Origin of the sequence: Streptomyces sp. NPDC059649, from assembly GCF_042734445.1 — a bacterium.
Lineage (GTDB): Bacteria > Actinomycetota > Actinomycetes > Streptomycetales > Streptomycetaceae > Streptomyces.
Genome location: NZ_JBHWDV010000003.1, coordinates 169,235 through 283,276, shown reverse-complemented (window position 1 = coordinate 283,276; position 114,042 = coordinate 169,235). Strand labels below are relative to the sequence as shown.

Annotated in this window: 97 protein-coding genes and 1 riboswitch (1 of these 98 running past the window's edge); of the genes, 47 read left to right on the top strand and 50 right to left on the bottom strand. The window is 71.1% G+C overall.

Going from position 1 to position 114,042, the window contains the following annotated elements:
- Window position 1: 1 nt before the first annotated feature.
- Entirely contained in the window at window positions 2-2,254 is a 2,253-nt protein-coding gene (locus tag ACFV1J_RS07085) for a DUF6049 family protein (protein ID WP_385856226.1), read from the bottom strand.
- A gap of 263 nt (window positions 2,255-2,517) precedes the next feature.
- Between ACFV1J_RS07085 and ACFV1J_RS07080 the strand changes: the two genes are divergently transcribed.
- Entirely contained in the window at window positions 2,518-3,996 is a 1,479-nt protein-coding gene (locus ACFV1J_RS07080) for a CCA tRNA nucleotidyltransferase (RefSeq protein ID WP_385856225.1), read from the top strand.
- Between the two features lie 214 nt (window positions 3,997-4,210).
- On the opposite strand, the gene ACFV1J_RS07075 is transcribed toward ACFV1J_RS07080, so the two are convergent.
- The 4 genes from ACFV1J_RS07075 to ACFV1J_RS07060 form a co-directional block, all read right to left on the bottom strand.
- Window positions 4,211-4,783, bottom strand: coding sequence for a hypothetical protein (locus tag ACFV1J_RS07075; protein ID WP_385856224.1), 573 nt, complete (start codon window positions 4,781-4,783; stop codon window positions 4,211-4,213).
- Between the two features lie 110 nt (window positions 4,784-4,893).
- Window positions 4,894-6,153, bottom strand: coding sequence for an MFS transporter (locus tag ACFV1J_RS07070; RefSeq protein ID WP_385856223.1), 1,260 nt, complete (start codon window positions 6,151-6,153; stop codon window positions 4,894-4,896).
- Window positions 6,154-6,231: 78 nt separating this feature from the next.
- Window positions 6,232-7,314 carry an inositol-3-phosphate synthase gene (locus ACFV1J_RS07065; protein ID WP_385856222.1) on the bottom strand — a complete coding sequence of 361 codons (1,083 nt, stop codon included), beginning with the start codon at window positions 7,312-7,314 and terminating at the stop codon, window positions 6,232-6,234.
- A gap of 46 nt (window positions 7,315-7,360) precedes the next feature.
- Window positions 7,361-8,041, bottom strand: coding sequence for a helix-turn-helix transcriptional regulator (locus tag ACFV1J_RS07060; RefSeq protein ID WP_385856221.1), 681 nt, complete (start codon window positions 8,039-8,041; stop codon window positions 7,361-7,363).
- 361 nt (window positions 8,042-8,402) lie between these two features.
- On the opposite strand from ACFV1J_RS07060, the gene ACFV1J_RS07055 reads away from it, so the two are divergent.
- Both ACFV1J_RS07055 and ACFV1J_RS07050 read left to right on the top strand, forming a co-directional pair.
- A complete protein-coding gene (locus ACFV1J_RS07055) occupies window positions 8,403-11,063 on the top strand; it encodes a transglycosylase domain-containing protein (protein WP_385856220.1) in 2,661 nt (886 codons plus the stop codon).
- A gap of 131 nt (window positions 11,064-11,194) precedes the next feature.
- Window positions 11,195-12,676: a glycosyltransferase family 87 protein gene (locus tag ACFV1J_RS07050; RefSeq protein WP_385856219.1), complete on the top strand. Its 1,482-nt coding sequence runs from the start codon at window positions 11,195-11,197 to the stop codon at window positions 12,674-12,676.
- Between the two features lie 89 nt (window positions 12,677-12,765).
- Here the strand turns inward: ACFV1J_RS07050 and ACFV1J_RS07045 are convergent, their stop codons facing one another.
- The 3 genes from ACFV1J_RS07045 to ACFV1J_RS07035 form a co-directional block, all read right to left on the bottom strand.
- A complete protein-coding gene (locus ACFV1J_RS07045) occupies window positions 12,766-13,797 on the bottom strand; it encodes an alanine racemase (protein ID WP_385856218.1) in 1,032 nt (343 codons plus the stop codon).
- Between the two features lie 65 nt (window positions 13,798-13,862).
- A complete protein-coding gene (locus tag ACFV1J_RS07040; protein ID WP_385856217.1) occupies window positions 13,863-14,981 on the bottom strand; it encodes a lipid II:glycine glycyltransferase FemX in 1,119 nt (372 codons plus the stop codon).
- 139 nt (window positions 14,982-15,120) lie between these two features.
- Window positions 15,121-15,438, bottom strand: coding sequence for a hypothetical protein (locus ACFV1J_RS07035; protein ID WP_385856216.1), 318 nt, complete (start codon window positions 15,436-15,438; stop codon window positions 15,121-15,123).
- A gap of 228 nt (window positions 15,439-15,666) precedes the next feature.
- Here ACFV1J_RS07035 and rpsF point away from each other — a divergent pair, with 228 nt between their 5' ends.
- The 4 genes from rpsF (at window position 15,667) to rplI (ending at window position 17,443) form a co-directional block, all read left to right on the top strand.
- Entirely contained in the window at window positions 15,667-15,957 is a 291-nt protein-coding gene (gene rpsF / locus ACFV1J_RS07030) for a 30S ribosomal protein S6 (RefSeq protein ID WP_006604399.1), read from the top strand.
- An 82-nt stretch (window positions 15,958-16,039) separates the two neighbouring features.
- The gene (locus ACFV1J_RS07025) at window positions 16,040-16,633 is read left to right on the top strand and encodes a single-stranded DNA-binding protein (protein WP_385856215.1); all 594 of its coding nucleotides are present in this window, start codon (window positions 16,040-16,042) and stop codon (window positions 16,631-16,633) included.
- A gap of 108 nt (window positions 16,634-16,741) precedes the next feature.
- Complete coding sequence (gene rpsR, locus ACFV1J_RS07020; RefSeq protein WP_003978893.1) at window positions 16,742-16,978, top strand: 30S ribosomal protein S18; 237 nt, start codon at window positions 16,742-16,744, stop codon at window positions 16,976-16,978.
- Window positions 16,979-16,996: 18 nt separating this feature from the next.
- Window positions 16,997-17,443 carry a 50S ribosomal protein L9 gene (gene rplI / locus ACFV1J_RS07015; protein ID WP_385856214.1) on the top strand — a complete coding sequence of 149 codons (447 nt, stop codon included), beginning with the start codon at window positions 16,997-16,999 and terminating at the stop codon, window positions 17,441-17,443.
- An 84-nt stretch (window positions 17,444-17,527) separates the two neighbouring features.
- Here the strand turns inward: rplI and ACFV1J_RS07010 are convergent, their stop codons facing one another.
- Both ACFV1J_RS07010 and ACFV1J_RS07005 read right to left on the bottom strand, forming a co-directional pair.
- Window positions 17,528-18,394: a trypsin-like serine peptidase gene (locus ACFV1J_RS07010; RefSeq protein WP_385856213.1), complete on the bottom strand. Its 867-nt coding sequence runs from the start codon at window positions 18,392-18,394 to the stop codon at window positions 17,528-17,530.
- Window positions 18,395-18,435: 41 nt separating this feature from the next.
- On the bottom strand, window positions 18,436-19,773 hold the full coding sequence (locus ACFV1J_RS07005; protein ID WP_385856211.1) for an MATE family efflux transporter: 1,338 nt from the start codon (window positions 19,771-19,773) through the stop codon (window positions 18,436-18,438).
- A 459-nt stretch (window positions 19,774-20,232) separates the two neighbouring features.
- On the opposite strand from ACFV1J_RS07005, the gene dnaB reads away from it, so the two are divergent.
- Window positions 20,233-21,711, top strand: coding sequence for a replicative DNA helicase (dnaB, locus tag ACFV1J_RS07000; RefSeq protein ID WP_385856210.1), 1,479 nt, complete (start codon window positions 20,233-20,235; stop codon window positions 21,709-21,711).
- A gap of 116 nt (window positions 21,712-21,827) precedes the next feature.
- On the opposite strand, the gene ACFV1J_RS06995 is transcribed toward dnaB, so the two are convergent.
- Entirely contained in the window at window positions 21,828-22,676 is an 849-nt protein-coding gene (locus ACFV1J_RS06995) for an NAD(P)H-dependent oxidoreductase (RefSeq protein WP_385856209.1), read from the bottom strand.
- 98 nt (window positions 22,677-22,774) lie between these two features.
- Here ACFV1J_RS06995 and ACFV1J_RS06990 point away from each other — a divergent pair, with 98 nt between their 5' ends.
- The 6 genes from ACFV1J_RS06990 (at window position 22,775) to ACFV1J_RS06965 (ending at window position 29,976) form a co-directional block, all read left to right on the top strand.
- On the top strand, window positions 22,775-23,743 hold the full coding sequence (locus ACFV1J_RS06990) for a helix-turn-helix domain-containing protein (RefSeq protein ID WP_385856208.1): 969 nt from the start codon (window positions 22,775-22,777) through the stop codon (window positions 23,741-23,743).
- A 119-nt stretch (window positions 23,744-23,862) separates the two neighbouring features.
- Window positions 23,863-25,182, top strand: a complete 1,320-nt coding sequence (locus tag ACFV1J_RS06985) for a MerR family transcriptional regulator (protein ID WP_385856207.1) — start codon at window positions 23,863-23,865, stop codon at window positions 25,180-25,182.
- 30 nt (window positions 25,183-25,212) lie between these two features.
- Entirely contained in the window at window positions 25,213-25,983 is a 771-nt protein-coding gene (locus ACFV1J_RS06980; RefSeq protein ID WP_385856206.1) for a hypothetical protein, read from the top strand.
- A gap of 51 nt (window positions 25,984-26,034) precedes the next feature.
- On the top strand, window positions 26,035-27,498 hold the full coding sequence (locus tag ACFV1J_RS06975; protein WP_385856205.1) for a serine hydrolase domain-containing protein: 1,464 nt from the start codon (window positions 26,035-26,037) through the stop codon (window positions 27,496-27,498).
- 91 nt (window positions 27,499-27,589) lie between these two features.
- Entirely contained in the window at window positions 27,590-28,735 is a 1,146-nt protein-coding gene (locus ACFV1J_RS06970; RefSeq protein ID WP_385856204.1) for a pyridoxal-phosphate-dependent aminotransferase family protein, read from the top strand.
- A gap of 482 nt (window positions 28,736-29,217) precedes the next feature.
- The gene (locus ACFV1J_RS06965) at window positions 29,218-29,976 is read left to right on the top strand and encodes a TetR/AcrR family transcriptional regulator (RefSeq protein ID WP_385856203.1); all 759 of its coding nucleotides are present in this window, start codon (window positions 29,218-29,220) and stop codon (window positions 29,974-29,976) included.
- Between the two features lie 9 nt (window positions 29,977-29,985).
- Here the strand turns inward: ACFV1J_RS06965 and ACFV1J_RS06960 are convergent, their stop codons facing one another.
- Window positions 29,986-30,438 (bottom strand): GNAT family N-acetyltransferase, encoded by a 453-nt coding sequence (locus ACFV1J_RS06960; protein ID WP_385856202.1) that lies wholly within the window; start codon window positions 30,436-30,438, stop codon window positions 29,986-29,988.
- Between the two features lie 128 nt (window positions 30,439-30,566).
- A complete protein-coding gene (locus tag ACFV1J_RS06955; RefSeq protein WP_385856431.1) occupies window positions 30,567-31,001 on the bottom strand; it encodes a MarR family winged helix-turn-helix transcriptional regulator in 435 nt (144 codons plus the stop codon).
- 307 nt (window positions 31,002-31,308) lie between these two features.
- On the opposite strand from ACFV1J_RS06955, the gene ACFV1J_RS06950 reads away from it, so the two are divergent.
- Window positions 31,309-32,529 (top strand): MFS transporter, encoded by a 1,221-nt coding sequence (locus ACFV1J_RS06950; RefSeq protein WP_385856201.1) that lies wholly within the window; start codon window positions 31,309-31,311, stop codon window positions 32,527-32,529.
- Window positions 32,530-32,694: 165 nt separating this feature from the next.
- On the top strand, window positions 32,695-33,216 hold the full coding sequence (locus ACFV1J_RS06945; RefSeq protein ID WP_385856200.1) for a heme-binding protein: 522 nt from the start codon (window positions 32,695-32,697) through the stop codon (window positions 33,214-33,216).
- 224 nt (window positions 33,217-33,440) lie between these two features.
- Here the strand turns inward: ACFV1J_RS06945 and ACFV1J_RS06940 are convergent, their stop codons facing one another.
- Complete coding sequence (locus ACFV1J_RS06940) at window positions 33,441-34,010, bottom strand: DUF2269 domain-containing protein (RefSeq protein ID WP_385856199.1); 570 nt, start codon at window positions 34,008-34,010, stop codon at window positions 33,441-33,443.
- A gap of 391 nt (window positions 34,011-34,401) precedes the next feature.
- Between ACFV1J_RS06940 and ACFV1J_RS06935 the strand changes: the two genes are divergently transcribed.
- From ACFV1J_RS06935 to ACFV1J_RS06925, 3 genes are all read left to right on the top strand, one after another.
- Window positions 34,402-35,037 (top strand): HAD family hydrolase, encoded by a 636-nt coding sequence (locus ACFV1J_RS06935; protein ID WP_385856198.1) that lies wholly within the window; start codon window positions 34,402-34,404, stop codon window positions 35,035-35,037.
- Between the two features lie 1,360 nt (window positions 35,038-36,397).
- The gene (locus ACFV1J_RS06930) at window positions 36,398-37,786 is read left to right on the top strand and encodes a globin domain-containing protein (RefSeq protein WP_385856197.1); all 1,389 of its coding nucleotides are present in this window, start codon (window positions 36,398-36,400) and stop codon (window positions 37,784-37,786) included.
- Between the two features lie 49 nt (window positions 37,787-37,835).
- Window positions 37,836-38,921, top strand: coding sequence for a pyridoxamine 5'-phosphate oxidase family protein (locus tag ACFV1J_RS06925; RefSeq protein ID WP_385856196.1), 1,086 nt, complete (start codon window positions 37,836-37,838; stop codon window positions 38,919-38,921).
- Between the two features lie 118 nt (window positions 38,922-39,039).
- On the opposite strand, the gene ACFV1J_RS06920 is transcribed toward ACFV1J_RS06925, so the two are convergent.
- From ACFV1J_RS06920 to ACFV1J_RS06900, 5 genes are all read right to left on the bottom strand, one after another.
- A complete protein-coding gene (locus tag ACFV1J_RS06920) occupies window positions 39,040-39,519 on the bottom strand; it encodes an NUDIX domain-containing protein (RefSeq protein WP_030411999.1) in 480 nt (159 codons plus the stop codon).
- 104 nt (window positions 39,520-39,623) lie between these two features.
- A complete protein-coding gene (locus ACFV1J_RS06915; RefSeq protein WP_385856195.1) occupies window positions 39,624-40,520 on the bottom strand; it encodes a LysR family transcriptional regulator in 897 nt (298 codons plus the stop codon).
- A 532-nt stretch (window positions 40,521-41,052) separates the two neighbouring features.
- Window positions 41,053-42,180, bottom strand: coding sequence for a cystathionine gamma-lyase (locus ACFV1J_RS06910; RefSeq protein WP_385856194.1), 1,128 nt, complete (start codon window positions 42,178-42,180; stop codon window positions 41,053-41,055).
- Window positions 42,177-42,815, bottom strand: coding sequence for a low molecular weight protein-tyrosine-phosphatase (locus tag ACFV1J_RS06905; RefSeq protein WP_385856193.1), 639 nt, complete (start codon window positions 42,813-42,815; stop codon window positions 42,177-42,179). The genes ACFV1J_RS06910 and ACFV1J_RS06905 overlap by 4 nt, the downstream gene beginning before the upstream one ends.
- Window positions 42,816-42,818: 3 nt before the next feature.
- A complete protein-coding gene (locus tag ACFV1J_RS06900) occupies window positions 42,819-43,196 on the bottom strand; it encodes a phage holin family protein (protein ID WP_385856192.1) in 378 nt (125 codons plus the stop codon).
- A gap of 49 nt (window positions 43,197-43,245) precedes the next feature.
- Here ACFV1J_RS06900 and ACFV1J_RS06895 point away from each other — a divergent pair, with 49 nt between their 5' ends.
- From ACFV1J_RS06895 to ACFV1J_RS06880, 4 genes are all read left to right on the top strand, one after another.
- Complete coding sequence (locus ACFV1J_RS06895) at window positions 43,246-43,563, top strand: cupin domain-containing protein (protein WP_385856191.1); 318 nt, start codon at window positions 43,246-43,248, stop codon at window positions 43,561-43,563.
- A 224-nt stretch (window positions 43,564-43,787) separates the two neighbouring features.
- A complete protein-coding gene (locus ACFV1J_RS06890; protein ID WP_385856190.1) occupies window positions 43,788-44,012 on the top strand; it encodes a DUF5326 family protein in 225 nt (74 codons plus the stop codon).
- Window positions 44,013-45,055: 1,043 nt separating this feature from the next.
- Window positions 45,056-45,826, top strand: coding sequence for an IclR family transcriptional regulator (locus tag ACFV1J_RS06885; protein WP_385856430.1), 771 nt, complete (start codon window positions 45,056-45,058; stop codon window positions 45,824-45,826).
- A 104-nt stretch (window positions 45,827-45,930) separates the two neighbouring features.
- Entirely contained in the window at window positions 45,931-46,353 is a 423-nt protein-coding gene (locus ACFV1J_RS06880; RefSeq protein WP_385856189.1) for an SsgA family sporulation/cell division regulator, read from the top strand.
- Window positions 46,354-46,881: 528 nt separating this feature from the next.
- On the opposite strand, the gene ACFV1J_RS06875 is transcribed toward ACFV1J_RS06880, so the two are convergent.
- A complete protein-coding gene (locus tag ACFV1J_RS06875; RefSeq protein WP_385856188.1) occupies window positions 46,882-48,603 on the bottom strand; it encodes a YibE/F family protein in 1,722 nt (573 codons plus the stop codon).
- Between the two features lie 95 nt (window positions 48,604-48,698).
- Window positions 48,699-48,855, top strand: a riboswitch (TPP riboswitch).
- On the opposite strand from ACFV1J_RS06875, the gene thiC reads away from it, so the two are divergent.
- Complete coding sequence (thiC, locus tag ACFV1J_RS06870; protein ID WP_385856187.1) at window positions 48,849-50,639, top strand: phosphomethylpyrimidine synthase ThiC; 1,791 nt, start codon at window positions 48,849-48,851, stop codon at window positions 50,637-50,639. It overlaps the preceding riboswitch by 7 nt.
- Before the next feature lie 210 nt (window positions 50,640-50,849).
- On the opposite strand, the gene ACFV1J_RS06865 is transcribed toward thiC, so the two are convergent.
- The 3 genes from ACFV1J_RS06865 to ACFV1J_RS06855 form a co-directional block, all read right to left on the bottom strand.
- Window positions 50,850-51,752 (bottom strand): hypothetical protein, encoded by a 903-nt coding sequence (locus ACFV1J_RS06865; RefSeq protein ID WP_385856186.1) that lies wholly within the window; start codon window positions 51,750-51,752, stop codon window positions 50,850-50,852.
- 225 nt (window positions 51,753-51,977) lie between these two features.
- The gene (locus ACFV1J_RS06860) at window positions 51,978-53,090 is read right to left on the bottom strand and encodes a metallophosphoesterase (RefSeq protein ID WP_385856185.1); all 1,113 of its coding nucleotides are present in this window, start codon (window positions 53,088-53,090) and stop codon (window positions 51,978-51,980) included.
- Between the two features lie 282 nt (window positions 53,091-53,372).
- Window positions 53,373-54,473 carry a LacI family DNA-binding transcriptional regulator gene (locus tag ACFV1J_RS06855; protein ID WP_385856184.1) on the bottom strand — a complete coding sequence of 367 codons (1,101 nt, stop codon included), beginning with the start codon at window positions 54,471-54,473 and terminating at the stop codon, window positions 53,373-53,375.
- Window positions 54,474-54,891: 418 nt separating this feature from the next.
- On the opposite strand from ACFV1J_RS06855, the gene hisC reads away from it, so the two are divergent.
- A complete protein-coding gene (gene hisC / locus ACFV1J_RS06850; RefSeq protein ID WP_385856183.1) occupies window positions 54,892-55,971 on the top strand; it encodes a histidinol-phosphate transaminase in 1,080 nt (359 codons plus the stop codon).
- 112 nt (window positions 55,972-56,083) lie between these two features.
- On the opposite strand, the gene ACFV1J_RS06845 is transcribed toward hisC, so the two are convergent.
- The gene (locus ACFV1J_RS06845; protein WP_385856182.1) at window positions 56,084-56,452 is read right to left on the bottom strand and encodes a cyclophilin-like fold protein; all 369 of its coding nucleotides are present in this window, start codon (window positions 56,450-56,452) and stop codon (window positions 56,084-56,086) included.
- A gap of 268 nt (window positions 56,453-56,720) precedes the next feature.
- Here ACFV1J_RS06845 and ACFV1J_RS06840 point away from each other — a divergent pair, with 268 nt between their 5' ends.
- Genes ACFV1J_RS06840 through ACFV1J_RS06825 form a run of 4 tightly spaced genes read left to right on the top strand, consistent with a single transcriptional unit; the run spans window position 56,721 to window position 64,644 of the window.
- Window positions 56,721-58,229 carry a cytochrome ubiquinol oxidase subunit I gene (locus ACFV1J_RS06840; RefSeq protein ID WP_385856181.1) on the top strand — a complete coding sequence of 503 codons (1,509 nt, stop codon included), beginning with the start codon at window positions 56,721-56,723 and terminating at the stop codon, window positions 58,227-58,229.
- Between the two features lie 9 nt (window positions 58,230-58,238).
- Entirely contained in the window at window positions 58,239-59,240 is a 1,002-nt protein-coding gene (cydB, locus tag ACFV1J_RS06835; protein WP_385856180.1) for a cytochrome d ubiquinol oxidase subunit II, read from the top strand.
- 39 nt (window positions 59,241-59,279) lie between these two features.
- Window positions 59,280-62,867, top strand: coding sequence for a thiol reductant ABC exporter subunit CydD (gene cydD, locus ACFV1J_RS06830; RefSeq protein ID WP_385856179.1), 3,588 nt, complete (start codon window positions 59,280-59,282; stop codon window positions 62,865-62,867).
- Window positions 62,868-62,919: 52 nt separating this feature from the next.
- Complete coding sequence (locus tag ACFV1J_RS06825; RefSeq protein WP_385856178.1) at window positions 62,920-64,644, top strand: GAF domain-containing protein; 1,725 nt, start codon at window positions 62,920-62,922, stop codon at window positions 64,642-64,644.
- A 24-nt stretch (window positions 64,645-64,668) separates the two neighbouring features.
- Here the strand turns inward: ACFV1J_RS06825 and ACFV1J_RS06820 are convergent, their stop codons facing one another.
- Window positions 64,669-65,646 (bottom strand): Cof-type HAD-IIB family hydrolase, encoded by a 978-nt coding sequence (locus tag ACFV1J_RS06820; protein ID WP_385856177.1) that lies wholly within the window; start codon window positions 65,644-65,646, stop codon window positions 64,669-64,671.
- A gap of 204 nt (window positions 65,647-65,850) precedes the next feature.
- On the opposite strand from ACFV1J_RS06820, the gene ACFV1J_RS06815 reads away from it, so the two are divergent.
- The 3 genes from ACFV1J_RS06815 (at window position 65,851) to ACFV1J_RS06805 (ending at window position 68,554) form a co-directional block, all read left to right on the top strand.
- Entirely contained in the window at window positions 65,851-66,750 is a 900-nt protein-coding gene (locus ACFV1J_RS06815; RefSeq protein WP_385856176.1) for an LLM class flavin-dependent oxidoreductase, read from the top strand.
- Window positions 66,751-67,020: 270 nt separating this feature from the next.
- On the top strand, window positions 67,021-67,917 hold the full coding sequence (gene htpX, locus ACFV1J_RS06810) for a zinc metalloprotease HtpX (protein ID WP_385856175.1): 897 nt from the start codon (window positions 67,021-67,023) through the stop codon (window positions 67,915-67,917).
- Between the two features lie 73 nt (window positions 67,918-67,990).
- Window positions 67,991-68,554 (top strand): hypothetical protein, encoded by a 564-nt coding sequence (locus ACFV1J_RS06805; protein WP_385856174.1) that lies wholly within the window; start codon window positions 67,991-67,993, stop codon window positions 68,552-68,554.
- 87 nt (window positions 68,555-68,641) lie between these two features.
- Here the strand turns inward: ACFV1J_RS06805 and ACFV1J_RS06800 are convergent, their stop codons facing one another.
- A complete protein-coding gene (locus tag ACFV1J_RS06800) occupies window positions 68,642-69,184 on the bottom strand; it encodes an RNA 2'-phosphotransferase (protein ID WP_385856173.1) in 543 nt (180 codons plus the stop codon).
- 66 nt (window positions 69,185-69,250) lie between these two features.
- Window positions 69,251-69,859 carry a PadR family transcriptional regulator gene (locus ACFV1J_RS06795; RefSeq protein WP_385856172.1) on the bottom strand — a complete coding sequence of 203 codons (609 nt, stop codon included), beginning with the start codon at window positions 69,857-69,859 and terminating at the stop codon, window positions 69,251-69,253.
- A 133-nt stretch (window positions 69,860-69,992) separates the two neighbouring features.
- On the opposite strand from ACFV1J_RS06795, the gene ACFV1J_RS06790 reads away from it, so the two are divergent.
- Entirely contained in the window at window positions 69,993-70,583 is a 591-nt protein-coding gene (locus ACFV1J_RS06790) for a hypothetical protein (RefSeq protein ID WP_385856171.1), read from the top strand.
- A complete protein-coding gene (locus tag ACFV1J_RS06785; protein ID WP_385856170.1) occupies window positions 70,580-71,929 on the top strand; it encodes a carotenoid oxygenase family protein in 1,350 nt (449 codons plus the stop codon). The genes ACFV1J_RS06790 and ACFV1J_RS06785 overlap by 4 nt, the downstream gene beginning before the upstream one ends.
- A 115-nt stretch (window positions 71,930-72,044) precedes the next feature.
- Here ACFV1J_RS06785 and ACFV1J_RS06780 read toward each other — a convergent pair whose 3' ends face one another.
- The 4 genes from ACFV1J_RS06780 to ACFV1J_RS06765 all read right to left on the bottom strand — a co-directional run bounded on the left by ACFV1J_RS06780 (window position 72,045) and on the right by ACFV1J_RS06765 (window position 76,966).
- Complete coding sequence (locus ACFV1J_RS06780) at window positions 72,045-73,181, bottom strand: MerR family transcriptional regulator (RefSeq protein ID WP_385856169.1); 1,137 nt, start codon at window positions 73,179-73,181, stop codon at window positions 72,045-72,047.
- 29 nt (window positions 73,182-73,210) lie between these two features.
- Window positions 73,211-74,128 carry a metal-dependent hydrolase gene (locus tag ACFV1J_RS06775; protein WP_385856168.1) on the bottom strand — a complete coding sequence of 306 codons (918 nt, stop codon included), beginning with the start codon at window positions 74,126-74,128 and terminating at the stop codon, window positions 73,211-73,213.
- 82 nt (window positions 74,129-74,210) lie between these two features.
- Window positions 74,211-75,941, bottom strand: coding sequence for an SDR family oxidoreductase (locus ACFV1J_RS06770; RefSeq protein ID WP_385856429.1), 1,731 nt, complete (start codon window positions 75,939-75,941; stop codon window positions 74,211-74,213).
- A 158-nt stretch (window positions 75,942-76,099) separates the two neighbouring features.
- Entirely contained in the window at window positions 76,100-76,966 is an 867-nt protein-coding gene (locus ACFV1J_RS06765; protein WP_385856167.1) for a M24 family metallopeptidase, read from the bottom strand.
- A 389-nt stretch (window positions 76,967-77,355) separates the two neighbouring features.
- On the opposite strand from ACFV1J_RS06765, the gene ACFV1J_RS06760 reads away from it, so the two are divergent.
- The 4 genes from ACFV1J_RS06760 (at window position 77,356) to ACFV1J_RS06745 (ending at window position 81,057) form a co-directional block, all read left to right on the top strand.
- Entirely contained in the window at window positions 77,356-78,444 is a 1,089-nt protein-coding gene (locus ACFV1J_RS06760) for an ABC transporter ATP-binding protein (protein ID WP_385856166.1), read from the top strand.
- Complete coding sequence (locus ACFV1J_RS06755) at window positions 78,434-79,345, top strand: ABC transporter permease (protein ID WP_385856165.1); 912 nt, start codon at window positions 78,434-78,436, stop codon at window positions 79,343-79,345. Before ACFV1J_RS06760 ends, ACFV1J_RS06755 begins: the two co-directional genes overlap by 11 nt.
- Entirely contained in the window at window positions 79,342-80,253 is a 912-nt protein-coding gene (locus ACFV1J_RS06750; protein WP_385856164.1) for an ABC transporter ATP-binding protein, read from the top strand. The genes ACFV1J_RS06755 and ACFV1J_RS06750 overlap by 4 nt, the downstream gene beginning before the upstream one ends.
- 84 nt (window positions 80,254-80,337) lie before the next feature.
- A complete protein-coding gene (locus ACFV1J_RS06745; RefSeq protein WP_385856427.1) occupies window positions 80,338-81,057 on the top strand; it encodes an ABC transporter permease subunit in 720 nt (239 codons plus the stop codon).
- A 29-nt stretch (window positions 81,058-81,086) separates the two neighbouring features.
- Here ACFV1J_RS06745 and mltG read toward each other — a convergent pair whose 3' ends face one another.
- The 3 genes from mltG to ACFV1J_RS06730 all read right to left on the bottom strand — a co-directional run bounded on the left by mltG (window position 81,087) and on the right by ACFV1J_RS06730 (window position 84,393).
- On the bottom strand, window positions 81,087-81,899 hold the full coding sequence (gene mltG / locus ACFV1J_RS06740) for an endolytic transglycosylase MltG (RefSeq protein WP_385856163.1): 813 nt from the start codon (window positions 81,897-81,899) through the stop codon (window positions 81,087-81,089).
- A gap of 448 nt (window positions 81,900-82,347) precedes the next feature.
- On the bottom strand, window positions 82,348-83,982 hold the full coding sequence (gene lysA / locus ACFV1J_RS06735; protein ID WP_385856162.1) for a diaminopimelate decarboxylase: 1,635 nt from the start codon (window positions 83,980-83,982) through the stop codon (window positions 82,348-82,350).
- Between the two features lie 15 nt (window positions 83,983-83,997).
- Complete coding sequence (locus ACFV1J_RS06730) at window positions 83,998-84,393, bottom strand: SAV_915 family protein (protein ID WP_385856161.1); 396 nt, start codon at window positions 84,391-84,393, stop codon at window positions 83,998-84,000.
- Between the two features lie 561 nt (window positions 84,394-84,954).
- On the opposite strand from ACFV1J_RS06730, the gene ACFV1J_RS06725 reads away from it, so the two are divergent.
- Complete coding sequence (locus tag ACFV1J_RS06725; RefSeq protein WP_385856160.1) at window positions 84,955-85,932, top strand: MerR family transcriptional regulator; 978 nt, start codon at window positions 84,955-84,957, stop codon at window positions 85,930-85,932.
- Here the strand turns inward: ACFV1J_RS06725 and ACFV1J_RS06720 are convergent.
- From ACFV1J_RS06720 to ACFV1J_RS06710, 3 genes are all read right to left on the bottom strand, one after another.
- Complete coding sequence (locus ACFV1J_RS06720) at window positions 85,883-86,920, bottom strand: LysR substrate-binding domain-containing protein (protein ID WP_385856159.1); 1,038 nt, start codon at window positions 86,918-86,920, stop codon at window positions 85,883-85,885. The two genes, ACFV1J_RS06725 and ACFV1J_RS06720, sit on opposite strands and share 50 nt — an antisense overlap.
- Window positions 86,921-87,202: 282 nt before the next feature.
- A complete protein-coding gene (locus tag ACFV1J_RS06715) occupies window positions 87,203-87,703 on the bottom strand; it encodes a hypothetical protein (RefSeq protein ID WP_385856158.1) in 501 nt (166 codons plus the stop codon).
- A 299-nt stretch (window positions 87,704-88,002) separates the two neighbouring features.
- On the bottom strand, window positions 88,003-89,700 hold the full coding sequence (locus ACFV1J_RS06710; protein ID WP_385856157.1) for an MFS transporter: 1,698 nt from the start codon (window positions 89,698-89,700) through the stop codon (window positions 88,003-88,005).
- Between the two features lie 307 nt (window positions 89,701-90,007).
- On the opposite strand from ACFV1J_RS06710, the gene ACFV1J_RS06705 reads away from it, so the two are divergent.
- Window positions 90,008-91,039 (top strand): Lrp/AsnC family transcriptional regulator, encoded by a 1,032-nt coding sequence (locus tag ACFV1J_RS06705; RefSeq protein ID WP_385856156.1) that lies wholly within the window; start codon window positions 90,008-90,010, stop codon window positions 91,037-91,039.
- A gap of 20 nt (window positions 91,040-91,059) precedes the next feature.
- Window positions 91,060-91,908, top strand: a complete 849-nt coding sequence (locus tag ACFV1J_RS06700) for a rhomboid-like protein (protein WP_385856155.1) — start codon at window positions 91,060-91,062, stop codon at window positions 91,906-91,908.
- 203 nt (window positions 91,909-92,111) lie between these two features.
- Here the strand turns inward: ACFV1J_RS06700 and ACFV1J_RS06695 are convergent, their stop codons facing one another.
- From ACFV1J_RS06695 to ACFV1J_RS06655, 9 genes are all read right to left on the bottom strand, one after another.
- Window positions 92,112-92,942, bottom strand: coding sequence for an HAD family hydrolase (locus tag ACFV1J_RS06695; protein WP_385856153.1), 831 nt, complete (start codon window positions 92,940-92,942; stop codon window positions 92,112-92,114).
- The gene (serS, locus tag ACFV1J_RS06690; RefSeq protein WP_385856152.1) at window positions 92,939-94,249 is read right to left on the bottom strand and encodes a serine--tRNA ligase; all 1,311 of its coding nucleotides are present in this window, start codon (window positions 94,247-94,249) and stop codon (window positions 92,939-92,941) included. The genes ACFV1J_RS06695 and serS overlap by 4 nt, the downstream gene beginning before the upstream one ends.
- Before the next feature lie 768 nt (window positions 94,250-95,017).
- Window positions 95,018-95,944: a prephenate dehydratase gene (pheA, locus tag ACFV1J_RS06685; RefSeq protein WP_385856151.1), complete on the bottom strand. Its 927-nt coding sequence runs from the start codon at window positions 95,942-95,944 to the stop codon at window positions 95,018-95,020.
- A 138-nt stretch (window positions 95,945-96,082) separates the two neighbouring features.
- Window positions 96,083-97,402 carry an iron uptake transporter deferrochelatase/peroxidase subunit gene (gene efeB, locus ACFV1J_RS06680; RefSeq protein ID WP_385856150.1) on the bottom strand — a complete coding sequence of 440 codons (1,320 nt, stop codon included), beginning with the start codon at window positions 97,400-97,402 and terminating at the stop codon, window positions 96,083-96,085.
- Complete coding sequence (locus tag ACFV1J_RS06675; RefSeq protein WP_385856149.1) at window positions 97,402-99,708, bottom strand: copper resistance CopC/CopD family protein; 2,307 nt, start codon at window positions 99,706-99,708, stop codon at window positions 97,402-97,404. The genes efeB and ACFV1J_RS06675 overlap by 1 nt, the downstream gene beginning before the upstream one ends.
- Window positions 99,709-99,767: 59 nt before the next feature.
- Entirely contained in the window at window positions 99,768-100,217 is a 450-nt protein-coding gene (locus tag ACFV1J_RS06670) for a copper chaperone PCu(A)C (protein WP_385856148.1), read from the bottom strand.
- Window positions 100,214-100,870, bottom strand: a complete 657-nt coding sequence (locus ACFV1J_RS06665; RefSeq protein ID WP_385856147.1) for an SCO family protein — start codon at window positions 100,868-100,870, stop codon at window positions 100,214-100,216. Before ACFV1J_RS06665 ends, ACFV1J_RS06670 begins: the two co-directional genes overlap by 4 nt.
- 116 nt (window positions 100,871-100,986) lie before the next feature.
- Window positions 100,987-101,745 carry a YcnI family protein gene (locus ACFV1J_RS06660; RefSeq protein ID WP_385856426.1) on the bottom strand — a complete coding sequence of 253 codons (759 nt, stop codon included), beginning with the start codon at window positions 101,743-101,745 and terminating at the stop codon, window positions 100,987-100,989.
- Between the two features lie 155 nt (window positions 101,746-101,900).
- Window positions 101,901-102,791: a hypothetical protein gene (locus ACFV1J_RS06655; RefSeq protein ID WP_385856146.1), complete on the bottom strand. Its 891-nt coding sequence runs from the start codon at window positions 102,789-102,791 to the stop codon at window positions 101,901-101,903.
- A 247-nt stretch (window positions 102,792-103,038) separates the two neighbouring features.
- Here ACFV1J_RS06655 and ACFV1J_RS06650 point away from each other — a divergent pair, with 247 nt between their 5' ends.
- Window positions 103,039-103,527, top strand: a complete 489-nt coding sequence (locus ACFV1J_RS06650) for an ATP-binding protein (RefSeq protein WP_385856144.1) — start codon at window positions 103,039-103,041, stop codon at window positions 103,525-103,527.
- A gap of 89 nt (window positions 103,528-103,616) precedes the next feature.
- On the opposite strand, the gene ACFV1J_RS06645 is transcribed toward ACFV1J_RS06650, so the two are convergent.
- Window positions 103,617-104,486 carry a helix-turn-helix transcriptional regulator gene (locus ACFV1J_RS06645; protein ID WP_385856143.1) on the bottom strand — a complete coding sequence of 290 codons (870 nt, stop codon included), beginning with the start codon at window positions 104,484-104,486 and terminating at the stop codon, window positions 103,617-103,619.
- Between the two features lie 185 nt (window positions 104,487-104,671).
- On the opposite strand from ACFV1J_RS06645, the gene ACFV1J_RS06640 reads away from it, so the two are divergent.
- The 3 genes from ACFV1J_RS06640 (at window position 104,672) to ACFV1J_RS06630 (ending at window position 107,180) form a co-directional block, all read left to right on the top strand.
- Entirely contained in the window at window positions 104,672-105,727 is a 1,056-nt protein-coding gene (locus ACFV1J_RS06640) for an aldo/keto reductase (RefSeq protein ID WP_385856142.1), read from the top strand.
- Window positions 105,728-105,776: 49 nt separating this feature from the next.
- Window positions 105,777-106,073 (top strand): putative quinol monooxygenase, encoded by a 297-nt coding sequence (locus ACFV1J_RS06635; protein ID WP_385856141.1) that lies wholly within the window; start codon window positions 105,777-105,779, stop codon window positions 106,071-106,073.
- 453 nt (window positions 106,074-106,526) lie between these two features.
- Window positions 106,527-107,180: a TetR/AcrR family transcriptional regulator gene (locus ACFV1J_RS06630; protein ID WP_385856140.1), complete on the top strand. Its 654-nt coding sequence runs from the start codon at window positions 106,527-106,529 to the stop codon at window positions 107,178-107,180.
- A gap of 7 nt (window positions 107,181-107,187) precedes the next feature.
- Here the strand turns inward: ACFV1J_RS06630 and ACFV1J_RS06625 are convergent, their stop codons facing one another.
- Window positions 107,188-108,645: an aminopeptidase P family protein gene (locus ACFV1J_RS06625; protein WP_385856139.1), complete on the bottom strand. Its 1,458-nt coding sequence runs from the start codon at window positions 108,643-108,645 to the stop codon at window positions 107,188-107,190.
- A gap of 149 nt (window positions 108,646-108,794) precedes the next feature.
- Complete coding sequence (locus ACFV1J_RS06620) at window positions 108,795-110,375, bottom strand: PP2C family protein-serine/threonine phosphatase (RefSeq protein ID WP_385856138.1); 1,581 nt, start codon at window positions 110,373-110,375, stop codon at window positions 108,795-108,797.
- 744 nt (window positions 110,376-111,119) lie between these two features.
- Here ACFV1J_RS06620 and ACFV1J_RS06615 point away from each other — a divergent pair.
- Both ACFV1J_RS06615 and ACFV1J_RS06610 read left to right on the top strand, forming a co-directional pair.
- On the top strand, window positions 111,120-111,866 hold the full coding sequence (locus ACFV1J_RS06615; RefSeq protein ID WP_385856137.1) for a bifunctional DNA primase/polymerase: 747 nt from the start codon (window positions 111,120-111,122) through the stop codon (window positions 111,864-111,866).
- Between the two features lie 183 nt (window positions 111,867-112,049).
- A complete protein-coding gene (locus ACFV1J_RS06610; RefSeq protein ID WP_385856136.1) occupies window positions 112,050-112,880 on the top strand; it encodes a hypothetical protein in 831 nt (276 codons plus the stop codon).
- A gap of 292 nt (window positions 112,881-113,172) precedes the next feature.
- On the opposite strand, the gene ACFV1J_RS06605 is transcribed toward ACFV1J_RS06610, so the two are convergent.
- Window positions 113,173-114,042, bottom strand: the 3' portion of a protein-coding gene (locus ACFV1J_RS06605) for a DUF5926 family protein (protein WP_385856135.1). 99 nt of this gene lie beyond the right edge of the window; only the last 870 of its 969 coding nucleotides appear in the window; its start codon lies beyond the right edge, outside the window; it ends in the stop codon at window positions 113,173-113,175.

The window sequence follows — 114,042 nt, the reverse complement described above, 5'->3', positions numbered from 1 at the left end:
ATCAACGGTCCACTTTCTCACCTGAGCCGGATGGCTCGGACTTTTCCGAACCGGTGTCCGGCGCGGGGTCACTCGGCTGCTCGGGCTCGTCTCCGTCCGTGCCGCCGTCGTTGCCGTCCGTGCCCGACGCGCCTTCGGAGCCGTCCTCGGGGCCGTCGTCCTCGGTCCGGTTGCCCGCCCGCTTGCGCTGGAGGTAGATCCGTACGCCGGCGAGCACGAGCAGCAGCACGCCGCCCGCGATGACGAGCATCACCGTCGCGGTGATCTCCGTGACGTTCACCTGGAACGTCATGGGCTCACCGTAGGGCTTTCCGTCCGAGGTGTAGAGCTGGGCGGTCACCCAGGCCCGGCCGTTGGCGTTGGCGGTGGTGTCGAACTTGAACGACTGGCTGTGCCCGCCGTCCACCGAGATCTGCTGCGACTTGCCCGCGTCGAGCCGGTTGGGCTGGGAGGACGTGAGCCGCAGCGTCATGTCCTTGACGCCCTGGAAGAGGTTGTTCTGGACCGTCACCGGAATCGTGGCGCTGCGCCCGGACAGCGTGGCCTCCGACTTCTGGATCAGGTGCACCTTCGTGGTCAGGTCGTTGAGATAGTTGCGCACGGAGTGACGGAAGCGGGCGGCGCCGGAGTGGTCGTCGCGCCACTGCGTCGACATCTCCCGCATCATCGCGTTGCCGAACGGGGTCACCACCCGCTCCGGCTGGGCCAGGATCGGCTGGAAGTCCTCCAGCGTCGCCTGGGTGCTCTGGATCTGCCGGAACGCCTCGGTGGGCAGCTCCTGCCGACGCAGTGAGGACGGGTAGGAGGCGCCGCTCGGCACCTGGCGGGTGGCCGCGGGGTCGGGCTTGGCCTTGGCCGCGGCGCCGAGGTTCTGCGCCTGGGTCCAGCGGCCGGACTCGTCCAGCTCGCGCAGGGCGGTGGCCATGGCGTGCGCCTGGCTGGCGGTTGGCATCCGCTGCGGTGCGACGACGACGCTGCGCTGCCGCTCCGGGTCCTGCAGGCCGATCATCTGGGTCTGGGCGAGGAATTCCTGGACCGCGTGCGTCGCCTTCGACGCCTGCGACATGTCGCCCTCGAAGGCCCGGGAGAGCTGCGCGTCCGCCACGATGGCGGTGTTGCCGCCGCCGATGGGCCGGGCCGCCGTCGGGGTGTAGGACAGCCGGCCGGCGTCCCGGAGGCTGTCGCTGCGGGTGATCACGTTGTGCGCGCCGGCCGAGGTCGCGACATCGACGATCGAGCGGTCGATGGCGCCGTCGACGGGCCAGGCGAAGTCCGTGCGCGGCTTCACGCCGAGGATCGTGTCCACGGTCTTGTCGGCGAGGTCGGTGGCCGGTCCGAGGTGGCTGAGCGCGCTCGGCACGCCCTTGCCGTGGTGCGCGAGCGAGGCCAGGTCGGGGTCGGCGAAGGGCAGCGCGACCACCTGGTGCGACTTGACCGCCTCTTCGAGCTCGTGCAGCCACTGTTTGGCGACCGCCTGGTTCTTCCCCATGGGCCCGTCCGGGCCGTTCACCCGGTACGACTTGGTCATCGCGTCGACGGTCGCGAGCAGGTCGGGGTCGATGACGAAGGTCACCGGGAGGTTCTTGCCGAGCGCGACCATCTGCTGCAGCCGGCCGCCGGGGGCGAGCTCGGCGGCGAGATCGTCATTGCGGAAGACCGGAGTCTGCTGGGCGTCGGCGTCGGTCTCGGCCGTGAGGCGCGTCGAAGAGATCAGCGGCCACATGTAGGTGAGCTGCGTCTTCTTGTCGGCGTCGGCGGACTGCCAGGGCAGGAAGGTCCGGTCCATCCCCAGGACCTGGTCGTACGGTGAGGCCTGGGAGTGCCCCGACACAGAGACACCGATCTGGTACACGCCGTTGTCGTCGAGTTCGAGGTCCTTGACCGGGACGCTGAGGCTGAAGGGGCGGCTGGCGCCGGCCTCCAGCTTGTTGATCTTCTCCGTGTGGCCCTTGATCTCCTCGCCGTCCACGCCGGGCAGATAGCCGGTGCGACGTGAGGCCGACTCGATCGAACTGCGGTTGCCCAGCGCATCGCCGCGGTGCATCCCGACGTGCGCGCCGGTGATCGTGGTGCGGCTGTCGTTGGTCAGGGTGCCCGAGACGGTGACCGTGTCGCCCTTGCCGGGGGCCGACGGCGACATGGCATCGATGGACACGTCGACCGTCTGCGACCCGGCCGGGGCGGCCTGGGCGGACGGGGCGTGCGGGCCCTGGAGCAGTCCGACGAGCAGGGGCACTCCAGTGACGAGTGTCACGGTCCTGCGCAGCCATCGACCACGCGGCCGTTCAGTCCCCTGGAACCCTGCCGCCTCGGCCACGCGCTCGCCCGTCCCTCGTGTCGTCAGTGGTCGTCGGAATGTGCGTCCACGAATGGTAACGAGACCTGCCGCGGACGAGTGCCGGGGACTGCTCCACATGATCGCGGAGCCGACGGCCGCCTGACCGGCCTGTCCCCTTTATTACGTGCGCCTTTATTACGTGGCGCTTCGCACGGCGCGGCCACGTACCCTGTTCTGTTGTGCCGAACGCCAACAATGACCTCCCTGTCCCGCACGCCGAGCGGACCCCGCAGTCGACGGATGCGTTGAACCACGTGCAGCGCCGCGCCGTGAGCGAGCTGCTGCGGGTGTCCCCCGTCGCGGACGACCTGGCCCGCCGATTCCATGAGGCCGGGTTCACACTTGCCCTGGTCGGTGGCTCGGTCCGGGATGCGCTGCTCGGCCGGCTCGGCAACGACCTGGACTTCACCACCGACGCGCGCCCCGAGGACGTCCTGAAGATCGTCCGGCCGTGGGCTGACGCGCTCTGGGAGGTCGGGATCGCCTTCGGCACCGTCGGCTGCAAGAAGGACTCGTTCGACATCGAGGTCACGACGTACCGCTCCGAGGCGTACGACCGCACGTCCCGCAAGCCCGAGGTGTCCTACGGCGACTCCATCGAGGACGACCTGGTCCGCCGGGACTTCACGGTGAACGCGATGGCGGTCTTCCTGCCGCAGAAGGAGTTCGTCGACCCGCACAACGGCCTGGAAGACCTGGCCGCCCGTGTGCTGCGCACCCCGGGTGCACCGGAGGACTCGTTCTCGGACGATCCGCTGCGGATGATGCGTGCGGCCCGGTTCGCCGCCCAGCTGGACTTCGAGGTCGCGCCCGACGTCGTCGCCGCGATGAAGGAGATGGCCGACCGCATCGACATCGTCTCCGCCGAGCGGGTCCGGGACGAGCTGAACAAGCTGATCGTCGCGCCGCACCCGATCAAGGGGCTGCGGCTGCTCGTCGACTCCGGGCTGGCGGACCGGGTCCTGCCCGAGCTTCCCGCGCTGCGTCTGGAAAGTGACGAGCATCACCGTCACAAGGATGTCTACGAGCACTCGCTCACGGTGCTGGAGCAGGCGATCGACCTCGAAGAGGACGGTCCCGATCTGGTGCTGCGGCTGGCGGCCCTGCTGCACGACATCGGCAAGCCGCGGACGCGCCGCTTCGAGAAGGACGGCCGGGTCTCCTTCCATCACCACGAGGTGGTGGGCGCGAAGATGACCAAGAAGCGGATGGCCGCGCTGAAGTACTCCAACGACATGATCAAGGATGTCTCGCGGCTGGTGGAGCTGCATCTGCGCTTCCACGGCTACGGGATGGGCGAATGGACCGACTCGGCGGTCCGCCGCTATGTCCGTGACGCCGGCCCGCAGCTGGAGCGGCTGCACAAGCTGACGCGTTCCGACTGCACGACCCGTAACAAGCGCAAGGCCAGTGCCCTGTCCCGCGCGTATGACGGGTTGGAGGAGCGCATCGCGCGGCTGCAGGAGCAGGAAGAGCTCGATGCGATCCGCCCGGACCTGGACGGCAACGACATCATGGAAATCCTGGGGCTGCGGCCGGGGCCCGAGGTCGGCAAGGCGTACAAGCAGATGCTGGAGCTCCGGCTGGAGCACGGGCCCATGGAGCGCGAGGCGGCGATTGCCGCGCTGAAGGACTGGTGGGCCACACAGCAGGGCTGATGTTTCACGTGAAACAGGGAGGCCAGCCTCGGCGGGTGCGATGTTTCACGTGAAACGGGTGGGTGGTCGGCCAGTGTGGTGTTTCACGTGAAACGAGTGGACGATGGGCCGCTGCCCTGTTTCACGTGAAACAGGGGCGCAGAGCGCAGACGACTGGGGCGGTGTTTCACGTGAAACACCGCCCCAGATGCGTCTTCGAGAGACGTGGAGTGCGCTACTTGGTTGGCGTCAGGCAAAGCACCATGGCCGTGTCGGCCCGCCGACGACGGTGCACCGTCTTGACGTAGGCGTCCTCACCGGCGGAGCACACGGTCGGATCCGAGGTGCCGTCGTGCACCTTGGACACCTTGTACTGGGCCTCCCCGCTGCTGCAGTCGACCACTGCGAGGCCGTCGTCGAGTGAACTGCTGGACTTCTTCACGCAGTCGCCGGCCTCGGCGTTGCTGGCGTCGTCCCGGCTGGTGAACCAGAAGAACGCGAAGGCGATCAGAACGAAGACGATCCCGATGCCCCGCAGAATCGACTTGGCGGAACGGGTCTTGGCCGGGCGGGGCGGCGGTATGGGAGCGCCGGCCTGCGCGTAGGGCTGCTGCGGCTGCGCCGGGTACCCCGGCTGGGCCTGGCCGTAGGGCGCCTGCGGCTGCTGGGGATAGGCGTATCCGCCCTGGGGCTGGCCGTACGGGGCCTGGGGAGCCGGAGGCGCCTGCGGATACGGGTTCTGGCCGTAAGGCTGCTGCCCGTACGGCGCCTGGCCGTACGGATTCGGCCCCGGCGGCGGCATGGTCATGGAACTCCCCCGATTTTGTTGTGTACAGGCTTGGGTGGGACGCCCGTAAGGTACCGGGTCCCGGGCCCCGCCGCAGGGACGGGATCCCGGTAGGCCGGGGAGCGCGGTGCCTAACTGCGGCGAAAGCGGGCCATTGCCGCGGCGACCAGCGCGTAGAGGACCGTCACCACGCCGAGCAGCGCGGCCGATCTGCCGTCCGGCGGCAGCATGAGGGCGGCGACCGCGGCGGCGCCGACGAAGGCGACGTTGAAGAGCACGTCGTACAGGGCGAAGATGCGCCCGCGGTAGGCATCGTCGACCGAGGACTGGACGACTGTGTCCGTGGAAATCTTGGTTCCCTGGGTGCCGAGGCCGAGCACGAACGCGGCGGCCAGCATCGGACCCGGTGTGAAGAAGAGGCCCAGCGCCGGCACCAGCACCGCACCGCCGAGGGCACAGCAGGCGATCCAGCCGAACGCGGTGAGCCGTCCCACCGCCCAGGGAGTGACGACGGCGGCGGCGAAGAATCCCGCCCCCGACACCACGACGGCGATGCCGAGCAGCGCCAGGCCCTCTGACTCGGTGTCCGACCAGGAATACCGGCACAGCATCAGCACCATGACCGTCAACGCCCCGTAGCAGAAGCGGACCAGGGTCATCGCGGCCAGGGCACGGGCCGGCACGCGCCGCTGGGCGAGATGGCGCAGGCCAGCCGCCAGGCCGCGTACGGTGCCCAACAGGGCCTCGCCCAGGCCGGGTTGGAGCTGCGTCGGGTCGGGGCCGAGCAGCTGCGGCGTCATGCGCAGGGCGGTGAGGGCCGAGAGGAAGTAGAAGGCTGCGGCGAGCAGCACGACGAAGGCATCCACGTCGGGGCCGGCCAGCCGGACCGCGAAGGCCAGCCCGCCACCGGCCGTCGCGGCGAGCGTCCCGGCCGTCGGAGCGAGCGAGTTGGCCATGACGAGTTGCTCTTCACCGTGGACCACGCGGGGCAGCGCGGCCGAGAGCCCGGCCAGCACGAAGCGGTTCACCGCCGTCACCGAGAGGGCCGAGGCGTAGAAGAGCCAGTCGGGGACCTTCGACACGATCAGCGCCGCGGTGGCCATGGCGAGCAGCGATCGCAGCAGGTTCCCGTACAGCAGGACCTGACGGCGTCGCCAGCGGTCGAGCAGTACACCGGTGAACGGCCCGAGGAGCGAGTACGGGAGCAGCAGGATGGCCATGGCCGAGGCGATGGCCGCGGGCGAGGCCTGCTTCTCCGGTGAGAAGACGACGTAGGTGGCGAGCGCGACCTGGTACACGCCGTCGGCCGCTTGGGAGAGCAGCCGTGCGGCGAGCAGCGAACGGAAGTCGCGTAGCCGGAGTAATACGCGAAGCGCGCGCACAGCATGCATGAGGCACAGCCTCACACAGCCCGCAGGCCCCCGGGTGGAATACCCGGGGGCCTGCGAAGGGTGGATGCGACCGGCGCCTCAGCGCTCGACCTCACCCCGGATGAACTTCTCGACGTTCTCGCGGGCCTCGTCGTCGAAGTACTGGACCGGCGGGGACTTCATGAAGTACGAGGACGCGGAGAGGATCGGGCCGCCGATGCCGCGGTCCTTGGCGATCTTCGCGGCACGCAGCGCGTCGATGATGACGCCCGCGGAGTTCGGGGAGTCCCAGACCTCGAGCTTGTACTCCAGGTTGAGCGGGACGTCGCCGAAGGCGCGGCCTTCGAGGCGGACGTAGGCCCACTTGCGGTCGTCCAGCCAGGCCACGAAGTCCGAGGGACCGATGTGGACGTTGTCCTCGCCCATTTCGCGGTCGCGGATCTGGGAGGTGACGGCCTGGGTCTTGGAGATCTTCTTGGACTCCAGCCGCTCCCGCTCCAGCATGTTCTTGAAGTCCATGTTGCCGCCGACGTTCAGCTGCATCGTGCGGTCCAGGATGACGCCCCGGTCCTCGAAGAGCTTGGCCATCACACGGTGCGTGATGGTGGCGCCGACCTGCGACTTGATGTCGTCACCGACGATCGGGACACCGGCCTCGGTGAACTTGTCCGCCCACTCCTTGGTGCCGGCGATGAAGACCGGGAGGGCGTTGACGAAGGCGACCTTGGCGTCGATGGCGCACTGGGCGTAGTACTTCGCCGCGTCCTCGGACCCCACCGGGAGGTAGCAGACCAGCACATCCGCCTGGGTGTCCTTGAGGACCTGGACGATGTCCACCGGAGCCTCGGCGGACTCCTCGATGGTCTGGCGGTAGTACTTGCCCAGGCCGTCGAGGGTGTGGCCGCGCTGGACCTGCACGCCGGAGTTCGGCACGTCGCAGATCTTGATGGTGTTGTTCTCGCTCGCGCCGATGGCGTCCGCGAGGTCGAGGCCGACCTTCTTGGCGTCGACGTCGAAGGCGGCCACGAACTCGATGTCACGCACGTGGTAGTCGCCGAACTGCACGTGCATGAGGCCGGGCACGCGACTGTCCGGGTCGGCGTCCTTGTAGTACTCGACGCCTTGTACCAGCGAGGCGGCGCAGTTGCCCACGCCGACGATGGCTACGCGAACCGAACCCATTCCGGTTGCTCCCTGTGTTCTCGATGAGGAACTGCAGCGCAGTGCCTCATGTGGTGGTGTCATCGGACGGATCCGGCCGGGATCCACCCCGGTGCCGGGGCAGGCCGCCCGTATCTCCTGACTGGTTCTTCTTGTGCTGTGCTGCGGGATCCGGTGCGTGCTGGTCGCGGCCGGCACGCTCACTCTCGATGAGCCCGTTCAGCCAGCGGACCTCACGCTCCACGGACTCCATGCCGTGGCGTTGCAGTTCGAGGGTGTAGTCGTCCAGCCGCTCGCGGGACCGGGCCAAGGAGGTGCGCATCTTCTCGAGGCGTTCCTCCAGCCGGCTGCGGCGGCCTTCCAGCACTCGCATCCGTACGTCCCGCGACGTCTGGCCGAAAAATGCGAAGCGGACGCCGAAGTGCTCGTCCTCCCACGCATCGGGACCGGAGTGGGCGAGCAGTTCTTCGAAGTGTTCTTTGCCCGCTGCGGTCAATCTGTAGACGATCTTGGCCCGCCGCCCGGTCAGCGCCGCGGCGGGAACACCCTCCGGGCCACTGTCCGTCTCCTCGGTGAGCCAGCCGTTCGCGACCAGCGCCTTGAGGCAGGGATAGAGGGTGCCATAGCTGAACGCACGGAACACCCCGAGGGACGTATTGAGCCGTTTGCGCAGCTCATAGCCGTGCATCGGGGATTCACGGAGCAGGCCGAGGACGGCGAACTCAAGGATGCCGGAACGTCTGGTCATCCTCCGCCTCCTCGGCCCGGTGCGTTCTTTATGCCGTCCTGATGTATCGACTCGATACATCAGGACGATAGAACGGGCCCTGGGGTGGAGCAAGAGGGGGGACGGTGAACGGCGTCACATCACTGATTCGTGCCATCCAACCTGACTGATTTGGAGTGAATTTCAACACTGGGCAGGTTTTGGCCGTGCGTAGTCTGTGCGGCATGCAGACTGCCGGGAACCGCGGGCCGATATCAGACGTCCCCGTCCTCGGTGTAGTGCGGCTCGCGCCCCAGGGGCGGGCCGCGCATCGGGGGGACCTGAAGACAACTGCCGCCTTCAGGCGACGAGATAGCGCGCCTGCCCGAGGAGTATCCGTTCCATGAGCGAGCACCGTCGCAAACCGCCACAGCCGCAGAGTGGCGGACGTGCCGCGGCCCGACGCGCCGCACCGCAGTCAGGGGCAGGGCGCCGTGCCGCCCCTTCGCATGGCTCCGCTGCCGGCCCGACCTCCCCTTCCGGCCCGCCCGGGCAGGAGCCGAGGCTGGGCGGGCGGGCCGAGGCCCGCAGAGCCGCCCAGCGCGGCGGCCGCCGCCGGGCGCCCGACACCGCCGCGATGGGCGCCGGTGGCGGCGGTCGCGGAGGCCGTCGTGGCGGTGGCGGTGGGGGCCCCGAGGGAGGTCGCGGCCGCGGCCGTGGTGGTGGCGGCACGCCCGGCAAGAAGCGGTTCATCGACTATCCGCGTGCCAACAAGTTCGGCTGGCGGCGGTTCGTCCCGTCCTGGAAGCAGGTCGCCAGCCTGTGTATCGGCTTCCTCGGACTGATGGTCGGGGCGGCCGGTGTGGCGCTCGCGATGGTGAAGGTGCCGAGTGAGAGCGACGCGGCCAAGTCGCAGAACAACGTCTATCTCTGGGCCAACGGCAAGGTCATGGCCCGTGACGGTGAGACGAACCGTCAGAACGTGACGATAGACGAGATCCCGAAGTCGATGCAGGATGCAGCGATTTCGGCGGAGAACGCGTCCTTCCGGACCGACTCCGGTGTCGACCCGATGGGTATCGCCCGCGCCCTGCTGAACATGGCCAGGGGCGGTGAGACCCAGGGTGGCTCGACCATCACCCAGCAGTACGTGAAGAACGCGATGCTGAGCCAGGAGCAGACCCTGGACCGCAAGTTCAAGGAACTGTTCATCGCGATCAAGGTCGGCTGGAAGATGGACAAGCCGCAGATCCTCCAGGGCTACCTGAACACCAGCTACTACGGCCGCGGCGCGTACGGCATCCAGGCCGCCGCCCAGGCGTACTACGGCAAGGACGCGAAGAAGCTCACGCCGGACGAGGGGGCGTTCCTCGCGGCAGTCCTGAAGGGCGCCAACCTGTACGACCCCGCGGGCGGCACCGGGCCGGGAGCGTCGGCGGCGGAGAACACCAAGCGCGTCAAGGCCCGCTGGTCGTGGATCCTGGACCGTGAGGTCGCCAACCACCTCATGTCGAAGAAGAAGCGGGCCAAGTACACGATGGACCGCTTCCCGAAGCCCATCCGGCCGAAGCCCGTGGCCAGCAAGAGCGGTCAGATCGGCTATCTGATGGACGTCGCCAAGAAGTACGTCCTGAAGCACGCCGGCATCGCCGAGGCCCGCTTCGACAAGGGCGGCTACACGATCCGGACCACCTTCGACGAGAAGAAGACCCGGGAGCTGGAGGCCGCGGTCAAGAAGGTCGACAAGCGCTACATCGACCCGAAGACGCGGCAGAAGGACAAGTTCGTCCAGTTCGGTGGCGCGTCCGTGGTGCCGGGAGACGGCAAGATCGTCGCTCTCTACGGCGGTGAGGGCTATGACAAGGGCCACTTCAGCAACAACGCCGACACCTTCGGTGTGCCGGTCGGCTCGACCTGGAAGCCGTTCGTGCTCGCGGCCTCGATGAAGTACGGCGTCCCCAAGACCCGGCCCGAGGGGCTCTCGCCGGACAGCCTCTACAACGGCAATGATCACCTCAAGGTGAAGAACGCCGATGGCAGCTACGTCCTGAAGAAGGACAACTCGCCCTTCTACCAGGAGAACGAGAGCAATCACCGCTGGGGCTACATCCCGCTGGTCAAGGCGATGGAACAGTCCGTCAACACGCCCTTCGTCCAGCTGGGCATGGACGTCGGCATGGACAAGGTCCGGGACATGGCGGCGGCCTGCGGTATCTCGCCGGGCAGCTTCGACAAGAACCTCAACCCGTCCTTCGCGCTGGGCACCTCCACACCAAGTGCGATCCGCATGGCCGATGCCTATGCGACCTTCGCCGACTCGGGCACCAAGGTGGAGCCGTACTCGGTGACCAAGGTGACGTCCCAGGGCGTGGACGTGCAGGGCTTCGACAAGCCCAAGCAGGAGACGGCGATGGACTCCAACATCGCCAACAACGTCACCAAGGTCCTCAAGAACGTCATCCAGAACGGCACCGGTAAGGCGGCCCGCCGACTGAACATGCCGGCCGCGGGCAAGACCGGTACCACCGACGAGAACAAGTCGGCCTGGTTCGTCGGCTACACCAAGCAGCTCTCGACGGCCATCACGATGTTCCGCGAGGACGCCCAGAACCCGCGTCAGCTGTCCATGAACGGTGTCGGCGGCTTCGACTCGATCCACGGTGGCGCACTGCCCACCGAGGTCTGGACCGAGTACATGCTGCAGGCGATGAACGGCGTTGTCCCGGAGGACTTCCCCCCGGCGACGCCCATCGGGCAGAAGGCGGACGAGGCGGGGATGCCGGCCCCGACGCCGACGCCCACGCCGTCCGACACGCCGTCGGCGACCCCGTCCGAGACGCCCACCGAGTCCGCTCCCCCGAGCGACAGCCCGAGCCCGTCGCCGACCGACACCTGCTCGCCGTTCGACCCCACCTGCAGGAACACCGGTGGTAACGGCAACGGCGGAGGAAAGGGCGGCGGCACCGGCGGACCGGGCGGCAGTACCGGAGGAGACACGACTCCGACACCGGATCCCACTGATACCAACGGAGGTGGAGGGATCTTCGGCGGCCCGCAAGGCTGACCCCGCGACCGTTTCACGTGAAACAGCGCGATGTTTCACGTGAAACGGAGGCGCCGACGAAGCCCCTGTCCGGCTTGACCGGGCGGGGGCTTCGCCATGTTCTGCCCCTGCTCGTACGGCAGGATGGGCCCATGACGAGCGTGCGACAGGACGAGCCGGTGCGGCCGACGAAGCGGGACGAGGTGGCGGCGGCCGGCAGCGAGCTGATCGGAGGGCCGATCGGCCGGCATGCACTGCTCGGCACGAACTGGCTGACGCCGGTACGGGTCATCGCACTGGTCGCGATCGGGATGTTCGCGCTCGGCATGGTGCAGAAGCTGCCCTGCTACAACGGTGGCTGGTTCTTCGGCGCCACGAGCCAGTACACCCATGCCTGCTACTCCGACATCCCCCATCTCTACGCGGGCCGTGGCTTCGCCGACGGACTGATCCCGTACTTCGACCGGCTGCCCGGCGACATGGAGTATCTGGAATACCCCGTGCTGACCGGCGTCTTCATGGAGGTCGCCTCCTGGATGACGCCGCACAGCGGGGACCTCCAGTTCCGCGAGCAGATCTACTGGCTGGTCAACGCCGGGATGCTGATGATCTGCGCCGCCGTCATCGCGGTGTGCGTGACCCGTACCCACCGGCGGCGGCCCTGGGACGGCCTGCTGGTGGCGCTGGCGCCGGCCTTCGCACTCACCGCCACCATCAACTGGGACCTGCTCGCGATCGCCCTGACGGCCGCCGGGATGCTGATGTGGTCCCGCAGCCGCCCGCTGGCCGCCGGTGTCCTGATCGGTCTGGCGACCGCGGCCAAGCTGTACCCCGCGCTTCTGCTGGGGCCGCTACTGGTGCTGTGCTGGCGGGCGGGGGCCTGGCGCGCCTACGGCAAGGCGGTGGCGGGCGCGGTGGCGTCCTGGCTGGTGGTGAACCTGCCGGTGATGATCACGCACGATGCGACGGGCTTCCACATCCGTGAGGGCTGGGCGAAGTTCTACGTCTTCAGCCAGCAGCGGCCCATCGACTTCGGCTCGGTCTGGCTGCTGATCTCCCAGCGCACCGGCGCCACGCTGGAGAACGCCAACACCTACGCCACGCTGCTGATGATCCTGGGCTGCGGAGCCATCGGCCTGCTGACCCTCTGCGCGCCGCGCCGGCCGCGCTTCGCCCAACTCGCCTTCCTCGTCGTGGCGTTGTTCATCCTCACCAACAAGGTCTACTCCCCGCAGTACGTCCTCTGGCTGACGCCGCTGGCCGTGCTGGCCCGGCCGCGCTGGCGGGACTTCCTGGTCTGGCAGGCCTGTGAGGTCATGTACTTCCTCGGCATCTGGATGTACCTCGCGTACACCGGCAACGGTGACAAGCACCAGGGACTGCCGCCGGAGGGCTACCAACTGGCCATCGCGCTGCACCTCCTGGGCACCTTCTACCTGTGCGCGCTGGTCGTCCGGGACATCCTGATGCCGGAGCGCGACGTGGTCCGCAGGGACGGCGACGACGACCCGTCGGGCGGTGTCCTGGACCGCAGCCCCGATGCCTTCGTGCTCGGGCGGGCGTACCATCCGCCGCGCCATGCGGTGCACTTCGAGAAGGCACCACAGGTGCGCTGGGGCGTGGCACGCGACTGAGCCGGCCGGCCCCCACGCGACGGGCCCGGTGCCGCAGATCGCTTCTGCGGCACCGGGCCCGTCGTCCGTCAGGTGGGCTGCGGACCGGCTCAGCGGTCCACGAGGCGGTCGTACTGCGTGGTGGTGTGCCGCAGATGGGCCACCAGCTCCTCGCCGACCTGCGGCTGCGGCGCGTCGGCCGGCACGAACAGGATCGAGACCTGCATGTGCGGCGGCTCGGCGAACCACCGCTGCTTGCCGGCCCAGAGATACGGCGCGAGGTTGCGGTTGACGGTCGCCAGACCGGCCCGGGCGACCCCCTTGGCGCGCGGCATCACACCGTGCAGCGCCTTGGGCGCCTCCAGCCCCACGCCGTGCGAGGTGCCGCCGGCCACCACGACCAGATAGCCGTCGGAGGCCGCCTTCTGCTGGCGGTAGCCGAAGCGCTCGCCCTTGGCGACCCGGGTGACGTCCAGCACCGAACCGCGGTACTCGGTGGCGTCGTGGTCGCCGAGCCAGAGCCGGGTCCCGATCCGGGCGCGGAACCGGGTCTGCGGGAACTGCTGCTGGAGACGGGCGAGTTCATTGGCCTTGAGGTGGCTCACGAACATGGTGTGCAGCGGGAGGCGAGCGGCCCGCAGCCGGTCCATCCAGCCGATGACCTCCTCGACCGCGTCGGACCCGTCGGCGCGGTCCAGCGGCAGGTGGATCGCGAAGCCTTCGAGCCGGACGTCCTCGATGGCCGTGGCCAGCTTCGGCAGGTCCTCCGGCCGGACACCGTGCCGCTTCATGCTGCTCATGACCTCGATCACGACCCGGGCGCCGACCAGGCCGCCCACGCCCTCGACCGAGGAGACCGAGCGGATCGCCCGGTCGGGCAGCGGCACCGGCTCCTCGCCGTGCCGGAACGGCGTCAGGACGAGCAGGTCACCGCTGAAGTAGTCCTTGATGTGGGCCGCTTCGTAGGTCGTCCCGACCGCGAGAATGTCGGAACCCAGACGGGTGGCCTCCTCGGCGAGCCGCTCATGGCCGAAGCCGTAACCGTTGCCTTTGCAGACCGGGACCAGCCCGGGGAACTGCTGGAGAACGCTCTGCTGATGCGCCCGCCAGCGCGCGGTGTCGACGTAGAGGGTGAGCGCCATGGCCGGGCCCGGAACCTTTCTCGTGGCTGGGGTGTGTCAGGAGTACGGACGGTGCGGTGGAGCGGTCAGCGGCGGGACATGTAGATGTCGAGCGCCTTGTGCAGCAGCTTGTTGAGCGGGAAGTCCCACTCACCGAGGTACTCAGCTGCCTGCCCACCCGTGCCGACCTTGAACTGGATCAGACCGAAGAGGTGGTCGTTCTCGTCCAGCGAGTCGCTGATGCCGCGGAGGTCGTAGACCGTGGCGCCCAGAGCGTAGGCGTCCTGGAGCATCTTCCACTGCATGGCGTTGGAGGGCCGGACCTCGCGGCCGATGTTGTCCGAGGCGCCGTAGGAGTACCAGACGTGGCCGCCGACGACGAGCATGGTCGCCGCGGAGAGGTTCACGCCGTTGTGGCGGGCGAAGTACAGCCGCATGCGGTTGGGGTCCTCGCTGTTGAGGGCCGTCCACATGCGCTGGAAGTAACCGAGCGGCCGCGGGCGGAAGCGGTCGCGCTCCGCGGTGATCTCGTAGAGCCGCTGCCATTCGGCCAGGTCGTCGTAGCCACCCTGGACGACCTCGACGCCGGCCTTCTCGGCCTTCTTGATGTTGCGGCGCCACAGCTGGTTGAAGCCCTTGTGGACCTCCTCCAGCGAGCGGTCGGCCAGCGGCACCTGGAAGACGTAACGGGGCTGGACGTCACCGAAGCCGGCGCCGCCGTCCTCGCCCTGCTGCCAGCCCATGCGGCGCAGCCGGTCGGCCACCTCGAAGGCGCGCGGCTCGATGTGCGTCGCCTCGACGTCGCGGAGCCGCTTGACGTCCGGGTTCTGGATGCCCGACTTGATCGCGGCGGAGTCCCAGCGCCGGATGATCACCGGCGGGCCCATCTTCACGGAGAAGGCGCCCTGCTGCTTGAGGTGGCTGAGCATCGGCTGCAGCCAGTCCTCCAGATTCGGCGCGAACCAGTTGATGACCGGCCCCTCGGGCATATACGCGAGGTAGCGCTTGATCTTGGGCAGCTGGCGGTAGAGCACCAGGCCCGCGCCGACCAGCTCACCGCTCGCGTCGAACCAGCCCAGGCTCTCCGAACGCCATTCGGCCTTCACATCCGCCCAGGCCGGAACCTGCATGTGGCTCGCCGCGGGCAGGCTCTGGATGTATGCCAGATGCTGCTCTCGACTGATGGTCCTCAGGGTCAGGCTCATGCGGGGCGCTCCTCGGCAGGTGTGTCCCCTTGTTCGGGGCTCCGGCTCTCGCGCCGAAGCCTACTGTGACCGGGGAGCGCCCCGTCTGGGCCATACGTGCCGGGGCCCCGTATGCCGCAGCGGCACCGGGGCCGGGCGGCTATCCGATGAGGCCGCCGAAGAGGCCGCCGTGTGCCATGCCGAGGAAGAACCCGAAGCCGGATGCTCCGAGCCCGATGATCAACAGGAAGCGCTCACCCGTCGTCGACGAGATGAACTGACCCCACAGGCCGGTGCCGATTCCGACCAGGCCGACCCAGGAACTGACCAGATGCAGACTGGGAGAGAGAGTGGTGAAGGCGGCGATCGCGCCGAGCACCACGGTGACAAGGGCGAAGGTGTTCTCTACGGGATGGTCCTTGCCGTCGCTGTTGAGAAGCGAGAGCAGACTGCGCTGGATCCTGGCTGCCTGTGCCATGCGGCACCTCCGATGACAGGGGCGGCGCACTGTAACGCCGCTCACACCCATTGTGTTCCAGATTGGGGGGTGTACCGGGCGGATTTCAACCGGAAGACTTCAGGCAGGTACTGTGTACCGTCTGCGCCCATGTCTGTCCGATGACCGGTCCGGCTCGGCGCGGAACGCATATGACCCTCCTGCCACGGAACGACCGTGGCCGCTGAGTCCAAAGGAGGTGGGTTCACCATGCGTCACTACGAGGTGATGGTCATCCTCGACCCCGATCTCGAGGAGCGCGCTGTCTCCCCGCTGATCGAGAACTTCCTCTCCGTCGTCCGTGAGGGCAACGGAAAGGTCGAGAAGGTCGACACCTGGGGCCGTCGTCGTCTCTCGTACGAGATCAAGAAGAAGCCCGAGGGCATCTACTCGGTCATCGACCTGCAGGCCGAGCCTGCGGTCGTCAAGGAGCTCGACCGTCAGATGAACCTGAACGAGTCGGTCCTCCGGACCAAGGTTCTCCGTCCCGAGACCCACTGAACGCGTCAGCGTCCAGCGGTAACCGGGTCCGAGTAGCAGCAACACCAGCAGCCAGCAGCACACCCGCCGAGAGGTTCCCCTAATGGCAGGCGAGACCGTCATCACGGTCGTCGGCAATCTTGTCGACGACCCCGAGCTGCGCTTCACCCCGTCCGGTGCGGCGGTCGCGAAGTTCCGCGTCGCGTCCACCCCCCGCACCTTCGACCGCCAGACCAATGAGTGGAAGGACGGCGAGAGCCTGTTCCTGACCTGCTCGGTGTGGCGGCAGGCGGCCGAGAACGTCGCCGAGTCCCTTACGCGGGGCACCCGTGTGGTCGTCCAGGGCCGTCTCAAGCAGCGGTCGTACGAGGACCGCGAAGGCGTGAAGCGCACGGTCTACGAGCTCGACGTCGAGGAAGTCGGCGCGAGCCTCAAGAACGCCACGGCCAAGATCACCAAGACCAGCGGTCGCGGTGGCCAGGGCGGCGGCTTCGGCGGCGGTCAGGGCGGTGGCCAGGGCGGCCAGGGTGGCGGCGGCTGGGGCGGTGGCTCCGGCGGCGGCCAGCAGGGCGGCGGCGGTGCTCCCGCCGACGACCCGTGGGCGACCGGCGGACCTGCTGGCGGTGGCCAGCAGGGTGGCGGCGGTGGCTGGGGCGGCGGCTCCGGCGGTGGCTACTCGGACGAGCCGCCCTTCTAGGTCCGTATCGGCTCGGCACTGCGTTGTTTCACGTGAAACGGCGCCGTGAAACGGGCGGCGGCCTTGAGGGCGTCAGCACAAACTTCTTGAACTCACTGGAGAGAGACAATGGCGAAGCCGCCTGCTCGCAAGCCTAAGAAGAAGGTTTGCGTGTTCTGCAAGGAGAAGATCTCCTACGTCGACTACAAGGACACGAACCTGCTGCGGAAGTTCATCTCCGACCGCGGCAAGATCCGTGCCCGTCGAGTGACCGGCAACTGCACGCAGCACCAGCGTGACGTCGCCACGGCCGTGAAGAACAGCCGTGAGATGGCGCTGCTGCCCTACACGTCCACCGCGCGATAAGGGAAGGGTGACCGACAAATGAAGATCATCCTTACCCACGAGGTCTCCGGCCTCGGCACCGCCGGTGACGTCGTTGACGTCAAGGACGGGTACGCCCGTAACTACCTGGTTCCGCGTGGTTTCGCGATCCGCTGGACCAAGGGTGGCGAGAAGGACGTCGAGCAGATCCGCCGCGGTCGCAAGATCCGCGAGATCGCCACGATCGAGCAGGCCAACGAGGTCAAGGGCCGGCTCGAGGGCGTCAACGTGAAGCTGGCCGTGCGTGCCGGCGACGCGGGCCGCCTGTTCGGTTCCGTCACCCCGGCCGACGTCGCTGCGGCGATCAAGGCTGCCGGTGGTCCGGACGTCGACAAGCGCCGCGTCGAGCTGGGCTCGCCGATCAAGACCCTGGGCGCGCACCAGGTCTCCGTGCGTCTGCACGCCGAGGTCGTCGCGAAGCTGGGCGTCGAGGTCGTCGCCGCGTAATCGCAGCACCGAGTCGAAGGGCCGCACCCCGTCCTGGGGTGCGGCCCTTCGCCGTGCGGTCCGCGGTCGCCGGGGCGGACGGGCTCAGTCGTCGCCCTGGGCCCGCTTGTACAGCGCGGCGATGTCGTCGTCGAAGTACGCCGCGTACGAGACGTCGTCCTGGTCGCCGCCGCCTTCGTGGCCGCCGAGGACACCGATGACCGTGCCGGTGTGGCTCTTGGGGTCGTAGTCGGCCAGCCAGGGGCTGCCGCTCGTACCGCCCTCGAAGTCGGTGCACTGGATGCGCATCTGGGTGTCGCTGTACTTCGTGGTGCGGTTCTGGCAGGAGATCGGGGTGTCGCGGCTGGTGGGATAGCCGGTGATCTTGACTTCGTTGTCGAAGCCGCGGTCGATGCCGAGGGTGTTGCCGCCCAGGACGTCCTGGATGTTCTTGCCGTCCTTCTTGTCCAGGATAAGGAAGGCGACGTCGAGGTCCTCGTCCTGCGACTTGGCCCAGCGGTCGTCGAGGACCACCTTCTTGATCTTCCACAGCCCGGTGGGCTCGTCGCCGTCGCGGTAGTCGGGGGCGAAGACGAGGTCGTCGACCGTGTGCCCGGCCTCGGCGTCGAAGGCGCAGTGTGCGGCCGTGATCAGCATGTTCCGGCCCGGGCTCTGGACCACGCTCGCGGTGCAGAAGTGATCGCCGGAGTCGTTCTTCTCGAAGACCACGCCGACCCGGGCGTTCTGCTCGGTCCTGCGGGGGGTGTACGCGTTGCCGTCATCGGCCGGGGCGGTCGCGGCGGGGTCCTGGTCCTGCGGGTCCTGGCCCGACTCGCCGGACTTGCCGAAGCTGCTCCGCCCGCTTGCCCTGCTGCTCGTATCCGACTCGTCCGAGGCGTATCCCGCCACGGCAGCAGCCATGACGACGATGAACGTCATGGGCAGCAAGGACTTCCTGGCAAGCGCGCGCACCCCGTCATTATCGACATGCGCGGAGTGTTACGGGAGATGCTTCAACGGGAGGCTCCGGTCACAATCCACCGGCCGGACCGGGTGCGCAGCAAGAGCGTGAGCATGCGGACGGTCATCATCAGGGCCATGGCCCACCACAGGGTGACCAGACCACCGCCGAAGGCGGGTACGGCGAGCGCGACCGGAGTGAACAGCGCCAGCGTCAGCACCATCGCCCCGGCGAGATACGGGCCGTCCCCCGCGCCCATCAGGACGCCGTCGAGGATGAAGACCACGCCGGACACCGGCTGGGTCACGGCCACCACCAGGAGCGTGGTCAGCAGCGGGCCGCGTACGGCGGGGTCGGAGGTGAACAGCGGAATGAACAGCGGGCGGGCGAGCACGACCAGGAGGCCGAGGACCAGGCCCGAGGCGATGCCCCACTGCACCATGCGGCGGCAGGCGGCCCGGGCGCCGGCCCGGTCCCCGGCGCCGAGGTAGCGGCCTATGATGGCCTGCCCCGCGATGGCTATCGCGTCCAGCGCGAAGGCCAGCAGGTTCCACAGCGTGATCACGATCTGGTGGGCGGCGACCTCGGCGTCGCCGATCCGGGCGGCGATGGCGGTGGCGATCAGCAGCACCGCGCGCAGCGAGAGCGTACGGACCAGCAGCGGTACGCCGGCCTGGGCGGAGGCGCGGATCCCCGCCGCGTCGGGGCGCAGCGAGGCGCCGTGCCGGCGCGCGCCGCGGACGACGACGGCGAGGTAGACGGCGGCCATCCCGCACTGGGCGATGACGGTGCCCCATGCGGAGCCGGCGATGCCGAGGCCGGCGCCGTAGACCAGTCCGACGTTGAGGACGGCGTTGGCGGAGAAGCCGCCGAGGGCGACGTAGAGCGGGGTCCGGGTGTCCTGGAGGCCGCGGAGCAGGCCGGTGGCGGCCAGCACCATGAGCATCGCGGGGATGCCGAGCGCGCTGATGCGCAGGTAGGTCGTGGCGTACGGCGCGGCGGTGCCGGAGGCGCCGAAGGCTTCCACCAGCCAGGGGGCGGTGGGCAGCACGGTGGCGATGACCGCGGCGCCGAGCAGCAGGGCGAGCCAGATGCCGTCCATGCCCTGGCGGATGGCGGCGGGCAGGTCGCCGGCGCCGACCCGGCGGGCGACCGCGGCGGTGGTGGCGTAGGCGAGGAAGATGAAGACGGAGACGGCGGTGGTGAGCAGTCCGGCGGCGACGCCGAGGCCGGCCAGCTGGGGGGTGCCGAGGTGGCCGATGACGGCGCTGTCGACCATGACGAAGAGGGGTTCCGCGACCAGGGAGCCGAAGGCGGGCACGGCGAGGGCGATGATCTCGCGGTCGTGGCGGCGGGCGGTGCGCCGCGTGGTCGCGGGAGCCTGTGTCATGCACTCAATCTAATCTTCCACAGGTAAGAGATGCAAACCTATTGCAGTCCTTACTTTGCGTGGTCCGGCGCCGTCTTCTCCGTGCCGTTTGTCGCGATCTTGAACAGGCGGTGGAAGTTTTTCTCCCCCACAGCCTATGGATGAGAAAGTCGCAGGTCAGAGCGGTAGGGGCGAGGTGATTGTGTGCTTGTCCACAGAAGTTTCCCCCGCCCCGTGCACAGGATCCGGGGAGTTCTCCACAGCTGGAGGCCAGTCATCCACACGGCCTGTGGATAACCAGATTGGCGGACGGTGCCCGCGGGCCTACCGTGGTGCGGCGCCCGCCGCCCGTTTCCGGCCTGAGACCACGTCCGAACTCGACGCGCCGTAACCGGAGTCGGGCGTCTCGATTGTCAGAGCTGTGCCGTAAGAAGGAAGCGCACAGCAAGGTCCGCGCCGCGGACGGGAGGAGGTGCCGGGGTGAGCATTCCCGAGCCCATGGAGGACCCTTGGGCGGGCTCCGGCCCCAGCGACCTGCTGCCGGCCGCCCGCTCCCGGCGGTCCGACGGCAAGGGCCGCGGCCGCGGGGACCGGCCGGACCGCGACGACGACGGCGGTGGCTCCTGGTCCGGCGGCTTCGAGCGGGTCCCCCCGCAGGACCTGGACGCCGAGCAGTCCGTGCTCGGCGGCATGCTGCTGTCCAAGGACGCCATCGCGGACGTCGTCGAGGTCCTCAAGGGTGAGGACTTCTACCGCCCCGCCCATGAGCTGGTCTTCCAGGCGATCCTCGACCTCTACGCCAAGGGCGAGCCGGCCGACCCCATCACCATCGCCGCCGAGCTCACCAAGCGCGGCGAGATCGGCCGGGTCGGCGGCGCCTCCTACCTGCACACCCTCGTCCAGTCCGTCCCGACGGCCGCCAACGCCGAGTACTACGCCGAGATCGTCCATGAGCGCGCCGTGCTGCGCCGCCTGGTCGAGGCCGGCACCCGCATCACCCAGATGGGATACGCGGCGGACGGCGACGTCGACGAGATCGTCAACAGCGCCCAGGCGGAGATCTACGCCGTCACCGAGCAGCGCACCAGCGAGGACTACCTCCCGCTCGGCGACATCATGGAAGGCGCCCTCGACGAGATCGAGGCGATCGGCTCCCGCCAGGGCCAGATGACCGGCGTGCCGACCGGTTTCACCGACCTGGATTCCCTGACCAACGGCCTGCACCCGGGCCAGATGATCGTGATCGCCGCGCGGCCCGCCATGGGTAAGTCCACCCTCGCGCTGGACTTCGCCCGCGCCGCCTCCATCAAGAGCAACCTCCCCAGCGTGATCTTCTCGCTGGAAATGGGGCGCAACGAGATCGCGATGCGCCTGCTGTCCGCCGAGGCCCGGGTGGCGCTGCACCACATGCGCTCCGGCAGCATGACGGACGACGACTGGACGCGGCTGGCCCGCCGGATGCCGGACGTCTCCGCGGCGCCGCTCTACATCGACGACTCGCCCAACCTGTCGATGATGGAGATCCGCGCCAAATGCCGCCGGCTCAAGCAGCGCAACGATCTCAAGCTGGTGGTCATCGACTACCTCCAGCTGATGCAGTCCGGTGGCTCCAAGCGCGCCGAGAGCCGCCAGCAGGAGGTGTCGGACATGTCCCGTAACCTCAAGCTGCTGGCCAAGGAGCTGGAGCTCCCGGTGATCGCGCTCTCCCAGCTGAACCGTGGCCCCGAGCAGCGCACGGACAAGAAGCCGATGGTGTCGGACCTCCGCGAATCCGGTTCGATCGAGCAGGACGCCGACATGGTCATCCTGCTGCACCGCGAGGACGCCTACGAGAAGGAATCCCCACGCGCGGGCGAGGCCGACCTGATCGTGGCCAAGCACCGTAACGGCCCGACGGCCACGATCACGGTGGCCTTCCAGGGCCACTACTCACGCTTCGTGGACATGGCGCAGACCTGACGACGCACACCTCACGCCGGCGAGCGACGTCCGAGGGCCGGTGTTCTCGGCGAGGCGGCGGACGGTGGCGGTGGGCGGGGGTGCTGTGTCCGCGGCCGGCCGCACCGCCGGTGTGCTCAACCGCGTAGGCGGGTGGGGCCGCCTGGGCGGATACCGGTGTCCGGGCGGGCGTCCGCGTCCGGTCGGAGGTGGATGTCGAGTCCGCCCGTCCCCGGTGCCTCCACGCCCGGCAGCAGCCGCATATCGCGCCCGTAGTCACCGCCGTCGAGTGACCGGAACGGGACCGGTTCGTCCGTGAAGAGCCCGTCGAGGCGTTGCGTGAACTCCCGCTTTGCCGCTGCGACTTGCTCTTGCGATATGTCGTTCGCGCCGTACACCGCGAACGGTTCGAGCGGTGTCATGCCGGTGAACCAGAACAGGCCGTGCTGGAGCGGGTGGAGGACGTCGGCCAGCCGCCCGTGGATGCCCCGTTCGGAGAACGCGGACTCCCGGGCGCCGATCGTCACCGACACCAGCGCCCGCCGGCCCGCCAGGGCACCCTCGCTGTAGGGCGGCGGGACTGCCGGGCCGTACCCGAACCCGCTGGTGAACACCCGGTCCATCCAGCCCTTCAGCATGGCGGGCACCGAGAACCACCACATCGGGAACTGCAGGATCACCGCGTCCGCCCAGCGCACCTTCTCCTGCTCGGCCGCGATGTCGGGCGCCAGCCGCCCGGCCAGGGTGGCCTGCTGGGAGGCAGCCATCACCCGCAGCCGCTGGTCCGCGGCGTGGTCGGGGAAGTCATCGGCGTCCACCGTCGCCTTCCACTTCATGGCGTAGAGGTCGGACACCCGCACCTCGTGCCCGGCCGTACGCAGGTGATCGACCGCGGAACCGGTCAGAACGGCGTTGAGCGAACGGGGTTCCGGATGGGCGCTGACGACGAGGATCTTCTTCGGCTGCTGCGGTGTGGCTGCGGTCATGCGGCCACGTTCTCCTGTGCGCGGCCTGCCAACCAGAACCCGCTTCAACCGGCGGAACGGCGATCCTGGTAACGCAAGGGCCACCCATACTTGAGCACATGGACGGTGCGGACCACATCGAGCGGACAGGCGGCGGGCGCCCCGGAGCCGGGAGCGGGACCAGGTACGAAGCTGCGGCCCGGAGCGGGGACCGGCTTGGCGACGGCGACGGGCCCGACCGCATCGACGGGGTCGGCGACACCCGGCGCGCGCTCGGCAGCTTTCTGCGGGCCCGCCGGGGACGGGTGGCGCCGGAGGACGTCGGGCTCACCGGCGGCCGGCGACGTCGGGTGCGGGGGCTGCGCCGTGAGGAGTTGGCCCAGCTCGCCGGGATCAGCGTGGACTATTACGTGCGCCTCGAACAGGGCCGCAACACCCAGCCGTCCCCCGAGGTGCTCGACGCCCTCGCCGGCGCGCTCGGCCTCGACGCGGCGGAGCGCAGGCACCTCGCCACGCTGGCCGATGCCCGCCGGGGCCCTGCGCCCGCGGTCCGGGTCAGCCCGGTGCTGCGGCGGATGCTGAACGCCATGGGTGACCTCCCGGCCTTCGCGACGAACCATCGTCTCGACGTGGTGACGTGGAACGACCTGGGCGGCGAGCTGATCGGTGGCCTGGCCGACCCGGCCCGCCGCGACCGGAACAACGCCCGGTACCTCTTCCGCGACCCCGCCTCGCGGGACGTCCATCCCGAGTGGCAGGCCAGGGCAGCGGAGGCCGTGGGCCAGCTGCGGGTCGCCGCGGGCCGTTACCCCGAGGACGCCGAACTGGCCGCGCTCATCGCCGAACTGTCCACGCACAGCGCGGAGTTCCGGCGAATCTGGGACAGCGGCGAGGTCGTGATGTGCGGTGCCGGACGCAAGCAATTGCGGCATCTGGAGGCCGGGCTGCTCACCCTGGACTACGAGACGCTGCATGTGCCGGCCGCACCGGGCGAGACGGGCCTCGTGGTGCATGTGTTCAGCGCCGAGGAGGGCAGCGGTGAGGCCGTCGCCCTCGCCCGGATGGCGACCGCCGCCTCGCCGGCATGAGGCGGCCCCAGGCGCGTTGCCCGGGATGACAGCAACAGGAGCGTCGCCGACGGCTGGCCTCCGTGGGATCGATTCCGGGCTTTGACCTTCAGGTGGGTTGAAGCTCCAGAATCGCGTGCATGGACGATACCGGCGAGCTGTTGAGCATCGGCGCGTTCGCGCGGCAGGTGGGCCTGGCGCCGAGCGCCCTGCGGTTCTACGACGACTGCGGGGTGCTGCGGCCGGCCCAGGTGGACGGCGTAACCGGCTATCGGCGCTACGCCGCGGACCAGGCGGCGCGGGCGGTGCGGCTGCGCCGCCTGCGGGCGGCGGGGTTGTCGCTGGTCGATGTCGCGGTGGTCCTGGACGGCCCGCAGGACGCGGCACGGGACGTACTCCGTGAGCATCTGGAACGGCTGCGGCGGACCGCCGACGAGGCGCACGCGGTGGTGGCGGGGTTTCTGCGCGAAGTGCCCGGTGAGGCGGCGTACGGCAATGGCTGGGCGCGGGCGCGGGTGGGCGGTGCCGAGCTCGCCAGCGCCGTACGGCAGGTGGCACCGGCGGCGGCGCGAGGCTCGGTCGCTCAACAATTCCCCGTACTGGGCTGTGTGGCGCTCGAACTCGCCGATGGCGAAGTGCGGTTGATCGCCACCGACCGCTATCGACTGGCGGTGCGGGTGCTGCGGCCGCAGGAGTTCGCGGGCGGACCACGGCAGGTCCTCATCGGTGCGGACACCGCACGGGACCTGGCGGAGTGGGCCGTACGGCAGGTGTCTGTGGACGTGGAGTGCGACAGGGCGACGGCGGGCGTCCGACTGCGGAGCGGAGCGGACTGGCGCGAGGTGCCGGAGTCCGTCGACACCGCGGGCGGGGCATCCGGCCAGGCGCTCGGTACTGAGGACCTGGCGAGGTTTCCGGACTATCGACTGGTGCTGCAGGGCGTGGGAAAGGAGCGCCATCGACTGATCGTGGACCGGGTGGGGCTGCGGGACGCGGTAGCAGGGCGGTCGGGGGTGGCGTTGTTGTCGATCGCTGCCAGGGACGAGCAGGAGCGCGAGGGCGGCGGGCGGACAGAGGCCGAGGGGAGGCAGCGGGCCGTTTCACGTGAAACATGCGACGGACTCCTCGATGTTTCACGTGAAACGGCGACAGGCGACCCGGGGGCCGTGCAGACGGTGGAGGTGACGGGCGGGGCCAGGCAGCCCGTCCGTCTGAGGGCCGTCCTTACGGGAAGCGCACTCCGCATCGCCTTCGACCCGGCGGTCCTCGTGCCTGCCCTGGAGACCGGAGTAGGGCCTGATGCGCTGATGGAGATCGCCTCGACGGACCGGCCGGTCGTGCTCCGCTCCGCCGACCAGGGAAGTTTCACGACGCTGGTGATGCCTGTACGTGGACCCGGCGGTCAGGGGAGGGGCGGGGGCGTGAACGCCGTAGCGAGTGGCGCCGAAGGGGAGGGCTGAGGGGCGATGACGCAGAAGGGGAGCGGGAGGATGGATCCGGAACTGCCCGTGGTGCGGTTGTGCGGGGAAGGGATGCAGGCCGAGGCGGAGGGGCGGGCGGAAGCCGCGCGCGAACTCTTCCAGCGGGCTTGGGAGATCGCCGCGGATGACTATGAGGCGTGCATCGCCGCGCACTATCTCGCGCGGCACCAGGAGTCGGCGGAGGACACGCTGCGGTGGAACCAGGAATGCCTGGACCGCGCCGATCGCGTCGCGGACGAGCGCGTTCGGGAGTTCTATCCCTCGCTGTATCTGAACATGGCACATGCCTATCGCCGGCTCGACCGCCCCGAACTCGCTCACCACTACTTCCTAAGGGCTGCGGAGCGGGTGTGTGACGCGCCCGGAGGCCGGCACGACCAGGGTGAGCAGGGCGACCAGGGAGACCAATACAGGGACTACGGCCGCCACGGGCAGTACAGCGACTGGAACCGCTTTGCGATCGCGGAGGGCCTGCGGGCGACCGCCGGCGCGGTATCTGCCGAAGCATCGGAGGCCGCCACGTTGCCCAGCGCCGCCTCGCCCCAGCCCCTCGACGCCGAGGTCGACGGACGCATCCGGGAGCTGTTGGCGCGTTGGTGTGCGCGGGCCGATCTCAAGGCGCTGGGACTGGCCCTCCCGGCGTATCTCGGCCACCTCGGAACGGAAGCGGACCGCGTACGCCTGCGATCCGCGCTGCACATGGTGCATGCGGCACGCTGGCTGCCGGCGGACGAGCAGACCGAACTGGGCGCGGTGATCGGGGCGACGGGGCTGCAGTGAGAGGTGAGGATGGGGGCCGGCCGAGTCGGACCCATCGTTGAGGAGCACGCCATGACCGTCACCCAGTCCGCGGAGTCACACGAGTCCGTAGGGGACGCTCCCCGGCCGGTGGACCGGGGGCCGGTAAGGGCCGAGGCCTCTGACTCATTCACGGAGCTGTTGCCGCAGACGCGGCGGGCGCTGCTGCGCCGGCTGGCCGTCGGGCAGGCCGAGGGGCGGGCGCCTTCGATGGTGGGGGCGGTGGTGCGCGGTGGACAAGCGGTCTGGACAGGGAGCCGGGGCTCGGTCGAGGGGGAGGCGCCGCACGGCGATGTGCAGTACCGGATCGGCTCGCTCACCAAGACGCTGGTCGCCGTCCTCGTGATGAGGTTGCGCGACGAAGGCCTGCTGTGTCTGGACGATCCCGTGAGCAAGCACCTCAAGGGCAGTCCCGTGCCGGAGGCGACGATCGCCCAACTCCTCTCCCATTCCTCGGGGTTGACGGCCGAGCCGCGTAGCCCGTGGTGGGAGCGGACCGCGGGCGAGCTGCGCCCCGAGCCAGCCGATCTGTTCGATGACCGCCCGCAGCGGCTCGCGGCGGGACGTCGGCACCACTACTCCAACCCGGGATACGCCCTGCTCGGCGCGGTGGTCGAACGGCTTCGGGGCGGCAGGCCCTGGTACGAGGTGCTGCGGGCCGAGGTCCTTCAGTCCCTGGGCATGGTCCGTACGACGACGCAGCCCGAGGCGCCCCACGCGGACGGCTGGGCGGTGCATCCGTGGGCCGATGCGCTGCTGCCCGAACCTGCCCACGACACCGGACTGATGGGGCCGGCAGGGCAGTTGTGGTCGACGCCGGACGACCTGTGCCGCTGGGCGGCCTTCCTGTTGCACGGAGACGACCGGGTGTTGAGTGCGGCGACCGTGGCCGAGATGCGCACACCCGCGGTGCCGCCGGAGGAGAACGGCTGGGACGCCGGGTACGGGCTGGGCATCCAGCTCGTACGGCGGGAAGGGCGCCGGCTGGCCGGCCACACCGGCTCGATGCCCGGATTCCTGGCGACAGTGTGGACCGACCCCGAGGAGGAGGTGGCGGCGATCGTGCTGGCGAACTGCACCTCGGGCCCTTCGGTCCCCACCATCGCCGCCGATCTGGCCGGGATCGTCACCGCACACGAGCCTCGGATCCCCGAGCCCTGGCGCCCGCTGTCCGGACCGCTGGATCCGGATCTGCTGGCGCTCACCGGGCCCTGGTACTGGGGCGCGAACCCGCATGTGCTGCGGCTGCGGGCCGACCGCGAGCTGGAACTCGCCCCCCTGTCCGGTGTGGGACGGGCCTCGCGGTTCCGGGCCCAGGACGACGGCACCTGGGCCGGCCTGGACGGCTACTACGCGGGCGAGACGCTGACGGTGGTGCGGGACGAGCAGGGCGCGGTCAGCCATCTCGACCTCGGCACCTTCGTCTTCACCCGCGGCCCCTACGAGCCGTCGGGACCGGTGCCCGGTGGAGTGGACCCGCAGGGCTGGCGGGTCTGAAGCCCGTACGCGGCGGCGCGGACTCCGGACGTACAGTCGAATGCGATGTCAGGAGCCGCGCCGAGGCGGCTCGCTACCGCTGGAAGGCCCCATGACTGCCGTGTCTGATCCGACCGCGAACACCGCCGCCCCCGACCTGCTCGACCTGCCGCCCCTCACCGCGGCCCACTTCGCGCGCATCGAGGACAAGGTCGCCGCACTGATGCGCACCCGCTGCGACGTCGTGACGATGCAGGGCGAGGCGCTGCTGCCGCTGGAGGCCTGCATCCGGTCCGCCGTACGGCCCGGCAGCACCGCCCTCAACATCATCACCGGCCCCTACGGCGAGACCTTCGGCGGCTGGCTGCGTTCCTGCGGCGCCAAGGTGGTCACCCTCTCCGCACCCTTCACCGGGGCCGTAGACCCCCGACAGGTGGCCGAGGCGCTCCGTGAGAACCCCGAGATCGACTTTGTGAGCCTGGTGCACGCCGAGGCGGCCACCGGCAACACCAACCCCGTCGCCGAGATCGGTGCCGTGGTGGGGGAGCACGGTGCGCTGCTGATGCTGGACGCGGTCGCTTCGGTCGGTGCCGAGCCGCTGTTGACCGATGAGTGGGGTGTGGACCTGTGCGTCATCGGCGGACAGAAGGCACTGGCCGGGCCCGCCGGAGTGTCCGTGGCCTCGGTCAGCGCCCGGGCGTGGGAGCGGATCGCCGCCAATGAGCAGGCCCCGCGGCGTTCGTACCTGTCGCTGCTGGACTGGAAGGAACGCTGGCTCGACGGCGGGCGTACGGCTCTGCCGCACGCACCGGCCCAACTGGAAATGCTCGCTCTGGAGCAGGCCGCGGACCGTATCGAGGCGGAGGGGCTGGACGCCGTCATCACCCGGCACCGGGCAGCGGCAGCGGCGACCCGGGCCGGCGTACGGGTCCTGGGAGCGCTGACCCCGTACGTGGTGCGTGACGAGGACGCGGCGCCGGCCGCGACAACCCTGCGCGCGCCCGAGGGAGTCGACGCCCGGGAGATCGTGGCCGCCGCCCTCGCGGTGGATGGTGCGGTACCCGTGCAGGCCGCGGCGGGCACGCTGGCCAAGGAGATGATCCGGGTGAACCACTACGGTCGTGCCGCCGACCTCGCCGTGGTCAGGGCCTCGCTGGTGGCGCTGGCCGGCGGGCTTCGTGCGCTGGGCGTCTCGGTGGATGCGGAGGGCGGAGCCGTTGCGGCGGGCGAGGCATGGGACGAGGTGTCCGCCGGCTGAGGGATGTCGGACCGGGGTCGTGTTTCACGTGAAACACGACCCCATGCGGAGGCGCCATGCGCCGCCGTTTCACGTGAAACCAGCTTCACTCGCTCGGGCCCGGGGTAGCCGAAGTGCTCCTCAACGGGCCCGTTTCTGTGCGCCAAGTCGACTGCGCACCAAGGTAGTTGGCCGCTGATGGCTGTGGCGCGGAGCCTGGAGGCGAGCCCGATCGGGCGTACTCCGGTGGCGCGCCAGGTGCTACAGCGACAGGCTGAATGCCGAAGATCCCCACGCGCTGGAGGTTTCCTCCGCAGCGTTTGACGGCTCTCGCTCATGCCCGAGCCCCGGCTCGTGTACTCGACGGCTCACCCTTCCTCGCTACCTCGTCGTGAGTCCCTTAACGATCATGTCCAAACGCTCTCATAGAATCGGAATGAGCGACCCGGTTGGAAGTGCGGAGTGCGCGAAGCGGTTGGGCAGGGGCTTCAGGAGGTCCGGCGATGGCGGAGAGTGGTGCCCGGCGCGGTCTTGCGCCCGGGCGGGCTGATGCGCGGCGCAACAGGGCGCTGGTGCTCCAGGCGGCTCGATCGGCCTTCGAGGAACAGGGGTTGGGGGTGCCGCTCGGGGAGATCGCCCGCCGAGCCGGGGTCGGCGCGGGCACCGTCTACCGCCATTTCCCCTCCAAGGAAGCACTTTTCAGGGCGGCGGTCGTCGAGCGGATCGAGCTTTTCACCGACACCGCAAGGGACTTGGTGGATGTCGACGACCCCGGCGCGGTCTTCTTCCGCTATCTGTCCTCGGTGGTGCGCCTCGCGTCACGGAACAAGGCGTTGTGTGACGCGTTGGAGGCGGCCGGCACGGGTCATTTCGCGCCGTCGCCGGAGGTCGGCCGGGACTTCGACGAGGCGTTGGAATCCCTGCTCAGGAGGGCCCAACTCACCGGCGCGGTACGGCTCGACATCGGGCTCGCCGACCTCAAGGCGCTGCTGGTGGGCTGTCTCTCCATGGAGCAGGTCCGCGCCGGATCGGACGTGGACGGCGGGGCGCCGGGCCGGATGACGGTGCTGATGTGTGATGCGCTGCGCACCCATGACGCGGTAACGAAACTGCCTGGTTCGCCCGGAAACCGTAACGAAACGCGGTGTGCGGAGTGCGGAACGGTGATCGAACCGGCCCGTACCGGCCGCCCTGCGCGCTACTGCGGTGGGGCCTGCCGGCAGCGGGCACACCGGGCGCGGGGCCGGACCCGGCGGATGTGACGCCGTCCCTCACAGCATCAGCTTGAACCCCAGATGGGAGGCCTCGAAGCCGAGGCGCTCGTAGAAGCGGTGGGCGTCGACGCGGGTGGCGTCGGAGGTCAGCTGCACCATCCGGCAGCCCAGCGTGCGTGATTCGGCGATCGCCCACTCGATGAGCTGGGTTCCGAGGCCGCTGCTGCGTTCCTCGCGGTGCACGCGTACGCCCTCGATGATCGAGCGGGTGGCACCGCGCCGGGACAGGCCGGGGATGACCGTGAGTTGGAGCGTGCCGATCGTCCGTCCTTCGCGCGCCGCCACGATCAGGTGCTGGTTCGGGTCAGCGGCCAGCGCCGTGTAGGCGGCGATATACGGAGCCAGGTCGTCCGGCGATTCGCGGGCGGCGCCCAACGGGTCGTCGGCAAGCATCGCGACGATGGCGGGCAGGTCGGCCTCGGTGGCGCGGCGTATCTCGATGTCGCTCATGGGCGCGACCTTATGCCTCGCCGCCTCCGCCGCGCCGACCTGGCCGCCGACCAGTCCAGTCGATGAGAACACGCCGGTCAGCCCGCCACAACGGGCTGTCGGCCAGCCCTGCCCCGCCGGCTCGCCGATCAGTCCTGCGACGACGGCGCGAGCGTCTGGACCGCCGAGACCAGCGGTGCCAGCTCGGGTCGCTGGGCGGCATCCTGCAAGGCCTCGCAGAGCGCCCCGTCATGCGTCGGCCGGGCCTCGACCAGGAGGGCCAGCCCCTCAGGCGTGACGTTCGTATAGATGCCACGCCGGTCGTCGGGGCACAGGTAGCGGGACAGCAGGCCGCGGTCCTCCAGACGGGTCACGAGGCGGGTGGTGGCGCTCTGGCTGAGCACGACCGAGTCCGCGACCTGGTTCATCCGCAGATGCCCGCCCGGTCCGTCGTGCTGCTCGCTGAGGACGTTGAGGACCGAGAACTCACGGACGCTGAGATCGTGCTGCGCCTGCAGGGCGCGCTCGATGTGCGACTCGATGCGGCTGTGCAGAGCCGAGAGCGCGCACCAGCCCTGGGCCAGGGTGGGCGTGGCGGCCGGCGGGCTGCCGGGCGCAGCGGTCTCCGCGGTGTCCGAGGCCGCCGCGGTGTCCGGGGGCTCCGGTGCAGTGGCCGTGGCCTCCACCTGCGGCGCGTCCGCCCTCGCGGCCTTCGCCTGCGGCCGAGCTGCCTGCTTCTCGCGCGTCTGCTGCGTCATCGAAGACCTCCTCATGGGGCGCACGATCCAGGATAGGGCACCGGCGAAATATCCAGCGCTTGCAATTAACCCGCGTCTGCAATTATTGTGGACGCTCGTAAGGGACGGACACAATCATCCGAAGGGATCCGTCATGCCTCTCGCACTCCTGGCTCTTGCCATCGGTGCTTTCGGGATCGGAACGACCGAGTTCGCGGTCATGGGCCTGCTGCCCGACATGGCGGCCGGCTTCGGTGTCTCCATCCCTCTCGCCGGATACGCGACCACCCTCTACGCCCTCGGTGTGGTCATCGGCGCCCCGCTCATGACGGCGCTGGGCACGCGCTTCACGCGCAAGCAGATGCTGATGTTGCTGATGGGCCTGTTCATCGTGGGCAATCTGCTCACGGCCGTCGCGCCCAGCTTCTGGCTCATGCTCGCCGGCCGGATCGTCTCCGCGTTCACACACGGTGCGTTCTTCGGCATCGGCGCCATCGTTGCCGCCGACCTCGTCGCCCCCCAGAAGCGCGCCACCGCCATCTCGCTGATGTTCAGCGGCCTGACCATCGCCAACGTCGTGGGTGTCCCGGCCGGCACGATGCTCAGCCAGCAGTTCGGCTGGCGGACCACCTTCTACGCCATCACCGCGCTCGGTGTGATCGGTCTGCTCGGCATCATCAAGCTGATTCCGGCGCAGCAGGCGAAGGCCGCCTCGCGCATCGGCAGTGAGCTCGCGGTCTTCCGTAACCCACAGGTCGGCCTGGCCATGCTGATGACGATCCTCGGCTTCGGCGGTGTCTTCGCCGCGGTCACGTACCTCGCCTCGATGATGACCGAGGTCACCGGCTTCGCCCCGTCCTCCGTCATCTGGCTGACGGCCATCTTCGGCCTCGGTATGGTCGGCGGAAACCTGGTCTCCGGCCGTTTCACCGACCGCGCCATGATGCCGATGCTGTACGTGTCGATGACGGGCCTGGCGCTCTCGCTGGCCGCGTTCAACTTCACCGCGCACGACAAGATCGCCGCGACGATCACCATCGCGCTGATCGGCATCTTCGGCTTCGCGACCGTCCCGCCGCTGCAGAAGCGGGTCATGGACCAGGCGGCCGCCGCGCCCACGCTCGCCTCGGCCGGCAACATCGCGGCCTTCAACTTCGGCAATGCGCTGGCCGCTTGGCTCGGTGGGCTGGTCATCTCGGCGGGCCTCGGTTACACCGCACCCAACTGGGTCGGTGCGCTGATGACGGCTATTGCGCTCGGTGTGGCGATATTTGCCCACGCCCTGGAGCGGCGTCAGACGGGCCGTGGCCAGGTCGTGGCCGCTGGCGGCGCCACCACGGTCGCCGACGACCCCGTGGCAGCGGCGCACTACTGATGCCCGCGGCGGCCCGTACAACTACGGCCGACGTATGCCCCCGACCGCCGCACCTCACCCCCCGCACCTCACCCCCGGCACCTCATCCCCCGGCACCTCATCCCCCGGCACCTCATCCCCCGGCACCTCACCCACCCCCGCAAGGAACCCCGCAAGGAACCCCTCATGAGCACCTCCCCCTCCTCTCCCACCTCCACCACCTCCCCCACCTCCACCACCTCCCCTTCCACCCCCAGCTTCAGCGCCACCCCTGCCACCGACGACGGCGCTCCCATCGTCCGTCCGCTCACCACCCGCGAGGCGGAGAGCCTCATCGAGGCCGCCGTGCAGGCGGCCGAGGGCAGCGGGGTGCGGGGCAGCGTCAGCGTCCTGGATGCGGGCGGGCATCTGCTCGGCTTCCGTAGGGACGATGCGGCCGTGCTGATCTCCGGGGAGACCAGCACCCGCAAGGCGTTCACCGCCCTCCAGTTGGACGCGCCGACCGCCGACCTAGTCGAGTTGGTACGGCCCGACGGGCTCTTCCATACGCTGCCCACGGCGCTGGACCGGCCGCTGCTCTTCCTCGCCGGCGGGGTGCCCCTCCACCGCGATGGCCGGCTGATCGGCGCGATCGGCTTCGGCGGGGGCGCCCCCGATCAGGACCACCGGATCGCCCTCAGCGCGATAGCCGAGGCGGGCCTGGACTGAACCGGACTGAGCGGGAGCGAGACGGTCGACCGCCGGAACGGCCTACAGATCGTCCCTGGCGGCCGAGTGCCCCTCGCGGCGGATCGTCTCTGACGGCCGAGTACTTCCGAGCGTGACGGCTGCGACGGCTACGACGGTTGTGATGGCGACGGCGGCTACGGCGGCTATGACGGTTGAGATGACTGTGACGGCTGTGACGGCCGTGAGGGCCGATCGGCCGCCCGTCAGCTGACGCCCGCGCCCGCCCTGCCGTTTCCCGGCAGCCGACGGGCGCGGGCCTCGGCCGTCCGGTCCTCGCGAAGCTCCTCGCGCAGCCGGCGGCCGCGGCGGGTCGGCCCCCAGGGCTTGAGGACGGAGATCGCGGTCAGGAAGAAGTAGGTGGCCGAGGCGACCGCCGGTGCGATGACGAGGCCGATATCGGGCACTGGCGTACCTGCCGCGGCCTCAGCGGCGAGACGGTCGATGCCCGGACGCAGCGCGAAGACCGAGAGCAGCACCGTGACGAGCGTCAGCCAGAACTTGACGTAGACCCAGCGGTGCCGGGCCAGACCCCAGGGGGTGCCCAGCGACAACACCAGACCGGTGATCAGTGCACCGAAGGCGAGAGGGAGGACCAGCCAGTCGCCGAAGACTTTCATCGCGCGGTAGGCGGCGGCCGCCATCTCGGGGGAGCGGGTGGTCCAACCCGTGATGCTGAGCGCCAGCAGCCCGAGCGTGAGGCCGAGCCAGCTGACGGATACGGCGACATGGAGGACGAGGAGGGCCCGGCGGGCGGGCCGGCTGAGCTGCTGCATACGGTCCACGGTCGTGGCCGGGGCCCTGTCGTACATCTGCCGCCGGGAGTATCCCCGTATACGCGCCCCTGAGTACGGCGTCCCCGAGTGCGGCGTCCCCGAGTGCGGCGTCCCCGAGTGCGGCGTCCTGAGTGCGGTGCGCCTGAGCCTGAGTGCGGTGCGCAGTGCCGCCGCCGTTCGCGGTCGCCGTGGTGCCCTGCCACCTCCGGTCTTCTCCGCACCCAGCTCGACGCTGCCGCCAACCTCCACCCGATCCCACCTCCATCCGACCCCACCCCTACTCCGACCCCACCCCTACTCCGACCCCACCCCGGCTCCGACCGCAGCGCCTGCTCCCGGCCCCCTGTCCTGCCCTCTGCCCACGTGATCGTGGAGTGGCTACTCTCCCGGCATGGGCACGCTGCATCTGTTCGATATGGACGGGACCTTGCTGTACGGGACCGCGGCCGCCGTGGAGATATCCCGGCAGCTCGGTCTCGATCGGGAGATTGCCGAGTTGGAGGGCCGGTTCTTCGCGGCGGAGCTGACACCGGTGCAGTTCGCGCAGCTTGCCTGCGATCTGTGGTCCGCCGAACTGACCGACCTTCAAGTGGCCGCCGCCTTCGACGGCGCCCCATGGCTGGCCGGAATTCGGGAGGTCTGGGCGGATATCCGCGCGCGCGGCGAACGATGCGCGGTGATTTCCCTCTCGCCCGGCTTCTTCGTCGAGCGGCTGCTGGACTGGGGAGCCGACACGGCGCACGGCTCGCGCTGGCCCGCCGTGCCGATCCGGCGGCCGGTGGATCCGGGCGGCATCCTCTCGTCGGCGGCGAAGGTGCGGATCGCAGATGAACTCTGCGTGCGGTATGGGCTGACCCGCAACGACTGTGTGGCGTACGGCGACTCCATGTCGGACACCGAACTGTTCGCCGCGGTGCCCCGGTCCGTGGCGGTGAATGCCGATCACCACGTCAGTGACCTGGCCTCATTCGCCTACACGGGGCGTGATCTGCGGGAGGCGTACGCATTGGTCCGTACCGGCGGGTAATTCCGCGCTTTCTGCGGCGGATTCAGCCGTGTGTGCGCGGGAAATGCGCTCTGTGCCGAGGGCTGCGGATATCGGAGTGGCGTGCGGAGTGTTCCAAGATCAGGGCTTGTGGTTTCAACTACTGCCGGTATGGTCGAGTCCGGCTTGGCGCGGGGTGAGGGCTTCCGCGGGCACGCAGGACGCGGGCGAAGCTCGTCAGCCTAGCGGTTAAGTGGCCCGTGACACCCGGACTTCCGACTGTTTGTCCGTTGTGCTGGACGGGGTGGCATGCTGCTGACGCGGCATCTGCTCCGCATTGCCGCAGGGAAGTGAGATTTGTCCGCTTTAGAGGATGTTGCCGGAATCGCTTGACTCGGTTAAGAATTCCGGCCAGGGCGGGGGAATTCCGGGCAGTTCCGGTCTACGGAAGTGCGAAGACGACCGAAAGACGTTCGAGGCGAGGCAGACCATGGACGCTCCGACCACCACGTCGGCCGATAGTGGCTCTTCTGGCGGCAGCAGCGGCGATTGGGGTTGGTTCACTCCGCCGGCGAAGAAGTCCTCCGAGGAACAACAGGAACAGAATGTCCGGGACCGTCAGGACCCGGACAGTCAGGACGGTCAGCGCCGACCCGGCCAAGGTCAGGACGGCCAGGACCGGAATGCCCCCTACGGAAGTGGCCGAGCCGAGCCCGGCGGCTGGGGCCGACCCCACGGCCAGGATGAGTCGGGCGATCGGGGCGATCGGGGCGAACGCGACTACCGCGGCGTACAGGGCGGGCCTCATGCTCCGAACACCCCAAGCGCTTGGAACGCCCCGAATTCCCCGAACTCCCCGGACTCCGCCCACCAATCCCACGACCGGGAGCGGATACCCAGCCGGCCGGTCAACCCGATCCGGCCGGTAGGCACCGCAGCCGATCGTGGGACGGAGCCGCCGGAGGCCCCGCAGCCGCACCGCGAGCCGCCCAACCCGTTCGGCGAGCCCGGCCCCGAGTACGGTGACCCGGCCCGCCCTTACGGTGACCCCACCCGCCCTTACGGCGACCCCACCCGCCCGTACGGTGACCCTGCCCGTGCGTACGCGGACCCCTCGCGCCCCTATGGCGAGCCGGTTCGCCAGCCGTCCCCAGAGCCCACCGGTAGACAGACTCCGGAGCCCACCCGCCGGCAGGCCCCAGCGCCCACCGGCCGGCCGACTCCGGAGCCCATCCGCCAGCCGTCCCCGCAGCCCAACAGTCAGCCTGCCGAAGAGGCCGCCCGCCGCCAGCCCATGGAGCAGTCGCCCCGCCCGTCCGTATGGGGGCGCGACCCGGCTCGTCCCCACGAGCCCGAGCCGACTCGTCACCACGAGCCCGAGCCCGAGCCCGTCCATGAAGCGGTGCGTCACACGACAGCGGCGCCCTCCCCCAGCGCCACCCCCACCCCCACCCCCAGCCCCGGCGCCCCCAACCCCGGCAATCCCGGCCCCGTTACGGCCGGTCCCGGTGTTTCCGGCTCCAGCATCCCCACCCTCACTCCCCGAACCCCCCGCACCCCCGCCACCGCTACGCCCCACGGTCCGCCCGCTCCCCCCGCCCCCCAGCCCTCCCTGGCGGCGCTCGGGGCCACCATGTCCGAGGCGTCCGCGTCGCCCGACGCGATCCTCATCCGGCGCACCATGGCCGAGATCGAGCCGGTGGCCGACAAGGTCACCTCGTACTTCTACGCGCTGCTCTTCGTCCAGCATCCGGACCTGCGGGCCCTCTTCCCGGCCTCCATGGACACCCAGCGCGACCGGCTGTTCAAGGCGCTGCTCACCGCGGCCAAGCACGTCGACGACACCGAGGTGCTCGTCAGCTACCTCTCCAACCTCGGCCGGGGCCATCGCAAATACGGCACCCAGCCCGACCACTACCCCGCGGTCGGCGAGTGCCTGCTCAGCGCGCTCGCCCGTTATGCCACGAGCAGTTGGGGACCGGAAACCGAGGCCGCCTGGGTGCGCGCGTACACCGCGATCTCCCAGATCATGATCGACGCGGCCGCCGAGAACGAGGCCGTGGCGCCCGCCTGGTGGCAGGCCGAAGTCGTCTCGCACGAGCTGCGCACACCCGAGATCGCGGTGGTCACGGTCCGTCCCGACCAGCCGTACCCGTTCCTCGCGGGGCAGTACGCCAGCATCGAAACGCCCTGGTGGCCGCGGGTCTGGCGGCACTACTCCTTCGCCTCGGCGCCGCGTTCCGACGGGCTGCTCTCCTTCCACGTGAAGGCGGTCCCGGCCGGCTGGGTCTCCAACGCCATGGTCCATCGCGCCCGCCCCGGGGACGTCCTCCGGCTCGGCGCACCGGCCGGTTCGATGACCGTCGACCACACCACCCGCAACGGCCTGCTGTGCGTCGGCGGCGGCACCGGCATCGCGCCCATCAAGGCCCTGATCGAGGACGTCGCCGACCACGGCATCCGGCGCCCGGTCGAGGTGTTCTACGGCGCCCGCAGCGACCACGACCTCTACGACCTCGACACCATGCTGCAACTGGAGCAGACCCACCAGTGGCTCTCGGTCCGTCCGGTCGTCGCCACCGGGCCCGCGGTCCGCGGCGGGACCAGCAGCGAGACCGGTCAACTCCCGGACGCAGTGCGGCAATACGGGCCGTTCCGGGAATACGACGCCTATCTTTCCGGGCCGCCGGGCTTGATCCGCAACGGTGTGGACGCTTTGGTGAGGGTCGGCATTCCGTCCGACCGCATACGGCACGACTCGGTGGAAGAGCTGGTCTCGGTAGGGGATTGAGGTCTTGGCAGAGCACGGCGAACACGGGTCGACAGGGGAGGCGCGGGGGATGCGGGATGAGCCGCAGCCGCAGGGAGAGCGCCCGGGGAGCGACGGCGAGCACCTGGTGCAGCAGAGACTCGGCACGACCCAGCGCGCCGACCGGTTCTACCGGGACCAGGTGCTGGACCACCTCAATACCCGTATGCAGGAGTTCGTCGCCCGGCAGGAGATGTTCTTCCTGTCCACGGCCGACCGGCACGGCGAATGCGATGCGACGTTCCGCGCCGGTCCGCCCGGATTTCTGCAGGTGCTTGACGCGCGCACGCTGGCGTACCCGGAATACCGGGGCAATGGGGTCATGGCGTCCATCGGCAACCTCTCGGAGAACCCCCGTCTCGGCCTGCTGATGATCGACTTCACCCGGGACCGCATCGGTCTGCACGTCAACGGCCGGGCCCGGGTGGTGATGGACGAGGAGATGCGGGCCGGCCATCCCGGTCTGCCGGTCGATCCGGTCCCCGGCCGGCGCGCCCAGTTGTGGGTCATGGTCGAGGTCGAAGAGGCGTACATCCACTGCGCCAAGCACATTCCGCATCTTCAGAAGGTCCCGCCGCAGCAGCGCGGGGCGCGGGCCTGGGGCACCGACGACTTCAAGCGGAAGGGCGGTGACTTCTTCGGCGCGGCGGCCGAGGCGAGCGACCGAGCGCCCTTCCGCCGCCCGGAGCGCAAGAGCGAAGACCTCCGCGGCGGCCTGCACGAGGACCAGGGGGACGAGGCGCCAGCGGCGTACGGGAACGGGGCCGTGGCCGGGACCGGGCCCGGGAACGGGGCTGTCACCGGAACCGAAGTCGGAAGCGGTTCGGCACTCGAAGTCGGAGGCGGTTCAGCACACGAAGACAGCGGGCTCTCCGGCCACCGCACCTCCCATCAGCCCTCCCAGACATCCCAGCCGTCCCAGCCACCCCATCCCTCCCTGACGGGCCTGTCGTCCGATGTCCGGGCGCCTGCCGTCCCGGGCCGGGACGACTTCGTGGGGGAGCTGAACGCGGAGTTCCTCGACCGGGTCGAGCGGGTGCTGGCGCGCGCCCAGCCGCGTCGGCCGGCGGAGGACGAGCCGGAGTTCCGCGGCTGGTTCGACCGACGCGACGCCTGAGGCACCAACCCTGCCGCCGCCCCTGCTCGAAGAGCTCGAAAAGCTCGAAAAGCTCGAAAAGAAGGGCTCACTCAACGGCGGGGCGGCCCGGGACAGGTCTCGGCGCGCGCCGGCGATCTCACCCCAGATCCGGCGCGTGCATCGCCCGTACGCCCTCGATGTTGCCGTCCAGATAGTGCCGCAAGGACAGCGGGACGACCTCGACGGAGGCGATGCCGACCCGGGTGAACGGCACCCGCACGATCTCGTAGTCCCCGCACGGCTCGTCGACCTCGGGGCCGTGCCGGCGGGTGGGGTCCATGGAATCGAGCCGGCAGACGAAGAAGTGCTGGACCTTCACGCCGTCCACCCCGCCGTCACTGAAGTGCTCGACGGTGTCGACGAAGACCGGGACCACGTCCTTGATCTTGGCGCCCAGCTCTTCGTCCAGCTCGCGATGGAGCGCGTCGACGACCGTGGCGTCCTCCGGCTCAACGCCGCCGCCAGGGGTGATCCAGTAGGGGGCCCGTCCCGGCTTGGTGCGTTTGATCAGAATCAGGTCCTCGCCGTCGAGCAGAATCGCGCGGGCGGTGCGTTTGACGACTGGCCGTACGGTCATAGTCGACAGATGCCGCAACCACGCCCTGGTGAAACCCCCGCCCCTCCGTCACCAGCCCACCGGGCACCGCGGCGCGTCTCCGGTCGACCGAGGTCTGCAACTGGTCACCAGTCGACCGCGGACCGCAGCAGCCACTCGTGGGCCCGGGCGATATGCGGCAGACCCAGCGTCCCGGTCCGTACGGCGAGGAAGTACGTGCGCAGCGGGGGCACCGGAGGATCGAGCAGCGCCACGACCTCGCCGCACGCGAGCGCCTCGGCACACAGATAGCGCGGCAGCACGGCCAGCCCCGCCCCGGCCGCGACACATGCCAGCACCGCGCGGAGATCGGCGGCGATGACGGCGGCGGACGCCGCGGGCTTGGCGTCGAAGACCTCGGTCCAGTAGCGGGCGATCAGCGGCAGGCTCTCGTGGACCTCGACGAGCGGTACGGAATCCAGTACGCGGACGCCGCCCGCCTGCAGCACGGCCGGGCCGCCGAATTGCGCCGACCAGGACGGCGCGGCGATCAGCACATGCTCCTCGTCGCACAGCGCGGTGGCGGTCAACAGCCCGCCGCGCGGCCGGGTGGTGGTGACGGTCAGATCGTGGTGGCCGGCCGCCAGCCCGGTCAGCAGCTCGTCCGCTGAGCCGAAGGCGGTGCGGAGGGAGAGGCCCTGGGTGATGAGCGGAGCCAGCGCGGGAAGCGCGCGTTGGGCCATGAACTCCGGTGGGCCGGCGAGATGCAGAGTGCGGGTGACCGACTCCCGATCGAGCCCGGCCTCGGTGATCTCCGTGAGCGCATCGAGGTGCGGTGCCACTTTGTGGGCGAGCTCGTCGCCGACGGTGGTCGGCGTGACACCACGGGCGTAGCGGAGGAAGAGCGGACGGCCCAACTGGCGTTCCAGCGCCCGGATCTGGCTGGTCACGGCGGGTTGGGACAGTCCGAGTAACGCTGCGGCGCGGGTGAAGGAACCGGCTCGGTGCACCGTGACGAAGGTGCGCAGCAGAGCCAGATCCATCCCGTACCTCCTGCGCCCCTCGGAAGCCTGGTCGCGGGCCAGCCATAAAATTGCGGATAGGGCTGTGTCTCTAGCGTGATTGGACACTGACGCTCAGTCAACTAGCCTTGTTCGAGCGGTTGGTTTCACGTGGAACATTCGGTTTCACGTGAAACACGTGGCGGCGCGCACCACACAACCGCGGCCGGCAGGGTGACGAGGGGGGATACCCTGCCGGCCCCTCTCATGTGGCGCCCGGAGACTGTCCGTTCGGGATCTTGGGCTCTCGGGCTCTTCGGGCTCCCGGGCCCTGCGGGTTCTCGGGCCCTGCGGGTTCTCGGGCCCTGCGGGTTCTCGGGCCCTGCGGGCTCCCGGGCCCTGCGGGCTCCCGGGCCCTGCGGGTTCTCGGGCCCTGCGGGCTCCCGGGCCCTGCGGGTTCTCGTGCTCTTCGGGGTGGTCGACGCGGAGCTGAGGCCTGGTCCGGGTCCGGAACACGGTCCGACGCACGACCCTCAGATGCCCCTCATCGGCCGCCACCGCCGCCATCGCCGGCTCAGCCCGCGTCGGCCGTGTCCAGAGCGCGGAGGACATCCGCGATCAAGTCGTCCGGGTCCTCGATACCGACCGAGAAGCGGATGAAGCCCTCGGGGACCGCGTCGCCGCCCCAGCGGGCGCGGCGTTCGGCGCTGGAGCGTACGCCGCCGAAGCTCGTGGCGTCGTCGACCAACGTGAGGGCGGCCAGGAAGCGTTCCGCGTGGGCCTTGTCCGGGAGGGTGAAGGACACCACGGAGCCGAAGTGGCCGGGCCGCATCTGGCGGACGGCGAGCGGATGGGCCGGGTCGGTCGGCAGGCCGGGGTGGCGCAGGCCGGTGACCTCGGGACGGTCGGCGAGTGCGGTGGCGAGCGCCAGCGCGCCGGCCGACTGCTGGCGGACGCGCAGCGCGAGGGTCGCCAGTGAGCGGTGCGCCAGCCAGCTCTCCATGGGCCCGGGGATCGCGCCCACGGTCTTTCGCCACTGCCGTACGTCGTCGGCCAGCGCGGCGTCGCGGGTGCTGGCATAGCCGAGCAGGACGTCGCCGTGGCCGGTCAGGGCCTTGGTGCCACTGGCGACCGAGAAGTCCGCCCCGAGGTCCAGCGGGCGCTGGCCGAGCGGCGTGGCGAGGGTGTTGTCGACCGCGACCAGGGCGCCGCGCCGATGTGCCTCGTCGGTGAGCCGGCGGACGTCACAGACGTCGAGGCCGGGGTTGGAGGGCGTCTCGATCCACAGCAGCCGGGCGCCGTCCAGCACGTCGAGTTGGGCGTCCTGTGCGGTCGGGGCCGTACGGACGTCGATGCCGTAACTCTCCAGCCGCGTGCGGACGGCAGGCAGCAGCTGGTAACCGTCGCTGGGCAGTACCACCGCATCGCCGGAGCGCAGCTGGGAGAAGAGCACGGCGCTGATCGCCGCCATTCCGGAGGCGAACACGACGGTGTGCGCGGTGCCGTCCGGGGATTCCAACTCCCCGATGGCGCGTTCCAGACGGGTCCAGGTCGGATTGGTGTCGCGGCCGTAGGTGTACGGCCCGGCGGCGTCGCCGGGGAGGTGGTAGTGGGCCGCGAACACCGGGCCGGGCAGCGCCGGTTCGAAGGCTTCCGGCTCCGGGAGCCCGGCTCGTACGGCGCGGGTGCCGTCGCCCGTCATGCGTTCTCCTTCTCCTGCGGGTGGTACGGAACCTCCTGCGGGTGGCGTGGCGCATCCTGCGCATGGTCCGAGGCATCCGGCGAAGGGAGCGGGGTCTGCGCGGGGCCCCGGTCGTCGGGCTCCGGTGCGCGCGCCGGAAGCAGCGTCCGCGCGGTGAGCGCGGTGCGGACCTCGGCCAGCAGACCCTCACTCGCCGTCTCGATCATCGCCAGGCACTCCTCAAACCCCTCGAAACCGCCGTAATACGGGTCGGGTACGTCGAGGTCGGCGGCGGCCTGCACCGCGTACGAACGCAGCAGGCGGACCTTGGCGGCGTCCTGCGGTGTGGGAGCCAGCCTGCGGAGCTCGCGCAGATGGCCGGAGTCGAGGGCGATCACCAGGTCGAGGCGGGCGAACCAGGAGGCGCTGAACTGCCGCGCGGTGTGAGCGGTCGGATAGCCGGCCGCGCGCAGGACGGCGACCGTGCGCGGATCGGCGCCGTCGCCCTCGTGCCAGCCACCGGTGCCCGCACTGTCCACCTCCACCAGGCCGTCGAGCCCGTCCTCCGCGACCCGGGCGCGGAAGACGGACTCCGCCATCGGCGACCGGCAGATGTTGCCGGTGCAGACGAAGCAGACGCGGTACGGAACGGTCAACGGTCAGTCCTCGTCGGGAAGGATCATGTGCATCGCCCAGGAGACGACCGAGACGATCACGCCACCGAGCACCGCCGTCCAGAAGCCGTGCACGTGGAAGGCGAGGTCGGCCTTGCCGGCGAGCCAGGAGGTCAGCAGCAGCATCAGCGCGTTCACGACCAGAGTGATCAGGCCGAGCGTGAGGATGAACAGGGGGAGGGACAGCAACTTCACGACGGGCTTCACGAGGAAGTTGACCAGCCCGAAGATCAGCGCCACGAGGATCAGGGTCAATATCTTGCGGCCGGTGTTCTCGCCGGTCAGCGTGATGTCCTTGAGCAGCCAGATGGCGACGGCAAGTGCCGCGGCGTTGGCGAGCGTCTTGACCAGAAAATGCTTCATGGTGAGATCGTCGCAGACGAGTGTGAATCATCGGAGGGGTGCGAACGGCATGAAGGCATTCAGACTGGAGGAACTGGAAGCAGAGCGGGTCGCGAACGAGGGCGCGTACCTGCAGTTCATCCGGGAACGCAACATGTCGGTCGGGTTGTACGCGCTGGACGCCGGCAGCATCGATCCGCAGCGGCCGCACGCCCAGGACGAGGTGTACCTCGTCGTCAGCGGCCGGGGATTGATCACCGTGGGGGCGGAGACCGAGCCGGTGGCGCGCGGCAGCGTCGTCTACGTGCCGGCCGGGGTACCCCACAAGTTCCATCACATCAGCGAGGATCTGCGGGTGATGGTGGTCTTCTCTCCTCCTGAGAGCTAAGGGTCGGGGCCCCGAACCCGTAGGGGATGAGTCAGGGTCGAGCCGGGGCTGCGAGGCCCCCACGGCGGTGTCCGGCGCCCTAGCATCGTGGGTGATGGAAGAACCGGAGGCGGCAGGAGCGCGGCCCGCGGACGGTGCCATCGGCGCGAAACCAGCGCACCGGACAGATAGCGCGGTACGGCAACGGTACAGACAGCGCGACCGACAGAAAGCAGGGCAGAGCAGTGGCTGGTAAGGGGATACTCGCAGGACTTCCGTGGTGGGTCACCTGGGTTGTGGTGCCCGTCATCCTGATCGTGGTCTTCGGCGGCCTGATCGCCTCCGCGCTTCACTTCCTGATCGGTCTGCTGTTCAAGGTCCTCATAGCGGCGGCTCTGATCGCGGGAGTCATCTACCTGGTCCGCCGCTTCACCGGCTCGTCATCGTCCTCGTCGAAGAGCGACTGGTAAGCGACAGGGCTGCGCCCGGGGGCCGCCCACCACGGCGGCTGGCCGGCTGGCGGGCCGCGTGCGTGCTCCCCACCCCGCACGGGGCCGCTGCGCGGGCGGCGGGCCTTCTCTCAGCGGTCGCCCGCCCCCTCGCAATGGCTGCTCGCCTCCTCGTAGTGGCTGCCCGCCCCGCGCAGTCGTGGTCCGCCTGGGCATCCGCTTCCTCCGGCGGGCGATCACGCGACTCGGTGGTCCTGGATGAGGGTGGCCGAAGGCGAAGGCGAAGGTGAGTTCCGGGCCGAGCGTGACTTCGGGCGGGCATGAGCCCGGGCGGCGTGCCCCTGGGCTACGTGACATCGGACGGGCCCGAGCCCTGGGCGGACGTGGTCTTAGACGGACGTGGTCTTGGGCGGACACGGTTCCGGACGGATGTGGCTCCGGACGGATGTGGTCCAAGGTGACGGCGACGTCTGGGCAAGGGTGGGGCCCAGACGATGGTCGGGCCGGGACGCCGGCGGTGCCTCGGACGACAGCACCCAGACAAGGGACGCCCAGGCAAAGGACACCAAGGGACACCAAGGGACATCCAGGCGAGAGACACCAAGGGACACCCAGGTAAGGGACATAGGGACAAACGCTGCCCCGCTTCGGTCCCCCGCTTCTGCTTCTGCCGGTGTCCGCCTTCCGCCTGTGTCCGCCGCTGGGCCAGGCGGGTTAACTCCCTCTGCTTTCGGCCTATCGGCGCGACGTGCGGAGTTAGAGTGCGGACCGCAGACGTCTTCCGGATGGCGACGTTCCGCATGTTGCGTTCGAACGGCGACGCCCGGACGGTGATCCCGGCCGGCGGCGTTCGGACGACGGCGTTCGGACCGTGGCGTTCGAACGTTGGTGTGCGGATGTCGCGGTGCGGTACGGAGGGCGACGTTCAGGAGGCGCTGCATGAGGCGAGGCCGGGACGGGTGTCACCGCGGGGGGACGGGAGACGCGCGCGGGCGCGGGAGCGGTTCCCGCGACCGGGGTGACCGGGCCCCGTGGCGAGCGGAACCTGGGGGTTGGCGTTGGCAATGGCGAATGGCGAATCCGGCTCTCATCCCACCCTGATCGGATCGGTGCAGCGAGCGCTCCGGTTGCTGGAGGCGGTGGGGGCGCACGAGGACGGGGCGCCCGCCAAACAACTCGCCAGAGAGACCGGGCTGCCGCTGCCGACGACGTACCACCTGCTGCGGACCCTGACCCACGAGGGCTATCTGCGCCGGGAGAACGGTGTGTTCGTCTTCGGGGAGGCGGCCGAAGCCATCGGCCGGGCCGGGGCCAGGCGCCGACAGCGGGCCCAGATCTCGGAAGCGTTGGCCCTCGCGGGCCGGGAGTTGGGAGCCGCCGTCTACTTCGCCGTCTACCGCGAGGGTGAAGTGGAAGTCGTGGCGGTGACCGACGACCCGGAACGGCCGCCGGTGGAGGAGTGGGTCGACTTCCGCAGCACCGCACACGCCCACGCGATCGGGCAATGTCTGCTCGCTCAGCTTGACGACGCAACGAGGAAGGAGCATCTGGCCCGCTATCCCGTGCAGTCCATAACCCCGTTTTCCCTGTGCAGCGAGGACGATCTGCTGTGCCGCCTGGATACGGTGCGTCGCGGTCAGGCCGCCTACGAGAGCCAGGAATATGCCCTCGGCACGGTCTGTTCGGCCATTCCGATCCAGGTTGGCGCCGCCGCGGCGGCCCTGGCGATCTCCCTGCCGGCGGAAGAACTGCATCGATTGCGGTCCGTTACGGATCGACTACGAAAAATGGCGGAGGCGACACTAACGACACTCGCCTTCTCTATCAGTATCTGAAAACTCACTCCTTGTGATCTGCCTGCGCCTGGTCGACGATGGCGTCAATAGGGCTATGGGGGATGTTTCCCGGCCATCTCCGATCAAGTGCGGGGCAGTGGTTGATGACCGACACAGTTCAGGCAGAAGTGATCATGAGCTTCGTCGTCTCCGAGGAGCTTTCGTTCCGGATCCCGGTGGATCTCGACTTCGACAGCGCCGATCCGTATGCCGTCCGTCTCACCTTCGACCTGCCCGGCGATGCGCCCGTGACCTGGGCGTTCGGTCGTGAGCTGCTGCTGGACGGGCTGAGCCGGCCGTCCGGCGAGGGCGATGTGCGGATCGAACCGGCCTCGCCTGCGAACCTCAGCGACGTCTTCATCAGCCTTCAAGTAGGCCTTGAGCGCGCCCTGTTCCGGGTGAGTGCGGCGCCCCTGGTCGCCTTCCTGGACCGTACGGACCGGCTGGTCCCGCTGGGCAAGGAAGAGGTCTACGACACCCTGGAAGCGGTCCTGGACCAAATCCTCACCGAGGCCCCCGCCGGCTGACCCGCCTGGCGTTCCTCGCTCCGGGTCCGGGCCGCGCCTAAGTGGCCACGACACCGGATCGTGCCCCTGGCCGCGAGCAAGCCCGGCCCGTTCCTGGCCGGCTGCGCCCTGGTTGTGTCTCCTGGCCGCGACCGGTTCGCGGTTCCTGATGCGACCTGGGTTCATGCCCACTGGCCGGCATCCGGCATCCCGCCCCGCGCGTACGGGGCGGTGGCCTGGTCGCGCCCACCCAGCCGCTCGCCCCGTGGCCCTGTGGCCCGCGGAGGCCCGTGGCGCGGGGCCAGAGGGTTGGGGGTCTGGGGCCCGGGGTCACGCCCTGCGTTCCCGCGTTCCGGGCGGACGGACGCCTCGCGTCGCCAGCCTCCCGCCGCCGGGCCTCCGAGGTCTCCCGAGCCGCATCTCGGATCCCGGCCCCGGGCGTGCGGTCTCACGAACCTTCCTAGTGCGGGCCGCGCCACCCGACCCTCCCCGCCTTGCCCGCCCCACCCGGTCACCCCGCCCCGACCCTCCCGAGGTCCGGGCGTCGGCTCATCGCCTGCGTCGCTTGCCGCGGCTGCCCCGATGGCCGGAGCTGGCGCGGGTGGTGGCTGCTGCTTGCCCTGGCGTCGCGGCCGTCCCCTGGGGCCCGTAGCTGTCCAGTGGGGCCACTGCACCCGGCGTCCCGGGGGCGTCCGGGGAGGCTGCTCTCGCCCGTGTGCCCGGGACGTCCCGTGAGGCTGCTCTCGCCCGTGTGACGGGCTGCTTGCGGTCGGCTGAGACGACGAGGGCTGCCAGGAGGGTCGTCAGGGGGACCGAGGCCACCAGGCCGATGCTGCCTACCAGGGTGCGGACGATCTCTTCGGCCACCACCTCGCTCGTGGCGACCGTGCTGACGCTGCTCTGTGCGATCGAAAACAGCAAAAGCAAAGGTAGGGCGGCGCCCGCGTAGGCGAGTACGAGGGTGTTGACGACGGACGCGATGTGATCCCGGCCGATCCGCATCGCGGCGCCGTACAGCTTCCGCCAGCCGGCCGACGGGTCCGCCTCGCGCAGTTCCCAGATCGCCGCGGTCTGGGTGACCGTCACATCGTCGAGGACGCCCAGCGATCCGATGATGATGCCCGCCAGCAGCAGTCCGTGGATCTCGATGTTCGGATAGAGGCCGTGCACCAGGCCCGTGGTGTCGTCCGTATTACCGGTCAGCAGCGCCCAGTTGATGAACACCGACCCCAGCAGCCCGATCAGCAGCAGCGACGCGAGCGTGCCGAGTACCGCGACCGAGGTGCGGGCCGTCAGGCCATGGCACATGTACAGCGCGATCAGCATGATCGCGCTGCCCCCGACCACCGCCACCACCAGCGGATCGGAGCCCTGGAGGATCGCCGGCAGGATGAACAGCGTCAGGACGACGAAGCTGGCCGCCAGTGCCACCAGCGCCAGCACCCCGCGCAGCCGTCCCACGACGACGACCGCCAGGGCGAAGATGCCCGCCAGTATCCACATCGGTACGGACCGGTCGACATCGCTGACCGAGTACTGGAGTTCCTTCGGCGCCTTGGGGGAGTACGCCACCACGACGTCCTGGCCGGTGGAGTAGTGCCGGAGGGCGTCCGGTGTCACCACCGTCTGGAAGGTGCGTCCGGCGTTCTCGCCCGTGGTGACCTTGATCGTCGCCTGCTGGCAGGGCTTTCCCTTGGCCGCTTCCCCGGTCGGCTGCTGCCCGGTCGGGGAGGGCGGTTGGGGCTGCTGTTCGGCATGCACATCCGCACAGTTCACCTCCGCCACTTTGATCACGCGGGCCCGTTCGGTGGGTTGGTCGAAGCCCACCCCGGACGGTTTGTGTGGTGGCGCGCCGCCCGGCCATAGTACGAACAGGCCGACCGTCACCGCGGCCGCGAACGGAATCAGCACCGCCGCGATCACCTTGCGCAGATGCCGGGAGACAGGCGCGGCCGGCCCATGCCCATGCCCATGGCTGTGCGACCCGTGCGCATGCCCGTGGCCATGGCTGAGGCTGTGACCATTGCCGCTGCCATGGCTCTGCCGATGCCCCTGCCCCTGCCCCTGCCCGTAACCATGGCCGTGCGCCTGCCCATCCCCGCCCCCAGGCTCGTACGGACCCGACTGCGGCCCCGACTGCGGACTCGACTGTGGAGCCGACCGCGGCCCCGACTGCGCGCCGAATTGCGGACCCGGCTGCGGACCGAGTTGCGGATGGGGCTGTGCGCCGGATCGCGGATCGGACTGAGGGTGCGGCTCGTGAGTGCTCACCGCCCGATCATTGCAAGACGTCGGGCTGCTGTCGGCACCCCGTTCCGACGGGCCCCCTGTTCACTCCGCGGCATCGGCCGCTACCGTGGTGCCACCTTTGCAATCGCGGGAGCTCGGAGCACCGGGCTGAGAGGGCGCTGACCTTCGTCCCAGCGGTGTTTCACGTGAAACACCGGCGGACGGATACCGCTGCGTCGACCGCCGAACCTGTTACCGGGTAATGCCGGCGTAGGGAGTTGGGTCTTATGACTCTGCAGGATGCACGCACGCCCGAAAGCGGAAGCAGTGCCAGCGGCGAGCCGAAGGAGATCGGCTGGCACAAGGGCTATGTCTCCGGATCGCGCCCGGACCTGCGGGTACCGGTCCGGCGAGTGCACCTCACCAACGGCAAGGACGTGACGCTCTACGACACGTCAGGGCCATATACCGACCCGAACATCGAAACCGACGTCCGCCGGGGCCTGGCGCCGCTGCGGGAGAACTGGATCATCGCTCGCGGCGACACCGAGGAGTACGCGGGACGGCCCATGCGGCCGGAGGACGACGGCCTCAAGCACACCTCGCCGCGCGGCGGACTCAAGAACCTCGACGCGGTCTTCCCCGGCCGCCCGCGCCAGCCGCGCCGCGGCCGTAACGGCGCCGCGGTCACCCAGCTCGCCTACGCGCGGCGCGGCGAGATCACCGCGGAGATGGAGTACGTCGCCCTCCGCGAGAACGTGAGCCCCGAGTTCGTACGCGACGAAATCGCGGCGGGGCGGGCGGTGCTGCCGGCCAACGTCAACCACCCGGAGATCGAGCCGATGATCATCGGCAAGAACTTCCTGGTGAAGGTGAACGCCAACATCGGTAATTCGGCGGTCACTTCCTCCATCGAGGAGGAGGTGGAGAAGATGACCTGGGCGACGCGCTGGGGTGCCGACACGGTCATGGACCTCTCCACCGGCCGCAACATCCACACCACCCGCGAGTGGGTGCTGCGCAACTCCCCCGTCCCGATCGGCACCGTCCCGCTCTACCAGGCGCTGGAGAAGGTCGACGGCAAGGCGGAGGAGCTGACCTGGGAGATCTACAAGGACACCGTCATCGAGCAGGCCGAACAGGGCGTGGACTACATGACGGTGCACGCCGGTGTGCTGCTCCGGTACGTCCCGCTCACCGCCCGCCGCAAGACCGGCATCGTCTCCCGCGGTGGCTCGATCATGGCCGCGTGGTGCCTGGCGCACCACAAGGAGTCCTTCCTCTACACGCACTTCGAGGAGCTCTGCGAGATCCTCGCCTCGTACGACGTGACCTATTCGCTCGGTGACGGCCTGCGCCCCGGCTCCATCGCGGACGCCAACGACGAGGCGCAGTTCGCGGAGCTGAAGACGCTGGGCGAGCTGAACACCATCGCCAAGCGGCACGGCGTACAGACGATGATCGAGGGCCCGGGACACGTCCCGATGCACAAGATCAAGGAGAACATCGACCTCCAGCAGGAGATCTGCGAGGAGGCCCCGTTCTACACGCTCGGCCCGCTGACCACCGACATCGCGCCCGCCTACGACCACATCACCTCCGGTATCGGCGCGGCGATGATCGCCTGGTGGGGCACCGCGATGCTCTGCTACGTCACGCCCAAGGAGCACCTGGGCCTGCCGGACCGCGATGACGTCAAGACCGGCGTGATCACGTACAAGATCGCGGCGCATGCGGCGGACCTGGCCAAGGGACACCCGGGCGCCCAGGAATGGGACGACGCGCTCTCCGACGCACGCTTCGAGTTCCGCTGGGAGGACCAGTTCAATCTGGCCCTCGACCCGGACACGGCACGCGCCTTCCACGATGAGACGCTGCCCGCCGAGCCGGCCAAGACGGCGCACTTCTGCTCGATGTGCGGGCCGAAGTTCTGCTCGATGAAGATCAGCCGGAGCATCACGGAGCAGTTCGGCGGTGACGAGGCTTCGACTCCCGAGGAGATCGAGGCAGGGATGCTGGAGAAGTCGAAGGAGTTCGCGGCGGCGGGGAACCGGGTGTACCTGCCGTTGGCGGACTGATCGGTAAAGCGGTGAGTGGTGGGGGCTCCTACAGGGCCTCCACTGCGGCCTCCAGCCACTACCGCCTCCGGCACCGCTGCCTCCGGCAACTGCGGCCTCCGGCCACTACCGCCTCCGGCACCGCTGCCTCCGGCAACTGCGGCCTCCGGCCACTACCGCCTCCGGTCACCGCTGCCTCCGGCCACCGCCGCCCGCCCCCTAGTCCGCCGCCTAGTCCGCCCCCTCGTCCGGCCCCCCGTAATCCGGGCTGGTGAAGTCCGGGCTGGAGTAGCGCGGGCGGGAGGCCGAGGAGCCGGTGTCGGGGCTGGAGAACTCGGGGCGGGTGTATCCGAGGTTCGGGATACGGCTCTCGGAGGCCGGAGTGCGACGGGGGACGTAGCGGACCGGGTCGTCGTCCGGGGTGGCCGTGGGGTCGGCGAGCGCCTCGCGCAGAAAGGGCAGCAGCCCGCGCTCCAGCAGGGCGCGCCGCCATGCCTCCCGGGCCTGGTCCAGCGCCTCGTACAGTTCGTCGGCTCTGGCGGACTCGGCGGACGGGCCGTTGCGCAGTGCGGTGATGACCAGGCAGGTCATCGCGACCAGGGAGCCGGCCGCGGTGAGCGCCGCGAACACCCAGCCGACGCTGATCAGCGGCTGGGCCAGCGACTTGTCCGGGCTGACCGCGCGCAGGACGTAGCCGATGACGAGGAAGAGCACGGCGGCGATACCGGCGAGGACCGGGGCGAGCACGGTGACCACCGCCGCCAGCCCGGCACCGGTGTTTCCGGTCTCGTCCGCGGCCGGATCGGTGGCCGGTCCCGGTGCCCCCTCGCCGTCCTCCCCCTCCTTCCGGGCGGGTGCCGCGGGGCCGGACGCCGGGCCGGACGCGGCCGGAGCCGGGGCCCGCAGCTCGGTACGGAGCTGGACATAGCGTTGGTATTCGGCCGTCGCGCAGGCGGCGATGGCGGTGGTCGCACTGAGCGCCATCGTGCGCAACTGCTCGTTGTTCAGATGCTTTCCCGTGGCGGCGGTGAGGTCGTCCGGGCGGTATTCCGCGGTACGCAGCGCCTCATCAAGGAGCCGCGCGAATTCCGCGCGGTCCTCGTTCAGCAGGTGCGGAGCGCTGTTCATGTGCATCCCCCGATGCTCCGTAGGGCCGTACGGCCGGCGTGGGCCGGGCAGTGGGCGGAAACGGAGGAGAGCCTGCTACGGATAGACCGATGGTAGAGCGACTCCGGTACGGGGTGACAGAGAGTTTGCGGAAATTGAATAACCGCCCGACCGGATCCCGTCGGTCTCTCCCCTCGTTCCTGCCCGTACCGACCGTCCTGCCGGCCCGGGGGATACCTGCCCCGGGAACGCTCAGCCAGTCAGGGGGAGTTGGACGACCAGCAGCTTTCCGGCCATCGTGATACCGCCGTCCATGGCGATGGCCAGACCGTCGGCGTAGACGTGCGGACCGTCGACCGCGATGCCGTCGCCCTCGCCGTCCTCCGTGCCGACCTCGCCCAGGAGGTACGGGATCGGGCTGTGGCCGTGCACGACCCGGTCGCCGCCGTAGGCGTCGAGGAGTTCGCGTACGGCCTGCGAGCCGGCCTCGTCGCGGAAGGCGAAGCGCTTGGTGAACTTCCGGAAGAGGTCCCAGACTTCGTCGGCGTCGCTGCGGGTGAGGACCTCGTGGACGGTGTCGTTGACGGCCTCGATGGAGTCGCCGTATTCGAGGTAGGCGGTGGTGTCGGAGTGCACGAGCAGATGCCCGTCCTCCTCCATCACGGCGTCCAGCCGGGCCATCCACTGCAGGTGGTGGTCCTCCAGGCGGTCCATGTCGGTCTTCTGGCCGCCGTTGAGGAGCCAGGCGGCCTGGAACGAGGCGGTGCCGGCGCCGGACTGCACCGGGGTGTCGCCGAACCGCTTGGCGCCCAGCAGCAGCAGCTCGTGATTGCCCATCAGGGCCTTGCAGTAGCCGCCGGCCGCCGCGGCCTCCGCGGACAGCTGCATGACCAGGTCGATCACGCCGATGCCGTCCGGGCCGCGGTCGGTGAAGTCGCCGAGGAACCACAGCCGGGCGTTGCCGGCCGCCCAGCTGCCGTCGGCGTCGATCAGGCCCTCGGCGGCCAGCGCCTCGCGCAGCTCGTCGTAGTAGCCGTGCACATCACCGACGACGTAGAGGGGGCCCATGCCCCCGGGCGCGTCGGAGCTCATGGCCGGTTCGGGGACCACGACGGACGGCCGGTCGATGAGCGTGTCGGTACGTCCCGGCGTGACGACCGGGAGGTCGCGGGCGGTCGGGGTGTAGTCCTCGGGCAGCTCGGCGGGCTGGGTGGCCGGCGGCACCGCGGGGGGCGCGGTGGGCGGCGCGACCGGGGGGCCGGCGGGCAGATGGAGCGGCGGGCCGGGCGGCGGCACGGGGGACCCTGCGGACGCACCGGCGGACATTCCGGGCGGCGGAACGGACGCCGGAGCTTGTCCTGCCATGGTCCACACCATGGGTCCCTGACTGGCCCCCTGAGTCATCGACCCCTCCACCGTTGCGCCGCCGTGCACCTCTCGGACCTTGCCTGGTCGACGGCGGTCCGCGGTGTCGTGCGCCCATCATAGGAATGCCGATCGCGGGTTGTGACGCACCCGGGGGTGGTCAATCCGCAGGAGCCTGGCATTCGCGGATGATTTCTCCCGGGATCGCCCTGTTTTTTCTGCGTCAACGCGGGCGCCCCGGCGTCGTCCGGCGCGCCCGATCGTTCGTGTTCGGCGGCACGTTCAGTCGCCGGCCGGTCCTCGTGGCGGGCTGACGGTCGTGCGCGGGGACCGTCGCTGGGAGGAGGTGCGCACGATCAGATCGGTCGGTATCACCTGCTCGATCGGGCGTCCGGTGTCGAGTCCCTCGATGGCGTCGATGAGGATCTGCACGACGGCGGTGCCGATCCGGCGCGGTTTGAGGGAGAGCGTGGTGATCGGCGGTTCGGTCGTGGCGTAGACGGTGGACTCGCTGCAGCAGACCAGCAGCAGGTCCTCCGGGACGCGCAGGCCGTAGCGCCGGGCGGCGGCGAGCAGATCGGTGCCGTTGGGGTCGAAGAGGCCGTAGACGGCGTCCGGCCGGTCCGGGCGGGCGAGCAGCCGGTCGGCGGCCACCGCGCCCGCGCACGGGTCGTGGGCCGGGTACGACTCGTAGACCGGGTCCTGTCCGACCCGCTCGCACCAGTGCAGGTAGGCGGTGGTCGAGAGGCGGGTGTAGGTGTCGGTGGTGGTGCCGGTGAGCAGGCCGATGCGGCGGGCGCCGGCGTCGGCGAGGTGGTCGAGCAGGCCGAGGACGGCTGCCTCGTGGTCGTTGTCGACCCATCCGGTGACCGGCAGGGCGCCGCCGGGGCGGCCGTCGGAGACCACCGGGATGCCGTGCCGGACGAGTTCGGTCACGACCGGGTCGCCGTCGGCGGGGTCGATGACGACGGTGCCGTCCAGGGCGACGTTGGACCACACGTCGTGCCGGGAGGTCGCGGGGAGGATGACCAGCGCGTAGCCGCGGGCCAGGGCCGCGGAGGTGGCCGCTCTGGCCATCTCGGCGAAGTACGCGAACTCGGTGAAGGTGAAAGGTTCATCCCCGTACGTGGTCACGGTCAGGCCGAGGAGCCCCGACTTTCCGGTACGGAGGGTGCGGGCGGCTGCGGACGGGCGGTAGCCCAGCCGGTCGGCCACCTCGCGGACATGGCTACGGGTGGCATCCGGAAGCCGGCCCTTGCCGTTGAGCGCGTCGGAGACGGTCGTGATCGACACACCGGCTGCGGCGGCCACATCGCGGATGCCCGCCCGCCCCAGCCGGCGGCCGGTCGCCCGGCTCACCTGGTGCTTCCCTGCTGCTGTCATGGCGAGCCGATAGTAGGGCTCGGTAGGGCCATTCGCGGGGCGTTGACTGCGATGGCGGAAAGGCACGTTTCTGCAAGGTGATTTACCGTCAAATACCTTACGAATAAAGGTAGTTGTGGGTTGCACTAGCTGTTTGAGGGGAGATTTACCGGCTCGACCTGTCGATCGGTTCAGGTCTCGAAGAGGTCTCAAGTCACCTTGACGAGGGATGCGCGCCACGGCGCAGGCCACCGGCGCGCGGCGGCGAGCGGGGCGCGCCCCTCAGGTCTCGCGCTGGCCCCGTCCGGGTGATCTTGGTGCACGGGTGCGGAGGGTTGCGCCGCGCGCACGCGTTCCGGCCGGGGCTGCCGCCGAACGGGTCAATCCTCTTAAGGTGTGCAGTATTGGAGATGGACGGGACGGTCGAGGAGGACCTGCGGTGAGCGAGAAGACCCCGAAGCTGCGTACGGCGCTGGACGGTATCCCCACCTACAAGCCGGGGCGGCCGGCGCCGGCCGACGGTCCCGTCACCTACAAGCTGTCCTCCAACGAGAACCCCTATCCGCCGCTGCCGGGTGTCCTGGAGAGCGCGGTGACCGCCGCGGGGGCCTTCAACCGTTACCCGGACATGGCCTGCACGGGCCTGATGGCGGAGCTGGCCGACCGGTTCTCGGTGCCGGTGGAGCACCTGGCGACCGGCACCGGGTCGGTGGGTGTGGCCCAGCAGCTGATCCAGGCCACGGCCGGCCCGGGCGACGAAGTGATCTACGCCTGGCGGTCGTTCGAGGCGTACCCGATCATCACCCAGGTGTCCGGGGCCACCTCCGTACAGGTCCCGCTGACCTCCGGTGAGGTGCACGATCTCGACGCGATGCTCGCGGCGATCACCGACCGGACCCGGCTGATCTTCGTCTGCAACCCCAACAACCCCACCGGTACGGTCGTCCGCCGTGCGGAGCTGGAGTCGTTGCTGGACCGGGTGCCGGGCGACGTCCTGGTGGTGCTGGACGAGGCGTACCGCGAGTTCATCCGCGATGCCGAGGTGCCGGACGGGATCGAGCTCTACCGCGACCGCCCCAACGTCTGCGTGCTGCGGACCTTCTCCAAGGCGTACGGCCTGGCCGGGCTGCGGGTGGGGTTCGCGGTGGCGCACGAGCCGGTGGCGGCGGCGCTGCGGAAGACGGCGGTGCCGTTCGGGGTGAGCCAGCTGGCGCAGGACGCGGCGGTGGCGTCGCTGCGCAGCGAGCAGGCCCTGCTGGAGCGGGTGGACGCGCTGGTGGCCGAGCGGACGCGGGTGGTCGACGGGCTGCTCGGGCAGGGCTGGACGGTGCCGGAGACCCAGGCCAACTTCGTCTGGCTGCGGCTGGGGGACCGTACGACCGACTTCGCGGCGGCGTGTGAGCGGGCCGGCGTGGTGGTGCGGCCGTTCGCCGGCGAGGGCGTCCGGGTCACGATCGGGGAGACCGCGGCGATGGATCTGTTCCTGCAGGCGGCGGAGGAGTTCCGCAAGGCGCTGTAAGCCGCTGAAAGACGCCGGCAGGCGCGCTGGAAGGCCCTGCAAGGCGTTGCGCGGCGGTATCGAGGCCGCGGGTCCGCCGACCCGCGGCCTTCCGCTCGGGGTGCGGCGTCGCTCACGCCTGCTCTATGCGGATGGGGTCGCCGCTGCGGACGGTGGCCAGCGCCCGCGGATCGCCGTCGATGCGGCCCAGCACATTGCAGGGGGAAGCCAGCCGGGGCTCGTCGCCCTCGGAGATCGGCGTGGGGCCGTAGGGGAGCGCGAGGGCGTTGCCCGGTGGCCAGAAAGCGACGGTGCCGGCGTCGACGACCTGGCGGGCGTCGGGTTCCAGCGCGGGTGAGAGCCCGGTGTCGAAATAGACCTCCTCGCCCCAGGTGTGGGCGGTGGCGTCGATCGGGAGGGCGGCCATGAGGGCCGCCGCGCTCGGGGTGTCGTCGAGGGTCGCGGTCAATTGCCCGGCGGGCCAGGTGATACGGATCTTCATGGCGATGAATTCAACAATGTGTTGAAGGCTCGCGGAAGAGGGTGTCCACACTCGGAGAAAGGGCGCCTGCGACCTCCGTGGAAATGTTCATATGCCATGGATTCGAGCGTGACCGCAGTCACGTACCCCCCTTACTCAAGGGCGAGGAGCCATGGGAGATAATTGCTTGTGAATGTGAACGCGTTCACAAGCCCGTCCCGGTATTTACCGCTTTGTGTGACGCAAAAGGGACATTGCCGTTGGCAAACGGCGAGGTAAGGAGCACGGCATGGAACTGGCCTTGGCGCCGGAGACACTGGCGCGATGGCAATTCGGCATCACCACCGTCTACCACTTCCTCTTCGTCCCCCTGACGATCTCGCTCGCCGCTCTGGTGGCGGGACTGGAGACCGCATGGGTGCGCACGGGCAAGCAGCAGTACCTCAAGGCCACGAAGTTCTGGGGCAAGCTGTTTCTGATCAACATCGCGATGGGCGTCGTCACCGGCATCGTGCAGGAGTTCCAGTTCGGCATGAACTGGTCCGACTACTCGCGGTTCGTCGGTGACGTCTTCGGTGCCCCGCTGGCCTTCGAGGCGCTGATCGCGTTCTTCTTCGAGTCGACCTTCATCGGCCTGTGGATCTTCGGCTGGGACAAGCTCCCCAAGAAGATCCACTGCTTCTGCATGTGGATGGTCTCCATAGGCACGATCCTGTCGGCGTACTTCATCCTGGCCGCGAACTCCTGGATGCAGCACCCGGTCGGCTACAAGTACAACGCCACCACCGGCCGCGCCGAGCTCACCGACTTCCTCAAGGTGCTGACCCAGGACACCACCCTGGTCGTCGTCTTCCACACGCTGACCGCGGCCTTCCTCACCGGCGCCGCCTTCATGGTCGGTATCTCCGCCTTCCACCTGATGCGCAAGAAGCACATCAAGGTCATGCGGACCTCGCTGCGGCTCGGGCTGATCACCCTCGTCATCGCCGGCATCCTCACCGCGGTCAGCGGTGACCAGCTCGGCAAGGTCATGTTCAAGCAGCAGCCGATGAAGATGGCCGCCGCCGAGGCGCTCTGGGACAAGGAGGCGCCGGCGCCGTTCTCGGTCTTCGCCTACGGAGACGTGGAGAAGGGCCACAACAAGGTGGCCATCGAGATACCCGGCCTGCTCTCGTTCCTGGCCCACGACGACTTCTCCTCGCCGGTCCCCGGCATCAACGACGTCAACAGGTCCGAGCAGCAGAAGTTCGGCCCCGGCGACTACCGGCCCAACATCCCCGTCGCCTACTGGGGCTTCCGCTGGATGATCGGCTTCGGCATGTCGTCGTTCGCCATCGGGCTCGCCGGGCTCTGGCTCACCCGTAAGAAGTTCTGGCTGGCGCCCGGGCTGCGCACGGGCGACGAGGAACCACCGAAGCTCGCGCTCACCAAGAACAAGGTGCTCGGCGCCCGCCTCAGCAAGTGGTACTGGTCGCTCGCCTTCGTCACCCTCGGCTTCCCGCTGATCGCCAACTCGTGGGGCTGGATCTTCACCGAGACCGGCCGGCAGCCCTGGGTCGTCTACGGCGTGCTGCGCACCTCCGACGCCGTCTCCCCCGGCGTCTCCCAGGGCGAGGTGCTCACCTCGATGATCGTCTTCACCACGCTCTACGCGATCCTCGCCGTGGTCGAGGTCAAGCTGCTGGTGAAGTACGTCAAGGCCGGGCCCCCGGAGCTCACCGACGACGACCTCAACCCGCCCACCAAGATCGGCGGGGACAGCGCCGACGCCGACCGGCCGATGGCCTTCTCGTACTAGGAGGCGACCGTGCAACTCCACGACGTCTGGTTCGTTCTCATCGCCGTCCTCTGGACCGGATACTTCTTCCTCGAAGGATTCGACTTCGGGATCGGCGTCCTCACCAAGCTCCTCGCCCGCGACCGCAGCGAGAAGCGGGTACTGATCAACACCATCGGCCCGGTCTGGGACGGCAACGAGGTCTGGCTGCTCAGTGCGGGCGGGGCGACCTTCGCCGCCTTCCCCGAGTGGTACGCCACCCTGTTCTCCGGCTTCTACCTGCCGCTGCTGCTGATCCTGGTCTGTCTGATCGTGCGCGGTGTGGCCTTCGAGTACCGCGCCAAGCGGCCCGAGGAGCGCTGGCAGCGCAACTGGGAGCACGCGATCTTCTGGACCTCGCTGCTGCCCGCGGTGATGTGGGGCGTGGCGTTCGGCAACATCGTGCGCGGGGTGAAGATCGACGCGCACAAGGAGTACGTCGGCGGCCTGCTCGATCTGCTCAACCCGTACGCGCTCCTCGGTGGCCTGGTCACGCTCACCCTCTTCACCTTCCACGGCGCGGTGTTCGCCTCGCTCAAGACGGTGGGGGACATCCGGGAGCGGGCGCGCAGGGCGGCGGGCGTCCTCGGACTGGTCGCGGCCGTGCTCGCGGTCGGTTTCCTGGGCTGGACCCAGGCCGACAAGGGCGACGGCAGCAGCCTGATCGCCATGATCATCGCGGTGGCCGCGCTGGTCGCGGCGCTGGGCGCCAACAGGATCGGGCGCGAGGGGTGGGCGTTCGCCTTCTCCGGACTCACCATCGCGGCGGCGGTCGCCATGCTGTTCCTCACGCTCTTCCCGAACGTCATGCCGTCCACGCTGAACGAGGGCTGGAGCCTCACGGTCAGCAACGCCTCGTCCAGCCCCTACACCCTGAAGATCATGACCTGGTGTGCGGGGATCGCCGCGCCCCTCGTGATGCTCTACCAGGGCTGGACGTACTGGGTGTTCCGTAAGCGCATCGGCACCCAGCACATCGCCGAATCCCACTAGCCGAAACGCCGCCCCTCGGGGCGGCACCGGCAGGATGGAATGTTTCACGTGAAACCCGTCGACCCGCGCCTGCTCCGTTACGCCCATGCCACCCGCGGCTTCCTCATCGCGGTGGTGCTCCTCGGGCTGGCCGGAGCGGGCCTGGTCGTCGGCCAGGCGATGCTGATCGCCGAGATCGTGGTGGGCGCCTTCCGGCACGGCCTCGGTCCCGGCGGTCTGGCCACTCCCCTGGCACTGCTCGCCGCGGTGTCCGTGGGCCGCGGTCTGGTCTCCTGGCTCACCGAGCTGGCCGCGCACCGCGCCAGCGCGGCGGTGAAGTCCGAGCTGCGGATGCGGTTGGTCGAACGGGCGGCGCGGCAGCGTCCGGAGCGGGCCACCGGCGAGCTGACCACGCTCGCCACCCGCGGCATCGACGCCCTCGACGACTATTTCTCCCGCTATCTGCCGCAGCTGGGGCTGGCGGTCGTCGTCCCGGCCGCGGTCCTGGCCCGGATCGTCACCGGTGACTGGATCTCCGCGCTGACGATCGTCCTCACGCTGCCGCTGATCCCGCTCTTCATGATCCTCATCGGCTGGGCCACCCAGTCGCGGATGGATCGTCAGTGGCGGCTGCTGGCCCGGCTGTCCGGGCATTTCCTCGATGTCGTCGAGGGCCTGCCCACCCTCAAGGTCTTCGGCCGGGCCAAGGCCCAGGCCGCCGCGATCCGCACCATCACCGGCGAGTACCGGCGCGCGACGCTGCGCACCCTGCGGATCGCCTTCCTCTCCTCGTTCGCCCTGGAACTGCTCGCCACGATCTCCGTCGCGCTGGTCGCGGTCGGCATCGGCATGCGGCTGGTGAACGGCGAACTCGATCTCTACACCGGGCTGATGGTGCTGGTGCTCGCGCCCGAGGCGTATCTGCCGCTGCGGCAGGTGGGGGCGCAGTACCACGCGGCGGCCGAGGGGCTCGCGGCGGCGGAGGAGATCTTCGCCGTGTTGGAGGCGCCGCTGCCGACGCCCGGCACCGCACCGGCGCCCGAGGGCACCGCACTGACCGTCGAGAACCTCGTGGTCCGCCACCCGGGACGGACCGCGGACTCGTTGCCCGCCACCTCGTTCGAGGTCCGCCCCGGCGAGACCGTCGCCCTGGTCGGCCCCTCGGGCGCGGGCAAGTCCACGCTGCTCGGCGTGCTCCTCGGCCTCACCGCACCGACCGGGGGCCGGGCCCTGGTCGACGGCCACGACATCGCCTCGCTCTCCCCCGACAGCTGGCGGCAGCGGATCGCCTGGGTGCCCCAGCGCCCGCAACTGTTCGCCGGGACCGTCGCCGAGAACGTACGGCTGGCGCGGCCGGACGCGGACGATGCCGCGGTGCGCGCCGCCCTCGCCGACGCCGGTGCGCTGGACTTCGTCGAGGCGCTCCCCGACGGCCTGGCGACCCGGCTCGGCGAATCCGGTGCCGGCCTCTCCGCCGGGCAGCGGCAGCGGCTGGCGCTGGCCCGGGCCTTCCTCGCCGACCGGCCGATCCTGCTGCTGGACGAGCCGACCGCGAGCCTGGACGGCGAGACCGAGGAGGCGATCGTCGCCGCGGTCGGCCGGCTCGCCGCGGGCCGGACCGTGCTGCTCGTCGTCCACCGCCCGGCGCTGCTGGCGGTGGCCGACCGGGTCGTGCGACTGCCGGACATCGCTTCTGACGTGCGGGAACCGGCTCTGGACGCGGGCGTGCGGGAACCGGCGGTGGACGCGGGCGTACGGGCGGGCCGTGGCGCCGCGCAGGCCCCGGCCGTCGCGCCGGACGCTCCCGCCGACCCCGCTCCGGACCTCACCGCCGACCCCGGCGACGGGCTCGATCTCGCTCCCACCCGGGCCTCGGCCCCCGCCCGCCTGCGGCGGACGGCGCGGGCCCGGCGGGCGCGTTTCGCGCTGGCGCTGCTGCTCGGCAGCCTCGCCCTGGGCAGCGCGGTCGGCCTGATGGCCACGTCCGGCTGGCTGATCTCGCGGGCCGCGCAACAGCCGCCGGTGCTGTACCTGATGGTGGCGGTGACCGCGACCAGGGCGTTCGGCATCGGGCGCGCGGTCTTCCGGTACGCCGAGCGGCTGGTCTCCCACGACGCGGTCCTCCGCATGCTCGCGGACGTCCGGGCCGCCGTCTTCCGGCGGCTGGAGCGGCTGGCGCCGGCCGGGCTCGCCGAGCGCCGGCGCGGCGATCTGCTGTCACGGCTGGTCGCCGATGTCGACGCGGTACAGGACCACTTCCTGCGCTGGCTGCTGCCCGCCGGGGCGGCGGCGCTGGTCGGTGCGGGCGCCGTCGGCTTCACCGGCTGGCTGCTGCCCGAGGCCGGCGCGATCCTCGCCGCCGGACTGCTGCTCGCGGGCGTCGGGGTGCCGCTGCTCTCGGCCGCGCTGGCCCGGCGGGCGGAGCGGCAGCTGGCCCCGGCCCGCGGCCGGCTCGCCACCCGTGTCGTCGATCTGCTCACCGGGACCGCCGAGTTGACGGTGGCCGGCGCGCTGCCGGCCCGTACCGAAGCGGTGCGGCGGGCGGACCGCGAGCTGACCCGGATCGCGGCCCGGTCGGCGACCGTGGCGGGCACCGGCGCCGGGCTCTCGGCGCTGCTGTGCGGGCTGACCGTCGCCGCCGCCGCGGTGGCCGGCGTCCAGGCGGTGCACACCGGGCGGCTGGCCGGGGTGGCGCTGGCGGTCGTCGTGCTCACCCCGCTCGCCGCGTTCGAGGCGGTGACCGGGCTGCCGCTCGCCGTGCAGTACCGGCAGCGGACCCGGCGCGCGGCCGAGCGGGTCTTCGAGGTGCTGGACGCGCCCGACCCGGTGCGCGAGCCGGCCGCCCCCGCGACGCCTCCCGAAACGCCGTTCCCGCTGGTCGTACGCGGTCTGACCGCCCGCCACGCCGGGCAGGACCGGCCCGCGCTGGACGGCGTGGACCTCACGCTGGCGGCCGGGCGGCGGATCGCCGTGGTCGGTCCGTCCGGGTCCGGCAAGACCACCCTGGCGCAGGTGCTGCTGCGCTTCCTCGACCCGGAAGCGGGCAGCTACGCGCTGGGCGGAACGGACGCCCGGGTGCTGGACGGCGATGCGGTCCGGCGGCTGGTCGGGCTGTGTGCGCAGGACGCGCACCTCTTCGACAGCTCACTGCGGGAGAACCTCCGGCTCGCCCTGCGGGACCGGCGCACCGACCCGGACGAGGACGCGGACCGGGCCTTGTGGGACGCGCTCGGCCGGGCCCGGCTCGCCGACTGGGTGCGCGGGCTGCCCGACGGCCTGGACACCATGGTCGGTGAGCACGGCGCCCGGCTCTCCGGCGGTCAGCGGCAGCGGCTGGCTCTGGCCCGTGCGCTGCTCGCGGACTTCCCGGTGCTCGTCCTGGACGAGCCCGCCGAGCACCTCGACCTGGCCACCGCCGATGCCCTGACCGCCGATCTGCTGGCCGCGACCGAGGGCCGCACGACGCTCCTGATCACCCACCGCCTCACCGGGCTCGACGCCGTCGACGAGGTGCTGGTGCTGGACGGCGGACGGGTCGTGCAGCGCGGCGCACCGGCGGAGCTGGCCGCGGCCGACGGCCCGTTCCGGCGGATGCGGGAGCGCGAACGGGCAGTGGACGCGGCGTACGGCATGGCACCGGCGCTCTGACGCTTTTGCAGGTAAATGGCCTCTTATGGGGGGCCTGATTAGGCTCGTGGGCATGGACCGCGCCTCCGCCCGCACGGACCCGCCCGGGCCCGACCCCCTGCACGCCGCCACCGAGGCCACCCGCAGCCTGCGGGGCCTGTCGTCCGAGCTGACCGCCCGGGTTCCGCAGCTGCTGGAGGCGATGCGCACGGTCGGCGCGGGGCTCGATCTGCACCTCACCCTCGACCGGATCGTGCAGACCGCGGCCGAACTCGCCGATGCCCGCTACGCCGCCATCGGGATCATCGACGACGCCCGCGAGGGGCTGTCGGACTTCGTGACGTACGGCGTCAGCGCGCGCGAGCACGAGCGGATCGGCGCGCTGCCGGACGGCCACAAGGGGTTGCTCGGCGCGCTCATCCACGACCCCCGAGCGGTGCGCCTCGCCGACCTCGGCCAGGACCCGCGCTCGGCCGGCTTTCCCGCGGGGCACCCGCCGATGCGCACCTTCCTGGGAGTGCCGATCCGCGTCCAGGGCGAGATCTTCGGCAACCTCTATCTGACCGAGAAGCGCGGCGGCGGGGAATTCAGCGAGGAGGACCTGCACATGGTCCGGGTGCTCGCCACGGAGGCGGGCATCGCGATCGGCAACGCCCGGGTGTACGCGGCGACCCGCCAGCGGGAACGGTGGATCGACGGTTCGGTGGCGGTCACGACCGAACTCCTGGCGGGCAGCGACGTCGACGACGCCCTCGCCGTGGTGGCCGAACAGGCCAGGAAACTGGCGGATTCGGCGGCGGGCATCGTGCTGCTGCCCGACGACGAGGGCGGGCTGGAGATCGTCGCCGTGTCGGCCGACGACCCCACCGGCATCCTGGGGACGCACATCCCGCCCGACAGCCCGGTGGCCCGGCAACTCCTCGACGGCGAGCCGGTGTTCGTCGACGATTCGGCCAGCGACCCCCGGATGGTCACCGACATCGCGGCCCGCTTCGGTCCCAGCATGCTGCTGCCCCTCAAGAGCGGCGGCCGGGTCCTGGGCACCCTCGCCACCCCACGGGCCCGGGGCGCCCGGCCGTTCACCGCCGCCGAGCGGACGCTGGCCACCCAGTTCGCCGCGCAGGCCGCGCTGGCGCTGGTACTGGCCGACGCCCAGCGCGTCCGGGAGCGGCTGGCGGTCTACGAGGACCGCGACCGGATCGCCCGTGACCTGCACGACCTCGTGATCCAGCGGCTCTTCGCCACCGGCATGATGCTGGAGGGCGCCCAGCGCAGGTCCGTCGTCCCGGAGGTGGCGGCGGGCATCGGCAAGGCCGTCGACGAACTGGACGTCACCATCCAGGAGATCCGGACCGCGATCTTCGCCCTCCAGCAGAGTCCGGTGGAGGCGCCGTCGGGCCTGCGGACCCGGGTACTGCGCGAGATCGGCACCGCCGCCGTACCGCTCGGCTTCCAGCCGTCGGCCCACTTCGTCGGCCCGGTCGACTCCCGGGTCGGCGAGCTGACCGGAAAGAACCTGATCGCTGCGCTGCGCGAGGCGCTGTCCAACGCCTTCCGGCACGCCCAGGCCTCCCGGATCGACGTCGTGGTCGACGCGACGGTCCAGCTGCCGGACGGCACCGACGGGGTCCGGCTGACCGTCGCCGACGACGGCATCGGCATCCCGTCCGGCGGCCGCCGCAGCGGTCTGCGGAACCTCGCCAAGCGCGCGGAGTCGCTGGGCGGCTCCAGCACGTACGGGCCCGGGCTGGGCCTGGACGGCGCGGGCACGACGGTGACCTGGGAGGCGCCGCTGTGAGCCGCCGCGCCGACCGGGTGCGGCTCAGGCGCGCGCGGCACCCCGCTCGGCGCACCGCCGCAGGATCTGCTCGATGACCAGCGCGACGCCGTCCTCGTTGTTGGACGCGGTACGGCCCGTGGTGGCGGCCAGCACCTCCGGATGGGCGTTGGCCATGGCGTACGAGGTGCCGGCCCAGCTCAGCATCTCTATGTCGTTCGGCATGTCCCCGAAGGCGACGACCTCCTCCCGGGAGATGCCGCGTGCGGCACAGCAGTGGGCCAGGGTGCCGGCCTTGCTGACGCCCGGGCCGCTGATCTCCAGGAGGGCGGTGGGGCTGGAGCGGGTGAAGGACGCCAGATCGCCCGCGGCCGACCGGGCCAGCGCGAGGAACGCGTCCGGTTCGAGGTCGGGGTGGTGCGCCAGCAGCTTGATGACCGGCTGGTCGGGGAAGGCGGGCGGCTCCGCGTCGCCGGCCGGGTGGCCCGCCCCGTCGGGCCCCAGCGGCGCCACGAAATCGTCGGCCAGCAGCTTCTCGGCCGGCGCCACGACCGCGGCCGGGTCCAGCAGGAGGGGCGGGTACTGCGGTTCGTAATGGATGCCGCTGGTGCGCTCGACGGCGAACGAGGTGCCGGGCGCGGCGCTGCGCAGGGCGTCCACGACCTCCCGTGCGAGCGCCTGGTCCAGCGGGCTGACCTCGACGATCCGGCCGCCGCGGTGCAGATCGACGACGGCCGCGCCGTTCGCGCAGATCGCCAGGCCGTGGCCGTGCACATGGTCGCTGACCACGTCCATCCAGCGGGCCGGGCGCCCGGTGACGAAGAACACCTCGATGCCGGCCTGCTCGGCGGCGGCGAGCGCGGCGATGGTCCGCTCGGACACCGTCTTGTCGTCGTGCAGCAGGGTGCCGTCGAGGTCGGTGGCGATCAGCCGGGGCACGACGGCCGGTTCGGGCAGGACGGCCGGTCCGGGGGCGACGGCCGGTTCGGGCGCCCGGGGCGGCGTGGCGGAGGCATCAGTCACGGGCCCATCTTCCCGTACCGGTGTGCACAGGAGTGCGGTGGGTTGCGCGGATGAGCCGGGGTCGGGGCGGTCGGGCGACGGGGCGGGGACGTGCCGGCGGGTGCGGTGAGGGGCGGGTGACCGTGGAGAAGCCAGCACGGCGGGTGGCGCCCGGTGGCCGGAGGCGATCGTGGGGAACACCCATCCGGCCGTACGCTCGAGGGCATGCGACTGAGCACCGTGATACTTCCCGTCCGCCGCTGGTCCGAAGGTGGGCGGGAGGTGTGGCAGCGCGCCGAGGAACTGGGCTTCCACGCCGCCTACACCTACGACCACCTGTCCTGGCGGAGCTTCCGCGACCAGGCCTGGTTCGGGGCCCTGCCGACCCTGACCGCCGCCGCGGCCGCGACCTCCCGGCTGCGCCTGGGCACCCTCGTCACCTCACCGAACTTCCGGCACCCGGTCACCCTCGCCAAGGAACTGATCTCCCTCGACGACATCAGCGGCGGCCGGTTCACCCTCGGCATCGGCGCCGGCGGCAACGGCTTCGACGCCACCGCGCTCGGCCAGGAGCCCTGGTCGCCGCGGGAGCGGGCGGACCGCTTCGGCGAGTTCGTGCCGCTGCTCGACCGGCTGCTGACCCAGGACGTGGTGTCGTACGAGGGCGAGCACTACTCCGCGCACGAGGTCCGCAACATCCCCGGCTGTGTGCAGCGGCCGCGGCTGCCGTTCGCGGTGGCCGCCACCGGGCCGCGCGGCCTGAAGCTCGCGGCCACGTACGGCCAGGCGTGGGTGACGACCGGCGACCCCAAGGTCTCCAACGGCGGCGGTAGCTCGGCCGACTCGCTGGAGGCGGTCCGCCGGCAGTGCGAACGGCTCGGCAAGGCCTGTGCCGAAATCGGCCGCGATGCCGGCGACCTGGAGAAGATCATGCTCTCCGGCTTCACCCCGGACCGGCCGCTGGACTCCGTCGACGCGTTCGTGGACTTCGCCGGGAATCACGCCGCGCTGGGCTTCGACGAGCTGGTCATCCACTGGCCGATCGCCGATTCGCTCTTCGCGGCGGACCTCGACGTCTTCGAGCGGATCGCCACGGAGGGGCTGGCGCAGCTCGGCATCGAATAGGGGCGGGGCCTCTCGGCCGGGGGACTCTGGGTCGGGGCGGGCCGCTCTGCGGGGCCGGGCTGCGGAGGGTTTCACGTGAAACACGCCGCGCGGCCTGCCGGGCCCGGCCCGACGCGCCCGGTCGTTCGCTCACCTGCGCTTTACCCCGTATATAGCCCGGAAGAGGGAGAATCGGGACAGCGGCGCAGTGTGGCGGACGCGGCGCGCCGGCGGGACCGGCGCGCGAGCGGACCGGCGCACTGCGCGAAGTGCGGTGTTCGTGGAGGAGCCATGGCGCAGACCCGATTCGCCCCGGACCGCGGGCTGACCTCGCGGATGGTCACGACGATGTTCTTCATCGGGCTGCTGTACGTCGTGGTCGTCGGCGTGCTGGTGGTCCTGCTCAAGGGCGCCTGGGTGGTGGTGCTGCTGATCGCGGGGACGCTGTTCGTCGCCCAGTTCTGGTTCAGCGACCGGATCGCGGCCTTCAGCATGGGCGCCCATGAGGTCACGCCGGAACAGGCGCCCGTGCTGCACGGCGCGGTGGACCGGCTGTGCGCCCTGGCCGACATGCCCAAGCCGCGGGTCGCGATCGCCGAGTCGGACGTGCCGAACGCGTTCGCCACCGGCCGCAATCAGAAGAACTCGATGGTGTGCGCCACCACGGGCCTGCTCCGCCGGCTGGAGCCGGAGGAACTGGAGGGCGTGCTGGCCCACGAGCTCTCCCACGTCGCGCACCGTGATGTCGCGGTGATGACCATCGCGTCGTTCCTCGGTGTATTGGCGGGGATCATCACCCGCGCTGCCCTGTGGAGCGGTGTCGGGCGCAACAGCCGGGACCAGAACGCGGCCATCGCCGTGCTGATCGTCACCGCTGTCAGTGCGGTCGTCTACGCGATCAGCTTCCTGCTGACCCGGCTGCTATCCCGTTACCGCGAACTGGCCGCCGACCGCGCCGCCGCGCTGCTGACCGGCCGTCCCTCGGCGCTGGCCGCCGCGCTGACCAAGGTCACCGGGCAGATCGCCCGGATCCCGACCGAAGACCTGCGCAAGGCCCAGCCGTACAACGCCTTCTTCTTCGCCCCGGCGTTCAACAAGGAGAGCTTCCACCGGCTGCTGTCCTCGCACCCGACGCTGGAACAGCGCCTGGACCAGCTGGGCCGGATCGCGGCGCAGCTCGGGACGTGAGCTGTCCGTGACGATCACCGGCCCGGCCTGACGGTGCGGGCCGGCCCCTCCAGGAGCAAGGAGTACTCCGCGCATGGGATTTCTGGACGCCCTCCTCGGCCGCAGCAAGCCGGTACGCCCCGATCTGGACCAGCTCTTCGCGCTGCCGTCCGCCGTGGTCACCCTGCAGGCCGCGGCCGGATTCACGCCCACCGGCCTCGGGTCGGTGTGCTTCGCCAGTGTGGAGGGCGGCGCGTTCTCCCGCATCCAGGAGGAGGCCCAGGCCCTGCTGGACGGGCCGGTGGAGTTCACCCAGGACACGTACGGCTACACCTGGCTGCTCGTACGGCATCCGCCGGAGGACGTGGCGGGCCTGGTCAACGACCTGCACGCGGTCAACACCTCCCTGGAGGAGGCGGGCTTCGGCCCGCAACTACTGTGCTCGCTGGTCGGCTTCCGTGACGACCGGCAACGGTCGCTGGCGCTGGTCTACCTCTACAAGAGGGGCACGTTCTACCCCTTCGCGCCGAAGCCGGGCGGTGGCGAGAAGCGCGACAATCCGCTCGAACTCCAGGTCAGGGCGATGCTCGGGGACGATCTGACGATCGAGCAGGACCTGGCGCGGTGGTTCCCCGTATGGGGCGCACCGGGATTGTGATACCTCGGGCGGGGTGGTCCCCTCGGTCGCGGTCCTGGTCGCGGTCCTGGTCGCTGTCCTGGGCGCGCGGCGTCTCGCCCGGCGGCTCTACCCGGGGAAGCGGAGGAACCGGGCGGGCACCCGGTCGGTGAGCCAGACGCCGTTCGCGCTGACCCGGAAGACATGTCCGGCCCGGTGCATCGCCGCAGCGTCCACGGCAAGGACCACCGGTTTGCCGCGCCGGGCGCCCACCCGGTTCGCGGTGTCCCGGTCCGGCGAGAGGTGGACCGCGTGCCGGCCCATCGGCAGGAGCCCCTCCCTCCGGATGGCGGCCACATTGCGCGCCACCGTGCCGTGGAACAGGTACGCGGGAGGTTCGGCCGGCGGCAGGCCGAGGTCCACCCGTACGGAATGGCCCTGATTGGCGCGTATCCGGTCGTCCTCGATGGTGAAGCGCTGTTTGTCGTTGCCGGCAACCACGGCCGCCAACTCGGCCCGGGAGAACCGGAATCCATGGGCCGCGGCCGCCGCCATCAGGTCGTCGACGGGCACCCAGCCCTGGGCGTCGAGAGTGAGGCCGATCCGCTCCGGTTCATGGCGCAAATGCTTCGACAGATACTTCGAGAGGCGCACCGAGCGCTGGGTGTTCATGCCTCCAGGGTGCCGCTCGGGGCGCCCCGGAGGCATCCGCATTTGCGTCCCGTCGGCCCCGCTCTCCTACGGGCCCTCGGTCTTTCCACCGTGCCCTTCGTGGCTGCTCGCGGGGTGTTCGTGCTGGGCGTGTGCGAGCGCGCTGGCCCGTCGGGCCTTGGCGGTGGTCACCTGCTCGGCCGCCCAGCGGGCCCACTCCTCCTGGGCCGCCGACATCCGCAGGCCGTACTCCAGGGCGATCCGTCCGTAGACCGAAATCATCTCGTCGTCCCACTGGGCGTTCTCGTCGACCTGCTCGCACATGGCGCGGGTGCGCGCGGCGAGCTCGGCCTGATGGAGGAGGAAGGTCTGCGCTTCGAGCGGGGTGACGATGCCGAGGAAGAAGACGCGCAGCAGGCCGTCATCGCGCTGCGGGCCGCTCGGCTCGACCTCGGTGAGCCAGTGGCGCAGCTCCGTCAGCCCCTCGTCGGTGATCGCGTATTCCTTGCGGCCGCGGGGGCCGTGGGCGGTGACCTCGACCATGCCGGCGGTGGTGAGCTTGCCGAGCTCGCCGTACACCTGGCTCTGCGTGGCGGGCCAGACCATCGAGAGCGTGGCGTTGAACAGCTTCATCAGGTCGTAGCCGCTCGCGGGGGCTTCGGACAGCAGGCCCAGCACGGCATGTCTCAGGCTCATGACCAGCACATTACCTTCCACTGTTGACATGTCAAAGAGGGACCTTCTACATTCGACATGTCGAAGTTGGAATGTGCGGCGGGGTGGACGGCGAAAGGCGCCGGGTCGCGGCCGCGGACCAAGAGGGGGAGACATGAACTATCTGCGGGGCTTCGTGCCGTGGCTGGTCTTCGCGGGGGTTTCCACGGCCGGCTGGCAGTGGGGCGCTCTCGCCGGTCTGCTGACGGCCGCCGCGCTGCTCATCGCCGACCGCGCGGCGGGCCTCTCGCTGGACTACCGCGTGCTGGAGTACGGCACGATCGTCTTCTTCGCGGCCCTGTCCGCGCTGGCCTTCGCCCGCCCCGACAGCGGCCTCCGGCTGTACGGCAGCGCCCTCTCGATGGGCTGGCTGGCGCTCATCGCCTGGGTGTCGATAGCGGTCCGACGGCCCTTCACGTTGGGCATCGCACGCCGGATGGCTCCGCCCGAGGTCTGGCAGACCCCGCTCTTCCGCCGCATCAACGTCGTGCTCACCGCCGCGTGGGCGCTCTCGTTCACCCTCACCGCGACCGCCCAGGCCCTCGTCTCCGCCTACGAGCTGGACACGGTCTACTCGATCCTCATCCAGGTCGCCGGTTTCGTCCTCCCCGTCCGCTTCACCTCCAGCTACCCCGAGCGGGCCCGGGCCCGCTTCCAGCAGCAGGCTGCCGCGCAGGCCGGCATCCAGGAAGGTCTGGCGTCATGACCACCACCTCCCCGAGCACCCCGTCCGCCTCCGATGCCCCCGCTCCGCACCTGGCCGGCAACTTCGCCCCGGTCGCCGAGGAGCTGACCGCCTACGACCTCCCGGTCACCGGCACCCTGCCGCCCGAGCTCACCGGCTGGTTCCTGCGCAACGGCCCCAACCCGCGGGACGCCGCCACACCGCACTGGTTCTTCGGTGACGGCATGGTCCACGGGCTCCGACTGGAGGGCGGCCGGGCCGTCTCCTACCGCAACCGCTGGGTCCGCACCTCGACCTTCACCGACGGAGTGCCGGTCCGCGATGCACAGGGCCGCCGCAATCTGTCGGCGGGCGTGGCCAACACCCATGTCGTCCGGCACGCCGGCCGTACCCTCGCGCTCGTCGAGTCGTCGTTCCCGTACGAGATCGACTGCCGCCCCGGCCATGAGCTGGAGACCCTGGGCGTCCATGACTTCGGCGGACGGCTCACCACCGCCATGACCGCGCACCCCAAGACCTGCCCGACCACCGGCGAGCTGCACTTCTTCGGGTACGGCGGGTCCAGGCCGCCCTATCTGACGTACCACCGGGCCGATGCCGACGGCGAGTTGGTGATCAGCCGCCCCATCGATGTCGCGGCGCACACGATGATGCACGACTTCCATCTGACCGAGCGCCATGTGATCTTCATGGATCTCCCGATGGTCTTCGACGCCCACCGCCCCGGAATGCCCTACCGCTGGGACCCGGAGTACGGCGCCCGGCTGGGCGTGCTGCGCCGGGACGACCCGTACGGCGAGGTCCGCTGGCTGCCCATCGACCCCTGCTACGTCTTCCACGCGCTGAACGCCCATGACGACGGCGACCAGCGGATCGTCCTGCATGTCTCCCGCTATCCCGACTTCACCGGCAGAAGGCCGCCCTGCCTGTGGCGCTGGACGATCGACCTGGCCTCCGGCACGGTCACCGAGGAGCAGCTGGACGACCAGTACTGCGAGTTCCCACGGGTGGACGACCGACTGGTGGGGCAGCAGGCCCGCTTCGGCCATGCCACCGTCGCCGAGGCCCCGGGGACGGGCCACATACCCGGCGCCCTGCTCCGCTACGACCTGGAGACCGGCGCGGTCGTCCGCCACGGCTTCGGTCCGGGCCGCACCCCGGGCGAGGCGGTCTTCGCCCCGGCGGACGACCGTCCGGGCGGGCCGGGCTGGCTGCTCACCTACGTCTATGACGCGACCACCGACACCAGCGATCTGGTCGTCCTCGACGCCGAGGACATATCCGCCGACCCGGTGGCCACGGTCCATCTGCCGCAGCGGGTGCCGTACGGCTTCCACGGCAACTGGCTGCCGGACCCGGCGTGTTGAGCCGGCGGGTTGTGGAGATGTCGCGACGGTTTGTGCATCCGGGGCGGAATAACCGCGATCGCATGCTTCTTGAGAACTGAAGAGTGCGCAGTGGTAGGCGCGTTGAGGGTCCGGCTCAGGCACCGGGCGGGGGGTCGGTGCCGGGGGCGGTGCCCACGGCGCCCCCGGACGGGGCACGGAGGCCGTCCGGGACCAAGGCGTCCATCGTGCGGGCCTGCACCTCGCGCCGGGCCGCGGCCGCGATGAACGCCGCCGTGCGCTCGGGGCCCACCAGGGCCCGTACGGCCGCCACGGCATCGGCGGGCAGCGCCACCGCCTCGCTGCGGGGCGGCCCGCCCGCCGCGGCGGGCTCCGTCCGGAGGCCCGGCGTGGCCTGGGGGGCCGGGTCGGGAGCCGGGCTCGGGTCGGTCGCGGTACGGGGGTCCGTGACCGGCCCGGAGCCTGCCGGTGCGGAGGGGGCGCTGCCCCTCGGCCCCTGGCTCTCCGTGGGGAGCGCCTCGCTGAGGTGCCGGCGGAGGTAGCGGGTGGCCAGGGTCCGCATGGCGCGGGCGAGTTCGGCGTCGACGGTCTGCTGGGCCAGTGGCCGCAGCCGACGGACGAGGGCGGCGGCCTCGGCGGCCTCGGCGTCGGTGGGCGGATGGTCCAGGAACTGCTGGAAGACGTGTTCGGTGGTGAAGTCCAGGAAGCGCGAGGCGATGTGTTCCACCTGGCCGCGCAGCTCCCGGAGATGAGCGGAGATCGCCAGCAGCGGCACACCCGCGGAGTGCAGCTCGGCAGCGACGGCGAGCTCCTGCGGACTGGGCACGAGGAACTCGTCGTCCCGGCCGGGGAGCCGCTCCAGGACGCCCAGCTCCACGGCCTCGGCGACCGCCGCCTCGTCGGAGGCGCCCCCGAAGGCCGCGTCCAGATCGGCGCGGCTGATCCGGGAGGCTTCCTCGTCGGTCCACGGCCCGTCGATCTCGGCGACCAGCCCCAGCACCCCGCCGAGGTCGAGGCCCGCGTCCCAGGCATGGAGGAGCTCCTTGATGCTGGCGAGGGTGTAGCCGCGGTCCAGCAGATCGGCGATCTGGCGCAGCCGGGCCAGGTGGGCATCGCCGTAGACGTTGGCCCGGCCACGGCGCTCCGGGCGGGGGAGCAGCCCGCGGTCCTGGTAGGCGCGGATCGTCCGGACCGTGGCACCGCTGAGGTGGGCCAGGTCGTCGATGCGGTACTCGGCCGGTCGGGGTGCGGCCGCCGGCGGCTGCTCGGTCACTGCGGTGCTCCTCCTCCGTCGGCCGCGCGCTACGAGACGGCCGCGCGGCCCACCGCGCCCGCCGCGGCCCGGGCGGCCGGCGAGGACGCCAGGTAGGCGACGGCCGTGCGCAGCGACCCTTCCTGCGAGGGATGGTACGACCGCCGCAGATAGCGCGGGATGGCCGCTCCCAGCTCACGCCAGGTGGGGAGCAGTCCCTTGCGGACGGCCCGGTTGTGCTCCCGCAGCGAGTAGCGGGAGCGGGCGGCGAGCTGCGGATCGTGCCGGAGGAGATGGGCCGCGCCCCAGGCCCAGAGGTGGAGCAGCACGGGGGCGGTGACGGCCATGCCCAGGACCCGGCGGGCGTACCGGCCGGGATCCCCGCCGCCGGTGTGCTGGTACATGTCGAAGGCGACCGCGCGGTGCTCGACCTCCTCCGCCCCGTGCCAGCGCAGCAGATCCAGCATGACCGGGTCGGGCCCGGCCCGGTCGAGGCCGTCGGCGGCGAGCACCCAGTTCCCGAGCACCGCGGTGAACTGCTCGATGGCGGCGATCAGGGAGAGCCGGAAGCGCAGCCACTCCCGTTCCGGGACGGGCACGCCGAACGGCGGCCGGTCGCCCAGCAGACGTTCGAAGAGGAAGTCGATGTGCCGGGTGTAGGGGCCGGTGTCCAGGCCCTGGTGGGCCAGATGGTCCAGGACGTAGGAGTGCTGGACGCTGTGGGTGGCCTCCTGGCCCATGAACCCCTTGACGTCCTTGAGGAGTTGCTCGTCGCGGACCAGCGGGAGGGCCTCCTTGAAGACCTTGACGAACCACCGCTCCCCCGCCGGCAACAACAGGTGCAGCACATTGATGACGTGGGTGGCGGTGGGCTCGTCAGGTATCCACAGCAGTGGTGTCCCGTGCCAGTCGAACGAGACCCGGCGCGGGGCGATCGGGTGGTGCTCCTGGAGGGGCGAGGTGCTCATGCGCGGCTCCTGACATGCGCAGTTGTCCGGCTCTCGGGAATCTCCGGTCGCTGGTGCCCCTCCTGGCGGGGCGGTGGCTCGCTTACAGCCGCGGCTCGATGCGGGCGAGGGCGCGCAGGGCCCGCGGGGCGAACCGCGACAGGAGGTGGGCGCCGCGGGCCTCGGGGGTGACGGGCACCACCGCCTGGTTGCGGACCACCGCCCGCAGGACGGCGTCGGCGACCTTCTCCGGCGGGTAGTTGCGCAGCCCGTACATCCGCGCGGCCTTGGCCTGGCGGCGCTTCTCCTCCTCGGCCGACACCCCGGCGAAGCGGGCGGTGCTGGTGATCGAGGTGTTGACCAGCCCCGGGCAGATGGCCGAGACGCCGATGCCCTGCCCGGCCAGTTCGGCGCGCAGGCACTCGCTGAGCATCAGGACCGCGGCCTTGGAGGTGCTGTAGGCGGGCAGCATCTTCGACGGCTGGAAGGCGGCCGCCGAGGCGGTGTTGACGATGTGGCCGCCCTGACCGCGGTCGGCCATCCGCTTGCCGAAGATCCGGCAGCCGTGGATGACGCCCCACAAATTGACGTCCAGCACCTTCTTCCAGTCGTCCGTGGTGGTCTGCAGGAAGGAGCCGGACAGGCCGATCCCGGCGTTGTTCACCAGCACGTCCACGGGGCCGTACTCGGCGTCGACCTTGTCGGCGAGCTTCTCCATGGCCGCCTCGTCCGCGACGTCGACGACCTCGGGCCAGGCCTGCGGGGCGCCGATCAGCCGGGCCAGTTCGGCGGTCCGCGCCGCACCGTCCGCGTCCCGGTCGACGGCGACGATCCGGGCGCCGGCCTCCGCGAAGGCGAACGCGGTGGCCCGGCCGATACCGCTGGCCGCGCCGGTCACCAGCACCAGCTGTCCGCCGAACCGGTCGGCGTACGGGCCGCGCGCCGCGAGCTCCTTCGCCGGGTCGCCCTCCTCCTTGGCGGTGACGAACTCGGTGATCCAGGACACCAGTTGGTCCGGGCGGGTGCGGGGGACCCAGTGCTTGGCCGGGAGGGTGCGGCGGACGAGCTGCGGCGCCCACTGCTCCAGGTCGTCGTAGAGCCGCTGGGAGAGGAAGGCATCGCCGGTGGGGGTGATCAGCTGGACCGGGCAGTGCGCGTAGGCGTCGGCGCGCGGGCGGCGGAGCCGGGCGAGGACGTTGTCCCGGTACAGCCAGGCGCCGTGGGCCGCGTCGGTGGGCAGCGAGGCGGTCGGGTAGTCCCCGGCGGGGACCTTCTCCACCCGCTGCAGGATGCCCGGCCAGCGCTTGCCGAGCGGGCCCTTCCAGGCCAGTTCGGGCAGCACGGGCGTGTGCAGCAGGTAGACGTACCAGGACTTGGCGCCCTGGTTGAGGAGCTGGGCGGCGCGGCGCGGGGTGGGCCGCGCCATCCGCTTCTTGATCCAGTGGCCGAAGTGGTCCAGCGACGGGCCCGACATGGAGGTGAAGGAGGCGATCCGGCCCTCCGTGCGGCGCACGGTCGCGAACTCCCAGGCCTGTACCGAGCCCCAGTCGTGGCCCACGACGTGCACCGGGCGGTCGGGGCTGACGGCGTCGGCGACGGCCAGGAAGTCGTCGGTCAGCTTCTCCAGGGTGAAGCCACCGCGCAGTGGCCGCGGGGCGGTGGACCGGCCGCAGCCCCGCACGTCGTAGAGCACCACATGGAAGCGGTCGGCCAGGCCGCGGGCCACCTCGGACCACACCTCCTTGCTGTCCGGATAGCCGTGCACCAGCACCACCGTGGGGTGGGCCGGGTCGCCCAGTTCGGCGACGCACAGTTCCACGCCGCCGGTGTGCACCCAGCGCTCCGTCGCCCCGGCGAGCCCCGGGCCGCGGCCCGATGCCCGGCCCGATGCCCGGCCCGGCGTCCCGTCCTGCGTCCCGTCCTGCGTCCCGCTCTGCGTCCGGCCCGGCTCCTGGGGGCGGCCCGCAGCCGCACCCCGTCCACGTCCCGTTTTCACGCGGCCTTCTCCTCCTGCCAGCGCCGCACATGCGGCAGATCGTCGTCCAGCCAAAAGGCGCTTTCCTGAGGGTCCTTGGAGTCCGTCACGACGAGGATCTCCTCGAACTTCGCGCCGGTGCCCCGGAATCCGAGGTGGGGTTCGACCGCCCACAGCCCCGGCTGCGGCGGATGGTCGGAGAAGGTGTACGGGCTCCACAGCGGCGACCAGCCGTCCCGGTGCCCGTGCAGCGCGTCGGAGGCGAGGCCCTTGAGGGACTGGGTGCCGAACCCGAAGAGGGTGGGCGACCAGCGGCGCTCCCTGACCCGGTCGATCTTGTGCGCGATGACACCGAAGGGATAGGCGCGGTGGCGGTTGGCGTAGCCCTGCCGCACCATGAGCCGGTCGACGTCCTGGTAGATCTCCCGCAACGGACGGCGTTCGCGGACCTCGCGCAGGATCAGCTCGCGGTGCGCCTCCAGGTCGGCGAGCAGCTTGTCGTGCACGGGGTTGAGGCCGAGGCAGCCGGAGTAGCCGATGTCGGCGGTGAAGCCCCGGTGGACCGGGGCCATGTCGAGGATGAAGGGCATCCCCGGTTCCAGCTCGCGGTGGGTGGGGAAGAACTGCAGCGGTATCCGGAAGTTGACGAACGCGGTGCGGTCGCCGAACCAGGCGAACGGCAGGTGGAACCAGTCCCGCACGCCGCGCTCGCGCAGCCACTCCCGCTGCATCCGCGCCGCCGCGCGCTCGGTGATCCCGGGCTTGAGCTGGGCGGCCACGGCCTCCGCGCAGGCGTAGGCGAGTCGCTGGACCTCTCTGAACCCCCTTAGTTCTGCGGTGAGTTCGCCGGCTGCTGCTGAGGTCGCTGAGGTGACTGGGGCCATCGCCAACCGTCCGTCCGTGAGCCGTTCATCGCGGTACGCGCCCGTAACTTGACACTGATGAATGTGACAATGACCGGCGGCGACGTCAAGAGGTCCGACGCACCCGCCCGCGCCCGCCTGCGCCCCGCCCGCACCCGACCGCACCCGCCCCGCGCCCGACCGCGCCGGCCCCGCACCCAGCGGCACCCGCTCGCTCACGCCCCCACCCAGCGGCACCAGGCGGCACCCGCCCACTCCCACCCCCACCCAGCGGCACCAGGCGTGCACCTCGCGGCGCCCGCCAGCGCCGCGCGGTGGAGGCCAGGGAGCCCGCCCCTACGACCCCGAACCCTGAGGCGAGGGACGCTCCAAGCAGGAGAACCCTTACGGGCACGTAATACCGCAGGGGGATGCCGAGACCGACTTGTGGGTTGACGACCGGTGTGGCGGACGCCACTACCGTCGAAGACGTGACTGTGATCGTGACTGAAAGCCTGAGCAAGCGGTACCCGCGGGTGACCGCTTTGGACCGGCTCTCCGTTGACATCGCCCCCGGCGTGACCGGCCTGGTGGGTGCCAACGGCGCCGGAAAGTCCACCCTGATCAAGATCCTGCTCGGACTGGCCCCGGCCAGCGAGGGATCGGCGCGCGTCCTCGGCCTGGACGTGACCAAGGACGGCAGCGCCATCCGCGAGCGGGTCGGCTATATGCCCGAGCACGACTGCCTACCGCCGGACGTCTCGGCCACCGAGTTCGTCGTGCACATGGCCCGGATGTCGGGGCTGCCGCCGACCGCCGCCCGCGAGCGCACCGCCGACACCCTGCGCCACGTCGGTCTCTACGAGGAGCGCTACCGCCCCATCGGCGGCTATTCGACGGGCATGAAGCAGCGGGTGAAGCTGGCCCAGGCGCTGGTCCACGACCCGCAGCTGGTGTTCCTCGACGAGCCCACCAACGGCCTCGACCCGGCCGGCCGGGACGAGATGCTCGGCCTGATCCGGCGGGTCCACACCGACTTCGGCATCTCCGTCCTGGTGACCTCGCACCTCCTCGGCGAGCTGGAGCGCACCTGCGACCACGTCGTCGTCATCGACGGCGGCAAGCTGCTGCGCTCCTCCGCCACCGATGAGTTCACGCAGGTCACCGCCTCCCTCGCGGTGGAGGTCACCGACACCGAGGCGCACCCCGACGGCACCGAGGCACTGCGCGCGGCCCTGACCGCCGCCGGCGCCGCGGTGACGACCGGCGCTTCGGGCACCGGCGGTCTCCCCTCCTCCGGCCACCTGCTGTTCGTCGAGGCGGCCGGTGAGCAGACCTACGACCTGGTGCGGGACACCGTTGCCGGGCTCGGACTCGGCCTGATCCGGATGGAACAGCGCCGCCACCAGATCGCCGAGGTCTTCCGCGACGCGGACCGGGCCCAGGCCACCCCCGCCCCCGCAGGTGCCCCCGGCGCCCCGCACACCACCCAGGAAGGAGGCGCCCACGATGTCGCCTGAGCCCACGACCCCGGCATCCACCGCCCCACCCGGCGCCTCCATCCACAACATCGGCTACCGCCACTACGACGGCCCGCGGCTGGGCCGCGCCTATGCCCGCCGGTCGCTGTTCTCGCAGAGCCTGCGCGGCGCCTACGGCCTCGGCCGCTCCGCCAAGAGCAAGGTGCTGCCGATGCTGCTCTTCGCGGTGATGTGCCTGCCCGCCGCGATCATGGTCGCGGTCGCGGTGTTCACCAAGGCGAGCAGCCTCCCGGTCGGCTACACCCGCTACGCCATCTACCTCCAGGCCGTCATCGGCCTCTATCTGGCCGCCCAGGCCCCGCAGTCGGTCTCCCGCGACCTGCGCTTCAAGACCGTGCCGCTGTATTTCTCCCGCCCCATCGAGCGCGGCGACTACGTGGCCTCGAAGTTCGCGGCGATGGCGAGCGCCCTGTTCATCCTCACCGCCGCTCCGCTGCTCGTCCTCTACATCGGCGCGCTGCTGGCGAAGATGGACTTCCTCGACCAGACCAAGGGCTTCGCCCAGGGACTCGTCTCCGTGGTGCTGCTGTCGCTGCTGTTCGCCGGGATAGGCCTGGTCGTCTCCGCGCTCACCCCGCGCCGCGGCTTCGGCGTCGCCGCCGTGATCGCCGTCCTCACCATCCCGTACGGCGCGGTGAGCGCGGTCCAGGGCATCGCCTTCGTGCAGGGCAGCGAGTCCGCCGTCGGCTGGCTCGGACTGTTCTCGCCGATCACGCTGATCGACGGGGTGCAGTCCACGTTCCTCGGCGGGACCAGTTCCTTCCCCAACGGGCTCGCGCCGACGACCGGTGCCGGCTTCGTCTACCTCCTCGTCACCCTGATCGCCATCGCCGGCTGCTATGCCCTGCTGATGCGCCGCTACCGGAAGGCCGGTCTATGAGCACCCTCCACATCGACCACGCCTCGCGCTGGTTCGGCAACGTCGTCGCGGTCAACGACATCACGATGACCATCGGCCCCGGCGTGACCGGCCTGCTCGGCCCCAACGGCGCCGGCAAGTCCACACTGATCAACATGATGGGCGGCTTCCTCGCCCCCTCCAACGGCTCGGTCACCCTCGACGGGGCGACGATCTGGCGTAACGCCGGCATCTACCGCCACATCGGTATCGTCCCCGAGCGCGAGGCGATGTACGACTTCCTCACCGGGCGTGAATTCGTCGTGGCCAACGCAGAGTTGCACGGCCTCGGGCGGCGGGAGGCGGCCCGGGCGCTGGCCACCGTGGAGATGGAGTACGCCCAGGACCGCAAGATCGCCACGTACAGCAAGGGCATGCGGCAGCGCGTGAAGATGGCCTCCGCGCTGGTCCACGACCCGTCCGTGCTGCTGCTCGACGAGCCCTTCAACGGCATGGACCCGCGCCAGCGCATGCAGCTGATGGAATTGCTGCGCCAGATGGGCGACGAGGGGCGCACGGTCCTGTTCTCCTCGCACATCCTGGAGGAGGTCGAGCAACTCGCCTCCCACATCGAGGTGGTGGTGGCCGGCCGGCACGCCGCGTCCGGGGACTTCCGCAAGATCCGCCGGCTGATGACCGACCGCCCGCACCGCTATCTCGTCCGGTCCGACGACGACCGGGCGCTGGCGGGCGCGCTGATCGCCGACCCCTCGACGTCCGGGATCGAGGTCGACCTCGTCGACGGCGGACTGCGCATCCAGGCGGTCGACTTCGGCCGCTTCACCACACTCCTGCCGCGGGTCGCCCGTGACCACGGCATCCGCCTGCTGACGGTCTCGCCCTCCGACGAATCGCTGGAATCCGTCTTCTCCTACCTCGTAGCGGCCTGAGGCTGAAAGGAGCCCTGACGCATGTCCACGAACACGACCACCCCGACCGCCCCGCCGGCACCGGCCGCCGCGCCCCGGGCCTCGCTGTTCCACCCGACCGTCGCCCGGCTCACCTACCGTGCCCTGCTCGGCCGGCGGCGGGCCCTGATCCTCTTCGTGCTGCCCGCCCTGCTCCTCGTCATCGCGGTGGCCGTCCGTACGCTGGCCGGCGCCGATGACAGCACCGCCGGCGGCATCCTGGGCGGCTTCGCGCTGGGCACGATGGTGCCGCTGATCGGCGTCATCGCCGGCACCGGCGCGATCGGACCGGAGATCGACGACGGATCGGTGGTCTACCTCCTGTCCAAGCCGGTTCCCCGGCCGACGATCATCTTCACCAAACTCCTGGTCGCGATCGGTGTCACGGTCGCCTTCTCCGCCCTCCCGGTGCTGCTCGCCGGCTTCCTCCTGAACGGCAACAGCCAGCAGATAGCGGTCGGGTACGCCGTCGCCGCGGCCGTCGCCGCGGTCGCCTACAGCGCCCTGTTCCTCCTCTTCGGCACGATCACCCGGCACGCCGTGGTCTTCGGGCTGGTCTACGCCCTGGTCTGGGAGGCGCTGGTCGGCAACCTCATTCCCGGCGCGCGGACCCTCAGCGTCCAGCAGTGGGCCCTCGCCATCGGCCAGAAGGCCGCCGCCGAGGGGGCGATCACCTCCGACGTCCAACTCCCGCTCGCCCTAGGCCTGTTGGCGGCCCTCACGGTCGCCGCGACCTGGTACGCCGGCCGCCGGCTGAAGGCACTCACCCTGGCCGGGGAGGAGTAGGAAAAACCGCCGCGGCAACCACCCTGGGCCTATGCGCCGGCGCCGCCATTCTTCTGCCGGTCGTTGAACTCCTGCACGTTCTTCAGGTGCTCCTGGTAGTCGGCGGTGAAGCGGGTGTCGCCCGGTTTGACGGTGACGAAGTACAGCCAGTCGCCGGCGGGCGGCGCGCCGGCCGCCTTGAGGGCGTCCGCTCCGGGGTTGTCGATCGGGGTGGGCGGCAGGCCCTCGTAGCGGTAGGTGTTGTACGGGCTCTTGGTGCGGGTGTCGGCGTGGCTGGTGTGGAGCGTGCTGCGGCCCAGGGCGTAATTGATCGTCGAGTCCATCTGCAGCGGCATGTGCCGGGCCAGCCGGTTGTCGATCACGCGCGCGACCTTGCCCATGTCGGCGGGCCGGTCGGCCTCCGCCTGCACGATGCTGGCGATCACCACCGTCCGGTAGGAGGTGATGCGGTCCTCGGCGAGCCGCTCGTTGGCGGTCTTGACCATGTACGAGAGCAGCGACGCGGGGGTGGTGTCCGAGCGGATCGGATACGTCGCCGGGAAGAGATAGCCCTCCGGGTTTTCCTTCGCCTCGGCGGGCAGCGGAAGGTGCGCGGTCCTGGCGGCCTTCGCCGTGGAGCCGCTGGGCAGGTGGAGGGCCTTGTCGGCGGCGGCGTAGACCTGGGTGGCCCGCTGTCCCTCGGGGACGGTCAGGGTCTCCTCGTTCGCCCGCTCGCGCAGCAGCCGGGTCACCAGGACCACGGCGACGACGACCAGGACGGCCAGCACGGCCACCACGATGAGCCGGCCGGTGCGGGAGAACCGCGGGCCAGGCCGGCGAACGGTGTGCTGAACATCGCTCATGGGGGCACGGTAAGCCACGCCCCTCGCCGCACCGGACGGCCACCCCCGGATCGTTGCCGACGACGAAGATCGTTCACCGACTCGCCACCGCCCGCTTACACGGGGCGCCTCGGCCGGACGGTTTCGGAGCGGGGGGCTGGGAGCTGGGAGCTGGAGGCCTGGGGGCTGTGAGCTGTGGGCTGGGCCGTGGGCTGTCGTTCGCGGCGCGTGGGCCGTGGCCCGTGACCCGTGGCGTTTGGCCGCCTGTCGTCCGTCGCTCGTCGTCCGTCGCTCGCCGTCCGCGAGCTGACAGTGGAGGCGGGCAGAGTAGGGCACCGAGCAGGGCTGTGCTGGGTCCGGGCTCCGGGGAGTCCCGGAGCCCGGACCCGACGAGGTTCAGAGGCAGTGAACGAACCCTGTCGCGGAGCGGTCACAACGAGTGGTCACACCGAGTGGTCGCAGGGAGCGGTCACAGGCCGATATCGCGTTCCTGGATGTCCGCCAGGGATTCGCGGCGGACGAGGAGCCGGGCGGTGCCCGAGGTGACCGCGACGACCGGGGGACGGCCCACGAGGTTGTAGCCGGAGGCCATGGAGAGGTGGTACGCGCCGGCCACGGGCACGGCGAGCAGATCGCCGGGGCGGAGGTCGCCGGGCAGCCGGGCGTCGGCGGCCAGTATGTCGCCGGCCTCGCAGTGCCGGCCGACGACGGTGACCCGCTCCGGGGCGGCCGACGAGGACCGGCCGACCAGCCGGGGCGCGTACCGCACCCCGTACAGCGCGGGCCGCGGGTTGTCGCTCATGCCGCCGTCCACCGCCACGAAGATGTGCGTCCCGGTGCGCTTGACGGACAGCACCCGGTAGAGCACGACACCGGAGGGGCCGGCGATCGCACGCCCGGGTTCGACGGCGAGCCGGGGCACCGGCAGGCCGGCCGCCGCACAGCTGCGTACCAGTTCGGCGCGGATCCGGGCGCCGAGCGCGGCGATGTCGAGCGCGGGCTCGCCGGGCCGGTAGGCGACGCCGTGCCCGCCGCCGAGGTCCAGCTCGGGCAGGGTGACGCCGTGCTGTTCGTGGATCCGTGCCAGCAGCCCGACCAGCCGTCGTACGGCCGACAGGTACGGCTTGACGGTGGTGATCTGGGAGCCCAAGTGGCAGTGCAGCCCGGCGAGTTCGAGCCGCGGCTGGCCGAGGACCCGGGTGATGGCGTGCTGCGCGGAGCCGTCCGCGATCGACAGGCCGAACTTCTGGTCGTCGGTCCCGGTCCGGACCTTGGCGTGACCGCCCGCGGCGATTCCCGGTACGACCCTGATCAGCACCTTCTGGCGGGTGCCGGCCGGGACCGCGGCGGCCAGCCGGGCGATCTCGGAGGTGGAGTCGATGACGATCCGCCCGACGCCGAGCCGGAGCGCGGCCTGGAGGTCCGCCGGGCTCTTGGCGTTGCCGTGCAGCACGATCCGCTCGGGCGGGAAGCCGGTGGTGACGGCGAGTTCCAGTTCGCCCGCGGAGCAGACGTCCAGGCCGAGGCCCTCTTCGTACACCCAGTGGACCATGGCGCGGCAGAGAAACGCCTTGGCCGCGTAGAAGACGTCGGCGTCGGGGAAGGCCCGGAGGTAGGCGCGGCAGCGGTGGCGCACCTCGTCCTCGTCCATTACGTAGGCGGGCGTGCCGAAGCGGTCGGCCAGCTCGGTCAGCGGGACGCCGCCCAGGGTGAGGTCACCGGGGCCGTGCGGCAACGTGGAGCCGGGCCAGACGGAGAGCGGGTCGGGCAGTGGGTGGGCCCGGGTTTCGGGGAGTGGCTCCGGCAGTGACGCCGGCAACGAATCGGGCAGCGACCCGGGCAACGCTTGCGGTAACGCTTCCGGCAACTCTTCTGGCAACGCTTCCGGCAACGACTCGGGCAGTGGAGCACTCAGGTCGTCTGCCGGGGCCGGGGCTGGACCCGGGGTAGTCGTCGGAGGCTGTGCCGGTGCCGGTGCCGGTGCCGGTGCCTGGGCCTGCGCCGGTGGCGGTGCCTGTGCCGGAGGGGTGAGTGGTCCGGCGGTCGCGGACGGTGGCGGGCCGCCGGGCTCTTGGGCGGTGCGGGGGAGGGTGCTGTGGCTCATGGTGGTTCGCCCCTCTCAGACGGCCCGTAGGTGCGGCGTACGGGACGCCTGGGCCATGTGCGAGGTGCCCGCTGTCCGGGCCGCCTGGGGCACGCGTGGTGCTCCCGGGGCGCGGGTGGCGCGGGGGGCCTCCGGGGTGAGGCGGGGATCGACGGTCAGGACCGTCGCCCCCACGGGTTCGGCCAGCGCCCGCAGGGCCGGCTCGGAGAGCCTGACCCACGGCTGGCCGCCGCCGAGTGCCGCGGCGAGGCGTTGGGCCGACGTGAAGGCGACGGCGGTACGCCCGCCGAGCGGAGTACGGAACATGCGGGCCGTACAACCCGCGGGGCCCGACCGGACGGGGACGAACAGAGGCCCGGCCGGGACACGATCAGAGGGCTCGGGATCTTCCGCGTAGAGATGGTGGGACACGGCGTTGCTCCTCGAACAGGACATCGGCGGCCCCGGACCGGTGGACGACGATGCGTATGCCGGGGCTCGGCTCTGCCGACGCTATGCCCGGGGAACGGGCACCTCTGCCGGATGCTGACGCGTCATTGACGAGTTGTGGACCCTACTTGACGCGATGCTGCTGCCCGGTGGCCGATTGTGGGGCGGGAGTGACGGGGTGGATACGGCCGAACCGCAGCCGGGTCGTTGCGGGCCGGGCGCCGGGGCCCTCGGGCGGGACCGCCGGGGTCCCCCGGGCGGACCGCCGGGCGGCTCACCCCCGGCCCCTGTCGACCGTCGACCCTTCCGTACCCCATCGTGTGGACCAGCGGCCCTGGCCTTGACGTCGATCTTGACGTCGGTCGTGCACATGGGTCGTGACATCGGTCGTGACGTCGATCGTGACATCGTCCCGATCTTGAAACCGTGCGTGACCTGGTCCCCGTGCTTCATCTCGACACCGTGCGTGACCTGGTCCCCGTGCTTGATCTTGACACCGCGCTTGACCTTGACACTGTGGAAAGCACTCCACTGGAAGGCGTCATGTTCAGCATCGGAGATTTCGCCCAGTACGGACGCGTGTCGGCGCGCATGCTGCGCCACTACGACGCGATCGGGCTGCTCTGTCCGGCCCGTACCGACCCCGTCACCGGCTACCGCTACTACGAAGCGGCTCAGCTCGCCCGGCTCAACCGGATCATCGCGCTCAAGGACCTCGGATTCAGCCTCCAGCAGGTGGGGGCGATCCTGGCCGAAGAGGTGAGCGTGCCGGAACTGCGCGGCATGCTGCGGCTGCGCCGGGCGGAGCTGGAGGCGACGCTGACGGCGGCCGGCGAACGGCTGGCGCAGGTCGAGGCGAGGCTCCGTTCCATCGAGAGTGAGGGACACATGTCCGCCGACGATGTGGTGGTCAAGCCGACCGGGACGGTACTGCTCGCGGAGCTGAGCGGGATCGCCGCCAGTTACGGGCCGGAGGACATCGGCCCGGTGATCCAGCCGCTCTACGCGGAGCTGTGCGCGCGCCTGGAGGCGGCCGGCGTCACCCCGGCGGCCCCGGGCCTGGCGTATTACGAGGCCGCAGCCGGGGACTACGAGGCCGCAGCCGGGGACGACGGGGGCGTGGCGGTCGCGGCGGGGGCGCCGGCCGCAACGGGGAACGAGCCGGGCGCCGGTGCCGTCGTCGTGCACGCCGGGCTGACGGTCAGCGCTGAGGCGCTGGCCAGGGCCGGGGCGCGGTGCGGCGTGACGGGCGCCCCGGCCACCGGCACCCCCACCGCGACCGGCCTCGGCTTCGACGTGGTGGCGCTGCCCGGGCTGGAGTGCGCCGCCACGGTGGTGCACCGCGGGCCGATGAGCCGCATCCTGCCCACCGCGCAGAACCTGGCGCACTGGATCGACGCGAACGGCTACCGCTCCGCCGGGTACGCCCGCGAGCTCTACCTGGAGTGCCCGCCGGACCAGGAGAAGTGGGTCACGGAGATTCAGGAACCGGTGGTGCGGGCCGCCCCAGACACGCCGTGACGGTCTCCGCGAACGCCACCGCCGCCGGGCTCAGGGCGTCCCACTGACGCACCGCCCACCCCGTGTCGAGCGGCGGCAGCGCGGGGATGGGGACCAGCCGCAGGGACGGGTGGGCGGTGGCGCGCAGTCCCGGGGGCCGGGGGACGACCGCGGGGCCGACGCCGAGTTCGGCCAGCAGCAGGGCGGTGTCCCAGTCGGCGACGCTGGTGGTGCTCGGCGGCGGCACTGCGCCGGAGCCTTCCCCGTAAGGCGGCTCCCGGTGGCCGAGTTGACCGTCGCGCCGGTGGCCGGGTTGGCCGTCGCGTCGATGGTCGAACTGCCCGTCGAGCCGGTGGCCGAGGTGCCCGTCGAGTCGAAGGCCGAGGTGTCCGTCGAGCCGCATCCGGGAGGTGGAGTTCTCCGGCAGCCGTATGTGCCGAATGCCGGCCAGTTCCTCCGGCTCGATCCGCTCCCGGGCAGCGAGCGGATCATCACTGCGTACGGCGAGCACCCACGGCAGTCCGATCACCGGATGCTGCTCGACGCCGCGCACCGGTGGGCCGATGGTGATCCAGGCCAGTTCGGAGCCGCCGTCCGCCACCGCCTCGAAGCAGCGCCGGCTCGAACTCTCCGTCCGGAACTCCAGGTTGACGTTCGGATGGCGGGCGCGGAAGGCGACCACGGCCTCGGACATGAAGTGCCGTACGGTCGTCGCGCCGGTGGTGACCCGTACGGTGCCGCCGTCGCCCGCCCGCAGATCGCCGAGTTGTCGTAGCGCCAGGTCGAGTCCGCTCAGACCGTCCGCCGCGGCGCGCTGGAGGATCCGGCCGGCCTGGGTGGGGGCGACCCCGCGCGGCCGGCGTTCCAGGAGCGCGATGCCCGCCTCGCGTTCGAGGCGTTTGATGCGCTGGCTGACGGCCGACTGGGTACAGCCCAGGTCACGGGCGACGGCGCTGAGACTGCCCGCCTCGCAGACCGCCACGAAGGCGCGCAGATCATCGAGGGTCACCCGGGCACGGTACGCCGCGCCAGGCGCTCAACCCAAGTCGGAACTAAGGAGTTTGGTAGGAAGCTGGAGGATTGACTTGGGGGCGAGGGTGCCGCGAAGATCGTCCCGGGCCCGAGGGCGGCAACCCGGAACCGCGTACGGCTGGCCGGCATCCGTACGGTTCCGGGTGCCGACCCATCACCGCACCACCCCTCACCGCACCACCCCTCACCGCACCACCCAGCACCCGCCGCCGAGCACCCGCGACCCATCCCCACCGGGCAATGGCTGCCCGGAGACACGTCATCGCGCGGCGAACGACGACCGCAGCCGGCGGCCGTTGACGGTCAGTGCGACGCCCAGCAGGGCGATGCCGCAGACCCCCTGCTCGATCTTCAGCCACACCGGGAAGGCGCCGGGGATCGCGATGATCACCGCGATGGCCGCCAGCATGACGCCGGAGAGGATCCGCACCCGGCGGTACGCCGGACGGGAGCCCCGGGCCGCGCGAAGGGCGGCGACGAACATGAGTAGCGCGCTGGCGACCACGATGACGGTGCGCACCCAGACGGCGTCGGTCACCACCGCGCCGTCCTCGCGCAGGGCGACGACGGCCCCGAGGGTGAGGACGCTGAGGCCGAGATAGCCGCCGACGAGCAGCTTCGTGCGGCGGAGCGCCGCCAGGGTGCGGGGGGACCGCAGGGGTTCGCCTGAGGCGGTGGCGGTGGCACTGCCGGTGGCGGGGGCGGTGCCGGTCGCGGTGACAGAGGAGGGGGTCTCGGGGCGTAAATTCCGGGCGGCCATGGGTGTCGTCCTTTCGTTCCGTCGGCGGGCCTTCCGTCGGCGGGCCTTCCGTCGGTGGGCCGGTTCCAGGATCAGGCCCGCCCGGCGCCGATTCCTCGGCCGCGTGGACGAAACGAGGCGCTGCCGCTGTCCGGGCCCCATCCGGGCCACCCCGTAGTGGACCGGGACCGGAAACCCGGAAATCTCCCCCCGATCCGCCTCCTCCCGATCCGCCTCCTTGCCTCCTCCCGATCTGCCTCCTTGCCTCCTCCCGATCCGCCCCTACCGATCGATCCGCCGCCTATCGGTCCGCCCGCTACTTACCGATCCGCCGGTGCGGGCGCGCTGTCCCCCGCCGCCCGAGCCGCGCCCCCGCCGCCGGATGAGCCCCCGCCCCGAAGCTCGCACCCGTCCCCGTCCCCGTCCCGGGGCTCGCACTCGTCCCCGTCCCGAAGCTCGCACCCGGCCCCGTCACCGTCCACGCCGTCGCTCGCGCGCTGCTGACGTACGACCGCCAGCACCAACAGTCCTGCCGCCACCGCCACCAGCCCGGAGATCAGCATGATGTCCCTCAGTCCGGACAGATAGGCGGCGTTGACGGCCTGACGGGAGACGACGGCCGGGTGCGCGGCCGGTCCGCGTACGCCGTGCAGCGCGTCGGCAAAAACGGTGCCGAGGACCGCGATGCCCAGGGCATAGCCGAGCTGCCGGAAGGTGTTGACCGCGCCGCTCGCCATACCCGCGCGCCAGGGCGGTGCCGCGCCGAGCGCCGCCGAGACCAGCACCGGCATCGCCATCCCGATGCCCACCCCGCTCACCGCGAGGCCCGGCACCAGCGTCGCCCAGCCGGAGCCGGAGCCGGAGCCGGAGCCGGAGCCGGAGCCGAAGCCGAAAACGAAACTGGAGTCGGAGTCGGCACCGAGCAGGAGCCAGTGCAGCAGGGCACCCGCACCCGTCAGCAACAGGCCGAGACCGACCGGGAGTTGCGGTGCCAGTCGCTGCAGGTGCCGCCCGCCCAGTGCGCCCACCAGCAACGACATCACCGCCATCGGCGTCACCGCAAGACCCGCCCGTACCGGGCTCAGCCCGAGGACGTTCTGCACCCACAGCCCCACGAACGTCAGGTACGGGAACGCCGCCGCTTGCAACAGGAGCGCCGCCGCCAGCAGCGTCGCGAACGACGGCCGGCGCATCAGGCCCAGGTCGAGAAGGGGCCGGGCCGCCCGCCGTTCGATCACCAGGAACGCCGCCAGCGCCAGGGCCGCGACCGCCAGCGAGCCCAGCGTCCCGCCCTCCGACCAGCCGCGTTCCCCGCCGCGGATCACCCCGTACGTCAGCGCGCCCGCGCACACGGTGAAGGACGCCGCGCCCGGCCAGTCGATCCGGGCGACGGGTGTTCCCCCGGCCAAGACGGTTCGTGACCGGGGCAGTTCGCCGTACGACTCGGGGACCCGGCGCAGGGTGATCAGCACGGCGACCGCCGTCAGCGGCAGATTGACCAGGAAGATCGCCCGCCAGTCGACGTACTCGGTGAGCAGACCGCCCAGGACGGGGCCGATCGCGGCCGCGGCGCCGCTGGTGCCGCCCCAGACGCCGAACGCCACACCGCGGTCCCGCCCCTGGTACGAGGCCATCAACAGCGGGGTGTTGGTGGCGAACATCGCCGCCGCGCCCACGCCCTGGACGGCACGTGCCGCGATCAGCAGGCCCGGGCCCGGCGCCAGCCCGCAGGCCAGCGAGGCGAGCGCGAACACGGCCAGCCCCGCCACGTACAGCCGGCGCCGCCCGAAGAGGTCGGCCGCCGAGCCGGCGACCATCAGCAGCGCGGCCAGCGCCAGCGCGTAGATGTCCAGCACCCACTGGAGCGAGGTGAAGGAGGCGCCCAGGCCGTCGGCTATCCGGGGCAGCGCGGTGTTCACGATCGTCACGTCGACCAGCAGCAGGAAGTTGCCGAGGGTGATGGCGACCAGGGGCCACCACTTGCCGCGCCGGCCGGACCCCGGTGCGCCCTCAGGCACCGCACCGCCGGCAGGTCTCCTGCGGGATGCGCTGGGTGCGTGGTGCGTGCCTGGCTGCTCTGTGCGGGGTGCGTGGGGCCCGTGGGGTGCGTGGGGTGCGTTGTGCACGCCTGGCTGCCCCGTGCCGGGTCCGTGGGGTGCGCTGTGCATGACTGCTTGTCCTCTTTCCTCCGTCGCTTCCGGGTTGCGTCCCCACGGTTTTCCTCCGTGGCTTCGGGGTCGCGACCCCACGGTCGGGTCCGTCCCGGTCGGTCCTCCAGCCACCGCGCTCCCGGCGGCGCAATCCGACACGCGCTAGCCTCGGACGGTGAAAACCGACGGGAAGCCCGGCGCGGGTGGCGGCGGTTTCGATGCCCTCGACCGCCGGCTGGCCCATGCGCTGCAGCTCGACGGCCGCGCGCCGTTCAGCCGGATCGCGGAGGTGCTCGGAGTGTCCGACCAGACCGTCGCCCGGCGCTACGGGCGGCACCGCACCAGCGGTGCGCTCAGGGTGCTGGGACTGTCCGACGCGCGGGTGCTGGGCGAGGTCGAGTGGATGGTCCGGGTGCAGTGCGCGCCGGAGGCCGCGGTCACCGTCGCCGAGGCACTGGCCCGCCGCCCGGACACCTCGTGGATCAGCCTGATGTCCGGCGGCACCGAGATCACCGCGCTCTGCCGGGCGGCGAACAGCGACCACAGCGACGCACTGCTGCTGGAGAAGCTGCCGCGCACCCCGAGCGTGGTCGGCGTCACCGCACACTGCCTGCTGCACGAGTTCTGCGGCGGGCCGCAGGGTCTCATCAGCAAGTCCGGTGCGCTGACCGAGGAGGAGGCCGCCCAGTTCGGCCCGCCGCCCCCGGACGTCGATCCGGCGGCCGAGCCGGTGGTGCTCGGCGACGCCGACCGTCGGCTGTTGGCCGCCCTCGCCCGGGACGGCCGGGCGCCGCTGGCCGAACTCGCCGCCGTCACCGGCTGGTCACCCACCACCGTCCGTCGTCGGCTCGCCGAACTGCGCGCGACCGGAGCGCTGTATTACGACGTCGATTACGACCTGCGGCAGTTCGGGTACGGCGTGATGGTCGCCCTCTGGCTGTCCGTGGCCCCTGCCGAACTCGCCGCGGCCGGCGCCGTGTTGGCGGAACACCCGGAGGTCGCCTTCGCCGGCGCCACCACCGGCCCGAACAACCTCTTCGCGTCGGTGCTCTGCCGGGACGTCCGGGCGCTCTACACGTACCTGACGACCCGGGTCGCGGCACTGCCCGGCGTACGGACGATGGAGAGTGCGCCCCGCATCCGGCAGATCAAGGGGCCGGGCCCGCTGGTCGCCGGCTCGCCGGCCGCCCGGGGACGCCGCCGATGAGGACGCCGGCGAGGATCTTGATGGAGCCCCCGCGCGACCCCTGGGCGCGCCCCGCGGGCAACCCCGTGACCTGGGTGAAGAACTGGGTCCGGTCGTCGCCCGGCACCCACATCTGGCTGTTGATCATCGGTGTGACCAGCCTCGTGATCGCCTCCGCCTCGGAGGGGCTGGGCCAGTTCCTCGTCCACCGCACCAGCAGCAACATCCATGAACTCAACGAACATCCGCTGCCCTCGCTGCTGATCAGCGGCTTCTGGATCGAGAACCCGGGGTCGTTCCTGCTGTACGTCGTGATGTTCGAGCTGGTGCACGCCAACGTGGAGCGCTGGACGGGCAGTTGGCGCTGGCTGCTGACCGTCGGCGGGGCACATGTCGCCGCGACCCTGGCCAGCCAGGAACTCGTCCTGCTGGCCATCGAGGGACACCAGCTGCCGCGCTCGATGACGCACGTCGTCGACATCGGCGTCTCGTACGGCCTGGCAGCCGCCGCCGGTGCGTTGACGTACCGCCTGCGGTCCCCCTGGCGCTACGGCTATCTCGTCGGCGTCCTGGCCTTCTTCGCCATCCCCCTGACCACCGGCGCCACCTTCACCGACTTCGGCCACGCCATCGCCCTGACCATGGGCTTCGCGGCCTGGCCACTGACCCCGGCGGCGAGGCTTTCGGCGGAGGAGGAGGGTGAGGGGGAAGAGGCAGCCGACGAGAGGAAGGCGGGGGGAGCGGGGCGCACGGGGCGCGCCGGGGGAGTGGGGCGAGGGGGAGGAGCCGGGGAAGCGGGAGAAGCGCGAGGAGCCGAGGAAGTGGGAGGAGCAGCGGAAGTCAGGGAAGTGGGGGAAGTGGGGGAAGACGAGGGCGGCGGCGGGCGTTAAGGGTTCAAGGGGCCTTCGGAACCCCTACGGGTAGGCCGAACAGATCCCGTAGGGGACGCGAGCGCCCCCTCGGGGCCTCAACGCCGGCGCAGAGAACGGTATTCCGGGCGCCAGCCCAGCCCCCACCCCACCTCAGCCCCCACCTCAGTCCCCGCCCACCTCAGACCAGCCCCCACCCCACGGTCAGACCAGGCCCCAGCCCCCTACACCCCGTACATCCGCTCCAGTACCACCGCGATGCCGTCGTCCTCGTGGGAGGCGGTCACCTCGTCGGCGACCGCCATCAGTTCGGGGTGGGCGTTGGCCATGGCCACGCCGTGGGCGGCCCAGGCGAACATCGGGACGTCGTTGGGCATATCGCCGAACGCCAGCGTCTCCTTGGCGGTGAGGCCCAGGCGGCGGGCGGCCAGGGACAGCCCGGTGGCCTTGGTCAGGCCCAGCGGCAGCAGTTCGACGATGCCGGGGCCGGCCACCATGATGCCGACCAGGTCACCGGCGACCTGGCGGGCGGCCGCCGCCAGTGCGTCGTCGTCCAGCGTCGGGTGCTGGAGGTAGACCTTGTTGATCGGGGCCGCCCAGAGGTCGTCGGGATCGTCGATCAGGACGTTCGGCAGCGGGCCCTCGTGGACGCGGTAGCCGGGGCCGACCAGCACCTCGCCCTCCAGGCCGTCCCGGCTCGCCGCCAGGAGCAGCGGGCCGACCTCGGCCTCGATCTTGGACAGCGCGAGACCGGCCAGCTGGCGGTCGAGCGTCACCGAGGTCAGCAGCCGGTGCTCACCCGCGTGGTAGACCTGCCCGCCCTGGCCGCACACCGCGAGCCCGTCGTAGTCCAGGGCGTCGAGGATGTGCCGGGTCCAGGGCACGGCTCGGCCGGTGACGACGATGTGCGCCGCGCCCGCCGCGGTGGCCGCGGCGAGCGCCTGGCGGGTGCGCTCCGAGACGGTCTCGTCCGGGCGCAGCAGCGTCCCGTCGAGGTCCGTCGCGATGAGCTTGTACGGCAGCGGCGGGGCGTCCGCCGGAGCTGATCGGCTCACTTGGCGCCGGACTCCTGGCGCGCCGTGACGGGCTCCAGCACGGTGCGGCCGCCGAGGTAGGGGCGCAGCACCTCGGGGACGCGGACCGAGCCGTCCGCCTGCTGGTGGTTCTCGAAGATCGCCACGATGGTGCGCGGGACGGCGCAGAGCGTGCCGTTGAGCGTGGCCAGCGGGCGGACCTTCTGCTTGCCGTCGGCGTTCTCGCGCATACGGACGGAGAGCCGGCGGGCCTGGAACTCGTCGCAGTTGGAGGCCGAGGTCAGCTCGCGGTACTTGCCCTGGGTCGGGATCCACGCCTCGCAGTCGAACTTGCGGGAGGCCGAGGCGCCCAGGTCACCGGTGGCGACGTCGATCACCTGGAACGGCAGCTCCAGGCTGTTCAGCCACTGCTTCTCCCACTCCAGCAGGCGCTGGTGCTCGGCCTGCGCGTCCTCCGGCGCGACGTAGGAGAACATCTCCACCTTGTCGAACTGGTGGACCCGGAAGATGCCGCGGGTGTCCTTGCCGTACGTGCCGGCCTCGCGGCGGAAGCACGGCGAGAAGCCGGCGTAGCGCAGCGGCAGCTGGCCGGCGTCGAGGATCTCGTCCATGTGGTACGCGGCGAGCGGGACCTCGGAGGTGCCGACGAGGTAGAAGTCGTCCTTTTCGAGGTGGTAGACGTTCTCGGCGGCCTGGCCGAGGAAGCCGGTGCCCTCCATGGCGTGCGGGCGGACCAGCGCCGGGGTCAGCATCGGTACGAAGCCGGCCTCGGTGGCCTGTGCGATGGCGGCGTTGACCAGCGCGAGCTCCAGCAGCGCGCCGATGCCCGTCAGGTAGTAGAAGCGCGAGCCGGAGACCTTGGCGGCCCGCTCGACGTCGATGGCGCCGAGTGCCTGGCCGATCTCCAGGTGGTCCTTGGGCTCGAAGCCCTCGGCGGCGAAGTCGCGGATGGTGCCGTGCGTCTCCAGGACCGTGAAGTCCTCCTCGCCGCCCACGGGGACGTCGGGGTGGACGAGGTTGCCGAGCTTGAGCAGCAGCTGCTGGGTCTCTTCCTTGGCCTCGTCCTGCGCGGCGTCGGCGGCCTTGACGGCGGCGGACAGCTCGCCGGCCTTCTTCAGCAGCGCGGCCTTCTCGTCGCCGGTGGCCTTGGGGATGAGCTTGCCGAGCACCTTCTGCTCGGAGCGCAGCTCGTCGAAGCGGACGCTGGACGACCTGCGCCGCTCGTCGGCGGAGAGAAGTGCGTCGACGAGCGCGACGTCCTCTCCACGGGCGCGCTGGGACGCGCGCACACGGTCGGGGTCCTCACGGAGCAGGCGAAGGTCAATCACACCACCAGGCTACCGGGGTCGCGCCCCGCGCTTCGACGCGATATTCCCCGGCATTGCAATTTGTCCGGTTTGCGGGGTTTATTCCGTTGGTGGGGTGCGGGAAATCCGGCGGGGAATTCCTGCTCATTCTCGCCCCTCGCGCGGGTGTCGTGATCTTCTGGAGGGGAGCGCGGGAGTCATCCGTTATGCGGGTGTTCGTGGCGTCCGCGGGCCGTGATCCACTAGGTGGTGGCGGGGAGTTGAGGCGGCCTTGGTGCGCCTCGGGCGGCGAAGTTGTCCACAGGGGAGAGGGATTCCCGGGTTTTTATCCACAGGCTGTGCGTGGGATCTGTGGAAGTCGGTGGCGATCATTCCGTTTCCGAAATGCTCGGCTATGGATTCTCTGTCCAAACCCCGTTCACGCACTCTTTCGTGTGGGATTGCCTCGCTCTAAAGGATGGACCGCAGGAATTATGCTGACGGGTCCGAGGTGGGGTGCTGTGGACTGATGTGGGGTCGGTAGGGCGATTTGTCGACTGTGTCCGACTGGCATGTCGACTTACCCACAGGTCGAGAACCGTGCCTGTGGATAACTTTGTGGACAACCCACAGCCCCTCAAGCCGCAGGTCGTGGGGCACCTTTTCAGCCACCGGGCGCACCACCCGCACCGCCACCACGAACCACTCGCATCACCGTGACGAGCCACTCGCACCACCGTGCCGCGCCACCCGCGCCACCGTGACGTGCCCGCCCGCCCCCGCCCGTCCCCGTCACGGGCCGCCGGGAGCTCAGCCCCGCCCGTCCAGGCAGCGCGCGAGCCAGTCCGCGGCCTCGGTGAACGCCGAGTCGGTCATCTGCCGCCGCACGCTCGGCGTCGTCTCGTCCGCCCGCGGATACGAACCGAGGAACCGCACCTCCCGGCAGACCCGCTTGAGGCCCATCAGGACCTCGCTGACCCGGCGGTCGGTGATGTGCCCCTCGCAGTCCACCGAGAAGCAGTAGCGCCCGATCCCCTCGCCGGTCGGCCGGGACTCGATGCGCATCATGCTGACGCCGCGCACCGCGTACTCCTGGAGCAGTTCCAGCAGCGCACCGGGGTGGTCCTCGGCCAGCCACAGCACCACCGACGTCTTGTCCGCGCCGGTGGGCGACGCCGGCCGGGCCGGGCGGCCCACCAGCACGAAGCGGGTGGCCGCGTTCTGCGCGTCGTGGATGTCGGTGACCAGCGGCGTCAGGCCGTACGTCGCGGCCGCGAACTCACCGGCGAACGCACCGTCGTAGCGGCCCTCCTGCACCAGCCGCGCCCCGTCCGCGTTCGAGGCCGCCGACTCCCATACGGCCTCCGGGAGTTGGGCCGCCAGCCACTTGCGGACCTGCGGCTGGGCGACCGGATGCCCGGTCACCGTCTTGACCCCGTCGAGCGTCGTTCCGGGGCGCACCAGCAGCGCGAAAGCGATCGGCAGCAGCACCTCGCGGTAGATCATCAGCGGTTCGCCGGAGGCCAGTTCGTCGAGGGTCGTGGTCACCCCGCCCTCGACGGAGTTCTCGATCGGCACCAGGGCGGCCGCCGCCTCCCCCGCCCGCACCGCGTCCAGGGCGGCCGGCACCGACACCATCGGCACCAGCTCGCGCGTCGCCGCCTCGGGCAGGCTGCGCAGCGCGGCCTCGGTGAACGTGCCCGCGGGGCCGAGATACGTATAGCGGCTGGCCGACATCCTTGAGGACTCCCTCGCGTGACTGCGGGGGCACCCCGCCGATCGTCTCCCTGTCCTGCCACGATACCGAGCCGTTCCGGCCGCCGGACCGGGCTTCCGCAGGCCGGACAGCGCGGCCCGGCCACCCGCCGGGGGACCTCAGCCCTCCAGCAGCGGCTGCCCCACGTACCCGCCCGGCTCCGCGGCCGGCGGCACCGCGTACAAGCCGCTCGCCTCGTGCCGCAGGAACGGCGAGAGCGCGTCCCCGCGGTCCAGCTTCCGCTGGACCTGGGTGAAGGCCCGCAGCGGATCGGCCTGCCAGCAGATGAACAGCAGCCCGGCGTCCGGCGCACCGTCCTCCCGGAAGCCGTCGTGGTACGAGAACGGGCGGCGCAGCATCGCCGCGCCCTGGTTGGACTCCGGCGCCGCGACCCGGGCGTGCGCGTTGGCCGGGATGACCGGCAGCCCGTCCGGTCCGGTGGCGTCCAGCTTCATGGGCGTGGTCTCGGAACCGCCGGTCAGCGGCGCCCCGTTGTCCTTGCGACGCCCGATGACCCGCTCCTGCTCGTGCCGGGAGCGCTTCTCCCAGTCGTCCAGCAGCATCCGGATCCGGCGGACGACGGCGTACGAACCGCCGCGCATCCACTGCTGCTCGGCGTCCCGCCCGACGAAGATCCGCTCGTCGAAGTCCGGGTCGGTCGGCTTGGGGTTGTTGGTGCCGTCGACCTGGCCCATCAGGTTGCGGGCGGTCATCGGGTGCGCGGTGGCGCCCGGGGAGCGGTGGAAGCCGTTCATCTGCCAGCGCAGCCGGGCGGTGCCGGCGGCGTCCTTCTGCAGCGCCCGCAGCGCGTGGAAGGCGACCAGCGCGTCATCGGCACCGATCTGGATCCACAGGTCGCCGTTGCTGCGCTTCGGGTCCAGCGCGTCGGCGGAGAAGTCCGGCAGCGGGTCGAGCTGCACGGGGCGGTGCTTCGTCAGGCCCGTACGGTCGAAGAAGCTGTGGCCGAGGCCGAAGGTGACGGTCAGCGAGGACGGGCCGGCGTCCAGCGCGACACCGGTGTCGGCGTCCGGCGCCCGGCCGGCCATCAGCTGCTCGGCCGTCCGCGACCAGCGGCGCAGCAGCGCGGCGGCGGCCTTGCGGTCGCTGCCCGGTGCCAGGTCGAAGGCGACGAGGTGCCCGCTGGCCTGCAGCGGGGTGGTGATCCCGGCCTGCTGCTTGGCGCGGCCGTCCCGGAACGGCACCTCGGTGGAGCCGAGGGAGCTCAGGGCCGTGGCGGGCCGGTCGTCCGGTGCGGCGGCCGTCCCCAGGGCGCCGCCGGCGCCGCCGACGACCAGCCCCGTGGCACCCGCCGCGCCGACGGTGCCGAGCAGCCGGCGGCGGGAGAGCGTCAGGGCGGGCCGTGGGCCGGCCGGCTCGGGCGCCGGGGCCTGCGGTTCGGGGGCCTGGGGTTCGGGGGCCTGCGCGGTTCGCTTGCTCATCAGCCGATCTTCACGTTCCTGAACTCGGTCACCTGGTCGATGTCGGAGGTCCGTACGAGCAGCGAGAGCTGCCACCGTCCCGGAACCGGCAGCAGGACACCGCTGGCGCGCCAGTGTCCCTTGCCAGTGTGCCGGGGCACCACCGTCAGCGGTCCGAGCTTCTTGGCCTTGAGGGTGAACTCGATCTTCACCTCGGGGACGTCCTTGGCCCGGCCCTTCGGGTCGGAGATCCGCAGCCGCAGGTCGTTGGCGTTGCCGCTGCGGCCGGGGTCGAGGTCGATGCGGGCGGTGCCCTTGCCGCCCGGTCCGCCGGTGTCGAACGGCACGGTGAGGACCCGCGGCTGGTTGTCCGCGGCCGACCGCCCGCCCGACGCGGCCTTGACCGCCTCCTCGGTACGGGCCGGCTCGGTGGCGGTGAGCACCGTCGTCACCACCAGCAGGACCACCGCGACCGACGCCTCGGCCAGTACGGACCGGCGCAGCCCCAGCCGCTCGGGATCGGCGTCGCGCAGCCGCTTGGTACGAGCGGTACGCAACGCGGCCTGCTGCCGGGCGAGTTGGGCGGCGCGGGCGGGGTCGGCTGGCTCCGCCGCGGACGCGGCTGTCGATCCGGCCGCCGATCCGGCTGTCGATCGGGCTGCGGGTCCGGCCGCCGGTTCTCCCGCCGGTCCTCCGGCCGGTCCGGTCGCCGGCTCCTCGCCGTGCGTGGCGGACTTCTCGGCGGTGCCGGCCGCCGGCACGGGCACGGTCTCCTCGGAGCGCTCCTCGGCCTCCTCGTGGTCCGGGGCCGCATCCGCCGCTTCCGCAACCGGCGCTTCCGCAGCCCCTGCTTCCGCTTCCGCTTCCGCGTCCGCCGCTTCCGGTTCGGCCGCCCGTACCTCCGTCAGCCGCGCCGTCCAGCGCCGCGAGAGCCAGGCGATGCCGACGAGCACCACCACCAGGCCCACCTTGAGCAGCAGCAGCCGCCCGTAGGTGGTGCCGGTCAGTGCGGTCCAGGTGCCGACCTGCCGCCAGGACTGGTAGACACCGGTGGCCACCAGCACCAGGACGGAGCCGAACGCGATCCGCGAGAAGCGGTGGACGGCGGTCCGTTCGACCGGCGGGCCCCAGTACAGGGACACCACCAGCGCCGCCAGCCCGCCGAGCCAGGTGGCGACGGCGAGCAGATGCAGGACGTCGACCGGCATCGCGATCGCGGGCTGCAGCCCGGTCGAGGCGTGTTCGGCCATCGCCCAGGTCGCCGCGAGACCGGCGGCGACGATCACCCCGCCGATGCCGAGCCCGAACGTCAGGTCCTTGCGCCGCCGTGCCTCCTCGGCGGGATCCCCGGGGCCGTCCTCGGCGGCCCGGCCGGCGTCGTCCCCGCCGGTCCCGCCCTCGGCGGCCCGGCCGGCGTCGTCCCCGTCGGTCCCGTCCTCGGTGGCCCGCCCCGCGTCGTCCCCGTCGTTCCGGCCGCCGTCGTCGTCCCCGGCGCCCGCCTCCGCAGCTCCACCCGGCCCCTGTGCCCGCGCGTACGCCCCGAAGAGCACCGCCACGAACAGTGCCGCCGCGGCGAGCAGCAGCAGACGGGAGACCAGCGCCGCGCCCGGCTTGGTGAGCAGTACCTGCTGCAGCCCGCCGAGGTCGAGGACGTCGGCGAGATCGCCGGAGCCGGTGTAGGGGGCGCGCAGCAGCAGCATCGCCAGGGTGGTGCCGGTCAGCACCGCCCACCCCTGGACGACCAGGCGCTGGACGGACCGTACCCGGGCGGCGGCCGGCCGGCAGGCCACCACGAAGGCGGCGCCGCCGGCGAGCAGGACGAAGCCCGCGTACGCCAGCGCACGGGCGATGCCGTAGAGCGCCCCCACGATGCCGCCGCCGGCTTCCTGCTGGGGCACCGGTGCGGTGGTCTTCGAGGGCGCACCGATCGAGAAGGTGAAGGCGCCGGACACCGGGTGGCTGTCGGCGGAGACCGCCTGCCAGGCGACGGTGTACGTGCCGTCGCCGAGGCCCGGCGGCAGCCCCGTGCCGTATTTGACGGTGCTGCCGCTGCACAGGTTGCGCAGTGTGCCGCGGTCCACCCGCTTGCCCCGCGGGTCCAGGACCCGGATGGAGTCGTCGCCCATCGCGACGCCCTCGGAGAAGGTGAGTGTCACCTGCTCGGGTGCCTGGTCCACCACCGAGCCCTGTGCGGGGGTGCTGCCGGTCAGCGCGGCGTGCGCGGACGCCGGGGCGGCGCCGCCGAACAGCGCGCCGGCCAGCGCCACCGCGACGAGCAGCACCCGCAGTACCGCGGACCGCCGCGGCCGTGGCCCGGTGATGACCATAGTGATCGCTCCCTCAACTGCCGTGTGAGTGCGGTTGCCGTGACGTACCGTGCCGCCCGTTACTTCTTCGGCTGGTAGTTGGCGGCCCTGACCGGGATGCTCACCGTGACGGGCTCGGCATGGGCGAACCGCAGCTGGACGGTGATCACGTCGCCCTTGGTCGGCTTGTACTTGAGGCCCATGAACATCAGGTGGTTGCCGCCGCGGCTGAGCTTCAGCTCGCCGTTCGCCGGGACCGGCAGCGAGTCGGCCTGCTCCATCTTCGTGCCGGACGTCTTGTGGAGGGTGATGTCCTTGGCGAAGTCGCTGGTGACCGAGGTGATCTTGTCGGCGGTGCCGCCGTTGTTCTTGACGGTGAAGAACGCGCCGGCCATGTCATCGGTGACCGGCTGCGGCATGTACGCGCCGTCGACCGTGAACTGCGGGGCGCTCTCCCCGGTGCCGCATCCCGCCAGGGCGAGTCCGGCGGTGAGGGCGAGGGCGGCGGCGAGGGTGGTGCGGCGGTTCACGGGTTCTGTCCCTTGATGATCTTCGGAAGTGCGGTGGTGTAGTTGTCGGAGGTCGCCTCCTGCATGCCCAGCCAGTGGATCTTGTCGTCCTTGGGGGAGCTCAGCAGGACCTGCGCGCCGTGGGTGGAGACCACATCGCCGTTCTTCTTCTTGACCGGCTTCTCGATGCCGATGTTGACGCTGCGGGCGCCCGCCTGGATGGTGTCGAAGCGGCCCGTCAGACCGATGAAGTCCTTGTTGATGCCGCCGAGCCACTTCTTGAGGGCGGCCGGGGTGTCGCGCTCCGGGTCGGAGGTGACGAAGACGACCCGCAGGTCCTTCTGCTCGGCCTTCGGCAGCTGCTTCACCGCGACGGCGATGTTGGCCATGGTCAGCGGGCAGACGTCCGGGCAGTGGGTGTAGCCGAAGTAGATCAGCGTCGGGTGGCCCTTGGTCTTCTCCAGCAGGTCGTACTTGGCGCCCTGGGAGTCGGTCAGTACCAGGTCCGGCTTCTCCATCGGACTGTCGAGCGTGACGAGGGGCTTGGCGGCGGTGCCCCCGGAGACCTCGGCGACCGGCTTGTCGCGGTCGCCGTCGCCGTCCTGGCCGCAGGCGGTCAGGCCGAGCGCGGTGACCGCCGCGACGGCGGAGGCGAGCAGGGCCCTTCGACGCATTGCGCTGTGCATGGCAGATGTATCCCGTTTGTGTGGTGTGGTCCGGCGCCCCGCTCACGGGGAGCGGGGCGCGGGGCCGGCGGCGCGGTGCGGCGCCGCCGGGCCCGTACTGGCGATCAGGCGTTGCGCCGCCGGCCGGCGAACACGCCGAAACCGACGCCGATGATGCCGACGACGATGCCGACGGCGCCCAGCAGGCGGGCCGTGTTGTCGCTGGTGTCGGCGGCCGCGGCGGTCTTCTCCTCGCCGCCCTTGTCGCTGCTCGCGGCGTCGGCGGCCGCGCCGTGCGCATCGCCCTCGGCCGCGGTGAGCTTGAGCACCGGCGCCGGGTTCTCCGGCTCCGGGCCGCCCTCCTTCGTCGGCTCGATCCAGCGCACGACCTGCTTGTTGTCGTACGTCTGGAGGGCCTTGAAGACGAGCTGGTCGGCGTCCTTGGGCAGCTGGCCGACGGAGAGCGGGAACTGCTGGAACTGGCCCGGCTCGACGCCCTTGCCGTCCGCGGTCCAGGTGACCTTCGAGGGCGCCTCGGTGATCCTCTCGCCCTCCATCTCGATCGGCTTGGCGAGCTTGGTCTTGGTGACCGACACCTTCCATCCGGGCACCGGCTGCGGCATGACGGACGCCAGCGGGTGGTCGGTCGGCAGGGTCACCTCGAGCTTCACCGTCGAGGCGTTGTCCCGCTCGTTGGGCACCTTGAAGTTGACGGTGGCGAAGCCGCCCTTGGGCGCCTCGCCCGGCTGCACGCTGACGTGCGCGAAGGCCGGCCCGGCGAGCAGCAGCACACTGCCGGCCGCGATCCCGCCCACGAGAGGCAGTCGGGTCTTGATAGATCCGGCAATTCCGGACGATTTTGACGTTCCGGAAGCCTCGGACATCGTGGGCTTGCTGGGCTCGCTGGGCATGGTCGACGCGTTCGGCATGGAAAGCACTCCACAGGAAGGAGAGAGATACGGGTGACGGTGATCGGTGGCACGCCCACGGCGACGCCGCGCGAGCCCGCACCCCCTGTGGGAACGTGCGTCGCGGGACGTCAGGCCGCGAGGGCCAGGGCGGTCACGGCAGGCGGCCCTCGCCGGATCACACTGTGGTGGAGCGCGGCGCCCTGCGGGCCGGGTTTGTCATCCCCGTACGAAACGAGGGCGCGCAGCAGTGCCTCGTGCGCCGCGCCGAGGCCCGTGAGCAGGGCGCGGACGAGCGTGAGCGCCCCGCGCACCGCACCGAACAGGGCCCGGACGGTCAGCTCGTACGCCGCCGGGGCCGACATCCGGACCAGCCGCCACAGCGCCGCCTCGCCCCGCCGCAGCAGCCAGCCGACCGCGAGCGCGGCCAGCAGGTGCCCCAGCAGCATGGGCAGCGACGGCAGCAGACCGTGCGCCACTGCCGGGCCGGCGGCGGCGCCACCGGTCGTCGCCGGTCCGCCGTGCGCGGTCAGACCGGCCACGGAGGCCATGTCGTAGCCGCCCCCGTCGAGGAGCCGCCGCGCCCGCGCACCGTCCAGCCGGCCGGTACCGAGCCCGCACATCAGGTGCCGGGCCAGGTCGACGGCCGTCGCGTCGGACAGCGCGCCGTGGCCCCCGGAGCCCATCGCCATACCGGCCATCGGCATCCGCTGCTGCGCCATCCGCTCGGCGGTCGTCAGACCGCACACCTGGCCCCAGACGAACAGCGAGTGCAACGCCAACTGGCCCACCGCGAGCCCCGCGGCGATGCCCGGCAGCGACCGTTCCCGGCCGGCCAGCGGCGCCGCGACCGCGAACACCACGGCGGCCGCGACCCCCAGCGTCCACAGCGGAACGGCCGCGCAGGAAGCGATCATGTGCCCGGCCGCGGACAGCGCGACACAGACCGCGGTGAACACCGCGGCCCTCAGCAGCCGCAGGTCCGCGGCCGCGCGCGCTGGGGAGGCGGGCGGGGCAATCATGGCCGCGCCATCATCCCACTGCCCCCGCCCGCGGCCTACGGCAGGTCGGGGCGAGGGGGCGCCTCCGGGGGGCGTCCAGGGCGTCCGGCGGGGCGCGCGGAGGCGCGGGCGCGGCGCTGCGTCTACACCGATGCGCTCACTCTTCGCATCCGCCGAATGAGCGGTATCACGTCCCGGACATGCTTACGGACCTTGGGGCTCGGCAATACGTATCGATATGTCGAGCCGCGGCCAGGAGGCTGGAGCGATGAGCATCTGGTGGTCACTCCATTTGCGGCGCGAGGCTGCGAGCGTGCCGCTCGCCCGGCGTCTGCTGCTGGGCACGATGGAAACGGCGGGCGTCGACCCGGACATCTGTTACGACCTGTCGGTCGCGCTCTCCGAGGCCTGCGCCAACGCCGTTGAGCACGGCGGCGACGGAGCCACCGAGGACTACCGCGTGACGGTCTACATCAACGGCGACACCTGCCGCATCGAGGTCACCGACTCGGGCCCCGGCTTCCGCGGCGCCCCCTCGGCCCCGCCCCATAGCCCCGCGGACCGCCCCCTGCCGGCCCCCGTCCCCGCCCCCGCCCAGGCCCCCGCATACGCGGAGGACGGCCGGGGGCTCTTTCTGATCGAGGCCCTCACCGACCACGTCCGCTACCGCAACCGCACCGGCCGCCCGGGCGCGGTGGTCAGCTTCGACAAGATCCTGAAGTGGCGCGAGGGGGCCGCCCTCCCCATGGCTTCGTAAGGGGAGCAAGGCAAGATACGGGCTCTGACCTGCGGAAACGGTCAACCCCGCGAGATGCCGGCATGGGTGCAGACTCCCCGCATGGCTGTTCAGCCGACCGGAGTCCTTTCCCCGGCCCAGGCAGCCAGCAGCCGCAGCGCGGTGTGCGAGGGCGAGCCTTCCTCCACGGTGTGGGCGATCAGGGCCTGGTCCGGGTCGTCCGGCAGACGTAGCGTCTCGAAGCGGAGGTCCAACTCGCCCACTATGGGGTGCCGGTAGACGTAGCGGCCGTGGGTCTTGTCCTTGAGGCGGTGCTCCGCCCAGACCTCCTGGAACACCGGGCTGGCGGTGGTGAGTTCGTCGAGCAGCTCCGCCGTGTGCGGATCGTCTGGGTGGCGTGCGGCGTCGAGACGGAGGTAAGCGGCCACGTCACTGGCCTTGCCGCGCCAGTCGGCGTACAGATCGCGCATCCCCTCGTCGAGGAAGACCAGGCGGGCCAGGTTCCGCTGCCGGGGAGGAAGCGCGCCGAAGTCGGTGATCAGGGCTGCTGCGAGGCGGTTCCAGGCCAGGACGTCGGTGTTGCGGCCGACGATGTAGGCCGGGACGTCAGGTGTCGAGTCCAGGAGCCGGCGCAGGCCCGGCCGTACGTGCTGCGGGCGGGGTTCGCCGTCCCCGGGCTCCGGTTCCGACCGGGGTACGGGGCGTGCCAGCCGGTACAGGTGCTCGCGCTCCACCGCGTCCAGGCGCAGGGCGCGGGCGACCGCGTCCAGCACCTCCTCGGAGAAGTGCAGGGTGCGGCCCTGTTCCAGCCGGACGTAGTGATCCACGCTCACCCCGGCCAGCTGGGCCAGTTCCTCCCGGCGCAGCCCGGGCACCCGGCGGCGGCTCCCGTAGTCCGGCAGCCCCAGTTCCTCGGGCCGCAGCCGTGCCCGGCGGGAGCGGAGAAACTCGCCCAGTTCTGTACGTCGGTCCAGTGCCATGCGGCCAGTATTCACGGCCCGGCGCCGTGCGCGGTGGCCTTTGCCTGGTCATGCCGTGCCCAGGCACGGGCTGCCACTGGGTCGGCCCGGCGGCCGGCACCACAGTGGTGGACGCCGGAACGGTTCCGGCAGACCGGCGGCCCGCCCGGCCCCGGACCCTCCAACCGTATGGGGAGATACGCGACATGAGCGCAACCAACCTGCCGGCCCTTCCGCTCGGCACCACCGGCATGGACATCACCCGCGTCGGCTTCGGGTCCTGGGCGGTGTCCGGCGCGGGATGGCGCTTCGCCTGGGGCGCCACCGACGACGACGAGTCCATCGCCGCCATCCGCCAGGCGGTCGCCTCGGGCGTCAACTGGATCGACACCGCTGCCGTGTACGGGCTGGGGCACTCCGAGGAACTGGTCGGCAAGGCCATTGCCGACCTGCCCGAGGCCGAGCGCCCCTACATCTTCACCAAGGCCGGGCTGGTCTGGGACCCGGACGACCCGCAGGCCGCACCCCGCCGGATCATGAAGCCGGCCAGCGTCCGCCGCGAGATCGAGGACTCCCTCCGGCGTCTGGGTGTCGACCGCATCGACCTGTACCAGGTGCACTATCCGGACAGTGGCGAATCGCTGGAGTACGCGGGAGGCGGCTACGGGTCCGTCTCCCCGAACGCCACCCCGCTGGAGGAGTACTGGCAGGTCATGGCCGATCTCAAGGCCGAGGGGAAGGTCCGTGCAATCGGTCTGTCCAATCACTCGGCCGAGCAACTCGACGCCGCGGAGCGGATCGCCCATGTCGACGTCATCCAGCCTCCGTTCTCGGCCATCAACCGCTCGGCCGCGCCTGAGATCGCCTGGGCCCACGCCCACGACACCGGTGTGATCGTCTATTCCCCGCTCCAGTCCGGCCTGCTCACCGGCGCGTTCTCGGCCGAACGCGCCGCGAGCCTGTCCGACGACGACTGGCGCTCCGCCCACCATGACTTCACCACGGGCCTGACCGCCAACCTCCGCCTGGCCGAGGCGCTGCGGCCCGTCGCCGACCGGCACGGCGCCACCGTCGCCGAAGTCGCCATCGCCTGGGCCCTGGCCTGGCCGGGCATCACCGGCGCCATCGTCGGCGCCCGCACGCCCCGCCAGGTCAACGGCTGGATCGCAGCCGGCGCGGTTCACCTGACGCGGGCCGACCTCGACGAGATCGCCGCCGCGATCACCGACTCCGGCGCGGGCGCGGGCCCCGCTCGCCCGTAGCCGCCGTACTCCACAAGGACCGCCGTACCTCACAAGGAGATCGCCGCCGATGTCCCTCGTCGTCATTGCCGAATGCCTGGCTGCCCAGGGTCAGGAGGACCGTCTGCGCACCGCCCTGGAGGCGATGATCGAACCATCCCTGGAAGAACCCGGCTGTCTCGCGTACAGCCCCTATGTTGACCCCAACCGTCCGGCCCGCATGGTGGTTGTCGAGGAGTGGACCGACCCGGGGGCTCTGCAGGGACATTTCGCAACCGCCCATTTCCTGCATGCCAGGCAGGTCCTGGACCGTGTCCTGGCTGAGCCCATGACTGTGCGCACGCTGGTGGCCGCCCCCGCGGGGTGACGATGCTGCCGGGCACATCCAGGGCACAGCACACCGAAAAACCCTGCGGACCGCTGAGGATTACCGAGCGTAATTTTCCCAGGTCCGCAGGGTTTTCGCGGCAAAGTCGCAGGTCAGCCGCCCCTCGCGCCATTCGATCCTCAAATGGCGAGAGGGCGCGGCACTGCCGATGGCGTCCTGACGCCTCGGCGGGGCGCTGGGCGGGAATCGTGTGAGGCGGCGGCGCGGAGTGTAAGGGCGGGAGGGCGCGGGAGTGCCCTGTGGGGCCGCGGGTTGGCCGGAAAGTGCCTGTTCGGCGAGGGTTGGCGGCGCGGTCTCGCGGTGGGAGGACCTCCCCCGCGGCGTCCCCTGTCCCTGCGAGACCGGCGCGCACCAAATCTAACGCGAAGAAGCTCGCGTTAGTCTTTCCCGGACAATACTTGGCGTGATCCCGCACTGCAATACGGAGCCGGCGTGACGACAGCGCACCAGGCCGGGGGCGCCCCGGGCGAGACCCGACCCGGCGGGCGCACCGCGCGTACCCGGGAGGCCGTACTGGCCGCGGTGTTCGAGGAGTTGGGCGCCGGCGGGTTCGCCGGGCTCACCATGGAGAAGGTCGCCCAGCGCTCGGGGATCCACGTCGCCACGCTCTACCGGCGCTGGCGCAGCATCGAGGGTCTGGTCTGTGATCTGCTGACCGAACTGAGCTCCGACGTGCCGCTGCCGGACACCGGCACGCTCCCCGGCGACCTGCGGGCACTCGCCCGCTCGATAAGCGCGTTCTACGGCGAGCCGCCGACGCGGCGGCTCATCGAGGCGGTGGTGTCGGCGGCGGCCCGCGACCCGGAGGTGGCCACCGTGCTGCGGTCGTTCTTCGCCGAACGGCTGGCGCTGGCCGGCCAGATGGTGGAGCGGGCCGTGGCGCGCGGCGAACTGCCCGCGGACACCGATCCCGAGCAGGTGATGTCGGCGCTCGGGGCGCCCTTCTACTACCGGATCCTGATCGCCCGCCGCCCGGTCGACGCGGCGCTGGCGGAATCGGCGGCCACCGCCGTATGGGCCGCGGCCCGCGCGGGCGCGTACCCGCGGGAAGGCGACGGGCCGGTGGACGACGCCACCGGCCCGTGACCCCGGGCTACTTCTTCAGCCCGGCCATCCAGCTCTCGACCTCGTCGGACCGGCGCGGCAGCGCGGCCGAGAGGTTCCGGTTGCCGTCCTCCGTGACGAGGATGTCGTCCTCGATACGGACGCCGATGCCGCGGTACTCCTCCGGGACCGTCAGATCGTCCGCCTGGAAGTACAGACCCGGCTCGACGGTGAGGACCACGCCGGGCTCCAGCGTGCCGTTGACGTACGTCTCGGTGCGGGCCGCGGCGCAGTCGTGGACGTCCAGGCCGAGCATGTGGCCGGTGCCGTGCAGGGTCCAGCGGCGCTGCAGGCCCAGCTCCAGCACCCGCTCGACCGGGCCCTCGACCAGGCCCCACTCGACCAGCTTCTCGGTGAGCACCCGCTGCGCCGCGTCGTGGAAGTCGCGGAAGGCGGCGCCCGGCTTGACCGCCGCGATGCCCGCCTCCTGGGCCTCGTAGACCGCGTCGTAGATCTTGCGCTGGAGGTCGGAGAAGCGGCCGTTGATCGGCAGGGTGCGGGTGACGTCCGCGGTGTAGAGGGTGTCGGTCTCCACGCCGGCGTCCAGCAGCAGCAGGTCGCCGGGGCGGACCGGGCCGTCGTTGCGGACCCAGTGCAGGGTGGTGGCGTGCGGTCCGGCGGCGCAGATGGAGCCGTAGCCGACGTCGTTGCCCTCCACGCGGGCGCGCAGGAAGAACGTTCCCTCGATGTAGCGCTCGGACGTCGCCTCGGCCTTGTCGAGGACCTTCACGACGTCCTCGAAACCGCGGACGGTGGAGTCGACGGCCTTCTGCAACTGGCCGATCTCGAACTCGTCCTTGACCACCCGGGCCTCGGAGAGGAAGACCCGCAGCTCCTCGTCGCGCTCGGCGGTGACCTTGTCGGTCAGCGCGGCCTCGATGCCGGCGTCGTGCCCGCGGACGACGCGGACCGGGCCGGTGGCCTCCTTGAGCGCCTCGGGCAGCTCGCGCACGTCCTTGCACGGCACGCCGAGCAGCGCCTCGGACTCGCTCAGGCTGTGGCGGCGGCCCACCCACAGCTCGCCCATGCCGTTGAGCCAGAACTCGCCGTTCTCGCGGTCGGAGCGGGGCAGGCGGTAGATGGTCGCCTCGTGGCCGTCCTTGGTGGGCTCCAGGACCAGCACGCTGTCGTCGGTCTGGTCGCCGGTGAGGTAGACGTACTCGGTCGCGGCGCGGAAGGAGTACTCGGTGTCGTTGGAGCGGGTCTTCAGGTTGCCCGCCGGGATCACCAGGCGCTCACCGGGGAAGCGCGCGGACAGCGCGGCGCGGCGGCGGGCGGCGTTCGGGGCCTGCTCGATCGGCTGGAGGTCACGCAGCTCGGTGTCGGCCCAGCCGCTCTTCATGTTCTCCGCGAGCTCGTCCGAGACGCCCGGGTAAAGGCCGTTCTTGCGCTGCTTGATCGGCTGCTCGTCCTCGTCCGGGGTCTCCGGCGTGAGCTCGTCGGTCACAATGCCTCCTTTTAAGAGTGAACCGCATTCCATCGTATGTGCCGACGGATGACGGTCCAGGGGGCAGCAGCTGTGACCTGTCGGGCAGCGGCCGCGCCCCTTTCCGAGGGCACCGCCGCTCACCCGTCCGACCTGCTAAATCGCGGGTCCTATTCCTCGAAGTACGCCACCAGCAGGACCACGTCCTCCTCCGACGACGGGTCGTTGAGCCCCTGCGGCAGCATCGTGCGCAGGACGTGGTCGGCCACCGCCTCCGGATCTTGGCGGCTCGCCCGGGGGACGCCCGCGGCGGCGGTGTGCAACCGGGCGAAGGCGCGGTCCATCGGCTCCCCGGTGCGGTGCAGCAGCCCGTCGCTGTAGAGGAGCAGGGTCTCGCCGCCGGTCGGTTCGATCTCCACGCTGGGCGCTTCCCAGCAGGCCAGCATGCCCAGCGGTGCGGACAGCGAGGTCTCCACGAACTCCGTCCGCAGGTCCCCGAGGATCAGCGGCGGGCAGTGACCGGCCCCGGCCAGCACCAGCTTGCGCGGCAGCACGCCCGGCACCGGCGGCGCGGGCGGGCCGCCCGGCGCGCCCGGCGGCGGCTCGGTGAACGCGAACAGGGCGGTCGCACTGCGCGCCGGTTCGGTCAGCCGCAGCAGCAGCTCCAGGTCGGAGAGGACCGCGACCGGATCCTCGCCCTCCATGACCGCGTAGGCGCGCAGCGACGCCCGCAGCCGTCCCATGGCGGCCACCGCGCTCGGCCCGGATCCGGTCACCGAGCCGACGGCCAGGCCCAGCGCGCCGTCCGGCAGCGGCAGGGCGTCGTACCAGTCGCCGCCGCCGCGCGGTCCGGTGGCGTGCCGTACCGCGAGGCGTACGCCCGGGACCCGCGGCAGCCGGTGCGGCAGCAGCTCCGCGCGGAGCGTGGCGGCGGCCTGCCGGCTGCGGTGGAGTTCGAGGAGGCGGGCGAGGTGTTCGGAGGCGTGGGTGCGGTAGAGGCCGACGAGGTGGCGCTGACGCTCGGTGGGGGCGGCCGGTTCGTCGTAGAGCCAGACCGCGGCGCCGGTCCGGCCGACCGGATCGGCGGTGAGCGGCACGGCGTAGCTGGCGGCGTAGCCGAGGCGGGCGGCGACCTCCCGCAGCCGGGGGTCGAGGTCCTTCTCCCCGGGGATGTCGGGCTCGCTGATCTCCGTACGGTCGTCGGGGCCGCCCTTGCCGGCGGGGGCGTCGTCGCCGGTGCCGGAAGTGCCCGGCTCCGGAAGGCCGTCCAGTATCCGCGCGTACGACAGGGCGCGGCGCGGGACGGTCTCGATGTGCCCGATCTCGGCGTGGCCGAGGCCGAGGCCGACGGTGGTCTCCGGGCCGAGTCCGTCGGTCGGTGCCAGGACGACCAGTCCGCGGCGAGCGCCGACCAGCGAGGCCCCGGCGCGCAGCAGCTCGTGCAGCGCCTCGTCCAACGTCCGTGTGCGGACGAGCCGTTCGGTCAGGTCGTGCAGGGTGCTGAGGTCGGAGATCCAGCCGGCCAGCCGGTCCTGGACGGCGGCGAGTTGGTCGAGCGCGGAGACCTCGGGGGTGGCGGCGGAGCCGGGCGGGGGGTCGGGGGCGGTGCAGCCGGCTCCGTCGGTGACGGTGTCGGACGCGTCGTCGGAGGGGTCGGACGGGGTGCCGGAGGCGGGGTCCGCAGAGGCCTTCGCCGGATGCGGGCCGACAGTGTGCGGGGGAGCGGGCAGAGCTGGTTCGATTCCAGCCACTTTTGGTACGTGAGGGGCAGTCATGGCCGGCGGCTATCGTCGCGCCAGGCATTGCTCCAGTTCAGGCCGCTGTTTGTGAGGGAGTGCGGCTTTTTGTTGAGTGACGTTGTGCGATCCGTTCGGGCGCTCAATTTCCTCAATAGCATCGCAAACCCCCATGTCATGCTGCTCCGCTATCAATGCCTCCACATGTACACGCACCAGCGAGGGGATGTCCAGCATTGTCCCCGTGGGGTTTGTGGTGTCAGTGAGGTCTGTAGATTGGCCTGAAAAAAGCACCCTGAGCGTCAATTTGAGGTCGACTGACGCCGATCAACAGCGCGTCATCACCACCATGGCGGGTACGTACTCGGAAAGGTGCGGGGCCAGTTGGGGCCGCACCGGGAACTCTCCGGCGGGCACCGGCGTCTCATACGGCGACGACCGCACGCACTCCCAAGTGGCGGGGACTGCATCACCGGAAGCGCAAGCGCCATGCGCGCGCCACCCCTCGCCACGTTCCCCGCTCGGCGTACGACGTGATGCGCTGCCTTGTACACGCGGTGACCAGAGATCCACGTGGCGTGATCGACGCGCGATCGACCCCGGCGTGCATGACCGGGCCGCAAGAACGCCACCTACGGCATCGAGCGGCCCGGTCGCGAGACCATGCGGACCGGGCAAGCAGTGCCTTGAAGTGCCATGAAGAGCGATGGACGAAGCCCTCGGCAAGCCCTTGGCGTTAACGGAAAGGAACGAGCGCTCATGCGCGAGATCCTCGGAAGGCGACGCAAGATCCTGTTCCGGCGCACGGGGAGGTCGGCGCTGCTCGGTGCGGCGCTCCACTGCGCCACCGAGTGGCAGTGGCCCGTACTTCCCGGCGTGGCGCTCGGCCCCGCCGGCCGGCAGCCCGCCGGTGCCCGGCTCGGGCTCGGCGAGCGGCCCACCCGCCGGTGCAGCTGCCCCGACCCGGACTGCGTGGTGCCCGGCGCGCACCCCTTCGACCCCGGCCTGCTCGCGGCGACCACCGATGCCCGGATGGTGCGCTGGTGGTGGACCAACCGCCCGACCGCCCCGATCGTGCTGGCCACCGGCGGCCGGGCACCCTGCGCGGTGAGCCTGCCGGCGGTCGCCGGGGCCCGCGCGCTGGCCGCCCTGGACCACTTCGGCGTCCGCGTCGGCCCCGTCGTCGCCACGCCCACCCGCTGGTCACTGCTCGTATCGCCGTACGGGCTGGCCGAGTTGGGGGAGCTGCTGCACTCGCAGGACTGGGTGCCCAGCTCGCTGCGGTTCCACGGCGAGGGCGGCTATGTTGTGCTCCCGCCGTCCCAGATCGGCGCCGGCCGGGTGCGCTGGGAGCGGCCGCCGGCGGCCCCCAAGCCCTCCACTCCTTCGCAGGGGGGACCCGCGCCCTCCGCCGCCCCCTGGCTGCCGAAGGTGGCCACGATCGTCGACGCCCTGGTGACGGCCAGCACCAGCACCCCGGACGGCGGCAGCCGGCTCGCGTACTGACGGGCGCGGCACGGGCGACCTCGAAGGAATCGCGGGCGGTTCACCCGTACGGGTGTGACGGGCCCGATCACTACGGGAAACGGGTGTCCGGGCGACCGGACGCACCGCCCGCGGCCGATAGGTTCGGCCCATCGTCAGCCGTCGGCGTCGACGACGGCAGCTTCTCAATCGCAGGTGGGGCCCATGCAGCGTGCGCAGAAACTCCGCATGACCGGGCTCGCCGGTGTGGCGGCGCTCGCCGTCGCCGTACCGCTCGGCGCCGCGATGGCCGGCCCGGCCGAACCGCTGCTCCCTCACCGCCCGCCCGCCGCACCCCGCGCCGGCCAAGGCATGCGCACGACCGAAAACCACCCCATGGTCGGGCGGTACGCGGCGGGCGAGAGGGGTGCCAGGGCCGGCAACAACGGCGCCGAGGTGGGGAGCAACGGAGCCAACACGGGGGAAATCGGCACCAAGGTAAGGAAAACCGCAGGGAGAAACGCAGGGGGAACCGCAGGGCGAAACGCCGGGAAGAGCGGTGCCCAGGTGGGCAAGGGGGCCGCCGCTGCCGGGCTCTCCGACGGTTCCGCCGCGGCACCCGCCGGGTCGCCCGCCGGACTGTCGGCCGGAACCCTCGACGGCTCCCTGGACAGCCTCGGTCTGCCGCTCCTCTCCGGCCGGACCACCCACTGCGGCCCCGAACTCGCCTCCGGACGGGGCATCGAGGCCCAGACCTGCGTCCTCACCGAGAGCGGCCGGACCTGGGCACGGACGTACTACCGCAACATCACCGGCGGACCGCTGCGCGCCGTACTGACCCTGCTGCGCCCGGACGGCCGGAGTGTCCAGGTGAACTGTGAGGTGCCGGCGGCCGATGTGCCGGGCGTGTGCGAGACGCCGGCCGGCCGGACCGTACGCACGGGCGCGGGCCGGACGGGATACGCGGCGGTCGCGGAGTTCGCGGACCCGGCGGGGGAGCGGCTGCTGCTGCGCTCCGGCAGTAACTCGGCGACGGACGGCAGGGGCTCGGGGTGATCGTCCGGACCGGTCGTGCGGCTGATCGTTCGGGCTGATCGTTCGGGCTGATCGTGCGGCTGATCATCCGGGCCGATCGGAACGCCTGGTTCCGGACATGGAAGCGCCCGGTCGCTGGCGACGGGGGATGCACCAGCGACCGGGCTTTTAGAACCGTAACAAGAGATCGGCGGTTAGCAAATTCGATCGTGGATTTCCGGACGCTTATTTACCGTCAGGTAGGGGGAGTTGTGACCGGTGTCACGCCGGTGCCCCCGTAGGCGTACGGTACGCACGATCGCCACCGGGGCGATCAGCTCAGCGTGATCTGACGGTTCGTGAGGCCGCCGCGCGCCCGACGCTCGTCGGCGGTCAGCGGGGCCTCGGCCGCGAGTGCCCCGGCCAGCCGCTCGGCGAACTCCGCGGCCGGCTTGGCGACCTCGTCCGCACCCATCTCCGAGGGCAGGTCCCACACCGGTACGACCAGCCCGTGGGCCCGGAACGAACCGACCAGGCGGGTGCCCTCGCCGAGCGAGGAGGCGCCCGCGGCGTGCAGCCGGGCGAGCGCGTCCAGCAACTGCTCCTCGGGGTGGGCGGTGACCCAGCGCAGGTGGTTCTTCTCGGGGGCCTCGCACCAGTACGCGCCCTCCAGACCGGGAATCCGGGCGGTCGGAATGGCGGCCGCGTTGGCCCGCTCCAGAGAGGCGGCGACCTCTCCGGTGGCGTTCTCGGCGTTCTCCACCCAGAACTCGAAGCCCGTGTGGACGGTCGGCTCAAAAGGTGCGTTCAGGTCGAGCAGATCCTGTAGGCGCGGGCCCTCGGCGGAGGGGCGTGCGGCGGCGACCGGATTGCCCGGTTCCGCGGCCAGCGCGCGCTGCAGGGTGTCCGCGAGGTCGCGGCTGATGTCACCGGAGGCGGTGTCGTTCTGCAGCCCGAGCATGATCGCCCCGTTGTCGCGGCGCAGCGCGGGCCAGGCCATCGGCAGTACCGTCGCCAGCGTCACGGACGGCACGCCCTCGGGCAGCCCGCCCTTCAGCGTCAACTCGGCGGTGGCGGCGGGCACCAGCTCGCGCATCGCCACCCAGTCGCACTCGCCGGGCAGGCCCTCGAAGGGGCGCTGCACCAACTCGGTGACGGCGTGCGCCGCGCGCCGGCCGTGACACGCCTTGTACCGGCGGCCGGA

Excerpts from the sequence above, each read along its gene's own strand:
- ACFV1J_RS07025 (WP_385856215.1), top strand. The coding sequence starts at position 16,040 with ATGGCAGGCGAGACCGTCATCACGGTCGTCGGCAATCTTGTCGACGAC.
- ACFV1J_RS07050 (WP_385856219.1), top strand. The coding sequence starts at position 11,195 with ATGACGAGCGTGCGACAGGACGAGCCGGTGCGGCCGACGAAGCGGGAC.
- ACFV1J_RS06995 (WP_385856209.1), bottom strand. The coding sequence starts at position 22,676 with ATGACCGCAGCCACACCGCAGCAGCCGAAGAAGATCCTCGTCGTCAGC.
- ACFV1J_RS06755 (WP_385856165.1), top strand. The coding sequence starts at position 78,434 with ATGTCGCCTGAGCCCACGACCCCGGCATCCACCGCCCCACCCGGCGCC.
- ACFV1J_RS06865 (WP_385856186.1), bottom strand. The coding sequence starts at position 51,752 with ATGCACATGAACAGCGCTCCGCACCTGCTGAACGAGGACCGCGCGGAA.
- ACFV1J_RS06970 (WP_385856204.1), top strand. The coding sequence starts at position 27,590 with ATGACTGCCGTGTCTGATCCGACCGCGAACACCGCCGCCCCCGACCTG.
- efeB (WP_385856150.1), bottom strand. The coding sequence starts at position 97,402 with ATGAGCAAGCGAACCGCGCAGGCCCCCGAACCCCAGGCCCCCGAACCG.
- ACFV1J_RS06640 (WP_385856142.1), top strand. The coding sequence starts at position 104,672 with ATGAGCGCAACCAACCTGCCGGCCCTTCCGCTCGGCACCACCGGCATG.
- ACFV1J_RS07045 (WP_385856218.1), bottom strand. The coding sequence starts at position 13,797 with ATGGCGCTCACCCTCTACGTCGACACCGCGCGCTGGCGGGCGCATCAG.
- ACFV1J_RS06915 (WP_385856195.1), bottom strand. The coding sequence starts at position 40,520 with ATGGATCTGGCTCTGCTGCGCACCTTCGTCACGGTGCACCGAGCCGGT.
- pheA (WP_385856151.1), bottom strand. The coding sequence starts at position 95,944 with ATGTCGGCCAGCCGCTATACGTATCTCGGCCCCGCGGGCACGTTCACC.
- ACFV1J_RS07005 (WP_385856211.1), bottom strand. The coding sequence starts at position 19,773 with ATGACACAGGCTCCCGCGACCACGCGGCGCACCGCCCGCCGCCACGAC.
- ACFV1J_RS07065 (WP_385856222.1), bottom strand. The coding sequence starts at position 7,314 with ATGGGTTCGGTTCGCGTAGCCATCGTCGGCGTGGGCAACTGCGCCGCC.
- ACFV1J_RS07035 (WP_385856216.1), bottom strand. The coding sequence starts at position 15,438 with ATGGCACAGGCAGCCAGGATCCAGCGCAGTCTGCTCTCGCTTCTCAAC.
- ACFV1J_RS06975 (WP_385856205.1), top strand. The coding sequence starts at position 26,035 with ATGACCGTCACCCAGTCCGCGGAGTCACACGAGTCCGTAGGGGACGCT.
- ACFV1J_RS06650 (WP_385856144.1), top strand. The coding sequence starts at position 103,039 with ATGAGCATCTGGTGGTCACTCCATTTGCGGCGCGAGGCTGCGAGCGTG.
- ACFV1J_RS06790 (WP_385856171.1), top strand. The coding sequence starts at position 69,993 with ATGAACTATCTGCGGGGCTTCGTGCCGTGGCTGGTCTTCGCGGGGGTT.
- ACFV1J_RS06775 (WP_385856168.1), bottom strand. The coding sequence starts at position 74,128 with ATGAGCACCTCGCCCCTCCAGGAGCACCACCCGATCGCCCCGCGCCGG.
- ACFV1J_RS06825 (WP_385856178.1), top strand. The coding sequence starts at position 62,920 with ATGGACCGCGCCTCCGCCCGCACGGACCCGCCCGGGCCCGACCCCCTG.
- ACFV1J_RS06840 (WP_385856181.1), top strand. The coding sequence starts at position 56,721 with ATGGAACTGGCCTTGGCGCCGGAGACACTGGCGCGATGGCAATTCGGC.
- lysA (WP_385856162.1), bottom strand. The coding sequence starts at position 83,982 with ATGAGCCACAGCACCCTCCCCCGCACCGCCCAAGAGCCCGGCGGCCCG.
- ACFV1J_RS06910 (WP_385856194.1), bottom strand. The coding sequence starts at position 42,180 with ATGACGGGCGACGGCACCCGCGCCGTACGAGCCGGGCTCCCGGAGCCG.
- ACFV1J_RS06900 (WP_385856192.1), bottom strand. The coding sequence starts at position 43,196 with ATGAAGCATTTTCTGGTCAAGACGCTCGCCAACGCCGCGGCACTTGCC.
- rpsR (WP_003978893.1), top strand. The coding sequence starts at position 16,742 with ATGGCGAAGCCGCCTGCTCGCAAGCCTAAGAAGAAGGTTTGCGTGTTC.
- ACFV1J_RS06635 (WP_385856141.1), top strand. The coding sequence starts at position 105,777 with ATGTCCCTCGTCGTCATTGCCGAATGCCTGGCTGCCCAGGGTCAGGAG.
- ACFV1J_RS06990 (WP_385856208.1), top strand. The coding sequence starts at position 22,775 with ATGGACGGTGCGGACCACATCGAGCGGACAGGCGGCGGGCGCCCCGGA.
- ACFV1J_RS07070 (WP_385856223.1), bottom strand. The coding sequence starts at position 6,153 with ATGCATGCTGTGCGCGCGCTTCGCGTATTACTCCGGCTACGCGACTTC.
- ACFV1J_RS06715 (WP_385856158.1), bottom strand. The coding sequence starts at position 87,703 with ATGGCCGCCCGGAATTTACGCCCCGAGACCCCCTCCTCTGTCACCGCG.
- ACFV1J_RS06960 (WP_385856202.1), bottom strand. The coding sequence starts at position 30,438 with ATGAGCGACATCGAGATACGCCGCGCCACCGAGGCCGACCTGCCCGCC.
- ACFV1J_RS06660 (WP_385856426.1), bottom strand. The coding sequence starts at position 101,745 with ATGTCCGAGGCTTCCGGAACGTCAAAATCGTCCGGAATTGCCGGATCT.
- ACFV1J_RS06725 (WP_385856160.1), top strand. The coding sequence starts at position 84,955 with ATGTTCAGCATCGGAGATTTCGCCCAGTACGGACGCGTGTCGGCGCGC.
- ACFV1J_RS06885 (WP_385856430.1), top strand. The coding sequence starts at position 45,056 with ATGGCGAATGGCGAATCCGGCTCTCATCCCACCCTGATCGGATCGGTG.
- ACFV1J_RS06980 (WP_385856206.1), top strand. The coding sequence starts at position 25,213 with ATGGATCCGGAACTGCCCGTGGTGCGGTTGTGCGGGGAAGGGATGCAG.
- mltG (WP_385856163.1), bottom strand. The coding sequence starts at position 81,899 with ATGAGCGATGTTCAGCACACCGTTCGCCGGCCTGGCCCGCGGTTCTCC.
- ACFV1J_RS06925 (WP_385856196.1), top strand. The coding sequence starts at position 37,836 with ATGCGGGATGAGCCGCAGCCGCAGGGAGAGCGCCCGGGGAGCGACGGC.
- ACFV1J_RS06815 (WP_385856176.1), top strand. The coding sequence starts at position 65,851 with ATGCGACTGAGCACCGTGATACTTCCCGTCCGCCGCTGGTCCGAAGGT.
- ACFV1J_RS06920 (WP_030411999.1), bottom strand. The coding sequence starts at position 39,519 with ATGACCGTACGGCCAGTCGTCAAACGCACCGCCCGCGCGATTCTGCTC.
- ACFV1J_RS06655 (WP_385856146.1), bottom strand. The coding sequence starts at position 102,791 with ATGATTGCCCCGCCCGCCTCCCCAGCGCGCGCGGCCGCGGACCTGCGG.
- ACFV1J_RS06880 (WP_385856189.1), top strand. The coding sequence starts at position 45,931 with ATGACCGACACAGTTCAGGCAGAAGTGATCATGAGCTTCGTCGTCTCC.
- ACFV1J_RS06700 (WP_385856155.1), top strand. The coding sequence starts at position 91,060 with ATGGAGCCCCCGCGCGACCCCTGGGCGCGCCCCGCGGGCAACCCCGTG.
- ACFV1J_RS06845 (WP_385856182.1), bottom strand. The coding sequence starts at position 56,452 with ATGAAGATCCGTATCACCTGGCCCGCCGGGCAATTGACCGCGACCCTC.
- ACFV1J_RS06985 (WP_385856207.1), top strand. The coding sequence starts at position 23,863 with ATGGACGATACCGGCGAGCTGTTGAGCATCGGCGCGTTCGCGCGGCAG.
- ACFV1J_RS07055 (WP_385856220.1), top strand. The coding sequence starts at position 8,403 with ATGAGCGAGCACCGTCGCAAACCGCCACAGCCGCAGAGTGGCGGACGT.
- rpsF (WP_006604399.1), top strand. The coding sequence starts at position 15,667 with ATGCGTCACTACGAGGTGATGGTCATCCTCGACCCCGATCTCGAGGAG.
- ACFV1J_RS06855 (WP_385856184.1), bottom strand. The coding sequence starts at position 54,473 with ATGACAGCAGCAGGGAAGCACCAGGTGAGCCGGGCGACCGGCCGCCGG.
- ACFV1J_RS06610 (WP_385856136.1), top strand. The coding sequence starts at position 112,050 with ATGCAGCGTGCGCAGAAACTCCGCATGACCGGGCTCGCCGGTGTGGCG.
- ACFV1J_RS06895 (WP_385856191.1), top strand. The coding sequence starts at position 43,246 with ATGAAGGCATTCAGACTGGAGGAACTGGAAGCAGAGCGGGTCGCGAAC.
- ACFV1J_RS06945 (WP_385856200.1), top strand. The coding sequence starts at position 32,695 with ATGAGCACCTCCCCCTCCTCTCCCACCTCCACCACCTCCCCCACCTCC.
- ACFV1J_RS06675 (WP_385856149.1), bottom strand. The coding sequence starts at position 99,708 with ATGGTCATCACCGGGCCACGGCCGCGGCGGTCCGCGGTACTGCGGGTG.
- ACFV1J_RS06950 (WP_385856201.1), top strand. The coding sequence starts at position 31,309 with ATGCCTCTCGCACTCCTGGCTCTTGCCATCGGTGCTTTCGGGATCGGA.
- ACFV1J_RS06615 (WP_385856137.1), top strand. The coding sequence starts at position 111,120 with ATGCGCGAGATCCTCGGAAGGCGACGCAAGATCCTGTTCCGGCGCACG.
- ACFV1J_RS06665 (WP_385856147.1), bottom strand. The coding sequence starts at position 100,870 with ATGCGTCGAAGGGCCCTGCTCGCCTCCGCCGTCGCGGCGGTCACCGCG.
- ACFV1J_RS06785 (WP_385856170.1), top strand. The coding sequence starts at position 70,580 with ATGACCACCACCTCCCCGAGCACCCCGTCCGCCTCCGATGCCCCCGCT.
- ACFV1J_RS06965 (WP_385856203.1), top strand. The coding sequence starts at position 29,218 with ATGGCGGAGAGTGGTGCCCGGCGCGGTCTTGCGCCCGGGCGGGCTGAT.
- cydD (WP_385856179.1), top strand. The coding sequence starts at position 59,280 with ATGTTTCACGTGAAACCCGTCGACCCGCGCCTGCTCCGTTACGCCCAT.
- thiC (WP_385856187.1), top strand. The coding sequence starts at position 48,849 with ATGACTCTGCAGGATGCACGCACGCCCGAAAGCGGAAGCAGTGCCAGC.
- ACFV1J_RS06645 (WP_385856143.1), bottom strand. The coding sequence starts at position 104,486 with ATGGCACTGGACCGACGTACAGAACTGGGCGAGTTTCTCCGCTCCCGC.
- ACFV1J_RS06935 (WP_385856198.1), top strand. The coding sequence starts at position 34,402 with ATGGGCACGCTGCATCTGTTCGATATGGACGGGACCTTGCTGTACGGG.
- rplI (WP_385856214.1), top strand. The coding sequence starts at position 16,997 with ATGAAGATCATCCTTACCCACGAGGTCTCCGGCCTCGGCACCGCCGGT.
- ACFV1J_RS06760 (WP_385856166.1), top strand. The coding sequence starts at position 77,356 with ATGCCGAGACCGACTTGTGGGTTGACGACCGGTGTGGCGGACGCCACT.
- ACFV1J_RS07075 (WP_385856224.1), bottom strand. The coding sequence starts at position 4,783 with ATGACCATGCCGCCGCCGGGGCCGAATCCGTACGGCCAGGCGCCGTAC.
- ACFV1J_RS07040 (WP_385856217.1), bottom strand. The coding sequence starts at position 14,981 with ATGAGCCTGACCCTGAGGACCATCAGTCGAGAGCAGCATCTGGCATAC.
- ACFV1J_RS06805 (WP_385856174.1), top strand. The coding sequence starts at position 67,991 with ATGGGATTTCTGGACGCCCTCCTCGGCCGCAGCAAGCCGGTACGCCCC.
- ACFV1J_RS06800 (WP_385856173.1), bottom strand. The coding sequence starts at position 69,184 with ATGAACACCCAGCGCTCGGTGCGCCTCTCGAAGTATCTGTCGAAGCAT.
- htpX (WP_385856175.1), top strand. The coding sequence starts at position 67,021 with ATGGCGCAGACCCGATTCGCCCCGGACCGCGGGCTGACCTCGCGGATG.
- ACFV1J_RS06940 (WP_385856199.1), bottom strand. The coding sequence starts at position 34,010 with ATGCAGCAGCTCAGCCGGCCCGCCCGCCGGGCCCTCCTCGTCCTCCAT.
- ACFV1J_RS06795 (WP_385856172.1), bottom strand. The coding sequence starts at position 69,859 with ATGAGCCTGAGACATGCCGTGCTGGGCCTGCTGTCCGAAGCCCCCGCG.
- ACFV1J_RS06750 (WP_385856164.1), top strand. The coding sequence starts at position 79,342 with ATGAGCACCCTCCACATCGACCACGCCTCGCGCTGGTTCGGCAACGTC.
- ACFV1J_RS07060 (WP_385856221.1), bottom strand. The coding sequence starts at position 8,041 with ATGACCAGACGTTCCGGCATCCTTGAGTTCGCCGTCCTCGGCCTGCTC.
- ACFV1J_RS06765 (WP_385856167.1), bottom strand. The coding sequence starts at position 76,966 with ATGGCCCCAGTCACCTCAGCGACCTCAGCAGCAGCCGGCGAACTCACC.
- ACFV1J_RS06860 (WP_385856185.1), bottom strand. The coding sequence starts at position 53,090 with ATGGCAGGACAAGCTCCGGCGTCCGTTCCGCCGCCCGGAATGTCCGCC.